This is a genomic window from Bacteroides sp. FSHCM14E1, from assembly GCF_019633785.1.
In the GTDB taxonomy this organism is placed as follows: domain Bacteria; phylum Bacteroidota; class Bacteroidia; order Bacteroidales; family Bacteroidaceae; genus Bacteroides; species Bacteroides hominis.
Window position 1 is genome coordinate 288,358 of sequence record NZ_JADKYL010000004.1, and the last position, 115,343, is coordinate 403,700.

The window sequence follows — 115,343 nt, forward strand, 5'->3', positions numbered from 1 at the left end:
GAAGCCTTTCTTTTTGATGTGGACTACTCCGCTTCCGCACGTGTCATTACAGGCACCGGAGAAGTGGGTGAAACACTATGTCGAAAAGTTTGGAGACGAGGCGCCTTACACCGGGAAAACCGGATATATGCCTTGCCGATATCCACATGCGACTTATGCTGCCATGATCAGCTACTTCGACGAACAGATAGGTAGACTGATAGAGAAACTCAAGGCAGATCATCTGTATGATAATACCATTATCATGTTCACTTCCGATAACGGTCCAACCTTTAACGGCGGAAGCGATTCACCGTGGTTCGATAGCGGAGGCCCTTTCAAGTCGGAGTATGGCTGGGGAAAATGTTTTGTTCATGAAGGGGGAATACGGATACCTGCCATTGTTACCTGGCCCGGAAAGATCAAACCTTCCACTCAAAGCGATCACATTTGCGGATTTCAGGATGTAATGCCTACTTTGGCGGATATTGCGAAGGTTGATTGTCCGCCGACTGACGGAATCAGTTTCCTGCCCACTTTGCTCGGCAAGACCGGACAGCAGAAAGAACATGCATATCTGTATTGGGAATATCCCGATCCGGTGATCGGTCTGAAAGCCATTCGTATGGGTAAGTGGAAGGGAATTATCGACAATATCCGGAAGGGAAACTCTACAATGAAGTTATATGATCTGGAGAAGGATCTCAGGGAAGAGCACGATGTGGCAGGCGAATATCCGGAAATTGTCCGGAAACTGACGAAGTTGATGGAAGAGTCGCATACCGAACCGGAAAACCCTAAATTCAGGTTCTGACCGGCTACGATTGCCCAATACTACGATTTTTTTTACTCTTATTCTGTCTCTTTGTGCGGATTTTGATATACTTTTGCTCCGCCTAATAATGAAATAGGATAATGGAACAATACACATTCAGTATAGCGGGTGGCGTAGCACGCAACCCGCTTGTACGTTTGGCACAACCTGTCACAGCACAAATCGCTGCCGGCGAACACATTGCTATCGTAGGTCCCAACGGCGGAGGGAAGAGTTTGTTTGTAGATACGCTTCTGGGTAAATATCCCTTGCGTGAAGGTACGGTGAAATACGATTTTTCTCCTTCTTCTACTCAGACAGTATATGATAACGTGAAATACATTGCTTTTCGTGATACATACGGTGCAGCAGATGCTAACTATTATTATCAGCAACGCTGGAATGCCCACGATCAGGAAGATGCCCCCTCCGTGCGGGAGATGCTGGGGGAAATCAAAGATAAACGGCTGAAAGAGGAATTGTTTGAACTCTTCCGCATCGAGCCGTTGTTGGACAAGAAGATCATTCTCCTTTCCAGTGGGGAGTTGCGCAAATTTCAGCTGACTAAAACTTTGCTGACTGCCCCCCGGGTACTGATAATGGACAATCCTTTTATTGGTTTGGATGCACCGACCCGTGAACTGCTTTTCTCCCTGCTCGAACGCCTCACCCGGCTGTCGTCTGTGCAAATCATCCTTGTGCTTTCGATGCTCGATGATATTCCTTCGTTCATTACCCATGTGATTCCGGTAGAAGACTTGACTGTGCTTCCGAAAATGGAACGAGGGGCTTACCTGACTGCATTCCGTGTGACCGATGTACCCGTGACTCTGGACGCATTGCAACAACGTATAGCCGGATTGCCTTATGACGGAACCAACTATGATTCCGGGGAGGTGGTAAAATTAAATAAGGTCAGCATCCGTTATGATGACCGTACCATCCTGAAAGAACTCGACTGGACTGTCCGTCGGGGCGAGAAGTGGGCATTGAGCGGAGAAAACGGTGCCGGTAAATCTACGTTGCTTAGTTTGGTTTGTGCGGATAATCCTCAGTCGTATGCTTGTGACATCAGCCTTTTCGGACGCAAGCGGGGTACAGGTGAAAGCATTTGGGAGATAAAAAAGCATATCGGTTACGTCAGTCCCGAAATGCACCGTGCCTATCTTAAGAATCTGCCGGCCATTGAGATTGTAGCTTCCGGGTTGCATGACAGCATCGGCTTGTATAAGCGTCCACAGGAAAGCCAGATGGCCACCTGCGAGTGGTGGATGGATGTGTTTGGCATTGCCGCTCTGAAAGACAGACCTTTTCTTCAACTCTCGAGTGGTGAACAGCGCTTGGCATTGCTGGCCCGTGCTTTCGTGAAAGATCCGGAATTACTTATTCTGGACGAACCGCTGCACGGACTCGATACGTACAATCGCCGGCGGGTGAAAAAGATCATCGAGGCCTTCTGCTGCCGTGAAGATAAAACGATGATTATGGTAACCCATTATGAGTCGGAACTGCCCTCTGTCATTACCGATCGCCTTTTTCTAAAGAGAAATCGTTGATATTCAAACACAGAGCACACAGAGTTATCTCTTACTTCGAAAGAATGGTCTTTTGCATTCTCTGTGTACTCTGTGGCAAATTTACAACTCACTTTCATCATTTTTAGGTATTGACTGTTCCTTTTACTTTCGTGAACTTTGTACTCAATACAAATGTTCTATAATAAACACCTAAAGAAAGGAGAGTTGAATGAAAAAGATTGTGTTGCTCCGTCATGGAGAAAGTGCATGGAACAAGGAGAACCGTTTTACCGGCTGGACCGATGTCGATCTGACAGAAAAGGGAATTGCCGAAGCCTGCAAAGCGGGTGAACTACTGAAAGAAAATGGATTTAATTTCGATAAAGCTTATACTTCGTACCTTAAACGAGCGGTGAAAACGCTGAATTGTGTGCTCGACCGGATGGATCAGGACTGGATTCCGGTGGAGAAGAGTTGGCGTCTGAATGAGAAGCATTATGGCGATCTGCAAGGATTGAATAAAAGCGAGACGGCTGCCAAATACGGTGACGAACAGGTACTTATCTGGCGCAGGAGTTATGATATAGCTCCCAATGCCCTGTCGGAAGACGATCCGAGAAATCCACGTTTTGAGAACCGCTATCGGGAAGTGCCCGATGCAGAACTTCCCCGGACGGAATCTTTGAAAGATACCATCGACCGCATCATGCCTTATTGGAAATGTATCATTTTCCCGAATCTGAAAACCGCTGATGAAATTCTGGTGGTTGCCCACGGCAACAGTTTGCGGGGCATTATCAAGCACTTGAAGCACATCTCCGATGAAGAGATCGTGAAACTGAATCTGCCGACTGCTGTTCCTTACGTATTTGAATTCAGTGACGAACTGAATCTGGAAAAAGACTATTTCCTGGGTGACCCCGAAGAAATCCGGAAACTGATGGAAGCGGTTGCCAATCAGGGAAAGAAAAAATAAGATAAGAGGAAACCCCTCATTACGGAATAAAAATGAATATTATTCACCACAGAGTACACGGAGGACACAGAGTTTTAATCTCTTGTTTATTAAGATGTTTAAGAGAAAGATATTCTCTGTGTTCTCTGTGTACTCCGTGGTGAATAAAACTCAAAACCATTACAATTATGAATAAAATTATAGAACTATTGGGTAATCAGGCTGAATACTACCTGAACCACACTTGTAAAACCATTGATAAATCACTGATTCACGTGCCGTCACCGGATACGATCGATAAGATATGGATCGACTCGGACCGTAACATACAGACCTTACGCAGCTTGCAGACTTTGCTGGGACATGGTCGTCTGGCAAATACGGGATATGTGTCCATTCTTCCTGTCGACCAGGATATTGAGCATACAGCCGGAGCTTCGTTCGCTCCGAATCCCATCTATTTCGACCCGGAAAATATTGTAAAACTGGCCATTGAAGGCGGATGTAATGCCGTTGCTTCTACTTTCGGTATTTTGGGGGCTGTTGCCCGTAAGTATGCTCACAAAATTCCGTTTGTAGTGAAACTGAACCATAATGAACTGCTGTCTTATCCCAATTCGTATGATCAGGTGTTGTTTGGCACCGTCAAGGAGGCATGGGAGATGGGAGCGGTGGCTGTGGGAGCTACTATCTATTTCGGTTCCGAGCAAAGCCGTCGTCAGTTGGTAGAGATTGCCGAGGCTTTTGACTATGCGCATGAATTGGGCATGGCCACTATCTTGTGGTGTTATCTGCGCAACAATGATTTTAAGAAAGACGGGGTAGACTATCATGCTGCCGCTGACCTAACCGGGCAGGCAGACCGTCTTGGAGTTACCATTAAAGCGGATATTGTGAAGCAGAAGTTGCCTACTAATAACGGTGGCTTCAAAGCAATTCATTTTGGAAAGACAGACGAAAGAATGTATACCGAACTGACTACCGATCACCCGATTGATCTTTGCCGTTATCAGGTAGCCAACGGATATATGGGACGTGTCGGTTTGATTAATTCCGGTGGCGAATCACATGGAGCTTCCGACCTGAAAGACGCTGTTGTTACGGCGGTAGTGAATAAACGTGCCGGTGGTATGGGGTTGATTAGCGGACGTAAAGCTTTCCAGAAACCGATGAAAGAGGGAGTGGAATTGCTCAATGCCATCCAGGATGTATATCTGGATGCATCTGTCACCATTGCTTGATTGAGTTTGATTGTTAGAATGGAGAATGGGGTATGGCTGTGTCGTACTCCATTTTTTATTCAGTGAAGTTATATTCGGATAAGAAATATGCTGGGTCCGAAAGGGTGTAGCTATCCGAGGCATAGGGTGTAGCCATGTACTCCGGATGGTTATACCCTATGCATCGGATGGCTACACCCTATTGCTTTTTCCTTATTTTCTCTTTATACTGAGTCGGTGTCTCTCCTGTATATTGCTTGAATGAAGTACTGAAATAACGGGATGTTGTAAATCCTATTTTTTCCGCTATCTCTGTAAAGGTGAGATCGGTGGTTGAGATCAGTTGGATGGCCTTTTCCATGCGGAATTTATTGATGTAATCGTTGGCGCCCATGTTGGTCATGGCCTTTAACTTGTTGTAGAGTGAAGCACGGCTCAATCCCATTTCCGTACAGAGGAAGGTGACGTCCAGTTCGGGACTGTCCAAGTGGTCGGTGATTAGCCGGTTCAGTTTTCGTAGGAAAGTCTCGTCTGGTTGGCTGAGTTCGCTCTTTTCCTCTTTGGGTATATTTTTAATGTCGGTGTCCGTTTTACTTTTCTCTCCGTTACGGAGCCGGTTTCGTATCAGCTCTACGATTTGCAGTTCTCTTTCACCCGTCTCGGTGAACGAGGGGAGGAGTTCGTTGCTGACATTGACCAGGAATCGGATTTTTTCTTCATATTCCTGTAACTCCCGCTCTTTTAGTTCCCATTTCAACCGGTTTTGCCTGCGGCGCAGAATGGTGAGAATGACGGCAGCAATGACACCCGATGCAATAAGCAATACACAGATGATGAACCATCCGCTCCGGTACCAGGGAGGTAGTATGGTGAGTGACAGGATAGGACGGAAGGGAGTCCAGTCGCCATTCTTGGTACTGCATGCGGCCAATATCCGATATTTGCCTGCCGGAAGTGAACGGATAATCAGTTCCGGATCGTACGATTCAATCGGTTCGTCGTTCAATCCTTCTATCTGATAACGGTATCTTTTTTTACGGAAAATATCTTGTTCGTGGGACATTATGCGTAAGGTTATGGTCCGGCTGTCCTGCGGGAGGGTCAGTTTCTCCGGCTGTCCTGTTATCTGCTTAATGGCCGGTTCGCCGTTTATGTATACGTCGGTCAGTTCCACTTCCGGAAAGTCGGATGGAGCTGTCGAAAAACGGTTGTCGATGCAGAGCAGTCCGTTTGCGCCTCCCATATAAACTTCTCCCTTGCCGGAGACAAGCCGGGGCTTTGCCAGATATTCATTCGGAATAACTCCGTCCGATTCGCCGAAAAGGATGAACTTCCGGGATTGCAGCATCCAGGCAAACAACATGTGGTCTGCCCCGATCCATACTTTTCCCCGATGATCGCAAATGACCGAACTCACTTCACCGAACAGGGAAGTTGGCAACGGATGATACCGGTTGGTCGACGGCGTATACTGTCCCAGTCCGGTGTTGCTGCCAATCCAGAAATCACCTTTCTCGTCCATCGAAACAGAATATAATAATGTATCGCCCGTACAGCTGAAAAGTCTTTTCAGACAGTTGTTTGTCCGGTCCAGTTCGTAGAGGGTACGGCTGTCGTTGAGGTAGGTGAAACGCTCGTTGTGGGCAATGGCATTCATGCTGCCGGCAATCTCCATACCTTCTTCTTCATTCACTACGCGTATTTTCTGCGAGCCGGTGTCGTATCGGTAAATATGTCCTGCCAGCAAGAGGACGCTGCCCGGTTCGTCCTGATAGACATTTACCGCCATTCCGCTGTAGTAGAGATATTGTTTGAGGCGGGGATGGTCGATGGTCAGTAACTGTTGCTCTCCATTCGCTTTGTTGTAAACAAACAATCCTTTTGAAAAGACAGAGAGTAAGAGCGTTTCCCGGGTGAAACCGGCGATAGAGACTACTTTGTCTCCCCAGGTAGACCGGTCGTGACGGAACTCTTCCGTGTCGGGGTCAAGACTGTTGATACCTCCGCCGTCTGTACCGATCCAGATCCGTCCGTCCGATTCGTCCTGATAAAGACTCAGTACGGCGGGATCACTCAGCCCTTTGCTACTTCCGGGAAAGACATCGGTATAGGTCTTCATGGATACTTCACGGATATTGATCAAACCCTTGCGAATGCTTCCGGCCCACATGTTGTTATAGGTATCGTTGTAGAGCGATAGGATAGAGTTGACGGGAAGTGAATAGTTATCTCCGGGAATATGTTCAAGAACGCTGATCTGATGGTTGTCCGGACGTATGATATTGATACCTCCTCCGTCTGTTCCTACCCAGATGTGCGAGTCCCGTTCGGCTATGCTAAGCACCACGTTGTTGCTGAGGCGGGAGTTTGCGGTAGTGTACGAGGCTAACAATCTGCCTTCGGGACTGAAGCAGCGCAAGCCTTCATTGTAGGGGGCCACCCAGATGCGGTTGTGCGAGTCGATCAGAAGTGCCATGATCTCTTTCCCACAGTCGAATGGAGGGAGACGGCGTTCTCCCGAACGGAGATTGATCAACCTGAGACCTTGCCATCGGCTGCAACATAGCAGCGTCTCTTCGTCCCATCGGCTGATGGCGGAGATGGCGAAGTAAGGGTCGGAACTGAAGTCCAGCAGAAGTTTTACGGAACGGTTTTCGTAATCGTAACGATAGATGCGGTTGCGGCCGCCGAAGATCACCCCCTGTTCCGTCAGGCAAGCGGAATAGGCGAGGATGGAATGTCCCTGTTCGTCTTGTGGAGTTGTAAAATCGTCGCTTTGCCTGCGATACTGCGCTATTCCGTCATCGGTCAGTACCCAGATGTTGTGTTGATTGTCTTCAATGATCTGATGGATGTAATTGTGTGGCAACGAGTGCGCATCTTCTTTCCGGTGGATATATTTCTTCAGCTTTTCTCCGTCGAACCTTCCCAATCCCGCATTGGTGCCTATCCATACGAAACCTTTGGGTTCGGTATAGATACATCGCACGGTAGAAGGGAGTCCCTCCTTCAGGGAAATCTGTTTATAGTAGTAATGGCCGGCTTTCAGCGGGAGGCAGCAGACTGCCAGAAGTATGGTCAACCAACAGAGAAGGCCGGTATATGGGTTGTTTTTCATGGATGCATATCTATCACGTTAACGGCAAAAGTAACAGTTTGCATAGACGTGACCAAAAAAATGGAAATAAAATCTTATCTTTGCCGAAATGAATAACATTAACCACAGAGTACACAGAGTCCCATAGAGCGTATCTTCTATGCTTCCTTCCTCTATGGAACTCGGTGTGACTCTGTGGTGAGCAAATCAAAACACTATGAACAAGAGATTATTATTCCGTTTAGCTCCCGGTTTGTTGGCCGTTGTGCTATTCTGTGCCTGTCGCCCCGCAGTTATCGAAAAGGGGAATCTGGACGTAATTCCTCAGCCGCAAGAGATTGTCCTTGCCCAAGACACTACACCTTTTGTTATCAACCACAGTACTACGATCATCTATCCGGCAGCTAATGAAAAAATGCATCGTACTGCCGATTTTCTGGCTACCTTTATAAAAGAGATGACCGGAACCGAAGTCCGTGTGTCCGATAAAGAGAAGGGCAGTAACGCCATTATCCTTGCTGTAGATACGACAATGACTCACCCGGAAGGTTATAAACTTGAGATCACCCCCGAGAAGGTTCTTCTCACCGGAGGCAGTGAGGCCGGAGTATTCTACGGTACCCAAACCATCCACAAAGCCCTTCCGATTCTGAAGGACGGAAAAGTGGCGGCAGCTCTTCCTGCCGGGACGGTTACCGACTTTCCCCGTTTCCGTTATCGTGGATTCATGATCGACGTAGGTCGCCATTTCTTCCCCGTCAGCTACCTCAAACAGATGATTGACCTGATGGCATTGCATAACATCAACTATTTCCATTGGCACCTGACCGAAGACCAGGGGTGGAGAATTGAAATCAAAAAGTATCCCAAACTAACGGAAATAGGTTCCAGACGAGATTCTACCATTATTGACTGGGAAACCAAGAAGTTCGATGGAAAGCCTCACAGTGGTTTCTATACACAGGATGAAGCCCGTGAGATTGTCCGTTATGCGGCCGATCGCTTCATTACGGTAGTTCCCGAAATAGACCTTCCGGGACATACTACAGCCGCCCTGGCTTCTTATCCGGAACTGGGTTGCACGGGTGGTCCCTATAAGGTGCTTTGTTCATTTGGTGTATTTTCCGATGTGCTTTGTGCCGGTAACGAACAGACACTTCAGTTTACTAAAGACGTGTTGGACGAGATTATGGATATTTTCCCTTCCGAATACATTCATATCGGTGGAGACGAGTGTCCGAAGAGCCGTTGGGAGAAATGCCCTAAATGTCAGGCTAAAATTAAGGAACTGGGTATCAAAGCGCTGCCTAAACATTCGAAAGAGAATCAGTTGCAGACCTATTTCATGTCTGAGTTGGAGAAAGAGATCAACGCCCACGGACGCCGTATGTTGGGATGGGACGAAGTATTGGAAGGCGGTCTGACCCCGAATTCTACCATCATGTCATGGAGGGGTATTCAAGGAGGCATCGAAGCTGCGCGCCAGCATCACGATGTCATCATGACTCCTATCCAACGGCTCTATTTCAGCAATCCGCGCATTAATAAGATGACCGGATTCGAATGGATGAATCGTGTATATAACTTCGAACCTGTTCCTGCCGAACTGACCGATGCCGAAAAGAAGTTTGTAATCGGTACTCAAGGTTGTATCTGGACGGAGTGGACTGCCGATTCAACCAAGATGGAGTGGCAGATTTTACCTCGAATGGCTGCTTTGTCCGAAATACAATGGACATTGCCGGAACATAAAAATTTTGACCGTTTCATGGAACGTCTGCCTGAGATGTTGAAGATTTATTCCGATCTGGGGTATGGCTACCGGAAAGATGTCTTTGCGGCAGATACGGTGGCAGTGAAGCAATAACTGCAAGTTATTAATAATATAGAGGGCACAGAGATAACTTCTTTCAATGGAAAATCTCTGTGCCCTCTGTGTATTCTGTAATGAAGTAAAATGTTTCTTCTTATTTTTCTCCCGGTAACAGTGGGAAATTAGGATTCGGCACATGTGCAGCCTGCATAATGCCTTTCAGTTCGGCCACTTTTTCCGGGAACTGGTTCAGTACATTGTGGCGTTCCGACGGATCGGAATTCAGGTTATAGAGTTCGAAATACGGATTTTTGCCGCGAACGTTCATGTGAACTAACTTCCACGGGCCTTTACGTACGGCTTGGCGTCCGTTCATCTCCTGGAACTCAAAATACAGATATTCGTGTTCTTTCTGTCCTTTGCGGTTTTCAAGTAGTGGTAACAGGCTCACACCGTCCATCTGTTGGTTCTTGGCTTTCGGGTTCAATATTTCACGGAAAGTGGGCATTACATCCCAGAACGAACACATGAAGTCGGTTTGGGTGCTGGGTTGTACACGTTCCGGCCAAGAGATGATCATCGGTACACGGATTCCTCCTTCGTAGAGGTCGCGTTTATATCCGCGCCAGATACCGTTGCTATTGAAGAAGTCCGGATCGGCTCCTCCTTCCATGTGCGGTCCGTTATCGCTGGCAAAGATGATGATGGTGTTGTCATAGATACCCATATCTTTCAGCTTCTGTACAATCTGGCCTACATATACGTCGAGGCGGTAAACCATGGCTGCAAACGTTGCGTGAGGGTAGAACTGAGAGCAGTATCCGCCTTTACGGAATGCCGGGTTACCCGGTTCGGTGCCATGGAAAGGTTTCTCGGGATACTTGCCGCGGAACTTTTTGATAATGCTGTCTTCGGGCACAATCAGTTCGGCATGAGGGATGATGGTAGGATACCACATGCAGAACGATTCTCCGCTTTTTCCCATCCGGTCAAGGAAGTCGAGTGCCTTTGAGTGGATCAGGTCTTGTGAGTAAGTACCTTTGCCATACTGCACATCCAGTGTGTTGTCTTTCAACTCTACTCGTTTGTCATTGTCCCACAAGTGATCGGGATAGTAGCTGTGTGCCAGCAATTGGCAGTTGTAACCGTAGAATTCGTCAATTCCCTGTTTTTTCGGATCGCCTGTAGAGCCGATGAATCCCAGTCCCCATTTACCGAAAGCGCCGGTTTTGTATCCTGCGTTCTGAAAATCGTGGAAGATGGTCTGTGCATCTGCCGGCAAAGGGAATTGTCCTTCCGGATCGAGTTCGACGTTACCACGGATAGCCGTATGTCCGCTATGAGTGCCTGTCAGCAGGCAAGAGCGTGAGGGGGCACTTACCGTTGTTCCCGAATAACATTGGGTGAAGCGCATTCCTTCCTGGGCCAGTTTGTCGATGTTGGGAGTTTCGAACTTCTCTTGTCCGTAGCAACTCAGGTCACCGAATCCGAGGTCATCGGCCAAAATGAAAACTACGTTCGGCTTTTTGGGGTCCTGAACTTTTTTCTTTTGTGCAAACGCTTGTTGTGTTCCGGCCATGCCGACAAGCAGCGCACTGCTGAGCAATAATTTTTGATTCATAAAAAGAGTTTGTTGATTAGGTTTGTATTTAGTTCATTCAGTATTTGTTTTTGAGTTTAATTCACCACGGAGGCCACAGAGAACACAGAGAATATCTTTCTCTCAAACATCTTAATCAACAAGAGATCAAAACTCTGTGTCCTCCGTGTACTCTGTGGTGAATCGTATTCATTTCTAAACAGTTTTGTCAGGCTTCTATGTCTGCAAATATACAAATTTCAGTTAAGACTCGTTCACGACAGGCTTCCGATTTTGTCTATCCGATGTTCAAAAACGTCTATAAATGCCCTTTTTATTCCATTATTAGACGTTTTCAGAAGAATCATAGTTGTTTTTGAACTCTATGGGGTGTTAAAACTCTTTATATTTGTACCACTAATTAATCCCTAATAGAAAAACTACTTTATGATGAACAACCTATCTTCCGGAATTCTCTGCTCGCTGACAGGTGCGGCGGCAGTAGCTTCTTTGGCTTCATGTGCCACAGGCAAACAGAAAGAAGAGCAAAAGCCCCTGAACATTGTTTATATTATGACGGACGACCATACGGCACAAATGATGAGCTGCTACGATACCCGTTATATGGAAACTCCGAACCTCGACCGTATTGCCCGTGACGGCGTGCGTTTTACAAATTCCTTCGTTGCAAACTCTCTGAGCGGTCCCAGCCGTGCTTGTATGATCACAGGCAAGCATAGTTGTGCCAACAAGTTTTATGACAATACTACCTGCGTGTTCGACAGTTCCCAGCAAACTTTCCCGAAACTGCTTCAGAAGGCCGGCTATCAAACTGCACTCGTAGGCAAGTGGCACCTTGAGAGTCTGCCCTCAGGATTCAATTATTGGGAGATCGTGCCCGGACAAGGTGACTATTATAACCCCGACTTTATCACTCAGGACAACGACACCGTTCACAGACATGGGTACATTACCAACTTGATTACTGATGACGCTATCGATTGGATGGAGAACAAACGTGACGAGAGCAAACCGTTCTGTCTGCTGATTCACCATAAGGCTATCCATCGCAACTGGATGGCGGATACCTGTAACCTGGCTTTGTACGAAGACAAAACCTTCCCGCTGCCCGACAATTTCTTTGACGATTACGAAGGCCGTCCGGCTGCCGCAGCGCAAGAGATGAGTATTGTGAAGGATATGGATATGATTTATGACCTGAAGATGCTTCGCCCCGATAAAGATTCACGTTTAAAATCGCTCTACCAGAGATTTCTGGGACGTATGGACGAAGGACAACGTGCGGCATGGGATAAATTCTACGGTCCGTTGATCGATGACTTCTACAAGCTGAATCTAAGTGGGAAGGAACTTGCCAACTGGAAGTTCCAGCGTTACATGCGTGACTATATGAAGACAGTGAAGTCGCTGGACGACAATGTGGGACGTGTGCTCGACTATCTTGAAAAGAAAGGATTACTGGATAACACCCTGGTAGTCTACACTTCTGACCAAGGCTTCTATATGGGCGAACACGGCTGGTTCGACAAACGCTTCATGTACGAAGAATCGATGCGCACACCGCTGATCATGCGTATGCCGAAGGGGTTTGACCGTCGTGGCGACATTACCGAAATGGTTCAGAACATCGACTATGCACCTACGTTCCTCGAATTGGCCGGTGCTCCCGTTCCTGCCGATATTCAGGGTGTATCTCTGTTACCGTTGCTGAAGGGTGAACAACCCAAAGACTGGCGGAAGGCACTGTACTATCATTTCTATGAGTATCCTGCCGAACATATGGTGAAACGCCACTACGGGGTACGTACCGAACGCTATAAACTGATTCATTTCTACAATGACATCAACTGGTGGGAACTTTATGATATGCAGGCTGATCCGACGGAGATGCATAATCTGTACGGGCAGAAAGAATACGAACCTGTAGTGAAAGAACTCAAAGAGCAGATGTTGCAACTTCAGGAACAGTATAATGATCCGGTACGTTTCTCGCCGGAGAGAGATAAAGAATAAGTGGAAATCCCGGATATATGAAACACATTATAATATGCATACTCCTGCTGACGCTCTGCCCCCTTGCGGCGTTGCAGGCCGATGACTTAACACAAACAGTTTCTATAGTCCCCTGCCCGGTACAAATGGTATCGGGCACCGGGCATTTCCGTTTTTCCGGAGGTACTACGCTGGCTGTGGAAAATGCCGAGCAGGCGAAAGTGGTACGGAATTTTATAAACCTCTTCACCAAAGCTGCCGGGTTTACTCCCGTACTGAAAACGGGAAAGATGAAAGGCGATGTACGTTTCGTCACCGACAAGTCATTGAAAAGCGAAGCCTATCGGTTGGATATCATTCCGGAACAGATTACGGTCAGAGCATCGGATGTGAAAGGGTTTTTCTATGCCTTGCAGACCATCCGCCAGTTGCTTCCTCCCGATATTGAAAATCATCATACAGTCAATGCACTGTGGACGGTTCCTTGTTTGAGCATTCAGGACGAGCCCCGTTTCGGTTACCGGGGGCTAATGCTTGATGTTTCCCGCTTTTTTCTTCCCAAAGAATATGTGTTGAGAATCATCGATTGCATGGCTATGCTGAAGGTGAATAAACTCCATTTCCATCTGGTGGACGATAATGGCTGGCGGCTTGAAATTAAGAAATATCCCCGGCTGACCGAGGTCGGTGCCTGGCGGGTGGATCATACCGATGTGCCATTCCATTCGCGCCGGAATCCGTTGCCCGGAGAACCGACTCCCATCGGTGGCTTTTATACCCAGGAGGATATGAGGGAGATGATAGCTTATGCTGCCGACCGTCAGGTAGAGATCATTCCCGAGATAGAGATGCCGGCACATACCAATTCGTCACTGGCTGCTTATCCGCATCTGGCTTGTCCCGTGGTAGACCGGTTTATCGGTGTATTGCCCGGTCTGGGTGGAGACCATGCAGGAATCATCTACTGTGCCGGAAACGATAGTGTATTCACTTTTCTGCAAGATGTCATTGATGAAGTGGCTGCGCTTTTTCCTTCACATTACATCCATCTGGGTGGCGACGAAGCGCAGAAGACTTATTGGAAAAAGTGTCCTCTTTGCCAGGATCGTATGAAGAAAGAACACATTGCCCATGAAGAGGACCTTCAAGGCTATTTCATGAAGCGGATAGGCGACTATGTGCGCAGTAAAGGTAAAGAGGTGATGGGATGGGACGAGTTGACAAACAGCTTCATCCCCGAGGGAGCCGTTGTCTTCGGTTGGCAAGGGATGGGCAACGCTGCCCTGAAAGCTGCTGCGCAGGGACATCGTTTTGTGATGACTCCGGCCCGTGTGATGTACCTGATCCGTTATCAAGGACCGCAATGGTTTGAACCACTCACTTATTTTGGTAACAATACGCTGAAAGACGTTTATCAATACGAACCTGTGCAGAAGAATTGGAAGCCCGAATATGCTTCGTTACTGATGGGCGTACAGGCATCGTTATGGACGGAGTTCTGTAACCGTCCCGAGGATGTGGACTATCTCGTCTTCCCCCGTCTGGCAGCACTTGCCGAAGTGGGATGGAGTCGCCCGGAGCAGAAAAACTGGGCTTCGTTTCTGAAAGCGCTGGATCGTTATAACGAACACCTTGCCGTCAAAGGGGTGGGATACGCCCGTTCTATGTACAACATACAACATACGTCTACTCCGGTTGATGGTACATTGCAAGTGAAACTGGAGTGCATGCGTCCCGATGTGGAAATCCGTTATACAACTGATGGCACTGAGCCGGGAGCAGCTTCTGCTCTCTATACTCAGTCGCTCACGTTCCGTACCGCACAGACCTTGAAGTGTGCCACTTTTGCCGATGGGCAGCAGATGGGAAAGACCCTCGTGTTGCCTTTGTCATACAATAAGGCTACTGCGAAACCGGTATTCACCCGGGGGGCTTCCGGTGTTCCGGTTTTAACCAACGGAGTGCGTGGCAGCTTGAAACAAACCGATTCCGAATGGTGCTCGTGGACAGACAATGATAGTATTTCTTTTACGATAGATTTGCAAAAAGAAGAAAATATCCATACTTTTACGCTGGGTTCTATTACAGTGTACGGAATGGCTGTGCACAAACCGGAGTCCGTTAGTGTTGCGTTGTCTTCGGATAACATTAATTTTACGGCAGTGGGAGAGAAGCGATTTACTCCCGAAGATATTTTCCGTGAAGGAACTTATGTGGATGATTTGAAATTCGATCTGGGAACGGTAAAGGCCAGATATGTGCGCGTTACAGTTCGTGGAGCCGGAAAATGTCCTCCTGATCATGTGCGTCCCGGACAGGAAGCGCGCGTCTTTTTTGACGAAGTTATGATCGAATAGGATCCGTATTTACCTTTAAAAATCAAAGGGAGATGTGTCAAAAGTCTTCTGTCGCGAGTTTTGACACATCCCCCGAGAAAGATAATTGAATATTAAATACCTGATAAACAATGAACAAACCTATCAAACTAACCTTTCTACTGCTACTGGCCTGTCTGGTTATGGTGCCCGCAAAGGCGCAGAAGACTCCCGAATGGCAGAGCCAATATGCGGTAGGCCTGAACAAGTTGGCCCCTCACACCTATGTGTGGCCTTACGCAGATGCTGCCGATGTGAAAAAAGGGGACTATGAACAGTCTCCCTATTATTTGAGCCTGAACGGCAAATGGAAGTTCCATTGGGTGAAGAATCCCGACCTCCGTCCGAAAGACTTTTATAAACCTTCGTTCTATACCGGAGGGTGGGCAGACATTAACGTACCCGGAAACTGGGAGCGTCAGGGATATGGAACTGCTATTTATGTGAACGAGACTTATGAATTCGATGATAAGATGTTCAACTTCAAGAAGAATCCTCCTCTCGTACCGTCTGAAGAAAACGAAGTTGGCTCTTACCGACGAACTTTCACTGTGCCTTCCGGATGGAAAGACCGTCGGGTGGTTCTCTGTTGTGAAGGTGTCACCTCTTTCTATTATGTATGGGTGAACGGCCATTTCCTCGGTTACAACCAAGGCTCAAAGACGGCAGCCGAGTGGGACATTACTGACAAGCTGGAAGAAGGCGAGAATACCGTCGCACTTGAAGTCTACCGCTGGAGTTCGGGCTCTTACCTGGAATGTCAGGATATGTGGCGTTTGAGTGGCATTGAACGTGATGTATATTTGTACAGTACTCCGAAGCAGTACATTGCCGACTATAAAGTAAATGCCACCCTCGAGAAGGAGCGTTACAAAGATGGTATCTTCGGACTCGATGTTACCGTTGAGGGACCTGCCAATGGAGCGGTATCTATAACTTATACCCTGAATGATGCAGCCGGACGTCCCGTACTTTCGGGCGAAATGCCTGTCAAATCACGTGGGTTGAGTAACTTCATCACTTTCGGTGAACAGCGCCTGAAAGACGTGAAGCCTTGGAGTGCCGAGCACCCCAATCTCTATACGCTCGTGTTGGAACTGAAAAATGCGGGAGGACGGGTGACGGAAGTTACTGGTTGCGAAGTGGGTTTCCGTACTTCGGAGATCAAGGACGGACGTTTCTGCATCAATGGTGTACCTGTGCTGGTGAAGGGAACCAACCGGCATGAACATTCGCAATTGGGACGTACTGTCAGCAAAGAGCTGATGGAGCAGGATATCCGATTGATGAAGCTGCACAATATCAATACCGTGCGTAATTCACATTATCCCACTCATCCGTACTGGTATCAGCTTTGCGATCGCTACGGACTTTATATGATCGACGAGGCCAACATCGAGTCGCACGGTATGGGCTACGGTCCTGCTTCGCTTGCCAAGGACAGCACTTGGCTGACAGCACACATGGATCGTACACACCGTATGTACGAGCGTTCGAAGAACCATCCTGCCATCGTCATTTGGTCGTTGGGTAACGAAGCCGGAAACGGAATTAACTTCGAACGTACCTATGACTGGTTGAAATCGGTAGAAAAGAATCGTCCCGTTCAATACGAACGTGCCGAGCAGAATTATAACACCGATATTTATTGCCGGATGTACCGCAGTGTCGATGAAATCAAAACCTATCTGGCACAGAAAGATATTTACCGTCCGTTCATTCTTTGCGAATACGTGCACGCCATGGGCAACAGCGTAGGTGGCCTGAAGGAGTATTGGGATGTGTTCGAAAATAATCCGATGGCACAAGGTGGTTGCGTGTGGGACTGGGTAGACCAGTCGTTCCGTGAGATAGACGCGAATGGGCGTTGGTATTGGTCGTATGGTGGGGACTACGGTCCCAAAGGAGTTCCGAGTTTCGGTAATTTCTGCTGCAACGGGTTGGTAAGCGCTGACCGTGTCCCGCATCCGCACTTGCTTGAAGTGAAAAAGATTTATCAGAACATCAAGTGTACCTTGCTCAATAAGAGCAATCTGACCATAAGAGTGAAAAACTGGTTCGACTTCTCCAATCTGAACGAATATATCCTGCATTGGCAGGTGGTGGGCGATAACGGACAAACGGTCACAGAAGGAACAAAAGAAGTGAATTGTGCGCCACATGCTACGGTTGATATGACATTAGGAAAAGTTGTCTTGCCTGCCAATGTGCGTGAAGGATATCTCAACCTGAGCTGGACTCGTAAAGAAGCTTCACCGATGGTGGGTACTGATTGGGAGGTGGCTTACGACCAGTTTGTATTGCCCGGAACAAAGAACAGTACGGCTTATCTGCCTGCCAAGGCCGGACAGACTGCTTTTACGTTGGATAAGGCGACTGGTGCTTTGAACTCTTTTACACTGGACGGGCAGGAATTGCTGGCAACTCCTGTTACACTGAGTCTTTTCCGTCCCGCTACGGACAATGATAACCGCGATCGTAACGGTGCTTATCTTTGGCGTAAATCCGGACTCGATCAGCTGAGCCAGAAAGTGGTGTCACTGAAGGAGAGCAAGAGTACCGCTACTGCACGAGTAGAAGTCCTGAATGCGAAGGGAACTAAAGTGGGGGATGCCGATTTCATTTACTCACTGAATGCTGCCGGGGCTTTGAAGGTGAAAGTGACTTTCCGTCCCGATACGGCTGTGGTGAAATCAATGGCACGCCTGGGGCTGGCCTTCGAGATGAACGATACGTTTGGCAATGTGGCTTATCTGGGACGCGGTGATAACGAGACTTACGCTGACCGTATGCAGTCGGGCAAGATAGGGCTGTATCGGACTACTGCCGAAAGGATGTTCCACTATTACGTGACTCCGCAGTCTACCGGAAATCGTACGGATGTCCGCTGGATGAAATTGGAGGATGAAGCCGGACAAGGAATCTTTGTCGATTCGAACCGTCCGTTCCAGTTCAGTGTCGTTCCGTTTACTGACGATGTGCTGGAGAAAGCCCGCCACATTAACGATCTGGAACGTAACGGCCGTATCACTGTTCATCTGGATGCCGAACAGGCAGGTGTAGGGACAGCAACCTGTGGTCCCGGTGTACAACCGCAATACCGTGTGCCGCTGACGGAGCAGAGTTTTGAGTTCACGCTGAGAGGAGTGAAATAGACAGAATATTTAACGTGGAATAGAAAAGGATACGGTTTACCACAGAGTTTCAGAGAGTTTTTAAGTTCTTGTTAATAGGATATTGAAGAGAGGAAAATCCTTTGTGAGAGACTCTGTGTTACTCTGTGGTGAATCAAACTTAAAACAATAGATTTATGAAGAAACTTATTTTATCGACGGTTCTGCTTGCAGCTATCTGTACAGCCGGACAGGCCCAAAAAAAAGACGACTACTATATGAAGCACGTGGAATTTCCGCAAGGTGCTACCCTTGAGCAGAAAGTCGATATGGCAGCGCGTCTTGTACCTACTCCGCAACAGCTGGCGTGGCAACAGATGGAACTGACTGCTTTCCTTCATTTTGGTATCAATACTTTTACCGGGCGTGAGTGGGGAGACGGAAAAGAGGATCCCGCACTCTTCAATCCCTCCGAACTTGATGCGGAACAATGGGTGCGTTCACTCAAAGAGGCGGGTTTCAAGATGGCTATCCTGACTGCCAAGCATCATGATGGATTTTGCCTGTGGCCTACCAGGACTACTAACCACTCCGTGGCCTCTTCTCCTTGGAAAGGCGGAAAGGGTGATGTGGTGCGTGAACTCCGTGATGCCTGTGATAAATACGGTATCAAGTTCGGTGTTTACCTCTCTCCCTGGGATCGGAATGCATCTTGTTATGGGGATTCTCCGAAATACAACGAATTCTTTATCGAACAGCTGACTGAACTGCTTACCAATTATGGTGAAGTACACGAAGTCTGGTTCGACGGAGCCAATGGTGAAGGTCCCAACGGAAAGAAACAGGAATATGACTGGACCGCCATCCTCTCTACCATCCGTCGTCTTCAACCCCATGCAGTGACTGCCATTATGGGTGACGATGTACGATGGGTAGGCAACGAACGCGGACTGGGACGTGAAACGGAGTGGAGTGCCACCGTATTGACTCCGGGCACTTATGCCCGTTGTGAAGAGCAAAACAAAGCGTTAGGTGTGAAAGCGACTTCCAAAGATTTGGGCGGACGCGACATGTTGGTTAATGCCAGGGAACTCTTCTGGTATCCTTCCGAGGTGGATGTATCGATCCGTCCGGGATGGTTTTATCATCAGCAGGAGGACGGTAAGGTGAAGAGCCTCAAGCATCTGACCGATATTTATTTCAAATCTGTGGGTTACAACTCAGTGTTGCTGCTCAATATCCCTCCCGATCGGCGCGGACGCATCAGCGATGCCGACGTTAACCGTCTGAAAGAGTTTGCCGACTATCGCAAAGAAATTTTTGCCGATAACCGTGTGAAAGGCGGATTGAAACCATGGGCTGCCAAACCGGGTGATACCCATACCTATCAGCTGAAACTGAAATCGGAAATCAACGTGGTGATGCTACGTGAGGATATCTCGAAAGGACAGCGTACAGAAACTTTTACTGTCGAGGCACTGACTGCCGGAGGATGGAAGGAGATAGCCAAAGGTACTACCGTGGGTTATAAACGTCTGATACGTATTCCGGCTATCGAAGCCACTCAACTGAGAGTGAAGATTGATGCTTGCCGTCTGACGGCTAATATCAGCGAAGTGGCTGCCTACTATGCCCATCCGTTGGAAGAGGCGTCTGCGAAAGAAAATTGGAACGATCTGCCTCGTGCTGCATGGAAACAAGTGACTGCCTCTCCGTTGGTGATTGATCTTGGAAAAGCCGTAGAGATGGCAGGTTTCGTATATGCTCCTGCCAATGCGGAAGCGAAGCCGACAATGGCTTTCCGTTATAAATTCTATGTAAGTACCAATGGTGAAGACTGGAAAGAAGTGCCGACTACCGGGGAGTTCAGCAACATTATGCATAACCCTGTTCCGCAGACCGTTTCGTTCGGCAACAAGGTCAGTGCCCGCTACATCAAACTCGATGCCACTACACCGGACGCTACTCCGGCAAAGGTCGCTTTGAACGAAATCGGTATCCGTTTGCAGAAGTAAGTCGTTCTATTGAACAACTGCTCCGGGTTATCTGTTTGAATATAAGATATTAAACACTATTAGGTATGAAATTCTTTATTGATACGGCTAACTTGGAGCAAATCCGGGAAGCACACGATTTGGGAGTCTTGGACGGAGTAACGACTAATCCTTCTCTGATGGCTAAAGAGGGGATAAAAGGAGTCGGGAACCAGCGGAAGCATTACGTGGAGATATGTAACATCGTGCAAGGCGATGTCAGTGCCGAAGTGATCGCTACTGATTACGAAGGAATGATTCGGGAAGGAAAAGAGCTGGCAGCCCTCAATCCCCACATTGTGGTGAAGGTGCCCTGCATTGCCGACGGCATCAAAGCCATCAAGCACTTTTCCGAACAGGGCATTCGCACCAACTGTACGCTGGTCTTTTCTGCCGGTCAGGCTTTGCTGGCTGCCAAAGCGGGAGCTACGTATGTTTCTCCTTTCGTAGGACGCCTGGATGACATTTGTGAAGATGGTGTCGGACTGGTTGCCGATATTGTGCGGATGTACCGTTTCTACAATTATCCTACTCAGGTGTTGGCGGCCTCCATCCGTAGCACCAAGCATATAATGGAATGTGTGGAAGCCGGTGCCGATGTGGCGACTTGCCCGTTGAGTGCCATTAAGGGGCTGCTGAATCATCCGCTGACAGATGCCGGGCTGAAGAAATTTCTGGAAGATTATAAAAAGGTAAATGGATAAGGATTTCTGGTAACAGATGAAGCTGGCTGTATTGAAAATACCGTTTTTCAATACAGCCTTTTTTATTTGGGCTAAACCTAAAGCCCATTCAGGTGTTATTTTGATAAAATGAACATGTTAAAATAAAGACGATAGTTATGATAGATTTAGGAAGTTGGATGAATAAGATCCTTATAGGTTGGGGAGTGGACCCGAAAATAGCGAATACCTTTGATGAAACGATTATTGCCATCCTGATGATTTTTATTGCGGTCGGACTGGATTATCTTTGCCAGGCCATTTTTGTGGGTGGAATAAAGCGTCTGGCACGGCGGACTCCTTATAAATGGGATACATTGATGGTCAAACATAAAGTGATTCACCACCTGATCCATATTCTGCCGGGTATTCTGATGTATATGCTTTTGCCTATGGCATTTGTACACGGAAAGACTTTGTTGCTGGTTTCGCAGAAAATTTGTGTTATCTATATGATCTTTGCCTTGTTACTGGCTCTCAACAGCAGTCTGTTGATGTTGCTGGATATACTCAATGGAAAAGAAAAGTTGAAGAATCGTCCGATGAAAGGCTTTATTCAGGTATTACAAGTTCTTGTTTTCTTTATTGGCGGCATTGTGATTGTCTCCATAATTGTCGATAAATCTCCTGCTACGCTGTTCGCCGGGTTGGGGGCTTCTGCCGCTATTCTGATGTTGGTCTTTAAAGATAGCATTCTGGGGTTTGTGGCAGGTATTCAGTTGTCTGCCAACGATATGATACGTCCCGGTGACTGGGTGACCATCCCTTCAACCAATGCAAACGGCATTGTGGAAGAGATTACATTGAATACCGTTAAGATTCAGAATTTCGATAATACTATTTCTACCGTTCCTCCCTATTCTTTGGTAAACGGTTCGTTCCAGAACTGGCGGGGAATGACGGAATCCGGGGGACGGCGGGTGATGAAGAGCATTTTTCTTGATCTGACAACTTTGAAGTTCTGCACCCCCGAAATGCTTGATACCTTTCGCAAAGAGATACCTCTGTTGGCAGACTATCAGCCGGAGGAAGGAGTGGTGCCTACAAATTCGCAAGTATTCAGGGTATACGTAGAACGTTATCTTTGCAGTTTGCCTGTGGTAAATCAGGATCTCGACCTGATTATCAGCCAGAAGGAAGCTACTGAATACGGGGTACCTATTCAGATTTATTTCTTTTCCCGTAACAAGGTTTGGAAAGAATATGAACGTATCCAATCCGATATTTTCGATCATTTTTTTGCTATGGTACCCAAGTTTGAACTGAAGGTATATCAATATTCGGATTGATTGGTTTCGAAATCGGTATATACAGGTAAGTGATCACTGTATCCTCCCTGGTATTTCATTCCGATGTAGGTGCGGAAAGGCTGCATGCCTCCGTATTTTTCATCTTTTATCAGAAGGAAAGGCAAACGCAGCACGCTTGCCTTTTTTTCTTCGGTAAAAAGTGTACCGGAAGTATCAAGCAGTGTACCGGATACAATCAGGTGATCCAGCAATCCCCATTCACCCTGATATTTATAGGAACCGAAGTTACGGTTCTTGGCTTTTCGCGCCAGTAAGTGGTACAGTTGTTTATGGTCAGGATTCTCTTCGGGAGAAAGGGCTTTCAGGACTTGTTTTACAGATTTGTCAGTGGGATAATCATTAAAATCTCCCATAATAATCAATTTGGCAGAACGGCGGACACACATTAGGCTGTCTGCCGCATTTTTCAGTTTTTGTGCCGCAAAAAGGCGATAAGGTTCTGATTGACGTGCTCCGCCCGAGCGGGAGGGTAGATGTGCCACTAATACATCCAGTGTATCACCTGTCAGCAATAATCCGCTGACGTGCAGGATATCCCTTGTCGGACGATGATTCTCAAAATTGCCGACAGGGATGGAAGAACAGGTAAGGAGTTTGAACCGGTCGCGTTGGTAAAGCAGTGCTACGTCGATACCGCGCTGGTCAGGAGAGTGTGTCATCACATAACGATAATCTGCCTCCTTAAGTGGAGAATAAAGCGTGAGATCGCGCATAACCGTATCATTTTCCACTTCACACAATCCTATCAATACCGGAAAGTTCCATTCTCCGACTGCTGCAAGAGTGCGGGCCACATTATCTATCTTCTTTTTATATCGGCTATAGCCCCAATGCCGGAGCGAATGGGGCAGAAACTCCCTGTCATTTTTGAGTGAATCGTGCCGGGTATCGAAGAAGTTTTCGGTATTCCAAAAGACGACACGAAAAGGAGGCTGATTTTGTGCAGAAAGAAAAAGTGAAGTGGAGGAAATCAGCAATAAAAAGAAAAGACGGAGCATAGATTTTAGTTCTCGTTTTGATTCACCACAGAGCACACAGATTTTTAATTTTAGAATTATCAAGTGAATTCTTCTTTGTGTCCTCTGTGGTGAAATTGATTTAGTTCTTTGCCGGAATATGTGCCAATACATCCAACAGATGCTTCCAGAATTTATCTACTGAAGGAATATGCATCCGTTCGTCCGGAGAGTGGACTCCTGTCAATGTAGGACCGAAGGAAATCATGTCCAATGCAGGATATTTATCAAGGAATAAACCACATTCCAGTCCGGCGTGAATTGCTTTCACTTTGGCATCTACACCGAACAGACGTTTATATGACTCTTCAGCTACTTTCAGGATTTCCGAGTCCGGATTGGGTTTCCATCCGGGATATCCGTCACCCCAAGTCACTTGCGCGCCTGCCAAAGTAAATACTGCACGTACAGTGTTGGCTACATCGTCGCGTGAAGAAAGAATGGAACTGCGCTGGCTGGTTTCGATACGGATAGTATTTTCCGGTTTCATCTTGACAGATGCCAGATTGGTCGATGTTTCCACCAGACCCGGGATGTCATGGCTCATGGCATAAACTCCGTGCGGGCAGGCATACAACGAAGTGATCAGGCGATAGGCTGTACTTGGGTCGATAGCCCAGTCACGACGAGGTTCCGTTTCAAGAAGAATACTCAGATCCGGTTCTATCTTATGAAGTTCGTCTTCTATTTCTGCAATAAAGACATTCAAGGCTGTGCGCACATCGTGCTTATAATGTTCCGGTACGGAGAATACAGCTGAAGCTTCACGCGGAATGGCATTTCGCAGGTTACCTCCGTTGAATTCGAAGAGGAAGAAGTCTTCCTGATAAGTATTCTGCATCAAGTACAGGAAGCGATTCAGAATCTTGTTGGCATTGCCGCGTCCCAGATGGATATCTCCACCGGAATGCCCGCCTTTCAGACCTTTCACGGTGATATGGAAGCAAAGGTGGCTGATGGGTGTCATCACCGTTTCGTATTTGAATTGGGCAACCGAGTCGATACCACCTGCACAACCGATGAAAAGTTCACCTTCATCTTCCGAGTCGAGGTTTAATAGGATTTCCCCGTTCATGAACCCCTCTTTCAGGGCAAAAGCACCGGTCAGACCTGTCTCTTCATCTACAGTGAACAGACATTCGAGAGGACCGTGCTCAATGCTGTCGTCGGCCAGAATGGCTAACTCAGTAGCTACACCGATACCGTTGTCAGCCCCCAGAGTTGTTCCTTTTGCCTTCATCCATTCCCCGTCAATCTCCGTTTCGATAGGGTCGGTCAGGAAGTCATGCTCCGTATCGTTATTCTTTTCGCACACCATGTCTACGTGTGATTGCAAGATCACTGTCTTCAGGTTTTCTTTACCCGGAGTAGCCGGCTTCTTGATAAGTACATTACCGGCTTCGTCCACTTTTGTCTCTAAATTATATTTTTCTCCGAACGCTTTTAAATAAGCGATTATCTTTTCTTCCTTCTTTGAAGGACGGGGCACCTGGCAGATTTCGTTGAAGAAGTGAAATACGCCGGCCGGTTTCAGTTCTGATTTTTCCATTCTCTTTTCTTTTTATGGAATTAAAAATTCAATTTTAACCCCTTATTGCTAAATATGGTTAATTTGCTTGCGAATTTTGAACCCGTTTCTCTTTTTTTATGGTAAAAAAGGAGGCTTAGTCAGTACAAAAGTCTATATTTGCACCCACAAAATTAATAGAAATGCTCTATACAATACTGATAACTCTGTTAATAGTTGCTATTTGCCTTGGTTTATTAGGCATAAAAGTCTTCTTTACAAAAGGCGGAAAATTTCCCAACGGGCACGTCAGCGGCAATAAAGCGTTAAGGGAGAGAGGCATAAGTTGTGCACAGTCTCAAGATCGGGAAGCACAAAAGAAACGGCGCTTTTCTATTGATGAAATTGAGAAAACCTTAAACGATAGTATGAACTAATTAATTAAAAAACTATATTTTACAAGTATGAAGAGAATGAATTACCTCATTAACGGATTTGCTGCTCTTGCATTCCTCTTTCTTTTTTCACAATGCGCTGGTAAAGCCGACAATGCTGCTCCCGCTGCTTCCGGAAATGCAAATGGCACTTCTGGTCTGAAAATCGCTTATGTAGAAGTAGATACATTGTTGTCTCAATATAATTTCTGCAAAGATCTGAATGCTGATATGATCAGTAAGGAAGAGAACAGCCGTATGGTATTAAATCAAAAAGCTAACGAACTGCGTAAATCACAGCAGGAATTCCAGAAAAAATATGAAAGCAATGCTTTTATTTCTCAGGAAAGAGCACAACAGGAATATGCACGCTTAGGTAAATTGGAGCAGGATTTGCAGGCATTGCAAAACAAACTGGCTACCGAAATGGCATCTGAAAATGCTAAAAACAGCCAGATTCTGCGTGACTCTATCAATGCTTTCCTGAAAGAATACAATAAGACTAAAGGTTATAACCTGATTATCAGCAATACCAGTTTTGATAATCTGTTGTATGCCGACAGCACACTGAACATCACAAAAGAAATTGTAGACGGACTTAACGCAAGATATGCTCCTGTGGGTAAGAAGTAAAATCCGGTTTATCATATTATGAAATAGGAGAGGCAATTCTGAAGAGGATTGCCTCTTTTTGTCTTTAAGATTATCTCTCGATTTATAGCTGTCCGTTCGATATTTTATATTATTTTGCAACAAGAGTGAAAAACAGAATACAAATGAGAAATCATTGGAGTGAAAAAATACGAAGATACCTGCAAAGTCCTTATCCGGTTGTGTATCAAAGATGGAAGGTGGTATTGATTTCTTCGTTGGTCGTATTCCTTATATTACTGGTTTTACAGCCTTTCGGAATATCGGGCATTGAGGGGCATAAGTTTTGGATACTTTTGGGCTTTATGGGTGTGACAGCAGTATTTCTGAGCATCCCCGTGTATCTTTTTGCCTGTCTGTTTCCGGAGTTTTACAAAGAAGAGGGGTGGACTGTATGGAAACAGATAGTCAATCTGTTGATGGTAATCTTATTTATTGCTGTCGGTAACTGGCTTTATTCAACATTTGTTTTTGGCTGGGGGCTGCGTTGGGATGTCTTTTGTGTTTTTGCATTGTTCACTTTGGTTATCGGACTTTTCCCTACAGTACTTTTCATTTTATTGAATCAAAACAGGTTGTTGGCTATCCATTTAGAGGAAGCGACGGAGATGAACCTCCATTTACAGCGGCCAGTATCTGCGACGGAATCTATAGAAACAACTGAAATAGTTTCTTTGCTTTCGTTCCAGGGCGGTACCAGGGAATCTTTGGAATTGGACTCTAAGGACTTGTTGTATATAGAGTCCGATGGAAACTATATCCGGGTGAACTATCAGAAAGGAGGCAGAAATATGCAGTGTCTGTTGCGGACGACCATGAAGCAGGCGGAGGAAGTAACCGGTGGGTCTCCGTTGGTGGTGAAGTGCCACCGTGCTTTTTTGGTCAATCTCCGTAAGGTGGTAAAGGTTAGTGGAAACTCACAGGGCTACCGTTTGCTTTTGGAAGGTTGTCCGGAAGAGATACCTGTATCACGGGCCTATTCCAAACAGGTTAAAGAGCTGATGGAAACTATAGTCGGCAAATAACCGTTGGTCACAAAAAGATGCAGTTCGTCACATAGGACGAGCTGCTTGTCACATATCCGGGCTGTCTGTCCCGGATATTTTTTTGCTTGGAACCGATCCTTTATGTTTGCCGGTGAAAATGTTAGCAAACAGACCACAATGAAGAGATTCTATGTAACAGTGATTGGAAGCTTGATGCTTCTCCCGGTTTCACTCGTAGCCCAAAACGTAACTACGGATACCATTTTTTTCACGACTTTAGGTGATAGTATATTGTTGGACGAGGTAGTCGTCAAAGCACATAAAACTCCCAGGGCTAACAGCCGCTGGAGCGATTTGCGACCGGTCGATCTGGTAACGGTAGGAGGAGCTAACGGAGATTTATATCGGGCTTTGCAAACCCTTCCGGGGGCTCAAATTCAGGGTGAAAGCGGTCGTCTGCTGGTGCGTGGCGGGAGCAGTAACGAAACACAGACCTATATAGACGGCATGCATGTGTTGAATCCTTATACTACAACCGGAGCGGATACTCCTGCACGAGGACGCTATTCCACTTTTATGTTCAGTGGTGTCAATCTGGCTTCCGGCGGACAGTCACAGGAGTATGGAGAGGCCTTGTCTGCTGTACTTCCTCTGGAAACCAAGGACCATAGTACGGTCAATAAACTGGGAATGAATGTTTCTACCGTCGGGTTGGGAGGAGGTGGTACGCGGGTTTTCGGGCACTCTTCACTTTCGCTGAATCTCGATTATCAGAATCTGTCACCTTATTATCGGGTTTATCCTTCCCGGACTGATTTCAAGCAGCCATACGGTATGTTTTCCGGTGCTGCCCAATATCGGTACACGCCGGATGAAAGGACTGTATTCAAATTATATGCAGGGTATGACCGTACTTCCTTTTCGAATTATGCAGATGCAGACCGTCATCTCTTCGGTTTGGGTGAAAACAATGTTTATCTGAACACTACCTTCCGCAAACGTGCCGCTTCCGGTTGGAATTGGTTTTTCGGGGCTGCGTATTCTTTTTATGACCGGCGAGTGGGAGGTGCAGTGACAGGCGGGGATGCATGGAGTGAGCGGCAGCAGGAACTTCATTTGAAAGTCAGGTCCTTCCGGCAATTTACTCCTTGGCTACGTCTGGACGCGGGAGTTGAAACTTTTATCCGGTCATATCGGGATTATTATCGGTTTGAGTTGCTCTATGATGAAAACCGTATGTACCCCACGATCTGTGCAGGATTTCTTTCGTCCATTTTTTATCTGTCGGAACACTTCAAAACAGAACTGTCTTTCCGTCCGGAGTATGTTTCATTGAACCGGCGGATGAACTGGTCTCCCAGAGCTGCTGTCAATTATGCGTGGAATCGTTTGTCAATCTCGGTTGTGGCAGGACAATACACTCAATTACCGGAAAATAAATACCTGATAAAAAACACTGCTTTGCCCTCTAATATCTGTAGGCAGACTCTCTTCAGTCTCCAATACGAACAGAGCGGGCGATTTTACAAAGCGGAGTTTTATTACAAAAATTATAAAAGGCTGGAATTGTCTGTTCCCCAAGGTATGGTTCCCGATGGATACGGACATAGTAAAGGCATTGACCTATATTTTTGTGACAATGCCCTATGGAAGAATTTTGAATACCGTTTGTCCTATTCTTATAATCTTTCAAAACGGAAATACCGGGAATATACTGAACTGACCGTTCCGCAATACGCTACCCGTCATAATGTGTCATTGGTACTGAAATACAGTGTTCCCCGTCTGCGAACCATCTTCAGCGTGACCGACCGGTTGGCAAGTGGGCGTCCTTATCATAATCCGGAGCTGCCGGGGTTGATGAATGATGAAGTAAAACCCTGCCATTCTCTCGATTTGGGTATCACTGTGCTGGCGAGTAAGAAGGTTATCGTACATGCCTCTGCCACTAATCTGACGGGGCGTAAAAACGAATATGGACGGATTAACGGACAGGCCGTCCGTGCTTCCAGTGACCGTTTCTTCTATCTGGGAGTTTATATCACTTTAGGTAAGAAAGTAGCTTATGATGTTTCTAATTTTTAAATATTTACCATTATGAAGACAATGATTATTTTGCTGTTTGCAGTACTAACGAGTGTGTCCGTAGCGGGTCAGAATCTGACATTGATTGTCAAAGACGTGGAGCATGTGGACGGATCTGTTTACGTGGCTATCTACTCTTCCAAACAGACCTTTATGAAGAAGCCTGTTTTCGGTTTTCGAGTAGGAGTGAAGGACCGGACGATAGAGATACCCTGTAAGGGAATTCCTGCCGGTACTTATGCCATTTCCCTCTTTCAGGATGAAAATGAAAACGGGAAGTTGGATACCGGTGCATTCGGGCGTCCTTTGGAAAAGTTCGGGTTCAGCAATGATGCGGAAGGAGTCTTGGGAGCTCCTTCGTTTGAAAAATGCTGTTTTGAACTCAAACGGGACACTACGATGGTTATTCATTTAAAGTAGTGTATCATTCGGTTTCAATTGCTGATGCACGTGAAAGGTAGAGAGGAAACTTTGAAAAAGGGGAGCTCTTTTTTATTTAGAGAGCTCTTTCTCCTCTTCCTGCGGAATGCGAAAAGCTGTATAAAGTTCCAATATAGCTGCTATGGTGAGGCAGGCAATCCATTCGTTGCCGCGTGTGGTGAACATGAATGCACCTGTCAGTATCAATGCCAGTGCGCCGAATATCTGCTGAATGCGCAGGCGGCGGAGCGTTTTGTTTTTTGCCCGGAGCGGAGTGTTGACCTGGGCCAATGCCACAAAGCCTGCCCCGATGGTATATATATAAGGTGCATACACCCATCCGGTGATAAAGACGGCGGCTCCTACGAGAGCCATCACGGCGCCTACGGCGAAAAGTGCGGGTATCAGTTGTTTCATTCGTTCTCGTCAAATACGTAAATGTCTTCGTTGGGCTTTTTCATCAGATATTTTTCGCGCGCTATCTGTTCGATGGCTTCAGGATTGGTGCTCAACTCGTTGAGGCGCTCCGTGTTTTCTTCATACTCTGCGCGGTATTTATCAATCTCTCCCTGCAAGCGGCTGATTTCGCGTGCATAGCCGATGCGGCGGATCATACTGTTTTCGTCCAAAAAGCCGATGATGACTCCGAATGCCAGGACGGTGATCCAGTATTTATGTCTGCCTATAAACTCCCAGATTGTGATTAATTTGCCCATGATTTTCTCATTAATTCCAAATGCAAAGATAAAACTAATAACTTAAAACGTAGCATTTCCGCTCTAAAACTTATTCCGCTTCCTTTTTTCTCCTTGCACTTTTTTGCGTACATTTGCACAAACTCAAAAAACAGAGATCATCCGGAATATGGAAAACTATATCGTATCCGCCCGTAAGTATCGTCCTTCCACCTTTGAGTCGGTCGTGGGGCAACGGGCACTGACCACTACACTGAAAAATGCTATCGCCACCCAGAAACTGGCGCATGCTTATCTGTTCTGCGGACCGCGCGGAGTGGGTAAAACTACTTGTGCACGTATCTTTGCCAAGACCATCAACTGTATGAATCTTACGGCAGATGGCGAAGCCTGCAACGAATGTGAGTCGTGTGTCGCTTTCAACGAGCAACGCTCGTACAACATTCATGAACTGGATGCGGCGTCCAACAACTCGGTAGACGATATTCGCCAACTGGTGGAACAGGTGCGTATTCCGCCACAGATAGGTAAGTATAAAGTGTATATCATTGACGAGGTACACATGCTGTCGGCCTCGGCTTTCAACGCCTTCCTGAAGACATTGGAAGAACCTCCCCGCCATGCCATTTTCATTTTGGCTACAACGGAGAAGCATAAAATCCTTCCTACCATTTTGTCGCGTTGTCAGATTTACGATTTTAACCGTATCAGTGTGGATGATACCGTGAATCATCTGTCTTATGTGGCATCGAAAGAAGGAATCACGGCCGAACCTGAAGCCTTGAACGTGATTGCGCTCAAAGCCGATGGAGGTATGCGTGATGCACTTTCCATTTTCGATCAGGTAGTAAGTTTCACCGGAGGTAATATCACCTACAAGAGTGTGATTGAGAATCTTAATGTGCTGGATTATGAATACTATTTCCGCCTGACAGACTGCTTCCTTGAAAATAAGGTAAGTGATGCTTTACTATTGTTCAACGATGTACTGAACAAAGGATTCGACGGTAGCCATTTCATCACCGGACTTTCATCACACTTCCGTGATTTGTTGGTGAGTAAAGATGCTGCTACACTCCAGTTGCTTGAGGTAGGTGCCAGTATCCGCCAACGTTATCAGGAGCAGGCACAGAAGTGCACATTGCCGTTCCTGTACCGGGCCATGAAACTTTGCAATGATTGTGATATGAACTATCGTGCCAGCAAAAATAAACGTCTGTTGGTGGAACTGACCTTGATACAGGTTGCTCAGCTTACCGTTGAGGGGGATGACGGCAGTGGTGGGCGTGGCCCTAAACAAGCCATAAAACCCGTCTTCACGCAACCCGCCGCTGCACAGCAGCCTCAGGTAGCACCTGCCGCTTCGCAATCTCAGAGTACGAATGTCGCTGCACCTGCTGCTCCGCAGGTTGCGCCCCAGCAAGCTACTGCCTCTCCGGCTGTCAACATACGTCCGGGCGGAGCGGTTTCTCCACCGGGAGCTATGCCCGATGCGGTACGGATGGCACAGTTTAAAGAAGAAAAGAAGATTCCTGTGATGAAGAAATCCAGTCTCGGACTTTCCATCAAGCATCCTCAGAAGGAGGAAGAGCAGCAGGGATCGGGAGCGGTCCATACTGTCCAGGCGCAGACACAGCAGATTGAAGAAGATTTCATCTTCAATGAGCGCGATTTGAATTATTACTGGCAGGAATACGCCGGACGTATGCCGATAGAACAGAAAGCGATTGCCATGCGTATGCAAAACATGCGTCTGTCATTGCTCAATGATACGACTTTTGAGGTGGTGGTAGACAATGAAATCATTGCGAAAGATTTCACGGCACTGATTCCCAACATACAAGCATATTTGCGTGGTTCATTAAAGAACCGCAAAGTGACAATGACCGTTCGTGTCAGCGAAGCGACGGAGAATGTACGTGCCGTCAGCCGTGTGGAAAAGTTCCAGATGATGGCACAAAAGAACAGCGCATTGTTGCAACTGAAGGAAGAGTTCGGTTTGGAACTGTATTAAGGAAAGCAACCATCCGTTTTTTTGCAAGAAATACAGGTTTCTGTGCAACGTTCCGGATACTTGTTACGTCTAATAGCTATAATCAAAAAATAGAATGAATATGAAAACAATTCGTAAGAGAGGGATCAGTGCATTTCTTTTTCTGTCTTTGTTGATGTCGGCAACGTTGGTAAGTGCCCAAGGAGCGATTGTGGCAAGTGGTAAATACATAACGAAGAACGTTAAAGTGTCGGGATTCGATCGGATTCAGCTGAAAGGAAGTCCGACCATTGAATACACACAGTCGTCGGGAGGAACCAAGGTTCAGGTTACAGGATCGGACAATCTGGTCGATTTGATAGAATGCCGGGTAGAAGGAAGTACGCTGATAGTGAATATGAAGCCACATACTAATATTTCTTATGGTAAAGCGGGACGGCTGAAAGTCCTGGTTTCCAGTCCGTCTTTAAGAAGTGCTTTCCTTCAGGGGTCGGGCGATATCTATTTAGGTAATCTGAAGGCAGAAGAACTTGAGGTATCATTGGCCGGTTCGGGAGACATCGTTGCGGGAGATGTAACATGCAATGGTGATTTTTCTGCTTTGTTGAAAGGTTCCGGAGATATTGATGTGAAAGGACAGATTCGTGCTAAAAGTGTGAGTCTGACTTTGCAGGGTTCGGGTGACTTGAATGTTGTCGGTGTTACCGGGAGCGAAATCAGTGCAATGCTTCAGGGATCAGGTGATCTGAAAGTAAGAAGTGCTTATACCACATCGACCGTAACGGCAAAATTGAGCGGATCGGGTGATATGGATGTATTGGGTATCCGTGCCAATAATGTAGCTGCACAATTGGCCGGTTCGGGTGATATGACTCTGTCCGGTTCTACCCGCGATGCCACACTGGTGCTGAGCAGGTCGGGAGAACTTAATGCGCGTAAGTTGGATGCAGAGAATGTAACAGCCCGTGTCAACGGTTCCGGAGATATTACCTGTGTAGCTACAAAGACACTTGTGACTAATATTCAAGGAAGCGGTGAAGTTTCATACAAAGGAAATCCGAGTGTGCGGTCGACAGGTAAGAATCACCTGAACAGACTTTAAACACTTTGTATCCTACCTGTCGGGTAGAATACACGAAACGCCCCTTAACAATATATGTTATTCCGATTACATATATTGTTAAGGGGCGTTTCATATATTGTTATTTCATAGGGGTATATATTGGATCAAGCTTCCTGTGATGTAAGCCGAAATAGGAACGTCCCGCATTTGATCGGATGTTATCTATATATAAACGTGCTTGGAGGAAGATAAGGACAGTAAATAAAAAAGAGTCATAGTTAATGTCAGAATGGTAATCCTATAATAGAAAGATTTCATCAAAGGTGATTTTACATTGATAAAGATTAGGTAAAACAACTAAATGTAGGTATTGTGTTTGCATATAGATACAATATTATACCTAAATTTTGGTATTGTCCCCGCTGTGGGTATATTGTACTTTTGCGAGCTAATAGAAGGTGAGATGATTCGTAAAATTGCATATATACTTTTTTTATTTATAATTTGCTGTAATGTGTCTCGTGCGTGGGGGCAGACGTTTGTATTCCGGGGTACTGTATTGGATGAACAAACTCATAAAGCATTGGATTATGCCACCATTCAGTTGTTTGTGGAGAAACAGTTTGCTTATGGCGGAATAACAGATGCAAACGGACATTTTGAACTTCTTCATATCAAGCCCGGGACCTATCGGATCGTCGTATCTTATTTAGGGTATGATTCTACCGAAAAAGAGATTAAAGTGCTTGGAAATACTTCAGAAATCTTTCATTTAAAGCCCTCAAACATGGCGTTGAACGAAGTGGTAGTGACTGCTTCCGAATCAAAGCGTGCTACCAGTGCTTCCATAGTCGACCGTACTGCCATGAAACATCTTCAACCCAGTAGTTTCAGTGATTTGATGGAACTGATACCCGGAGGAAAATCGGCTGATCCTCAGATGGGACAGGCCAATCTGATTCGTATACGTGAAACGGGTAATACGGAAGATATCTCTTCATTGGGAGTTGGATTTTACATTGATGGTATTTTTCAGAATACGGATGCCAATCTGCAGTATATGCCGAGTAGCACTTCTGCTGTAAATGCGACGAGTACGATGTCAAAGGGACTGGATATGCGTACCATTCCGACTGATAATATTGAAAAGGTGGAGATCATTCGTGGTATTCCCTCTGTAGCTTATGGTAACGTGGCAAACGGCGCTGTGATTATCCAGCGTAAAACCAGCGAAAGTCCGTTATCTGCACGCTTCAAGGCTGATAAGACCAGCAAACTGTTTTCAGTGGGCAAAGGATTCCGGTTGGACGGGAACGGACGTTATGTTTTGAATGCCGATTTGAGTTATCTGGATTCAAAAATAGATCCGCGCAACAGCGTGAAAAACTATACCCGTCTCACAGCCTCCACCCGTCTGGATGGAAAATGGTTATGGAATGAACGTAATATTCATTGGAATATCAGTACCGACTATACCGGATCGTTTGATGATGCGAAACGGGATAAAGATGCAACCGTAAAGGAGGACTCTTATAAATCAGACTTCAGTAGTTTGAAGATGGCAGGAAAATGGAACCTGAAATTCCCTAACCATTCGTGGATTCGTGAGATTAGCGCGGCAACTTCTGTCAGTTGGCAGTGGGAGAAGATGCGTGAAACGAAATCTGTGTCTCTGAATCGTCCGGCCGCTATTGCTACTCAGACAGAGACCGGAGAATCTGATGGCATCTATCTGCCTTATAATTATGTGGCGCAGATGGAAATTGACGGTAAACCTTTATATGTTACGGCTTCTGCCCGTACGCAATTGGCTTTTCCACTGGGGATGCTGCAAAATGCAATGAATATAGGGGTGGAATGGAATTATCAGAAGAATTTGGGAGAAGGCCAGGTATTCGATGTGACACGGCCCATCAGTGAAAGTTTGAGTACACGTCCGCGCCGTTTTAAGGACATACCGGGGCTGCAACCTTTCGCCTTCTATGCCGAGGAGGTGTTGAATCTTCCTGTAAATAGACATAAATTGGCTTTTACGGCCGGTATCCGCTTGCAGTCCTTATTGGGGCTGGACACTAAATATAAGATGCAGGGTAAGATATATCCCGATCTCCGTCTGGACTTGCAATGGAGTTTGCCGGTATCAAACGGATGGAATGTTGCCTTTTCGGGAGGTTTGGGCTGGATCAGCCGTATGCCGACCACCGCACAGCTATATCCGGATTTTAAGTATGTAGACTTGATCCAGCTGAATTATTACCATACCAACCCGGATTATCGCCGTATCAATATGATGACGTATAAATGGGATAATACAAACTATCAGTTGGAACCGGCACGTAACATGAAATGGGAAGTGCGGGCCGACGTCAGCTATAAAGGAAACCGTCTGTCGATGACTTATTTCCGCGAACGGATGAACAATGCTTTTGATGATATCACTTATTATAAATCATTGGCGTATAAGCTATATGATCCTGCAAGTATCGACGGCTCAGCTTTGACGGCTCCTCCCCAACTTTCTCAGTTGACTTATGCAAATGAATATAATCTGGATGTGTATTCCACACAAGGCAATGTAATGAAGGTGCGTAAAGAAGGAGTGGAGTTTCAGTTCGCTTCCAAACGAATCGAATCGCTCAAGACCCGCGTCACTATGTATGGAGCCTGGATAAAGACAGTTTATAATTCGGACTCTCCCAAATATAAGGCCTCTTCTATATTGTTGGACAACAAACAGTTGAAATATGTGGGGTTGTACAATGGGGACAACGGAACAGAAAGCCAGGCATTCAATACGAACTTTATGTTTGATACCTATATACAGCGTTTGGGACTTACTTTCTCCACGTCGGCACAATGCACTTGGTATACCAACAGACGGAACTTGTGGAATAACGGCGTGCCGGTAAGCTATATCGATCAATCCGGTGAAACGCATCCGTTTCGCGAAGAAGATAAAAACAATATTCAGTTACAGCATCTGGTGGAGAAATATTCAGCCACTTATTTTGAGCGTACTACTGTGCCTTTTTATATGGATATCAATCTGAAGGCGAGTAAACGGATCGGTAAGTATCTGAATCTGGCTTTTTATGTAAACCGGCTTTTGGGTATTTATCCTGATTATACGTTACGGGGCGTACTGCAACGGAGAACGTCCGAATCGCCTTATTTCGGTATGGAAATGAACTTGACTTTTTAGTAAATGAATAATAAAACAAAATAGAAATGAAGATGAAAAAGAATCAATTGACAATCGCAATCCTTTTTGCGACAATGCTGGGATTTACCGCATGTAGTGATGATGACAAAGTGAGCATATCCACTGTAGGTATTACCACTACTGTAGATACAACCATCGAGGGTCTGCAACTGACCGGTGGAACCTATACTTTTGAAAATGTAAATACATCTGTCAAGACAGACATTGCCTATCCGGCTCAAAGTATTGAATTGGCGGACGGGTTGTATAATGTAACTTTCATTGGTAAGGGAACTTACTCACAGAATGGAACTCCGGTGGAAGTCGATGTACAGGGAGTGCAACAGAGTGTGGCCGTATCCGGAGGGTCATACAAGTTGGAACTGAAAGTTCATGTACTCAATACAGGTGACCCCGATTTTGTGATTGCCGAGATATTTATTCCCGGAACCTATAATGAAGCAGGCAAGCAATATAATGGCGACCAGTATGTACGTATCTATAATAACTCGGATAAAGTTTTGTATGCGGATGGATTGATATTTATGGAATCACAATTCCAAACTACCCAGAAATATCAGTCGGTAGATCCGGATATTATGAATGAAGCTATTGCGGTAGGCTCTGTTGTAGCGGTGCCGGGCAGCGGAACAGATTATCCGGTACAACCGGGAGAGTCCTTTATCCTTTGTGACAATGCGATCAATCATAAAGAGGCTAATCCGAATTCTATAGATTTAAGTAAAGCCAATTTTGAGTGGTATATTGAATCGAAGCAAGATGTGGATAATCCGGCTGTTCCCAATCTGGATGTTTATTATTGTTATTCCAAAACTATCTGGGTGTTGAATAAACAGGGAAATCGCGCCTATGCTATCGGCAGATTACCCAAAGGCATGACTAAAGAAAAGTATATTTCAGACTATGCATACAACTATACGTATATCATGCAAAATGGAACAGCCAGTAAACCGCAAAGCAAATATAAGTTCCCCAATGAGTGGGTGATTGATGCTGTAAATGTAGGTGCTTCCAATGAATGGCAGTGGAATGTTACCTCTACCGGGTTGGATATGGGGCATACTTATATCGGTGTGAACAATACCGTTGCAGAAAACATCGGAAAGTGCGTAATGCGTAAAGCTGCCTATAAGGATGGTGATCGGGAAGTATTGCAGGATACAAATAACTCTACCGTTGATTTCACACCTGCGGCTACTCCGAGCCTGTTTAACAAATAATTGAATCCATCCTATTGATATATAAATCTTTATTATTCATGATGCGAATCCGAATTATCATTACGTTGCTGATTGCTTTATTTGTGGAGAGTCGGCAGGAAGCCTTCGGGCAGACTGCCGACACATTCTCCCTGTCCGATAAGGTAATCCGTACCGCTTCATTCGCGACCGGATTTCGTGGTGAGGTATGGCGGAATTCGGCACTTTATTATTACTATACTCCGTATACATGGACAAGGCTGGACGTAAATGGAGCTTATCATGATAAAGGAAAAGCATCTTTGAAACAGGAAGGTGATAAGGATACCCGTATCGGGGTAGATGTCAACTCTTTCGTCATTCTTTCGGAACGTGATCGTGTATTCGGTTCAGCAGGATACAGAAGTGAGAAGCAGGAGAATGTGTTATGGAATGAAAATATAGACTGGAAACTGATCGCTCCTTACGTGACCGGTGATTCCATTGGCGGTTTCCTGAAAGGAGAAACTTATTATTTCAATGGAGGTTACGCCAGTGAGTCGGGTTCCTGGACGTGGGGAATCACCGGTGGTTACAGGGCGTCTCATAATTATCGGGATAAAGATCCGCGTCCGCGTAATACAGCTTCCGATCTCTCTTTTGCTTTGGGAGCAGGATATCGTCTGGGGACATATCGTTTGGGAGTTTCTGCAGATTTCCGGCTTTATCAGCAGAAAAGTGAGATTTCATTCCTTGCAGATAAAGGTTCCACTTCGGTATACCATATGTTGGGATTGGGCATGGATTATGTGCGTTTTGCCGGAAACCAGACCGGAACGAAGCATCAAGGCACCCGGTGGAGAGGAAGCATAGGCATTCTGCCGGCTGATACGGAGAAGGGGATATCGGCCACAGTCTCAATTGACCGTATGTCGATGGACAAGAAATTGAGCAATGCCAATAATCTCACTTTGCTGGAATTGAATACGACTGATTTGAAAGGGAACGTGACTTGGATGCGGGAACTTCAGCAGGCAGAACATCTTGCAGTGAAACTGGATGCAGGCTATACAGTCCGTAAAGGAACGGAGAATATTTACGGAGAGGCGGGCGGAAGCTCTTATGGAGCATTAATCAGCACATCTCCGGGAATGAAGGTCACGAATAGTAGGATTGCCGTAAGTGGTTTGTGGGAGAAGCTTTTGACCGATAAAGGTGTATGGGGAGGAGCAATTGTTCCAAACATAATCTACCATCGGTTGGAGACGGATTACAACGCCGTATCCCGGTTTGTTCACCTGTCTGCTCTGGAGGGTTCTTTGCGTGCCCGTTTGCAGTATCAGAAGAGGCAGCTGCGATTGACCGCAGAAGCTAACGGTGGATATTATGCCAATTTATCGGCTGAATATTCTTTACCGGGATTGGAGGCCACGAAGTCGTCCGCCCAGACTTTGTTGGCGAATATTGACTATTTATCTGATAGCTACAGTATGGTAGGGATTCGTCTGCAAGGGGATTATCCTATCATGAAACAGTATAACCTGTCTTTGTCTGTTCAATGGCAGACTGCATATTATAAAAAATGCGGAACGGCCCAGTATGCCGCTTGTTCACTGGGCATCTTTTTCTGAAAAATAAAAACAGTTAGCATATGAAAATTAAGTTTATGGTCGCTGCAACCTTAATGGCAGCTTTAGTAATTACTACTTCTTGTGGAAACAGTAACAAACAGAGTCAGTCCGAAAAAACGGAGCAGGCGGCTCCGGCGGCATTGAGCGTCGATAACCTGCTGGCGCATGCCGATTCACTGGCTAACCGGGAGGTGACTATAGAAGGAATCTGCACACATACCTGCAAGCACGGAGCTACAAAAATATTCCTGATGGGCAGTGATGATACCAAAACGATTCGTGTGGAAGCCGGACCTTTGGGTTCGTTTGACACCAAATGTATCAATGCCATTGTCACAGTGACCGGAACGTTAAAGGAACAGCGGGTAGATGAAGCTTACTTGCAAAACTGGGAGGCTAAACTGAAAGCCCAGACCGAAAAATCTCATGGAGAAACTGCTGCCGGATGTGATTCGGAAAAAAAAGCACGCGGCGAAACAGCCAACACTCCTGAAGCCCGTATTGCAGACTTTCGCGCAAAGATAGCAGAAAGAAAAGCTGCTACCGGAAAAGATTATCTGTCATTCTACTATATGGAAGCCAGTTCTTATGAGATCGCAGAATAAAGGTGCTGCATTCCGCAAATGGAGCCGGATTATCCACCGTGATCTGTCTTTCTTCTTTGCAGGAATGATTTTGATTTATGCTATTTCGGGTATCGTAATGAACCATAGGGATAGCATAAATCCCCATTATACAGTGACACGAACGGAATATAAAATAACAGAGGACCTGTCGGACAAGAATAAAGTCAATGAGAAGATGATTTTGGCTTTGTTGGAACCACTGGACGAAGCCGGAAATTTTACTAAATATTATTATCCGAAACCGGATCGGATTAAGGTTTTTCTGAAAGGAGGTTCAAGTCTGGTGATTAATACCCGGACAAAAGATGCTGTCTACGAGGGGGTGAAGCGCCGTCCGCTGATCTCTTCCATGGTACAACTCCATTTCAATCCGGGCAAGTGGTGGACTTGGTTTGCCGATGCCTTTGCTGTCTGTCTGATTATTATCACTGTCAGCGGTATGGTGATGATAAAAGGTCCTAAAGGATTGTGGGGTAGAGGGGGAGTCGAGTTGGTGGCCGGTATTCTGATTCCTATTCTTTTCCTGACGTGTTTCTAATAACAAACGAAAAATGATTTATAAAGCATGAGTGCAATTATAGAATGTAAGAACCTGACTCATTATTACGGTCAACGTAAAATTTATGAGAACTTGAGTTTTGAAGTACCTCAAGGGCGTATCTTGGGATTGTTGGGTAAAAATGGCACAGGGAAAACGACAACCATTAATATATTGAGCGGTTATCTTCAGCCACGTTCGGGCGAATGTCGCATCTTTGGTGAGAACATTCAGACCATGGACCCTGCTTTACGCAGGAATATCGGCTTATTGCTGGAAGGTCATGTTCAATATCAGTTTATGAATATCACACAGATAGAAAAGTTTTATGCTTCTTTTTATCCGGGACAATGGAAAAAGGAGGCTTATTATGACTTGATGAATAAACTGAAGGTAGCTCCGGGGCAACGTATCTCAAGAATGTCGAACGGACAGCGTTCGCAAGTGGCATTGGGACTGATCCTGGCACAAAATCCGGAGTTGTTGATTCTGGATGATTTCTCTTTAGGACTTGATCCGGGTTATCGCCGCCTTTTTGTGGATTATTTGCGTGACTATGCCCGTTCCGAGAACAAGACTGTTTTCCTGACTTCCCATATTATTCAGGATATGGAGCGGTTGATTGATGATTGTATTATTATGGATTATGGTTCTATCCTTATTCAACAACCTATTGAAACGTTGATGAAAGAACTGAGAAGATATACTTGTACTGTGCCCGAGGGTTATCAGCCTCAGTTGCCGGCAACTTGCTATCATCCGGCTGTCATCCGTCAGACCTTGGAAACGTATTCTTTTTTGCCTCCCATGGATGTGGAGAAACTATTGAAGGAAAGTCAAGTTCCCTTTACTGGTTTACAGCACGAAAATGTAAGTCTGGAAGATGCCTTTATCGGTCTTACCGGAAAGTATTAATATGTAAATAAATAGAAGAAATATGATACAAGCCATATTTTATAAAGAGTGGATAAAAACGCGTTGGTATTTGTTGCTGGCAACTCTTTTTATGATAGGAATCACAGGATATTTCATGCTTCGTATTGGCCGCACCATTGCCATACAGGGAATCGATCATTTATGGGTGGTAATGGTTCAGAAGGATGCTATATTTATTGATTTGTTGCAATTTGTCCCTTTACTTATCGGTATTTTGCTTGCTGCCGTACAGTTTTTTCCCGAGATGCAACGTAAGTGTTTGAAACTTACTTTGCATTTGCCTTATTCACAGAAGAAGATGGTCATGTCGATGTTGGCCTATGGTGTACTTGCACTGGTTACCTGTTTTGCTATGAGTTTTATTATTATGGGAGTTTATCTGCCACAACATTTTACAAGTGAGTTGGTGCAGCGTATCTTATTATCTGCAGCTCCATGGTTCCTTGCCGGATTTGCCGGTTATCTGCTTGTTTCATGGATTTGCCTGGAGCCCACATGGAAACGCAGGGTTTTGAATCTGATTATTGCGGCATTGATTTTCCGTGTCTACTTTCTGGCTCCGGGAGCGGAGGCTTATAACAGTTTCTTGCCCTGGCTGACACTTTATACGCTGCTTATCGCTTCTCTTTCGTGGATTTCTGTGGTACGGTTCAAGGCCGGTAAGCAAGACTAACTGAATGTTTATTACTAAAAAATCAAACAAACATGATTCGATTCAGCAAAATATTTTTTTATGTTACTGTGGCTGTCCTGCTTGTATGGCAGTTGCCTTGGTGCTATGCTTTTCTCACACTGAAGCCTGTCAAAGCTCCTTTTACTATGTATAGTTCCGTACTTGGTGATTTTGTTATTACACAACTGGATGAGAATAAGCAACTTCACCGCTATGATACAAAAGGCAATACATATACACAGCAGCAGGTGGACAGTTTATTGCCTTCTCTCTATGTACGCCAGCTTACGGCGGACGAACGTTTCCCTGATACCATTTGTGGCAAGGCGGTTAGTCCGAAAGATATTCAATTGACAAACTTTACTTTCAAGAGTGTGCCGTCAGCCATCAATGCTCCTCAGACAGGACTTTATTTCCTGATGGAGTCCATGTCCAAACGGGTGGATTTAAAAATGCCCGAAGATGCATTCCGTTTTACCGATAAAGGTATGGAATTTATTCGTATGGAGACGAATCGTATAGATGAGGCGAAGAGCAAATTGTTTACGGATATGCTGGTTCAGAAAGGGTTTGCTTTTCCCGCAAGCTATGCTTCGGGCAATCCGACTACCCGTAAAGACTATGATGAGGGATATCTGGTTTTAGATGCCAACCATAAACTGTTCCATCTGAAGTGCACCAAGGGACGTCCGTATGTGAAAGCTATTCAGTTGCCTGAAGGAGTCTTGCCGGAATATGTGTTTATTACTGAGTTCCGTAGTCGCCGGACTTTGGGGTATATGGTTGATAGCAAGCATCATTTTTATGTTATCAATAGTGATGGAAGTTTGGTGAAATCAGCTCTCCCCGGTTTCGATCCGGCAAAAGATGAGTTGACCATCTTTGGAAATATGTTTGATTGGACTGTAAAGTTATCGACAGATAAAGATGATTATTACTATGCCCTGGATGCTACAGATTATTCACTGATTAAAGAACATGCCTATAAAGATATGCGTCGTTCTGTTCCGGGATTGTCCTTTACATCTCCTGATGATAAGTTTGTCATGCCGCGTTTTTAAATGCGGCCTGATAAAATATATTTCATTTTAATGACTATATATTACTTTAGAGGCAGGGCTTTGACCCTGCCTCTAAAGTAATATAATTTTCTGGAAAGCCTGATATATAACGAAGAAGAGGAAATTCAATAATGAATTTCCTCTTCTTCGTTGGGTGGAAGACCGGACTCGAACCGGCGACATTCAGAACCACAATCTGACGCTCTAACCAACTGAACTACATCCACCATGTTAGCATCTCTCTCAAATGCGATGCAAAGGTAGCGATTCTTTTTAAATCTGCAAACATTTCGCGAACTTTTTTCTTCAAAAAATGTATTCATTAATTCCGCGGTTATGCTTGCGGAAGAGTTCACGCGTGTCATTAATAAAGATTTTCAGGCGGTTACGTTCTTCTGCCGATAAAGAGTCTGTCGGAATACTTGCGGGATATAAAACGTAATTTTTCTTTTTGGAGAGTATGGGGCGTGCCGTCCATACCAGACCATATCCGCAATTACTGACAGATATGCCCGTGCTGTCTTTCATTAATTCGAGTTTAAAGAGCAGTCCGCCGTCTGTTTTACGGGCAGACATGTTCGAAATAAAATTGCCTAAAGAGTAGAGGACTACATTCTGCCGACCGGTGAGGGTATCGGTCCGCAGCTCCATGGGTTGCACTACATGGGGGTGGGAACCGATCACATGGGTGACTCCTTGACTAAGTAGCCAGTCGGCCAGGGAGGTCTGCTCCTTATTGGGCAGTGACTGATATTCGATCCCCCAGTGCATGCAGGCAATCAATACATCCGGATGCAGAGCCTTAGCAGCTTCAATGTCCCGTGTCATGACAGCCTTGTCGATGTAGTTGACTATGTTTGGGGGAGAAACTTTAATGCCGTTGGTGCCGTATGTATAGTTGAGCAGGGCAATCCGAAAGCCGTTCTGTTCCAACAATAGTGGATAGCGTGAAGCGCGGGCCGTACTGTCAGTGTAAGTTCCGGCATAAGGAATTTGTAGCGAATCCAGCATCAGGATGGTTCGTTCCAGCCCTTTTTTGCCCCGGTCGAGACAATGATTATTGGCGGTTATCAATACATCGAAGCCGGCGTCTTTTATGGCGGACAGATATTCGTCGGGAGCACTGAAAGCGGGATAACCCCGGTAAGGTTTTCCTCCGAGGGTTACCTCCAGGTTGCCGATGGCAATGTCTGCTTTACTGATTTCTTCTTTTACCAGTTTAAAGTAGTCCGTGTAGTCGTATCCCTTGCTGGTCCGGGCTGCATCTATCTGTGCCTGATGCTGCATTAAGTCGCCTGCAAAGAGGAGTGTAATCTTCTGCGCAGATATCGTATCGGGCGCCGGGACAGGGACGGGCTGTTCTTGTGCATTGCTGCTGCAAGATACAGAGCAGAAAAACAGGGAAAGAAGAATCAGATGTTTCATAAGCAACAGGTATTAAAGTTCTTTCTGAAGAATGTGTTCCACCTCCTCGGCTGTAGGGTTCACGGCAAGAATGATTCCTTGGGCGTTCACCAGGAAAGTTCCTCCGGCAGCATTCGGTATCCGGTATTTTGACCAGATCTGTTGAACATCATTCAGTTCGATAAGGTTCAGCCAGGGGTAACCGTCTTTCCGTATGGCTTCTCTCATACGGATATCGCTGTTCTGCTCGCGCGCTACGCCGATGACGGTGAATCCACGGTCTTTGTATTTTTCGTAGATGGGAATCAATTGCTTGGAGGCCGTACGGCACGGACCACACCAGGAGGCCCATAGGTCGATCAGAGCCACTTTGCCCCGGATCTGTTCGGACAACTGAACCATGTTGCCGTTCAGGTCGGGAGCGGAGAAGTCGATGAAATGGTTTCCCGCTTTGGGCTGGTTATTGTCGACAAACATTTGCATTTCCCGGGTATAAGGATGTTCGGGATAGCGGGAGGCGTACACTTTTTGAAATGCTTCCAGATAGGGGGTGACGTCTTCGCCTTTCCGTGCGTTCTCCACCTTTATTTTCAAGATGAATAGTCCTAACAGCGAAGGGTGTTGCGAGGCTTGTTCCGTTTCCCAAAGGGTCTTTTTCCGGAAGAGTTGTTCCCTTTCCTTCATCAGTGCTTTTGCTTCTTCTGTGAATGCTTCGCCACTTTCTTCCAGGCGGTCCCTTTCTCTGAAGAACTTGTTCTTTTCTTCGGGATTGTCTTTCACCTGATCGAACTTTTTCCAGAGTGCTTGCATGGCTTCGCTTTCAAAACGTCCGTATTTCTCGAGCGTATCTCTTCGTGCGTTGAGTTCATCGAAACTGAACTTATCCTTCCCTTCCGCTTCAAATTGCCGGAGGGCCGTGGTCAGTGGGTTGAGGGTCTCTATGCGATAGGGTGGGTGTGCGTCTATGGGAGATATGGTGAAAGATACCGTTCCATTCTCTGCGAAGAAAGTGACCGGATACCAACAGCCGTTCAGCAGGTCGTCCCAGCAGATAAGTTCGTAAGCCTTTTCGTGGTCGGTATAGAAGTCGTACTCAAAGATGCCGTTGCGTACCGGTATCGAAATCCACGGGGTACCGTTCGTATTCTTGTTGCTTTCTATGAGTATCAGGCGGCTGGTTTGTGGGCGGTCTGCCATTTTTCCGGTCAGGTGGCAGTGTACTTTCTTTTGGGGGGCAGATGCGTCAAGGCAAATCCCCTCGATCCGGAAGTCCTCTTCATTGTTGCTTTCTGCAAAGTCTATCGTCCGGTCCTGCGGGTCGATAGGGGCAAATTGCAGGATAAACGTCACATTGCCCGAAGCCGGCATGTATACTTGCTTGTCCAGCTCGAAACCTTGCGATCGGACGACAGGGTAATTCTTTCCGCTTTGCACTCCGTGTAGAGAGAGCCCCGAAGCCAGCCGTATCCAATAGTTAGGGCGCGAGTAAGCATCCATATACAGAATGGTAGCTGTGTCATTACGGACGATCCGGCTGATTTCAAGTGCGTCGGTATTTCTTTTTTGATATGAAGGATAGTCGATAGAGAAATTTTGTGCGGTAGCCCATGGGGTACATGCGAAGAGAAGGACGCACAAGCTTGTAGTTTTAAATATCGTATTCATGATGCTAAGGTATTGAAAAATTTTCCGTTTCCCCCTCTATGAAGAGGGAAACGGAGGAATGGGTTATTGATAGATCGCCTTTTTACCTGCCAGCAGAGTATTCTTCATCAGAGAGACGATGGTCATCGGGCCTACACCTCCCGGAACAGGGGTGATGTAGGAGCATTTCGGAGCTACCTCATCGAACTTCACGTCACCTGTCAGTTTAAAGCCCGATTTCTTGCTGGCATCCGGTACGCGGGTAGTACCTACGTCGATTACCACAGCACCCTCTTTCACCATTTCCGCTTTCACGAAGTTGGGTTGTCCCAGTGCGGCGATGATGATATCCGCTTCCCGGCACTCTTTCACCAGATCTTTCGAACGGCTGTGGCATACGGTTACCGTTGCGTCTCCCGGATAGGCCTTCTGCATCATCAGTGCTGCCATCGGTTTACCGACAATGTTACTGCGTCCCAGTACGACGCATTTCTTACCCGAGGTCTCTATCTGATAACGTTTCAGCAGTTCGAGGATGCCGTTCGGGGTAGCTGATACATAACAAGGCAGTCCGATAGACATACGTCCTACGTTGATCGGATGGAATCCGTCTACATCTTTGCGGTAGTCAATGGTTTCAATTACCTTTTGTTCCGAGATATGTTTCGGTAACGGAAGTTGTACGATGAATCCGTCTATATCTTCGTCATCATTCAGTTCACGTACTTTGGCGAGCAGTTCGTCTTCCGTCACGTCGCTTTCGTAACGAATCAGTGACGACTTGAATCCGCACACTTCGCAGGCTTTCACTTTAGCGGCTACATATGTTTCGCTGCCTCCGTCGTGTCCTACGAGGATGGCTGCCAGATGCGGGCGTTTGCCACCCCGGGCTACTATTTCTGCCACTTCGGCTGCAATCTCCTGTTTTACTTGTTCGGAGATGGCTTTTCCATCAATTAGAGTCATTTCTTATCTGTTTATTGGGTTATTTAATATTGAGTACTTCAGTCACTTTCTTTATCATGGCTTCACCCCTGAGGTCACGTGCGATGATTGTTCCGTCCGGTCGGCCATCCCGGCTACGGAAGCAAGCGCCAGAGTGAAGAGAATGTGTTTCATTGATTCAATGTTTTTATGGTATCAGACAAAAGTAATATCATTTACCATCTCCTGTTTTTTGTCAAGAGTAGCTTTATAGATTATTAACAGGAGGAGGGGAGTGGGCGAAAGCAGGGAGGTACTTTTCGGGATAGAGCCTCGGTCCGATACAAGTAGAGCCGGGGTTTTGCCGAAATGCAGTAAGCATTTGGAGGAAATGCAACCGGCATTCGGGAGTATAGCAACCGTCTTCGGAGGCTTAAGCTGCGGGCTGTAGGTTCTCCTTTCGGTTAGGTGCATAAAAAAAGGAGGAACCACGGTTTCCTCCTTTTATTGCATTCTGATTGAATCTATTGAATGATTACATTGACAAAGATACATCATCCCAAAGCCAAAGTCAAGCTTTCGGGACGAAAAGTGCAGTTTTATTTCATCTTCGGCATCATCTTGCCCATTTTGCTGCTGGTTACCATTTTCATCATTTTGCGGGTCTGGTCGAATTGCTTCAGCAAGCGGTTCACTTCCTGGATAGTCGTACCGCTACCTTTGGCGATACGTGTACGGCGCGAGCCATTCAGGATAGCCGGATTGCTGCGCTCTTCCGGAGTCATGGAGTAGATGATGGCTTCAATGCTCTTGAAAGCATTGTCGTCAATGTCGATGTCTTTGATAGCCTTGCCTACACCCGGAATCATCGATGCAAGCTCTTTCAGGTTACCCATCTTTTTGATCTGGCCAATCTGGCTGAGGAAATCGTTGAAGTCGAACTGGTTCTTGGCAATCTTTTTCTGAAGGCGTTTGGCTTCTTCTTCATCATATTGTTCCTGCGCACGTTCCACCAGCGAAACAATATCACCCATACCTAAGATGCGGTCGGCCATACGGGCGGGGTGGAATTGGTCGATGGCATCGAGTTTCTCGCCTGTACCTACAAATTTGATAGGCTTGTTCACAACCGAACGGATAGAGAGGGCGGCACCACCACGGGTGTCACCGTCGAGCTTCGTCAGCACTACGCCGTCGAAATCGAGACGCTCATTAAACTCCTTGGCGGTGTTTACGGCATCCTGACCGGTCATGGAGTCTACCACGAACAAAATTTCGTTCGGTTGGATGGCTTCCTTGATAGCTGCGATTTCATTCATCATCTGCTCGTCGACTGCCAGACGTCCGGCCGTATCGACAATTACCAGGTCGTAACCTTTGGCACGTGCCTCCTTGATGGCGTTTTGAGCTATGGCAACGGGATCTTTGCTGTCGATTTCCGAGTACATCGGTACATCGATTTGTTCGGCCAATACACGAAGCTGTTCGATGGCGGCAGGACGGTAAACGTCACAGGCAACGAGCAACGGGCGCTTGTTCTTCTTGGTTTTCAGCATACGTGCCAGCTTGCCTGAGAAAGTAGTCTTACCCGAACCTTGCAGACCGGACATCAGGATGACTGCCGGTTGGCCTTTGGTATCTATCTCGACAGTCTCTCCACCCATCAGTTGAGTCAGCTCGTCGTGAACGATCTTCACCATCAATTGGCTTGGTTTTACGGCTGTGAGCACGTTTTGTCCCAATGCTTTTTCCTTCACTGTATCCGTGAAGCCTTTGGCTACTTTATAGTTAACGTCGGCATCGAGCAGTGCCTTGCGCACGTCTTTCAGGGTTTCTGCTACGTTGATTTCGGTGATTTTGCCTTCACCTTTCAGAATCTTAAACGACCTTTCGAGTCTTTCGCTTAAATTGTCGAACATATCTTTGAATTATGAATTACTAATGATGTGTAAAATCCACCACGGATTACACGGATTAACACGGATTTTGTATTTGAAATAGAGAGTATCTGTGCTAATCTGTGTAATCTGTGGTGAAATCAGCCGCAAATGTACAAAAATCTCTTGTACTTTATATCTTTTTGTTCTGCCATTTTGCTTTTTTGAAGTAAATATAGCTTGTGGCGAGCAACAGTGTATAGTACAGTATCTCAATTGTAAAGCACCATTCGATGGGAGCTTTTACCCACATTCCGATGAAAATGATATACGATCCGTAGATTGCGATGGTGATGGCTTCGAGCATCAGTGCCGCCTGAGTGTTGCCTGTGCCCGATATGCCGTTGAATACCACATTGGCTACCGAAGCAATCAGCATGGCCGCGCAGATAACGTATACCGATGGTACGGATTCATTGATCAGCGCTGCCTCGTTGGTGTATACCGAAAGCAATGCCTGTGGGAAAAGGGCGGTTACGATGACCAGTCCCAGCATGATCAGGAAAGAGAAACGCCCGATTTTGTTTATCAGGGGCATCACGTGTTCGATGCCTCCCGCGCCGATGGCGTTGCTCACCAGGCTGTTGGTGGTGGTTGCCAGTGCATTTACCGGAATCAACATGACGATGTAGATACTTCGTACGATGTTGGCAATGGCGAGTTCACGCTGTCCCAACCTTTCCACAGCCACAAAGAAAATGAACCAGGTGGCCATTGACAGAAAATACTGCAACATGGTGAAGCACGATATGCTGAGGATGCGCATCAGCAAAGCCGGGTCGAACGAGCGTAAACGATTGAGACCGTATCTTTTCAGGTCGACGGTGATATACGTATAAATCAGGAAGAACAGCAGAGAAGCCGCTTCGGCTATTACCGAGGCGATGGCGGCTCCTTTGATGCCCATCTCCGGCAATCCGAAGTGTCCGAATATCAGGGCATAGTCCAGTACCACATTGGTCAGAGCCATTACTACCGCATTGATGGTAAGTACCTTGGTGCGGGTGATTCCGATATAGAGTGCCCGGAACATGACGTTGACAAACGAGAAGAAAAAGCCGAAAATGCGCCAGTCGAGAAATTCCATCGTGGCGTCATAAATGCTTTCGGAAGATACCAGCAGGCGCATGATGTTGCCACCGAATGCTTTGGTAAAGCCGAAAAGCAGAAGAGCCATGGCAAGCAGGAACAAGACTCCCTGGATCATGACAGGCCCCACGTCGGTATAACGCGCTTCACCGTTGCGGCGGGCAATGACGATCTGTGAACCGGTGCTGAATCCGAAGGCAATGGTGAAAATACATATATAGAAAAGCCCGCCCATGGCAGAGGCACCAAGAGCTATCTCACTGACGCGTCCCAGAAAGGCGGTGTCGGTGACATTTATGACATTTTGCGCAAGCAAGCTCAGGAGAATCGGGTAACTGACACTCCAGATCTGTTTGTTGGTATACATAAATAAGGATTTTAGTTTGCAGGCCGCAAAGATACAACTTTCTGCAGAAGTTGACGAGTCACCGGGAAAAGAAGTCAATTTTTCCCCAACGGATAGGTGAAGAGGATGGTCGGTTTTTCGCCTGCGTTTGCCTGTACTTTATAGTTTCCTCCGAAATACTCCAGCAACAACCGGTTAATTTCGTGGCGGATGTATACCTCCTGTGAGGTAAATCTTTCGTCGGCCAACGGGGAGTTAATGATGCGGAAACGGATCATGTTCTTTTCTGTGTCATGGGTCACTTTGAAGTCGATTTCCCGTTTTTCTTCACACTTCTGCGGATAAGTCAAAGTACTCAGCAGCGCTTGGCTGAAACGGGCCGTATCGATACGGATGTCCAGGTCGGGGGCTGTTTCGTTTCCGAGCCGGATACAGATGTTCTCTTCGTTGCGCATACGCGCCATGTAGAGAGCTTCGTTACAGAGTTCGGTTAGTCCGTATTCCTGAATATTGAACTTCATCATGCCTGCTTCAAGCCGCGATAAATCGAGTACATCATTGACCAGGCGCATCAACTCTTCCGAATTTTTCTGGATGATGGAGGAGTATTCTTTCCGGACTTCGTCGGTCATGTTGGATTCGGAAGCTATCAGTTGCGAGAAGCCCACTACGCCGTTCAGCGGGATACGGATGTGGTAACTCATGTTCGACAAAAAGCGGTTCTTCATCTCGTTGGCTTCTTCCGCCATACGGGTTGCTTTCCGTGTCTCTTTTTCCGATAGCTCCAATGCTTTACGAACGTGCGAGATACGAAGCATGAAGACAATCAGGATTGCCAGGACAATGCCGACAATGACCAAAGCCGTCAGTTGGATATCGCTTTTCAACTGTTCTTCTTCCAAAGCTACTTTGTCGATATTGTATTTGGCCTTTATCTGCTGCATCTGTTTATCGAAAATAGTCGTTTCGATGGAGTCTTTCAGGTGGAGTGTCCCGATATACAACGGAAGAGCTTCCGCACTCCGCCCGGCTTCTACCAGAAGATCGGCTTTGGACAGCTGCTGGTGGATATAATTGCTGTTCCGGTCTTCTTGTAATAAAATGACGGTAGAGTCCATCTTCGTAAGTGCTTTGTCATACTCTTTTCGAGTTCGGTAATAAGCTGCATAGGCATCGTAATAGAGCACCCGGTACATGAAGAAAGTATTGGGAGTAAGATATTTTCCGGCTTTTTCCAGGCTTTCGTGTGCCTGTTCCGATTGGCCGGTATTCAGATAATAATAGGTGTAGTACACCTCACCGAACAGATAAACATCATAAAATGCCTCTTTGAGCATCGGGTTTGTGGCAGTGTGCTGTTGCAAAGTCTCTTTTAACTTTCCGAGGTATTCGGACAGCTGTTTGTTGTTCTGTTTATCCTTGGCTACCGCAATCAGTTGGCAAAGGATCGAGATCCGTACCACGGCATTGTCTGTTCGCGAAGATAGTTGATAGGCTTCTTCCAATGCTTTCATTCCCTCGTCCCATCGCTCCGTGCCGATATAGGCATTGCCCAGACATTGTTTGGCTCCGATCAGTCCGCGGACACAGTCCACTTTCTTTGCCCTTTCGAACATCTGGTTTGCCTCGTTGATGGCAAGTTCATATTGTTCTTCATAAGTGTAGAGGTCTGTCTGGAAGCGGAGAGCGTCGAAATACAGATCCCAGGTTTTCGACTTCCGGGCATAAGGCTCCATAATGTCCAGCCATTTCTTTACACTGTCCCGGTTGCTTTGGTTATAGTAGTACACTGTGTGCAGATAGGCGGCTATGGTGTTGTATTTATCGTTATTCTGTAGAGTTGCTTCTTCTCTCAGCAGGTTTGAATATGTGATACATTTGGGTGTCAACTGTTCTATTTGTGCCAGTTTCTTGAGCATTTCCAGACGTGTGGAATCATGCGGAAGTGTCTGTGCCACCCGATACAGGCTGTCGGCTTCTGTTTGTCCGTCCGCATACGCTCCTGAGGCCAGACAGCATGCAATAAGGATCAGTATGAATCGTTTCATCCTTCTGCCTCCTCTTCTTTTGTGGGTCCGATGGGGTGTGTAAACCGGAAGCGTGCACCTCCGGTGTACTCCGGGTCAATCCATATCTTTCCTCCGATTTGTTCGATGATAAGCTGGCAAATGGAGAGTCCCAGTCCTGTTCCCTGTGCCCCTTCATTCAGCTTTTCGAAACGGTTGAATATCTGATTCTGTTTTTCCGGGGGGATGCCGCATCCGGTATCCGTTACTGTGAACAGGGCCATGGTCTCTGACTCTTTCTCCAGTGTCAGGGTGATGTTGCCTTCGGTGGTGAATTTGGTGGCATTGATCAGCAGATTGATCAATACCTGTTGCAGACGTGATTCGTCGGTACGCAGAGTCAGTTTGTCCAGTGAAGTGATGAAACTGACTCCGGCCTGGGTTTGCTTCACTTTTTCTACAGTATCGATTACGTTGCGGCATATATTGACTGCGTCACATTCCTTAAAGTTGAAAGTCAACTTACCCGGGTCGAGACTCGACAGATCTATCACGTCATTGATCAGCTTTAACAGCAACTCGGAATTCTGCTGGATGATGTCGTTGCATTGACGTCGTGTATCATTGTCGATAGACTCTTCGGTCAGGATGGATGAAAATCCGGAAAGGGCATTCAGCGGTGTCCGTATTTCGTGGCTCATATTGGATAGGAACAGGCTTTTGGTATGTATGGCGTTTTCGGCATACTTGCGTGCAATCTCCAACTCTTCTTTGGAATGGAGAAGGCGGTTGGCTTCCTGCCGGATGCGGACGATCAGCAGCAAAATAAGCACTAATATGAAAATGGAAGCTATGATAACCCACAGGGTGATCTGGTTGCGTTGTATCTGGTTCCGGATTTCCATCTGGTCTATCTGGTACATGCCTCTCAGGTCATTGATTTGCCGGGCATAACTCAAAGCGTTCAGCGAGTCTTTTTGTTCGTTGGCCTTTTGGTAGATCAGGCAGGCTTCTTCTGTCCTTCCCATCTTAGTCAGTAGCTGCGCACACTCCAACTGCAATCCGATGTGTTTGTTGGGAGCGGGTGCTTTAGGGGTATTTATCAGGCGTTCATATTGTTGCAAGGCGAGTCCATACTCACCGATAGCCTGGTAGTATTGTCCCAATATGTAGTTAAAGATACTGCGGAGATAGAGGAATTTCAATTGGTCACTGATTTTCCTTGCTTCGTCCAAACTGGCTTTTCCTTTCTCCGGATTGCCTGCTTCAATGTCATAGTAAGCTTTACACGCACATAAAAAAAAGTGGAATGTAGGAATTGGAGTGGCGGTATGCAGGTTCTCGAATCTTTTCAGATAGGTACGTGCTTCGTCCATGTGTGATGTCTGGATCAGGGTCAGAATGAATTTCGGAAGTATTTCCTGTTCGAGGATTTCGCTGCCCGGTATCTTGTCCAGCAATTCCAGGGCTTCCTTATAGGATTCGATGGCAGGTTCCTGCATGTTGGCGTTGAGGTAAGCATCCCCGATGGCGCGGCTGGAAAGGGCAATGCCGATGGGGTAATTCAGCTCTTTGGCTTCCTTGTACATCTGGCGGGCATGGTCGATGGCCATGTTCATGTCTCCGCGTGTGGCATAGGCAGTCGCAATAAGCTGTTTCAACTGGAAGAGGGTTTTGTACTCTTTCTGTTTTTTCAGGATAGGAGCCAGTTCATGACCCCATTGGATGATACTGTCGTTGGGAGCTTCTTTGCTATAATTGAGGCTGTTGTCAATCAGGTTTTGGAGTGCTGACACGTGCATTGTTGCTTTATTGGCAGCATGTGTAGTGACAGAGTATAGGGTTACTACTGCTATAAACGTTATATTAATAAACTTTCCCACAGTAATTGTTGTACTTCCGGTGTTTGTTTTATGCTTGTTTATGATGCATGTAGTGCAAAGCTAAATAAAAAGAGTGAGAATCAAACAGAATCTCACTCTTTTTTTTATGTTTTGTTCACAAAAGGACTTTTTTAACTGTTCATGCTCATCAGGAACTCGTCGTTGTCTTTGGTTTTTTCCAGTCGGTCTTTTACAAAGTCCATTGCTTCGATCGGGTTCATATCCGACAGGTACTTGCGCAGAATCCACATGCGGTCCAGTGTCTGTTTGTCGAGCAGCAGATCGTCGCGGCGTGTGCTCGATGCCACAATGTTGACAGCCGGGAAGATACGCTTGTTGCTCAGGTTGCGGTCGAGCTGCAACTCCATGTTACCTGTACCCTTGAACTCTTCGAAGATCACTTCGTCCATCTTAGAACCGGTGTCGATCAGGGCGGTAGCGATGATTGTGAGCGAACCTCCGTTTTCGATGTTACGGGCTGCTCCGAAGAAACGTTTCGGTTTGTGAAGTGCGTTTGCATCCACACCACCCGAAAGTACCTTGCCCGATGCCGGAGATACAGTGTTGTATGCACGTGCCAGACGTGTAATCGAGTCGAGGAAGATAACTACGTCGTGTCCGCACTCTACCAGTCTTTTGGCCTTCTCAAGAACGATGCCGGCTATTTTTACGTGGCGTTCGGCGGGTTCGTCGAATGTAGAAGCAATCACTTCGGCATTAACGCTGCGGGCCATGTCGGTAACTTCTTCCGGGCGCTCGTCAATCAGCAGCATAATCATATATACTTCCGGATGATTGGCAGCAATGGCATTGGCAATTTCTTTCATCAGGATGGTCTTACCCGTCTTAGGCTGGGCTACGATCAGTGCACGCTGTCCTTTACCAATGGGCGAGAAGAGGTCTACCACACGTGCCGACATGGAGTCGGAATAGCCACCTTTGCAAAGCTTGAACTTTTCGTCCGGGAAAAGCGGAGTAAGGTGGTCGAACGGCACACGGTCACGCACGAAAGCAGCGTCACGTCCGTTGATTTTAGAAACCTTCACCAATGGGAAGTATTTCTCACCCTCTTTGGGCGGACGGATTACACCTTCTACTACATCACCGGTTTTCAGTCCGAATAGTTTGATTTGTGATTGAGATACATAGATATCGTCCGGTGAAGAGAGGTAGTTGTAATCTGATGAACGGAGGAATCCGTAGCCATCCTGCATGATTTCCAATACACCGGTTCCGGTGAGGATATCATCGAATTCGTATGGTTTTTCGCGTTCAATCACACGGCGTTCCTGAACAGGAGCGGGCTCAGTTGCATTTTGTTGCGGCATGGGACGTTGTTGTACAGGAGGACGCTGGTTGTTGTTGCGCTGATTGTTATTATTGTTGTTATTATTGTTATTGCTGTAATTGTTGTTGTCGCGTGGGCGAATGACACGGGGACGTTGAGGTTGTGCAGCCGGTTCGGGAGTGGTGGTTACCGGTTCTGTTTTTGTTGATTCGAATTTGCCGAATAATTCGGTAGGCAGTTCTACTTTTTCTGAAGGCAGATCTTCGATGGGGATAAAATCATCATCTGCATCCATATCCGAGAGGATTGAGCTTTCTTCGTCTACAACGGTTGGTTTCGGTTTGAGGATCGGTTTGCTGATAGGGCGTTTTTCCGTTTCCGGTTGAGCAGCCGGCTTTTCTTCCTGTACCGCTGGGGCTGTTACAGGTTTGTCTGCTGTAACCTCTGCAGGTTTGGTTTCTGCTTCCACTGCGTTTTTGCGGGGACGTCCCGGTTTCTTTTTCGGAGTGGCATAAGGGGTCACCTTTATCGATTCTGCCGGAGTGGCGCTCGTTTCAGTACTCATCTCTTTAGTTGCTTCCTTAGTCGGTTCTGTTGTCTTAGCTTGTGCTTTGGTTGCAGGTGCGTTGGCATCTGTCTTGGTCAGTTCGCCATTTTTGGTAGAAGAGAAAACCTTGTCGGCGTTTTCCTTCTTTACTGTCACTCGAGAGCGTTTTTTCTTGTCTTCTTTACGTTCCTCTTTAAGTTTGTCAGCTGCTACTTTTTTAGTAGCTCCGGCTATAGCTTGTTCATCAAGGATTTTGTAGACAAGTTCTTCTTTCTTAAGTGAGTCTGTTTTTTTGATACCCAGTTCCTGGGCAATAGTTTGTAGTTCCGACAAATTTTTGTCGTTCAATTGGATAATGTTATACATACAGTATATGTGAGTTATTTAATATTTTAATTTTATTTGTTGAAATACGTACGGCCGAAGCTACGACGCAATGGCCGGAAGCTTAACAAACGCAACAGTTTTTATATGATGAATTTGGGATGTTTTGTTGAATCGGAAATCCGAGTTTCGTCTCCCGTTGGAGGATTATCGGAATGTTTCAACGCCGCAAAGATAATAAATAAATTTGGTTTTTATGATCGTTTACTCTTTTTTTCTTCATAAAAGTGTACCTTTGTTGCACAAAACATAACTATTATGACAGCAAACGAAGTCCATCTGATTTATTTCTCGCCTACCCACACCTCAAAACAAGTTGGAGAGGCAATTGTTCGTGGAACTGGAATAACAAATGTGATAAACACGAATTTAACACAACAGGCAGCTCAGGATTTAGTAATTACCGAATCTGCGTTAGCCATTATTGTCGTACCTGTATATGGAGGGCGTGTGGCTCCTCTGGCCATGGATCGTCTGGCAAGTGTACGCGGGAATAATACTCCGGCAGTTATCGTGGTGGTATATGGTAATCGCGCTTATGAAAAATCGTTGATGGAACTTGATTATTGGGCTATTCAACAGGGATTTAAGGTGATTGCCGGTGCAACCTTCATCGGAGAACATTCATATAGTACAGAGAAATATCCCGTAGCTGCCGGACGTCCTGATGAACGTGATCTTACTTTGGCAGCTGATTTTGGAAAGCAGATCTCGGATAAAATAGCATCTGCTGCCGAGCCGGAGAAGCTGTATGCAGTGGATGTCCGTAAAATCCGGCGTCCGCGCCAGCCTTTCTTTCCGCTGTTCCGTTTTTTGCGAAAGGTGATTGCTTTGCGTAAGAGCGGTGTCCCACTTCCGCGTACTCCTTGGGTAGAAGACGAATCCTTGTGTACTCATTGTGGTGCATGTGCGAAGATGTGTCCCGTGAGTGCTATTATAAAAGGTGACGAGTTGAATACGGATGCCGAACGCTGCATTAAATGCTGTGCCTGTGTAAAGGGGTGTCCTCAGAAAGCAAGAGTATACGATACTCCGTTTGCCGTACTGCTGTCACAATGCTTTGTTAAGCAGAAAGATCCTTGTACATTGCTTTAAAAAGGTCGGAGCACTGACTTTTAATCTTAATTTCCTCATTTTCTGGTTGGGTGTATCAGTGCTCTTCATTAACATTGTTAACGCCCTCTTCCGGCCATTTTATTCTTAGATGCAAATAACAAGTCTTTTGCATTTAAAACACTTGTTATTTGCATCCAAAGAACAAACTTTAACTCTGTGTTAAAGCAAAGCTTTTACCGACAGGAATCTTGTACATTAAAAGCGCTGTGTTTTAGTTTTTTAAGTACGCTCTTTGCTTCTTCGTTTCACTGAATCCCTTTCAGACCAAAAGTCTGTATACTTGCTTTTTTGTCAACTACAAATCGGAGACTAACACTTCCTGCTATCTTCTTTTCGCCTTGTTTAGCGCCGCTATCAGATACCTTCCTTTTGCCCCTATGTCACTCCAGCAAGTGTTGGCAATCAGCCGCCACACCGTCGTTCCCTTCCTTCCATAGTCCGACAGCCTGAGTATGGAGTTTACTTCCCCGGTGTCGGTAATGCTCAATCTCTTCAGCGTGTCCATCAGTCCCGGATAATTGTGTGTCATCGTATTGAAGGCGTATCCCGGTATCGGAAGAGAAGCGGAATCCTCCTTCCTTTCTTCCTCCTTCCCCTCGGGGGGAGCTGAGGGGGGTAATTCTTTATTTTCCTTTGCTTTACTTTGCTTTACTTTACTTTGTCCGGAATTGCATGCATTTTTTGCGTCAACGGCTACATGATGTACTACATTTTTCGGGTTAACAGGTGTTTTTTCCCCTTTGAACAGCTCCGGTTGCTGAATTTCCTGTGTTATAGAAGGAGTATCGGGTTTTCTGTTTTCCTTTTCCGGTTTTACTATCAGGTAGGGGAGTTCCGACAGTTCTCTCTTCCTTCGCTTCGTTGCCTCCAGCCATACCTTTTGTATGTTTTCTGAAGTCAGTATTCCGTTTTCCAGATAACTGTTTCTGTCCAGTATCCCTTTGATAAAGAGAATTTCGATAATTCCCTGCACCTCCTCGGCCTGCACTTCCCTTCCTGCCTTGTTGGCAAAGATCAGGCACTGCTCCTCATCCCACCGTATGAAGTATCCCTCCTTGTATATTTTGCAAAGGAGCTTCAGTACGATTGCGGGGCCTTTGATTCCGTATTTTGCCTCTATCACTTCCATTGCGTTCTCTTCCATGAAGTTTACGCCCATCGAGAAATAGTTGATCCCGTCGTATGCTATTGCCATTGTATTTTCAAATTAATCGTTTGTACTTTCAATAAAACATTCATCACAAATTACCCCGGATTCCCAAAGACGTTTTCACTTGATTCCTCAAAATAGAAATCATTCATCTGTGAAAATCCGTGTAATTCTGTGGTGCCCACCCTATGCCATCGGCCTCCATTCCATGAAGTTCTCCACCTGGAATGTCGTCCACCGCTGTTCATCCACATTCCAGTAGACTACGGTGCCTTCTATTTTTGTGGGATCATACTTTTTGTGGAATTCCGCTTCGTAATAGATCAGTGTCGCTTTCACCAGCCGGAAATCTCCGTTCTGCTTCCGGTAAGCAATGACTGCGTGCCCGTATTGCAAGTGGTCTGTTAACTCTTCCAGGCGTTCCGCCATCCATTCCGCACACTGCTCGGTATATCCTTTCTCAAAGACAATTCGTCTCTTCCATCTCAGTTTCATGGCTTCAGTTTGTGATGCCGGTCTTTTTTTTCGTTTCATACGTATATTTTTTAAGTTGATAAAATGTTATCGCCACGAAGATAGGGGGCGTTTCATGTAAGACGGATTATGATAATTCATTGTGCGTATTTTTGCGGATGATGGCTTTGTGCGGTTTGCCTTTTTCCATTTCTTCCCAAATGCTGCTGATATAGACTAATATTGAACTGATGGATAATGGTTTAAATACTCCGTTTTTAATATTTCCGATTAGTCTTTTTTCATTGATGTAGCGTGCGAGTGAAGCCTGACATGTATTGATATTTTGTATATTCGCATCCTCTATGTAGGCTTCTATCAACGCTTTGATAAGTTCTCCTTTATGCGAAATTATTCCACGTATCGGTATTCCTTTCTTTCTGCCTCTTGTTTCTTTAACTGGTTCTGTAATAGTTGATTGCGTTTTGCTAATAGCGTTTTTTTACACTTTTGTCTACGGCTTGAAATAATCCTTTTTCTTTGTCCATAATTTCTTTTATTTTGTTAATAACTAAATGTTGTTAATTTGTTGCAAAGGTAGAAAGGAATCTATCGGTAGGCAAGTAAAGATAGAATTAAGGAGAAAATGAACCTTATGATTAGATAACTATTTGATATATAGTATTATATTTGGTGAAAAAGTGAGTGTTTCAATAGACGTTCGTTTAATTGAACGCAAAGATAGAGGGTATTTTTAGAACTACAAAATGTTTAATAAAAAAAATAATATTCCTCTTTCACTTATTACATTAATGCACTAATATATAGTTGTTTATGAATTAATAAAAAACTATTTATTATCTGTCTGATTTTGTTTGTCTGATACTTTTGATTTATTTACAAAAAAGGTGTTTCAAAAGACGAACGTCTATTGAAACATTTCTGCTTCATAATACGCTTGTTTACAAAATCTAAGATCAAAAATTTCCTGCTTCTTTATGAAGATGGTCTTTTTTGCTCTGAATCCCTTTTCAAACCGTCTCTCCTGCGATAGGGGAGTACCTGATGAAATGATATACGCTGCAAGGCAAATAACAGAATTAGCAAACTTGACCGGAAGGTATTTCACTACCCCGGTGTCCCCCAATCATATCCTTTCGTGAACAAGAGTATTGATAAATCCTGGTACGCCTTTCGTATCACCTATAGTCGTGAGCTTGCCTTTAAGGAATACCTGGACTCCCGTGGAGTGAAGAATTTTCTTCCCATGCGCTACGAATACGTATTCCGTGGTGAGCGTAAGATCCGCAAACTGGTTCCTGTTGTTCACAACCTGGTTTTTGTTTATGCCACCCGCAGTGAGGTTGACGAAATGAAATCCACTGTCGGTGCTTCTCTCCCTATTCGTTATATCATGGACCGTGAGACCCGTCAACCCATTACCATTCCTGAAGTCCAGATGCGTAGTTTTATTGCTGTTGCCGGTAATTACGATGAACAGGTTGTTTATCTGGATCCTTCCGCCGTTTCCATGAAGAAGGGAGACCGTGTCCGTGTCACCGGTGGCATCTTTGAGGGTGTCGAGGGTGAGTTTGTCCGTATTAAAGGTGACCGCCGTGTGGTGGTTTCCATCCAGGGGGTTATGGCAGTTGCCACTGCTTTCATTCATCCCTCTTTAATCGAGCTAATAAAGAATTAAAAACTCAGTGAACTCTGTACCCTCTGTGGTGCATATTCCAATACGTAAATAAATCACCATGTTGTCTTTGCAATCAGAAATCGATTCTTTGTGCGCTGTTTCGCACGAACTTCTCCATTTAGGTCTGGATGGCGAACCCATCTACTCCGACCGTTTCCGTCAGTTAAATACGGATGTGTATCATCGTTGTGAGCATCTTTTCGGTTCGCACGGACGTACTCTTGAAGAGGAAGCTTCTCTTTGTATCGCTTTGTTGACCGGCTATAATGCTACCATTTATAATCACGGTGATAAGGAAGATAAAATCCAGTCGGTTCTCAATCGTAGTTGGGATATCTTGGATACACTTCCCGTCTCGCTGTTGAAATGCCGTTTGTTGGTAGCTTGTTACGCCGAGGTCTTTGATGAAGAGTTGGCGGCGGAGGCACACGCAATAATAGACGGTTGGAAGGATCGGGAATTGACGAGGGAAGAGTTTGAGATGGTGGAGCATTTAAAGAGTTTGGAGGAAAATCCGTATCCGAATACGGATATAGGATATTAGTGTATATAACTAAGAATTCTCATAAATAATTAAATAATCAATGAAAAATTTTGCATTAATCGGAGCAGCTGGCTATATTGCTCCTCGTCATTTACGTGCTATCAAAGATACGGGAAACCGTTTGGTTGCAGCTTATGATACTTTTGATAGCGTCGGAATCATGGATAGTTTCTTTCCGGAATCTTCCTTTTTTGTGGAACAAGAACTTTTCGACCGACATTGTACAAAATTAAAAGGTACTGACAAACAGATTGATTTTGTATCTATTTGTACTCCGAATTATTTACATGATGCACACATGCGTTATGGGCTTCGATTGGGTGCTGACGTAATTTGCGAAAAGCCTTTGGTCTTGAATCCATGGAATGTTGATGCACTTCAAGAAGTCGAAAGAGAAACAGGGCATCATATTTATACTATTCTCCAACTTCGTTTGCATCAATCTATCATAGATTTAAAGAAGAAGATAGAGAATGGCCCTCAAGATAAGATTTATGATGTAGATCTAACTTATATTACTTCTCGTGGCAATTGGTATTATACAAGTTGGAAAGGGGATGTGCATAAAAGTGGTGGTATTGCTACTAATATCGGTGTTCATTTTTATGATATGCTTTCGTGGGTCTTCGGTCCTGTGAAAAAGAATATAGTTCATGTATATACACATGATCGTGCTGCTGGTTATCTTGAATTGGAAAAAGCACGTGTTCGTTATTTTTTGAGTATCAATTCTGAAAATCTTCCTGAAAATGCAGTACAAGGTGAGAAACTTACCTACCGTACTATTAATATTGATGGAGAAGAGTTTGAGTTTAGTAAGGGATTTACTGAACTACACACAGAAAGTTATAAAGATATTTTGGCAGGTAATGGCTTTGGCATTGAAGATGCACGTAATGCTATTAATATTGTTTACGATATCCGTCATGCTGAGCCAATTGGTTTAAAAGGAGATTATCATCCTTTGGCAAAACTTCCTTTGTCAAAGCATCCGTTTGGCTGGTAATAAAGTACAGATATAATTATGAAACTTCAAATGGTTGATCTTCACGGTCAATATCTTAATATTAAATCGGAAGTGGATGCCGGTATTCGGCAGGTTATTGAAACTTCCGCTTTTATCAATGGTCCGCAGGTCAAGGAGTTTGCGAAGAACCTGAAGGCTTACATGGGTAGCAAGTATGTGATAACTTGTGGTAATGGTACAGATGCACTTCAAATAGCTTTAATGGCATTGGATTTGAAACCCGGTGATGAAGTGATTGTTCCTGCTTTTACCTATGTTGCTTCTGCCGAGGTGATCGGATTATTAGGGCTGATTCCTGTGATGGTGGATGTGGATTATGCTACCTTCAATGTAACGGTTTCCAATCTGGAAAAGGCTTTGAGTCCTAAAACTAAAGCGATTATTCCGGTGCATCTGTTTGGCCAGTCTTGTGATATGGAACCTATTATGCAGTTTGCCAAACAGCATGGTATTTATGTGATTGAAGACAATGCTCAGGCCATTGGAGCAGTATATACTTTCTCTGATGGTAGAAAGAAGCATACGGGAGCTATCGGTCACATAGGCTGTACTTCTTTTTTTCCTTCTAAAAATCTGGGATGTTATGGTGACGGTGGAGCTATTTTTACGGATGACGATGAATTGGCAGAACGTTTGCGCATGATTGCCAATCATGGACAACAAGTGAAGTATCATCATAAAGTCATCGGATGTAATTCCCGTTTGGATACTCTTCAGGCTGCGATACTCAATGTTAAATTGAAACACTTGGATGAATATAGCCATGCCCGTCATGAAGCGGCACAATATTACACTTTCCAGTTGCAGGGGGTGAAAGGGATTATTACTCCCGAGGAACTTCCTTTAAGTACTCATGTCTACCACCAATATACTTTAAAAGTACTGGATGGCAAACGTGACGTGCTAAAGCAGCATCTTGCTGATGCGGGTATTCCGAGTATGATTTATTATCCGTTGCCTTTGCAGCAACAGGAGGCTTTTCAGACTATCGCACGTGCAGCAGAACCATTAGATACTGCTGAAAAACTGGCATATTCAGTTCTTTCTCTCCCCATTCATACCGAACTATCTACTGAACAACAGGATTTAGTCATCAATAGTATAAAAGATTTTTTTAAATAAATATTCCATGCAAGATTATTTTGCTCATGAAACAGCAATTGTCGATGACGGTTGCCGGATCGGTGCGGGCACAAAGATATGGCATTACAGCCATATAATGACGGGATGTGTGCTTGGTGAACGATGCAATATCGGTCAGAATGTGGTAATTTCTCCAGATGTGGTTTTAGGAAATAATGTCAAAGTACAGAATAATGTATCGGTTTATACAGGTGTTACTTGTGAAGATGATGTTTTTCTCGGTCCTTCTTGTGTCTTTACCAATGTGATAAATCCCCGTAGTGCTGTCAATCGTAAATCAGAATATACAAAGACTCGTGTTGGTAAAGGAGCTACAATAGGTGCTAATGCTACTATTGTATGCGGACATGATATAGGTGAGTATGCTTTTATCGGTGCCGGTGCAGTGGTTACTAAAACAGTTCTTCCTTATGCTCTCTTGGTGGGCAATCCTGCCCGTCAGATAGGTTGGATAAGTGAGCATGGTCATCGATTGGAATTTAATGATATGGGTATTGCTGTGTGTGCTGGAAGTAAAGGGCGTTATCAGCTAAAAGACGGTAGGGTCATAAAGATATAGTTTGTAATTCATAATTAGTAATAAATCAATCATGTACAATAAATTAGTAAACAAAAATGCTAAATTGGCTTTGGTAGGTCTAGGTTATGTAGGGCTTCCTATAGCCTTGGAGTTTGCCAAGAAAATATCAGTTATAGGTTTTGATATAAACGAGGACCGCTTGGCGAAAATGCGTGAAGGAATTGATCCATGCGGTGAATTGGATAGTTCTGCTTTTAAGAATGTAGATATCGAATTTACTTCCTCTATTGAAAAGTTGAAAGAAGCTTCTTTCTTCATAGTGGCTGTTCCTACACCAATTGATAAATATAATAAACCGGATTTAACTCCATTGCTGGGTGCTTCCCGTTCTGTAGCCAAAGCTTTGAAGCCGGGAGATTACATAGTTTATGAATCTACAGTTTATCCGGGTTGTACGGAAGAGGATTGCCTTCCTGTTTTAGAAGAGGTTAGTGGCTTGAAAGCTGGTATTGATTTTAAATATGGTTATTCTCCTGAACGTATTAATCCTGGTGAGAAAGTACATACACTTCCTAATACTATTAAAATAGTTTCCGGTTGTGATCCAGAGGCTTTGGATATAGTTGCTAGAGTTTATGAATTAGTTGTAAAACCAGGAGTTCATCGTGCTCCAAATGTAAAAGTTGCTGAAGCTGCTAAAATCATTGAAAATACTCAGCGTGATGTCAATATTGCTTTGATGAACGAACTATCTATTATTTTCAGTCGTATCGGAATTAATACTTACGATGTATTAGAGGCAGCCGGTACTAAATGGAACTTCTTGAAATTTTATCCAGGATTAGTCGGAGGACATTGCATTGGTGTTGATCCTTATTATTTGGTTCAAAAAGCCAGTGAACTGAAATATCATTGTCAGATAATCAGTGCAGGGCGGTATATCAATGATAGTATGGGAGGATATATTGCCAAGAAGCTTGTGAAACGTTTGATTTCTTTAGGTAAAGGTGTATTAGGTGCTCGTGTTTTAGTGATGGGAGTTACTTTTAAAGAAAATGTAGCGGACATTCGTAATTCTAAGGTTGTAGATATTGTCAATGAATTGAAAGATTTTGGTTGCGATGTGGACGTTGTTGATCCATATGCAGACAGTGATGAAGTACGCAGAGAATATGGATTTCGTTTAGTAGAGAAACCAAGGGATAATTATGATGCGGTAATTGTTGCCGTAGCACATGATGAATATAAAAATTTAGAGGAGAAGTATTTTAAAAATATGACCTATGATCATGCTGTACTTGTAGATATTAAGGGGATGTATCGGGAAAAAATACATGAGTTAAAATATTGGAGCTTATAAGCTCTTCTATCAATTATTGGGATGAAAAAAATACTGATTTATATTGTTTGCTTATTTGTTTCCTGCTCAGATGATCCTATTTCTGAGAAAAATTGGAATATTAATGAACAAATAATTTCTCTTAATAACTATATAAGTTATGATGTGGTTTCTAATTCTTTTTGGATAAAATATTTTAATTAATATATTAAAAATATGTATCAGTATGCTTTTTCTCCCAATAAATCTCATTTGATTTATTCTACAATAGCTTTTGGAGATGAACTGGAAATTATTATTATGGGAAAAGGACAGATAACAAATGATGATGAAATACAAATGTATCCTTCTATTAATGATAATGGAGATGTGGAGATATTGTTTATCAAGCAGGAAATAAAAAAACTTTCCATACTATGGGTGGGATGCTTTCGCTAATGACAAATCAAAACAAGATGCTATTGTTCCTCTACCTATGATATTACCCGATTTTGACTCGCAGGAAAGATGCTGTTATTATTCTGTACAACCGGTTATATCAGATGTTTGTGAAATCAGTAGAGATTATTTCAATAAAGACTTTTCTAAAAATTATAAACTTGACTTTAAATTGAAGATAGTAAATTATTTTTTTAATTAATATAAGATGGAAGAATATAAAAGATGTACGCGTTGTGTAATGGATAATAAATCAGATGAAACTATAACATTTGATAAGCATGGACGATGTAATTATTGCACAGATGCATTAAATCTGATTGGAAAGGTCTACTTTCCTAATGCGGAAGGTGAACAGAAGTTGCGTCAAATGATTGAAATGCTTAAATATGAAGGAAAGGGAAAACAGTATGACTGCTTAATGGGAATATCCGGAGGGTTAGATTCTGCATATTTAGCCTATTTAGGTTCTGTGAAATGGGGATTAAGAATATTGGCTGTCCATGTGGACGATGGCTATGATACAGAGTTAGCAACATCTAATATAAAAAACTTATGTGAAGCCTGTGGTATTGAACTGATGGTAGAAGCTCCTGATTCGGAGCAATTTAATGCTATGACAAAGGCTTTTATAAAAGCTGAGGTTCCTAACATTGCAATACCTCAAGATAATATTTTGTTTGCCTGCTTATACAATTATGCACGTAAATATAAGGTTTACAATTTTTTATCAGGTGGAAATTTTGCCTTGGAGTGTGTATTGCAGAAAGGTAATACTTATGAGGTTTTTGATATGATCCATAATAGGGATATACAGAAAAAGTTTGGTTCAAAACCTGTTGATAAACTGACATTTTTATCATCTTATCAAAGGATTGTGGATGCCTATTTATATAAAATAAAAAGCTTACGTCCTTTAAATTATATTGATTATAATAAAGAACGTGCAATTCATGAATTGAATGATTTTTGTGGATTTACATATTATGAAGCAAAACATTTGGAAAATATATTAACGAAAGTGACCCAGCTATACTGGTTTTATCATAAGTTCCATGTAGATAAAAGAACATCTCACTTATCTAGTTTAATTGTTTCAGGACAAATGTCTAGAGAACAGGCGTTAGCAGAGTTGGAGAAGCCTGTTTACGATAAAAATAAGATGGAAAAAGATATTGAATTTGTTTTGAAGAAAATAGAGATGTCTCGAGAAGAGTTTGAAGAGCTTATAAATAGACCTGGGAAACAACATTCAGATTATAAAATAGATCGTTTTCTGCCTTTTTTGCATAAAGTAAAGACTTTTCTGATTAAATGAGTGGTGAAAATAAAAAAGTTATCAAAATAGTACCTACCTATTTTGAACATGAAACCAGAGACCTAAAAGAGATTTCAGTTTTAAATAGCTTAGGATGTAATGTTATTGTGGTTGCGAAAGGAGATAATGCTATAATAACTGAGAGTTCCTCTTATACCTTGCATCGACTTGTTTCTAGGCCTTTGATGCCGTTTATTGCAAATCCATTCCTGAATAGACTTTTTTCTCTTTGTATATGGGTTCGATATATCAGAAAATTGCAGGGGGAATTACTGAGTTGTCATGATTTGATTTGTTTATGTATTGGTTGGTTATCTACTCTTGGCTTGCGTAAAAAACCTTTGCTGGTTTATGATTCTCATGAATTTGAGTATGGGCGAAATTGTAAGCGAAATTTTATTGTAAAGTTATTTGTTAAAGCATTAGAATGTTTTTTATGTAAGAGGACTGTCCTTAATATTGTTGTAAATGATTCTATTGCAGATGCAATACAAAATCTTCATCGTTTGAAAAATAGACCTTTGGTGGTTCGGAATGTTCCTTCGTATTGGAATATAGATGTAAATAGATGTATATTGAAAAGAAGAAAAATATGTGAGGAATATAACATCCCAATTGAACGTTTTATTTTAATGTATCATGGAGCGATTACAGATGGGCGTGGCATTGAAAATGCAATTTATGCAGTTGCGAATGTTCAAAATGCTTGTTTGTTAATTTTGGGAAATGGAGAAAAAAAATATGTTTCACGCCTTGAGGCTATGATTTCTTCTTTGCAATTGAAAGAAAAAGTATTTTTTCACCCAGCCGTAGAGCATTCAATGTTGTGGGAATATATTGGTAGTGTCGATGTGGGACTCTCTGTTTTGTTAAATACTTGCGTAAACCATTATTATGCTTTACCTAATAAGCTATTTGAATCTATTCAAGCGATGATCCCACTCATAGTCAGTGATTTTCCTGAGATGGAAAGGATTGTAAAAATGTATGATATTGGAGTTTGCTGTAAATCAGATGATGTGAATAGTTTAGTAGAAGCTATACAACTAATGAATAAGGATAAAGTATTATATTCTCGTTTTAAAGCAAATATGCAAGATGCCAAGAAAGAATTGTGTTGGGAAAATGAAAAAGGTATTTTAGAGGAAGCTTATCGGTCGATATTAGTGGGTATATGAAAGTAGCGATACGGATTAAAAGAAAGATTGACAGCTCGCCGTTTTTGAAAAGCGTTGTAGTCTTGTTTTCAGGAAATGTCTTTGCTAATTTAATTTCATTTTTATCTATCCCGATCCTTAGTCGGATCTATTCAGATACAGCTTTTGGAGATTATGCAATTGTTATCTCTACTGCTACAATTGTTAACGGTATTTCAACATTAGGATTAACTTCAGCCATAATGATACCGGTGGAAGAAAATAAAGCCAAATCAGTTTTTACTACAGCATGGATTTCTCATATATTGGTTAGTACTTTTTGCTTTGTTCTTGCACTGACTTTATTACCTGTTTATTCTATTTATTCTATTACAGGGTCTTATTCTTTACTATTGATGTATCTTTATGTACTTCTTGTTGGTACCTTCTCTTTGTTGTCGGTTTATGCAAATCGGTTAAGAAAAAATCGGATCTTATTTTGGAATGCAATGATAAATTCATTGGCATTGCTCTGTTTAGCAATTCCTTTTGGTTTATGGGGGTGGGGAGGGACTGGCTTCTTGATGGCATCTACCGGTGGATACTTAGTGGCAAATATACAAATGCTATATCATATGAATCCATTTAAGAAAATAGCTTATAGGGATTGTGTATCTGTTTATAAAGATTTTAAGGACTTTATTATATATCAGTTTCCTTCTAATTTAATATCAACTTTTACGATTCAGCTACCTAATCAATTGTTTTCTGCCTATTTTGGTAATGCTTCATTAGGAGGTTATGCTATGTGTGAAAGAATATTGGGGGTTCCGATGCGTTTGATAGGTGCTCCTATTACAACTATCTATTTTCGTCATTCTTCTGAATGCATAAGAGAGTGTAAGGATATATCTGGGTTTACTTATATTTTGATTACACGTATTTTGATATTAGCTTTTTTACCTGTATTGATTTTATTTTCTTGTTCGGAAGTATTATTTACCTTTATTTTAGGAGATTCATGGTTGCTTGTTGGCAAAATTGTATCTATTTTAATATTTCCGTATGTGCTGTTGTTTTGTTCAAACTGTGTTAGCTATTGTTTGGTTGTAATTGGAAAGCAGAAAATAAACTTGTATCTTTCTTTACTTTATTTAATGTTGATCGTTGCATCTGTTGTGTCTGGATTTTATGTTTTTAGTGACTTTGTTTCGGTTGTGATATGCTTTGCGGTAGCATTGATTGTATTTAATCTATTGAATTTATTAGTTATATTTTATTATCTTAGGAAAGATTTTGGAAGGTTTGTAAGATTCATTGGAATTTATTTGCTGTCAATATACTTAGGTCTTATTTTAATAAAATATTTATGACGGCAATTTTTATAGTCGTTTTTTCAGTTATTTATTTATTGGTGCTATATAACTTTTATATAGCGATTTGTGGACGAATTAGGGTTTTTACTATTACATCTTTTTTTTGTTTATGTTACATATCTTTTGCTTATATCGGTAGTATTCTATTGAATATTATGCATTTTGAGGCTGAAGATTATTTGGGTATGTATGCCCGTCCTGATATTTTTTTCCTTGTTTGGGTATTTACTTTGTTAGGTTTACTGTTCTTGTTATTAGGCTTTGCGATAGCAAATATCGTATTTAAAAATATTTGTTATCCCAGAAAAAATAGAGATCTACAATTAATTAAAGTTTCAATTAGCTGTTTTGATAATTCAAATAAAAATTTCTTTGTTATTTTATTTCTTTTTATTTTAAGTTTCTTTGTTTTGCTTGTTTATAGAAATGCAATTGGAGGATTTCCATTGGAATCTGTTTTCTCTGCTGATAATGGAGCTGCACTTGCCTTTTTGAGAAGTGAGGCTACTAATAATTTTTCTGGGAAATTTTATAGATATGTAATGTTTATGGAGACATTACCTTTGTTTTTATTTATAGTTGTTTCTTTTATAAAAAGTTGTAAGAAGAAAAAATGGCAATATTTATATATAGCTTTGTTTCTTTATAATCTTTTTTATTCATTATCTACTATACAAAAGGCGCCTATCCTTAAATTTTTATTGTTATGTTGCATTATCTTCTTTTATAAAAATGGATTTATTAATAAGAAGATAATATTAAAATTGGTCGTTTTTTCGTGTGGTTTAGTTTTGATAATGTATATGTGTTTTATGGGGTTGGAGGATGCTCCTATTGAAGTTATTATTGAAGGGGCTCTACATCGGGTCTTTATTGGCGCAATTCATCCTTTTTATTGGTATATAAAGTATGCGGAAGAGTTCGGATTTTTGTATGGAATTTCTTTCCCAAATCCAGCGGGAATATTTCCTTTTGAATCATTTCGCTTAACTGTAGAAATTATGAATTATGCGAAAGGAGATCTTTTAGGGGATTTAGTAGGTTCAATGCCTACTGTCTACATTGGAGAAATGTATATAAACTTTGGGTTGTATGGATTAATATTAGCCAGTATAATGTTTGGTTTTGCATTACAAACATTGGATATTTTATTTGTTAGATCTCTTTTAGTGAGTAAGAGTGTTATATTTTCAAGTTTATATATATATATGATTTATTATTTCTCACAATTTGCGGAAACAGGAATAAGCGGAATAATAGTAGATACTAATTTTTATATGGTTTTGTTTATATCATTTATTTATTGCTTGATAAATAGGTGTAATTTGAGAGGACATGGGAAAAAGGAAGGTTTGTCACGTTACAAGTGTGCATCCAGCAGATGATATCAGAATATTCCACAAGGAATGCGGTTCTTTAAGTAATGCAGGTTACGAAGTTTATCTTGTGGCTCCTGAGATATTGAATCATATAAGAAATGGTATTCAAATTATAGGAGTACTCAATAAGCCTGTTAGTCGTTTACAGCGTATCTTGTTCTATACCAAACGTGTTTATAAGAATGCATTATGGGTTAATGCAGATATATATCATTTGCATGATCCGGAATTACTTCTTTATGCATTGTTATTGAAAAAAAAAGGAAAGATAGTCATTTTCGATTCTCATGAAGATATTCCTCGTCAAATATTGTCAAAAGAATGGATTCCTTTCTTTATCCGTAAATTTATATCTTTCTCATATACTAAATATGAAAAGTTTATATTGAAACAACTTGATGCTATTGTAACTGTAAATCAAGATATAGCTTCTAGATTGGTTCAATATAATAAGCGTACATATGTTGTTTCCAATTATCCTGTATTTAGGAATAATGTAGAAAGAAGTTCCGTGATGGAAAGGACTATTGGTTTTGCAGGTAATATAAAGCAAGAGTATATGCATGAGAATATCCTTATTGCATTAACTAATTTGGGAAATGTCCGTTATTTATTGGCTGGTAATGCTGAGGAGGGTTATTTAAAACAACTTCAAACTTTTAAAGGATGGGATTTTGTCGATTTCTACGGACGGATATCAAAAGAAAAAGTATTACTCCTTTATGATAAAATTGCTATTGGTATGGCTATTCATGATTATACTTTAAATGTTGGAGGGAAGAAGGGAGGTCTAGGTTTTATTAAGAATTTTGAATATATGGAAGCAGGAATACCTTTAGTCTGTACAGATTTTGATATTTGGAAAGAAATAGTTGAAGAGTATTATTGTGGAATATGTATAAATCCTCATGATGTAAATAGTATAACTGGTGCTATACAATATTTAATAGATAATCCTGTTATTGCTCGTAAAATGGGAGATAACGGTCGTAGGGCAGTGAAAGAAAAATTTAATTGGAAAACACAAGAGGAGATACTTTTGCAATTATATGATAGTTTATGAATATACTTCTTATTAATCATTATGCTGGATATCCAAATTTAGGAATGGAATATCGTCCTTATTATCTTTCTAAAGAATGGGTAAGGATGGGGCATCAGGTTAGAGTTTTGGCCGCTAATTATTCTCATTTAAGGATTAAGCAACCTTTAGATAGCTTTAGTGTAATAGATGGCATACATTATCGTTGGATATCAGCAGGAAGGTATAGCGGAAATGGTGCTAAGCGTGTATGTTCAATGTTTGGTTTTGTTCTTAAATTAAGGTTGTATTTCCGGAACTATCTCGATGGTTTTATTCCAGATCTTGTAATTGCATCATCTACTTATCCATTAGATATCTATCCAGCTCATAAAATAGCCCAATATTATCATGCAAAACTTATTTATGAGGTACATGACTTGTGGCCATTATCTCCAATTGAAATAGGAGGGTATTCTAAATATCATCCCTTCATTGCATTGTTGCAAAAGGCAGAAAATGATGCATATAAATTTAGTGATAAAGTTATATCGTTACTTCCAAATGCATGTTCACATATGGTCTCTCATGGAATGGATGCAAATAAATTTGTTTATATTCCCAATGGGTATGATCCGGAAGAGTGGACATCTCAATGTGATCTTTCGCCTTTACATATGCAATTTATTTCCGAATTGAAAAATAAGGGGAAAAAGGTTATTGGTTATGCAGGTGGCCATGCGAAATCGAATGCATTGGATTATTTGTTGGATGCAATGAAAATAGTCTTTGATAAAAACCAGAATATAGTATGTCTTTTGGTTGGTAATGGGCAAGAAAAGGCACGTTTAGTAGAACGTGTTCAAAAAGAATGTATTAAGAATGTTTATTTTCTGGATCCAGTACCTAAAAAAGAAATACCTGAATTATTAAATCAGATGGATATATTATATATTGGTTGGGAGAAAAACCCATTATATCGTTTTGGTATATCTCCTAATAAGTTAATTGATTATATGATGTCTAGGAAACCGATATTGCATTCGGTTTGTGCCGCAAATGATTGGGTGAAGGAAGCTGACTGTGGAATTACAGTGGATGCAGAGTCGCCACGAGAAATAGCAGCAGGTATTATAAAAATGTTTTCATTTACAAATGCAGAGTTAATTAGTAAAGGGTGTAGAGGGAGAAAATTTGCAGAAGAAAATTTAAGTTATCCTTTTCTTGCAAAAAAAATTGTAGAAGAATATATAAATAATAGAGTATGAAAATAGTGACAATTATAGGGGCTCGTCCTCAATTTATAAAAGCAGCTGTTGTTAGCCGGATGTTTTTGGTGTCTAAAAATGTGGAAGAAATTATTATACATACAGGTCAGCATTTTGATGCTAATATGAGCGATATCTTTTTTTGTGAAATGTGTATTCCTAAGCCACATTATAATCTAAATATAAATAGTTTGAGTCACGGGGCAATGACTGGCCAGATGTTGGAGAAAATAGAAAAAATTTTAGAAAAAGAGCAACCTGATTGGGTGTTGGTATATGGTGATACAAATTCTACTATTGCTGGTGCATTAGCTGCGAAGAAATTACATATAAAAGTTGCTCATGTAGAAGCAGGACTTCGTTCTTTTAATATGAATATGCCTGAAGAAATAAATCGTATTTTGACAGATCGCATCAGTGATATTCTTTTTTGTCCTACAGATAAAGCAATGGAAAATTTGTTGAGCGAAGGGTATGCTAATATAAAATGTAAAATGATAAATAATGGAGATGTAATGCAAGATGCAGCAATATTCTATGCGAGCAAATGCAAAAAACCTTCAATAGGTTTGCTGGATAGGTTTATATTATGTACCGTTCATCGTGCTGAAAATACAGATAGCCCTGAGCGTTTAAAAAGCATTTTTGCTGCTTTAGAAAATATATCTCAGAAGTGCGAGGTCGTTTTACCACTTCATCCGCGTACCAAGAGTAAATTGATTAAAATAGGGTATGATTTCTCTCATTCTAATATATGCTTTATTCAACCTGTCGGATATTTGGAGATGGTATGGCTATTGAAGAATTGTGAAATAGTAATGACTGATAGTGGAGGACTTCAGAAAGAAGCTTATTTCTTTGGGAAGTATTGCGTTACAATGCGTGATGAAACTGAATGGATAGAGTTGGTAGATAATGGTTTTAATTGTTTGGTAGGCAGTGATAAGAAACAAATAGAAGAAAGTTGCTTTTTATTGATGACTACACCTAAAAAAGGATTTGAAAATCGCTTATATGGAAATGGTGATGCTGGGAATAAGATATTAGAAGCCTTGTTGTTAGCGTAAATGATAAGAATCCTATAAATGATTATGTGTTTGTAGTATAATATCTTTATAATAACTTAGATGAATTTTCAAAATTTACATATACTCGGTGAACTAAAAGAAGAGTTGCTTTATCGCATTCTTTATTCAACTGATGCCTCTGCTTACAGAGAGATGCCTATTGCCGTTGCATATCCTAAGGATTCTTCTGATGTGCAGAAGATTAGTGATTTTGCCAGGAAAAATCAAATTAATTTGATTCCTCGTGCTGGAGGAACTTCTTTGGCGGGACAAGTCGTTGGCAAAGGACTTGTTGTTGATATTTCCAAATATATGAACCATATATTGGAAATCAATCAGGAGGAACGTTGGGTAAGAGTACAACCGGGAGTTGTATTGGATGAGCTAAATCTTTATTGTAAGCCTTATGGGTTGTTTTTCGGGCCGGAAACTTCTACTTCTAATCGTTGTTGCTTAGGAGGAATGGTTGGCAATAATTCGTGCGGTTCTCACTCTTTAGTATATGGTAGTACACGTGATCATTTGCTTGAAGCTAACGTCGTTTTAAGTGATGGTTCTGAAGTAGTATTGAAAGGAATGACTTCTAAGGAGATAAACGAGAAATGTAAATTAGACTCATTGGAAGGACGTATTTATAGCCAAATTATTACGTTATTATCGAATTTTGAAAACCAAAAAGAAATCGTCGATAATTATCCTGATGTATCTTTACGAAGACGTAACTCAGGATATGCTATTGACGAATTATTGCGTAGTAACTATTTTGATAAGAATTGTTCTGAGCCTTTTAATCTTTGCAAATTGTTAGCGGGTTCGGAAGGTACATTAGCTTTAATCACAGAGTTAAAACTAAAATTAGTTCCTCTTCCTCCTACGGAAAAAGCCGTGATATGTGTACATTGTTCTACATTGGAAGAATCTTTTGCTGCAAATCTTGTGGCTTTGCGACATGCTCCGGTTGCAATTGAGTTAATGGATAGTACAATACTGGAGTTGAGCAAACAGAATATTTCACAAAATAAGAATCGCTTTTTTATTCAGGGAGATCCTGCTGCTATCCTCATTATTGAGTTAGCTGAGCAAACAAGGGGTGAGGTTGATAAAAAGGCTAATGAAATAATTGATGATTTAAAAATACATCATTATGGAACTCATTATCCTCTTGTATATGGGAAAGATATTAGTCGTGTATGGGCTTTAAGAAAATCTGGATTGGGGTTGCTTTCTGGTATGCCCGGAAGTGCTAAGCCCGTTTCATTGATTGAGGATACTGCCATTGCTCCTGAGCGTTTAGCTGCTTTTATCGCTGATTTGAAAGTTATGTTAAGTAAATATGGTCTGGACTGTATTTATCATGGACATATTAGTACTGGGGAGTTGCATTTACGCCCGGTACTCAATTTGAAAAAGGAGAAAGATAAGAAACTATTCCGTTTAGTTGCTACGGAAACGGCTGAGTTGGTGAGGAAGCACAGAGGCTCATTAAGTGGTGAACATGGGGATGGTCGTTTGAGAGGCGAGTTTATCCCTTTGTTGTTGGGTGATAAAATTTATAGTTTTCTGCGAGACATAAAGGAGACATGGGATTTACCTCATATATTTAATATTGGTAAGATTGTAGATACACCTTTTATGGATATTAATTTACGTTATGAACAGCACAATCTTGGGGTTAAGACATATTTTGACTTTTCTAAACAAAAGGGTTGGTTGTGCGCCATAGAACAATGTAATGGTTCTGGAGATTGCCGGAAATCAAATCTCTTTGGTGGTACAATGTGCCCTACTTATCGGGCTACCAGAGAAGAAAAGAATACGACACGGGCACGTGCCAATACTTTGAGAGAGTTGTTGATACATCCTGCACATGATCGAATATTTAGTCAACCGGAAATTTTGGAAGTATTGGATACATGCGTTTCGTGTAAAGCTTGCAAATCGGAGTGTCCATCGAATGTGGATATGGCTCGTTATAAGGCTGAATATTTGCAGCATCACTATGATGAAACATTTGTTTCTTTACGTTCCAGATTAATAGCTAATTTGACTAAGGTGCAAAAATTGGGGATGGTTGCTCCTTGGCTGTATAATGCTTTTGTTACTGCCCAATTTACTTCCTCATTACTAAAACGTATATTAAAGTTTGCACCTCAACGTTCTATTCCCAGACTTTATAAAATAACATTGAAGAGTTGGTTATACAATAATCCAGATATGAACAAATGTAATAGAAAAGTGTATTTGTTTGCAGATGAATTTACCAATTATATGGATGTAGAGATTGGTGTAAAGTTCATCAAATTATTGCGTACATTGGGCTATGAGGTTATTATACCAAAGCACTTGGAAAGTGGGCGTACTGAAATATCGAAAGGACTTTTGAAGAAAGCTAAGAAAATAGCAGAAAAGAATATATTATTTTTAAAAGATATAGTGACAGAAGAAATTCCTTTAGTTGGAATTGAACCTTCATGCATACTTTCGTTTCGTGATGAGTATCCGGATTTGGTGGATGAGGAATTACAAGGATATGCTCGTAAATTATCGGTAAACTGTCTGTTGTATGATGAGTTTATTGTTCGTGAGATGCGTAAGGGTAATATTAAACAGGAACAATTTACTCAATCATATCTTTATATAAAATTACATGGGCATTGCCATCAGAAGTCGTTAGCGTCTATAGAGCCTTCTAAAGAGATGCTTTCACTCCCTAAAAACTATCAAGTGGATATTATACCGTCAGGGTGTTGTGGTATGGCAGGAGCTTTTGGATATGAAAAAGAGCATTATGACTTATCAATGCAAATAGGTGAGCAGGTCTTGTTTCCAGCAATTCGTCAAGCTAAAGAAGATATATGTATTTCTGCTCCAGGAACCAGTTGTAGGCAGCAGATAAAAGATGGTACGGGAAGGCGAGCTTACCATCCAATTGAAGTATTATATAATGCTTTAATTTAAAATAGATTAGTTGCTATTTTCTTTTTATTTAAATATTTGTGGAAGGAATATGAACAGGGAAATAAAAAAGACAAGTCATAAAAATGTTATCGACTGTTTATTCTGTATATCACAAATCAAAAATATAATTAATTTTTAAACAATAAATCTACTCAAAGTGGAATACAAGCCTCTAAAAGGTTGGGTAATTTCATTATGAGTCTTTTGATAGATTTTCATGTTTTTCAAAAATTTGTTTGACCGCAGTGTATCTTTTCTCGGTCTCCTTTTTCTTTCTCCAATTTTATTAGTAACAGCTATTCTTATTCGTGTTAAGATGCCTGGAGGTCCTGTTATATTCAGACAGAAAAGAGTTGGGCGGTATGGTAGATTATTTACCATGTATAAATTTCGTTCTATGACGGTTGGGCATTCCGGTAGTTCTGTTTCTGTAAAGGGAGAAAGCCGGATCACGCCATTGGGGGCCAAATTGAGAAAATATAAGATTGATGAACTTCCGGAACTGTGGAATGTGCTGATAGGAGATATGAGTTTGGTCGGTCCTCGTCCTGATGTCCCGGGATATGCTGACAATCTGCTGGGAGACGATAGGAGAATGTTGCTTTTAAAACCGGGTATTACCGGACCTGCCAGTTTGAAATATCGTAATGAAGAAGAATTGCTGGCGGGGCAGGATAATCCTCAAAAATATAATGATGAGGTTTTGTTTCCTGACAAAGTGCGAATAAATATAGAGTATTTGGATAACTGGTCATTTGGGAATGATATTAAAATCATCGTTTATACCGTTTTGGGAAAAGATATATAGAATTTTACTTTTCCTCTTGATTCCTTACTACGTAAGAAAATGAAATTATAATAAAGTTTATTATGAACAAACGAATCTGGCTTTCGCTTGCTCACATGGGTGGCCGTGAGCAAGACTTTATAAAAGAGGCCTTTGATACGAACTGGGTTGTGCCTTTGGGACCTAACGTGGATGCTTTTGAGCAATCTTTGACCGAATATTTGCATGAAGATCGCCATGTGGTGGCCTTGAGTGCGGGAACGGCTGCACTTCACTTGGGCTTGATTCTTCTGGATGTAAATCCCGGCGATGAAGTGATCTGCCAAAGCTTTACTTTTGCCGCCTCTGCCAATCCGATTTCTTATCTGGAGGCCAAACCTGTTTTTGTGGACAGTGAGAAGGATACGTGGAATATGGATCCGGTATTGCTTGAGGAGGCTATAAAGGACCGTTTGCGCAAGACGGGTAAGCTTCCGAAGGCTATTATCCCTGTTCACCTTTACGGTATGCCTGCCAAGATGGACGAGATCATGGATATTGCGGGTCGTTATGGTATTCCCGTATTGGAGGATGCCGCGGAGGCTTTGGGTTCGGAACTGAACGGACGGAAGTGTGGCACATTCGGTGAGTTGGCCGCTCTCTCTTTCAATGGCAACAAGATGATCACGACTTCCGGTGGAGGTGCTCTGATCTGTCGTACGTCTGAGGAGGCCCGACAGACAAAGTTCTATGCGACGCAGGCTCGTGATGCCGCTCCGCATTACCAGCATACCCATATCGGCTACAATTACCGTATGAGCAACATCTGTGCGGGTATCGGCCGTGGGCAGATGTACGTTCTGGAAGAGCATATTGCCCGTCGCCGTGCTATTCACTCTTTGTATGTTGATTTGCTGAAAGATGTGGCAGGTATTATGGTTATGGAGAACCCTGATTTGCGGTTTGCTTCCAACTTTTGGCTGACTTGTATCCTGGTTGATCCGAATCTTGCGGGCAAGAGTCGTGAAGATATCCGTTTGAAGCTGGATGTCGAAAATATAGAGACTCGTCCTTTGTGGAAGCCGATGCATCTTCAGCCTGTGTTTACAGATGCTCCGTTTTACGGGAACGGTACGAGTGAGAGGTTGTTCGATATTGGTCTTTGCCTGCCTTCGGGACCTACATTGACAGATGAAGATATCAGGAGGGTGGTAGATACTATTCAATCGGTATAGTTTACGTTAATCTACTTGCTGGTAAAAGGTTGTTTTTGTTAATTGAGATTCTGTTTTGGGGAACTATTCTTTTCTATCTTTGTTTTTAAAGAAAAACGTATAGAACACAATTTCCTCAATATCTATGTTGACATTTACCGATAACTTTGAGAATGATAAAGAGTTGATACTCCGTGATCATTTGGCACTTGAAAGAACAAAGTTGGCCAATGAAAGAACTTTGTTTGCATATATTCGCATGGCACTTTATCTCCTGACTGTAGGAATAGGGATCTTTCAAGTTGAAAGTATCTCACGTTTGCATGGGCTGGCGTGGGTGTGTATTATGGCCGGGATCATTTTATTCTTTTTAGGCTTTGTCCGCTTCGGGCAGATGAGAAAGCATCTGAAACAGTATACGAAAACATGTCGTGAGGCTGAGAGTAAGTCATTGCAGGAGAAGTAATCCCTGTTCTCAATCATCCAATCCGATTGGTTTGTTTTCGTGTATTTCTATGGTTTTGGTGGCTACCGCATATTCATCGGGAAAAATCTTACCACCCATTTCGTTTGCCCATGCTTTGGTGAACTCTGCGCCTGTATATATGATGATGGAAGAATAATAAATCCACGTAACGAAAACGACCATGAATGCTGCTGCTCCGTAAACGGTTCCTACGTTTGCAATCCCTATATAAAATGAGATTCCCCATTGACCTACCAGTAGCAGTAATGTGGTCACAATCGCTCCAATAAAAACATCTCTGCTTTTTATTTTGGCATCGGGCAATATTTTGAAAATCAATGTGAAAATGATGGCCGTTACACCTATATTTATAATGATTCCTACTACCTGAACCAATGACCCGGCTATTTCGGGATAATTAACCATAAACTTTTTACTCAATTCTCCGATGATGCTGGTGATGGTAAATGTAATCAGAAGGATGAAAGCAAATACAAGTATTATGGAAAAAGAGAGTATTCTGTTTTTGATAAACTTGAGCCAGCTTTTTTTAGGAACAGCTTTTATTCCCCAAATTGTGTTCAATGAACTTTGTATCTCTGCAAAAATAGTGGTAGCACCGAAAATAGAAATGCCTAAGCTGACAATGGCAGCAGATCTGGAAGAATCTGTATTTTCTGCATTTTCTATAATGGAGCGAAGTGCTTCGGTGATTTCCGGTCCTACAATGGGTTGTAACTGTACATAAAGCTGGTTGGCCAAATCCATATGGAAAAAGACTCCGACAGTGACCAGGAGAGAAAGAAAAGGGATAATTGAAAACAATGTCGCATAAGCCAATGAAGCGCTCAGCCTCATAACGCTGTCGTCTATAAATCCCCAAACTGTATCTTTTATTATTTTGAACAGTAGGGGTAAGCTAAGCTTTTTCTTTCTCTCCGAATGAATTTCCATTTTAACTTTTCTTTATCCAAACGGCAATATTACGGGCATTAACAGAGAATTTTCCGTTTCCTTTCTCATCTAAAGTGACCTCTTCGGGAATGCTTCCGGTGATTTCATGCCATACTTCACCTTCATGTTCCTCACCCGGATTCATCATTTTGCTACCGGCTTCATCATTTGACATTAAAAAGACCAGGCCGGAGCCGGTGTGTTCTTTATCTCCCGTACGGATGAAACCAATGGTAGAAGGATGGTCGAAATATTCGATCTGATCACCGTAGGCATATTTTCGCCTTGCATTCAGTAAAATATCAATGATCGGGGCATGGGGAGACTTTTCGCCTTTTACACCATAATAGTCTCCATAGAACAGGCAGGGATAACCGTTTTTCATCAATAATATCAAACCATAGGCCAGTGGCTTGAACCAGTTCTCTATTTGTGATTCTAACGAACTGCCCAATTGTGAATCGTGATTGTCGACAAAGGTGACTGCTAAATCGCAATGATGTTCGACCAATGTGCCCTTCAAGATATTCTGCAAATCATAATTTTTGCCTTCTTGTGAAGCCTGAAACATATTGTAATGTAACGGAACATCAAATAAGTTGACTTTATGGTCCACAGATTCTATGTATGCATCGAGTGTTTTCAGATCTCCGTTCCAGTATTCACCTACAGCGTAAAAGTTGTTTCCTCTTTCACTCCTTACCGCATCCAGAAATTGTGCGATGAACTTATCCTTCATGTGCTTGATGGCATCCAAACGCATTCCGTCAAGGTTCAGTTCTTTGGAAACCCATTTTCCCCAGCGATTCAGTTCGGCAATTACTTCCGGATGATCCAGGTCGATATCGTTACATAACAGGAAATCATAGTTTCCATTTTCGCTATCTACACCCTCGCTCCATGCTTTACCTTCTCCTTGTATCTGGAAGATGCCGCTCCGCTTTTTGGCATCGTCAAAACCGGTTCCGGAGAAGTGATACCAATGCCATTTGAAATCAGAATATTTATCCTTGCGTCCATGGAAACTATATCCGGTCCAGCTTTGTATCTCGAACGGCTTTCCCAATCCTTGGGTTCTGTCATGGGGATCGACTTCCACAACCATAAATTTTTCAGTGAAATCACCTCCGGCTTTATGGTTGAGTACTACATCCAGATATACTGAAATGTGGTTTTTATGTAACTCGTCGATCGCTTCTTTCAATTCATCTTTTGTGCCATACTTCGTTCTTACGGTTCCTTTTTGTTCGAACTCGCCAAGATCATACAAGTCATAGGTTGCATAACCTTCATCTTGCTGCTCGTCGGCTTTATAAGCAGGCGGAATCCAAACTGCTGTCACACCGATTTTATGTAGATGTGATGCGTCTTCTTTTAATTGTTTCCACAACTTTCCATCGTTTGGCAGATTCCATTCAAAATACTGCATCATTACGCCATTTTCCATCATCTTAATGCATTTAATTATCAGCAAATAACAAAAAAAACGGCATAAGGTTCCTTTGTATTTGCAAAAAAGCACTTTGGGCTATTTTGCTTTAAAAAGCTATCTGATGTTGACGGTGGCGTGATTATGACTTTCTGTGGCTAAGCTTGTGTGCTGGTGGCGTTATTTATCTTTCCGTCATATCCCCATTTCACGTAGACGGCTCCCCAGGCAAATCCGGCTCCGAAAGCGGTAAAGATCAAATTATCACCTTTTTTGAGCTTATCTTCGAAATCCCATATACATAATGGAAGTGTGCCGGCACTGGTGTTGCCATAGCGTTCGATATTGATCATGACTTTTTCTAATGGCATATCCAGGCGTTGGGCGACAGCATTGATAATGCGTTGATTGGCCTGGTGGGGAATAACCCAGTCGATTTGGTCTTTCGTTAGCTGATTTCTTTCAATAATCGATTCACAAGCATCTGACATATTGGCTACAGCATATTTGAATACTGTACGGCCTTCCTGATAAAGATAGTGCATGTGATTGTCTATCGTAAAATAAGAAGGAGAACATACGGAGCCGCCGGCTTTCATATGTAAAAAAGGGAGTCCTTTGCCGTCTGTTCTTAAAACAGAATCTATAATGCCTAAATGATCCGTAGTAGGTTCCAGTAAAAAAGCTGCTGCACCATCACCAAAAATAGGACAGGTGGCGCGATCGGTGTAATCTATCACCGATGACATCTTATCGGCACCAACTATGATGACCTTTTTGTATCTTCCCGAACGGATAAAGTTGGCTCCGGTCTCCAGAGCATATAAGAAACCACTGCATACTGCCTGCATATCAAAGGCGAATGCATTTTTTAATCCCACTCTTTCACACAGAATGGAAGCTGTTGAAGGAAGCCGATAATCGGGAGTGGTTGTAGCGACAATTACCAGATCGATGTCATCCGGATGGCTTTTTGTACGTTGCATCAATTGCTTCACAGCCTTACGTGCCATGTATGAAGTGCCAAGACCTTCTTCATTCAGAATACGTCTTTCCTTGATGCCGATACGCCCCATGATCCATTCATCGGTGGTATCTACAATTCTGGATATCTCATCATTAGTCAGGATGTAATCGGGTACATATCCTCCAACTCCTGTAATTACTGCATTGATTTGTTTCATTAACTTTGTCTAAATAAGTAAGTTCTTAAGTGGGGGAAGTATAAAATGACTCCGAAAACTTACGACTTTTCGGAATTGCATCTAAAATACCGGGCGCAAATATACAGAAAAGAAAGACTTATTCTATATTTTGTAATCTAAATGCATTGATTTTCGTAGTGAGATTAGGATAAGTTATAATACTGAAAATAGAATTAGGGAAATGATAGAGAAAAGGAGAGGTGGTTTTTGTTTAAAAAGGAAGAAATAATCTATTCTGATTTATACAATAAAAAACTCCTGCAATCATATGACTGCAGGAGTTTGTCAATATAGAATGGCTTAAATTACTTTGCCAAAGCCTGAGCTACGTCAACTGCACAAGCTACTGTACAACCTACCATCGGGTTGTTACCAATTCCTAAGAATCCCATCATTTCTACGTGAGCAGGAACTGAGGATGAACCGGCGAACTGAGCGTCTGAGTGCATACGACCCATTGTGTCTGTCATACCATAAGAAGCAGGACCAGCAGCCATGTTGTCCGGATGAAGAGTACGACCTGTACCACCACCTGAAGCTACTGAGAAGTATGGCTTACCGGCCAATACACGTTCTTTCTTGTAAGTACCTGCAACCGGGTGCTGGAAACGAGTCGGGTTAGTAGAGTTACCTGTGATAGATACGTCCACGCCTTCTTTCCACATGATGGCTACACCTTCACGTACATCATCTGCACCATAGCATTTTACTTTTGCACGAGGACCGTCAGAGTAAGCAATTTCACGTACTACTTTCAGTTCGCCTGTGAAATAGTCAAACTGTGTCTGAACATAAGTAAAGCCGTTGATACGAGAGATGATCTGAGCAGCGTCTTTTCCAAGACCGTTCAAGATACAACGCAGAGGTTCTTTACGTACTTTGTCTGCTTTTGCAGCGATTTTGATAGCACCTTCGGCAGCAGCGAAAGATTCGTGACCTGCCAGGAAAGCGAAACATTTAGTTTCTTCACGCAACAACATAGCAGCCAGGTTACCATGACCGATACCAACCTTACGGTCGTCGGCTACAGAACCCGGGATACAGAATGCCTGCAGACCGATGCCGATAGCTTCGGCAGCGTCAGCTGCATTTTTGCAACCTTTCTTGATAGCGATAGCAGCACCTACTACGTAAGCCCACTTAGCATTTTCAAAACAGATCGGTTGAGTTTCTTCACACGTTTTATAAGGATCAACTCCAGCAGCTTCGCAGATAGCGTTAGCTTCTTCGATGTCTTTGATACCGTTAGCGTTCAAGGCTTCGATGATGCCTTTGATACGGCGGTCCTGACTTTCAAATTTTACTTCTCTAATCATAATTTCTTTTCCTCCTTATATTATTCGTGACGTGGATCAATGTGTTTAACAGCTCCCTGTTCTGCAGTGAAGCGTCCGTAAGTACCGGTAACTTTCTTCAATGCTTCATTCGCATCAGTACCCTTCTTGATTTCGTCCATGAATTTACCCATGTGGACGAATTCGTATCCGCAGATTTCATCGTTTTTGTCAAGAGCAATTGTCTTGATGTAACCTTCAGCCATTTCAAGGTAACGAGGACCTTTAGCCAAAGTACCGTACAATGTACCTACCTGGCTACGCAGACCTTTACCCAAGTCTTCCAGACCTGCACCGATGATCAGACCACCTTCTGAGAAAGCTGACTGAGTACGTCCGTAAACGATCTGCAGGAAGAGTTCGCGCATAGCAGTGTTGATGGCATCACAAACTAAGTCTGTGTTCAATGCTTCGAGGATAGTTTTTCCCGGGAGGATTTCAGCAGCCATAGCAGCTGAGTGAGTCATACCTGAACAGCCGATAGTTTCAACCAGAGCTTCCTGGATGATACCTTCTTTTACGTTCAGAGTCAGCTTACATGCACCCTGCTGAGGAGCACACCAACCCACACCGTGTGTCAGACCTGAAATATCAACAATTTCTTTTGATTTTACCCATTTTCCTTCTTCGGGTATGGGAGCCGGTCCATGGTTAGGACCCTTCTTTACAACACACATGTGTTCCACTTCGTGTGAATAAGTCATAATTAGCTCTTTTTTTAAGTGATATAATTAAAAATACGTAGTCACGATTCTCAAATCGCTCACAAAGGTAGTCGTTTTATTTGTTTTTGCAAATCGGGTTTTATTACTTTTTTATGAAAAGGGAAAAATAGAAATTTCAGTTTCGTTAGATTGTAATGTGGAGATGACATTTTAGATAATCTTTATTTTGTTGAACTATTACTCTGATTCTTTGTTTCTTTTGAGAAAAATTGATCGGTTATGAATTTGAATGAAGTAGATATACATTATTTAATAGCAGCCATTTGTGTGATAACTTCTGCATTGGTGTTTTACACAATAGGAGTGTGGGGAGAGCGGTTGCAGAAGAAACTGAAATTTTGGCATCTGGTCTTTTTCTTATTGGGGCTATTGGCCGATTCTGTGGGAACAGCTTTAATGGAGAATATTGCGCGACTCACACACCTGCATGATGAAATACATACTGTGACCGGCATTATCGCTATCTTGTTGATGTTTGTTCACGCTATGTGGGCTATCTGGACGTATGTAAAAGGGAGTGAAAAGGCTAAAGAACATTTCAATCGTTTCAGTATTGTTGTGTGGTGCATTTGGTTGATACCCTACTGTATAGGCGTATATCTTGGTATGTCGTTGCATCATTGAAAATAACCTTATTTGAGAAAGTAATAAAGCTTCATCTCAGCCGCTAAGATGAAGAATTATCCCGTAAGAGAACCATTGAAGACCTCAAGGGATATATCCCAAAGCGATTGGGGAATTTTTAATTATGGGCTTTAAAAATAGGACAGTTTCTAAAAAACTCTTCAAAAAGCCTTTCTGAACCATATATTTCCGTATTTTTGTTTCCTGATATTTATAAATGTAGAATTTACCTTATTATATATAGTGGAAATGATAGAAGTTACGGATGCCTCCTTGCAAAAAGCTGCGGGCGAGGGAATGGATGAATTTATCCAGGTGTTTACAGATAAGTATAAAGAAGTGATTGGCGGGGAGCTTACTGCCGAAACAATGCCACTATTGACAGGAGAGCAGCACTCTTTGTTGGCCTATCAGATTTTTCGGGATGAAGTCATGTTTGGTGGTTTTTGTCAATTGATTCAGAATGGGTATGGAGGTTATATCTTTGATAATCCTTTTGCGAAAGTGATGCGTTTGTGGGGAGCCGAGGATTTCTCGAAGTTGGTTTATAAAGCTAAGAAGATATACGATGCCCATCGCCAGGATCTGGAGAAAGAGCGTACGGAGGATGAATTTATGGCGATGTACGAGCAATATGAGGCCTTTGATGATCTTGAAGAAGAATATCTGGATATTGAGGAGGAGGTTACAGCACTGGTAGCAAGCTATGTAGACGATCATTTGGAGTTGTTTGCAAAAATAGTTAAGTGATGGATGCAGTATTTTTTAAGTCTCTGCATTTACTTATTGTGAATTAGAATTTATATCTTTGCAAACTCTAAAAAATAGATTTATGAAACAATTGAAATTAATGGTGTTGGCCTTAACCCTGTTGATGGGTACTATGTTTACTTCATGTATGGATTCCGGAGAAAACGGTCCTCAGCAGTGGGCTGGTGTGGTGAAAGTTAATGATAGAATGGGTTATGTTACGTTTACAGATGCCGCCGGTACGGAACTTATCCCCACTAACACAGTTCCTGTTACTTTGAGTGCAAGAATGGCCTATATTTATTGTCAGGTTGATGAAGGTCAGGACCTCTCGACAAATCCTAAACAGATTAAGGTTACGCTTTTAGCAGATGCGACTGGAATCGATGCTCCTGCAGTTACTACTACGGCTGTCGGTGGTTCGGGAGATGTGACTACTAATGCACCAATTGGTTCATTGAGTTTTGCATCAGGATATTCAACGGTAGCCCCATTCCAGTTTAGTGAAAATACAATTGTATTGCCGGTACTTTACCGTGTGAAAAATGTAACTACTCCGGAAGATGTTAAGAATGAACTCGCTAAACATTCTTTTACTCTGGTTTGCTATACAGATGATATTACTTCAGGTGCTACAGAACTGAAACTCCATTTGCGTTATGCTGTTAATGATGAAACTACTGCTATAGTAGAACGTGCGACACGTACTTCCAGCTTTAAAGCTTATGATATCACTGAATTTTTGAGAGAATATAAGCAGAAGAGTGGACAAGATAAACCAGCCAAAATTATTGTGGTGGCACAGCAGAATGAATACAACAATAAAATAGAAGATTCTTCTACTACAGAGAAGGCGTATGAAATAGAATATAAAACCGCTAAATAATTTGAATTACAAAGCATTATTTCAAATAGCAATGTCATTGATTTCCTCTCCGGCCAAGGCCTGGGAGGAAATTCGTTTAGAGGATAGACGGGCAGTTCTTACTGTTTTTGTCTATCCTATGATTGGTTTATGCGGTTTATCCGTATTCATTGGTGCTTTGTGGACCAATGGATGGGGAGGACCGCAAAGTTTCCAATTGGCCATGACGCAGTGTTGTGCAGTGGCGGTAGCTTTGTTCGGAGGCTATTTTCTGGCAGCTTATGCCATCAATCAGATGGGGATAAAAATGTTTGGCATGTCCAATGATATCCCTTTGGCACAGCAGTTTGCAGGCTATGCATTAGTTGTCACCTTTTTGTTGCATATAGTGACCGGATTGCTTCCGGATTTCAGTATTATCGGTTGGTTGCTCCAGTTTTATATCGTTTATGTGGTATGGGAAGGAGCAAGAGTCGTGATGCTGGTGGAAGAAAAGAATCGGTTGCGTTACACCATTTTCTCGTCGATTTTGTTAATACTATGTCCGGCGGTAATACAAGTTGTGTTCAACAAGCTAACAGCTATATTAAATTAAGAAAATAAAATGAAACTGGCTCCTATAAATATAAAGAATAAACGTGCTACTTTCGACTATGAGTTGATCGATACTTATACAGCAGGTATTGTGCTGACAGGAACGGAGATTAAGTCCATCCGTTTGGGAAAAGCAAGTCTTGTAGATACGTTTTGTTATTTTGCGAAAGGTGAATTGTGGGTGAAGAACATGCACATTGCCGAATATTTTTATGGTTCGTATAATAACCATGCGGCTCGGCGTGACCGTAAATTGTTACTGAGCAAAAAGGAGCTGAATAAGTTGGAACGAGGGACGAAAGACGCCGGATTTACCATTGTCCCGGTTCGTTTGTTTATTAATGAAAGAGGTCTGGCCAAAGTAGTTGTGGCTTTGGCAAAAGGTAAAAAGCAATATGACAAGCGGGAGGCTTTGAAAGAAAAAGACGACCGCCGCGATATGGACAGAATGTTTAAACGATGATAGGTTTGTACCTTTAGCAATGAAAAGAACTATTCAACAGCTGGTACCTGAACGTATCCTTATATTGGATGGCGCTATGGGTACTATGATTCAGCAATATAATCTTAGAGAAGAGGATTTCCGCAGTGAGCGCTTTGCGCATATTCCCGGTCAACTGAAAGGGAATAATGATTTACTTTGTCTCACGCGCCCTGACGTGGTTCAGGATATACACCGTAAATATCTGGAAGCCGGTGCCGATATCATTGAGACGAATACATTTAGTTCCACCACAATTTCTATGGCCGATTATCATGTACAGGAGTATGTGCGTGAAATCAATCAGACGGCCGTGAAGCTGGCACGAGAAGTAGCCGATGAATATACGGCACTCAATCCCGATAAACCTCGTTTTGTGGCCGGTTCGGTTGGTCCTACCAATAAAACATGTTCCATGTCTCCGGATGTGAATAATCCGGCCTATCGTGCTGTGACTTATGATGAAATGGCCGATGCTTATCAACAGCAAATGGAAGCGATGCTTGAAAGTGGGGTAGATGCTTTGTTGATAGAAACTATTTTTGATACGCTGAATGCAAAAGCTGCTATTCTGGCAGCGGAGCGTGCTATGCAGGCAACCGGGCTTAAAGTACCGGTTATGTTGTCGGTGACGGTTTCTGATACAGGGGGGCGTACTCTTTCCGGCCAGACACTGGAAGCTTTTCTGGCTTCGGTACAACATGCCGATATTTTTTCTGTCGGTCTGAACTGTTCATTTGGTGCAAAGCAATTGAAGCCGTTTTTGGAGCAACTGGCCGCACGTGCTCCTTACTATATCAGTGCATATCCGAATGCAGGTTTGCCTAACAGTCTGGGAAAATATGACCAGACCCCGGCGGATATGGCACATGAAGTAAAAGAATATATCCATGAAGGTTTGATTAATATTATCGGCGGATGCTGTGGTACTACCGATGCTTATATTGCCGAATATCCCGCGTTGATTGCCGGTGCCAAACCGCATGTTCCGGCTCGTAGGCCGGATTGTATGTGGCTTTCGGGATTGGAACTGCTGGAAGTAAAGCCTGAAATTAACTTTGTCAACGTTGGTGAACGTTGCAATGTAGCGGGTTCCCGTAAGTTCCTCCGTCTTATAAATGAAAAGAAATACGATGAAGCATTGTCTATAGCCCGGCAGCAGGTGGAAGACGGGGCGCTGATTATCGATGTCAATATGGATGACGGACTGTTGGATGCGAAAGAAGAGATGACAACTTTCCTGAATCTGGTGGCTTCGGAACCTGAAATAGCTCGTGTCCCTGTGATGATCGATTCTTCAAAATGGGAGGTTATCGAGGCCGGCTTGAAGTGTCTCCAGGGAAAATCAATTGTGAATTCCATTTCGTTGAAAGAAGGAGAGGAAAAATTCCTTGAACATGCTCAAACAGTTCGTCAGTATGGCGCGGCTGTAGTAGTGATGGCCTTTGACGAAAAAGGACAGGCTGATACGGCTGCCCGTAAAATAGAAGTTTGTGAACGTGCTTATCGTTTACTTGTAGATAAGATTGGGTTTAACCCGCACGATATCATTTTCGATCCGAACGTACTGGCTGTAGCAACAGGTATTGAGGAACATAATAATTATGCGGTAGACTTTATAGAAGCAACTGCCTGGATTAAAAAGAATCTTCCCGGAGCACATATCAGCGGAGGAGTAAGTAACTTATCGTTCTCATTCCGTGGTAATAATTATATTCGTGAAGCTATGCATGCCGTATTCCTTTACCATGCCATTCAGAAAGGTATGGATATGGGGATTGTAAACCCTGGTACTTCTGTGCTGTATACGGATATTCCGGCGGATGTGCTTGAGAGAATAGAGGATGTGGTATTGAACCGGCGTCCTGATGCTGCCGAACGATTGATTGAACTGGCTGATAAATTGAAGGAGGCTTCGGCAGGTAATGCTGCGGCAGGACAACCGGTGAAGCATGATGCCTGGCGGGACGGGACGGTAGAAGAACGGTTGCAATATGCTTTGGTAAAGGGGATCGGAGATTTTCTGGAAGAAGATCTTGCAGAAGCCTTGCCACAATACGATAAGGCGGTAGATGTGATTGAGGGACCGTTGATGGATGGAATGAATCATGTAGGCGAGTTGTTCGGTGAAGGTAAAATGTTCCTTCCGCAAGTGGTGAAAACAGCCCGTACGATGAAGAAAGCCGTTGCAATCTTACAACCGGTCATAGAGTCGGAAAAGGTGGAAGGAACCTCTTCTGCCGGAAAGGTTCTGTTGGCTACAGTGAAGGGAGATGTGCATGATATCGGTAAAAATATTGTTTCGGTTGTGATGGCTTGTAACGGCTATGATATCATTGACCTGGGAGTGATGGTGCCGGCTGAATCGATTGTTCAAAAAGCCATAGAGGAAAAGGTAGATATGATAGGCCTTAGTGGATTGATTACTCCTTCGTTGGAGGAGATGGTGCATGTGGCTATGGAGTTGGAGAAAGCCGGACTGGATATTCCATTATTAATAGGTGGAGCAACCACATCCAAACTACATACTGCACTGAAAATTGCTCCGGTATATCATGCACCGGTGGTTCATCTGAAAGATGCTTCACAGAATGCCGGTGTCGCTGCCCGGTTGATGAGTCCGAAATTGAAAGAAGAACTGGCGCAGGAGCTGTCTGGTGAATATCAGGTACTCCGTGATAAGAGTGGTCTGATGAAGCGGGAAACTGTTTCATTGAAAGAAGCTCAAGAAAAAAGGTTGAAACTATTTTGATAAAAAAGAATCTATGGGAACAAAGAAAATGATTTATGCATGGACGATTGGATTGCTTTGGATGATTTCATTCACTGCTTGTTCATCTTCTTCCCCAAAAGAAGTCCCGTCAGCATCCAATGCTGCTTTGAATAATATTTTTGCGCGTAAGAGTGTACGTACTTATCTGGATAAGGAAGTAGAGAAAGAGAAAATAGACTTGATGTTACGTGCCGGTATGGCTGCTCCGTCAGGAAAAGACCTTCGTCCCTGGGAGTTTGTGCTGGTCACTGATCGGGTTGCTCTCGATTCTATGGCTTCTGCATTGCCTTATGCAAAGATGTTGACTCAGGCTCGTTATGCCATTGTTGTATGTGGTGATGTAGCCCGTTCTTCTTATTGGTATCTGGATTGTTCGGCTGCTGCGCAGAATATTCTGTTAGCTGCTGAGGCTCAGGGATTGGGTGCAGTATGGACAGCTGCTTATCCTTATGAAGACCGCATCCGGGTTGTCCGCAAGTATACGGAGCTTCCGGGAAACATAGTGCCCTTATGTGTGATTCCTTTCGGGTATCCGGCTGCTCTGCAGGAACCTAAGCAGAAATACGATGAGAAGAAGGTTCATTACGAGAAATATTAAACCGTAAATTGATTTTTCTGAAAGCTGCCCTGATAAAAAGAGGCGGCTTTTTTTATTTTTGTTTCTTTTCTTTTTTTATAAATTCTGCATTTTGTTTTTCCATTTCAATAAATTCCTTACATTTGCACCAATATTAATCGAAATCTAATACAAGAATGTTTGGAATAAGCGACTCTCTTATCATTTTGCCATATCTGCTTTCGGTAGTATGTGTGCTTTTTGCTGCCTGGTTTGGTCTTAAATATTGGAATAAAGACGACGAAAAAGATAAAACACGATGAATACATTTACACTTGGACTGATTGTGATAGCTTACCTGCTATCATTGGCTTATCTTGGTTTTTTAGGTTATAAAAAGACAACTTCCGCCAGTGATTATCTGGTAGGGGGGCGACAAATGAATCCATTTGTCATGGCACTTTCTTATGGTGCTACTTTCATATCTGCTTCTGCCATTGTCGGTTTTGGTGGGGTGGCTGCTGCCTTCGGTATGGGTATTCAGTGGCTTTGTTTTCTGAATATGTTTATCGGGGTGGTGATTGCGTTTATCTTTTTCGGCCTCCGGACACGCAGGATGGGAGCCAGACTGAATGTCAGCACATTTCCACAATTGTTGGGCAGGCATTATCGTTCACGGGGGATACAGGTGTTTGTGGCCGCAGTTATTTTTCTTGGAATGCCTTTGTATGCGGCAGTGGTAATGAAGGGAGGAGCAGTTTTTATCGAACAGATTTTTCAGATTGATTTTAATGTCTCGCTTTTGATATTCACCCTGGTAATAGCGGCCTATGTGATAGCTGGAGGAATGAAGGGGGTGATGTATACGGATGCTTTGCAGGCGGTTATTATGTTTGGCTGTATGCTGTTCTTGCTTTTTTCATTGTATCGGGTACTGGATATGGGCTTTACGGAAGCTAATCAGGCGCTGACAGATATTGCTCCTTTGGTTCCGGAGAAATTCAAAGCGTTAGGACATCAGGGATGGACTGCCATGCCTGTTACCGGTTCACCTCAATGGTATACATTGGTCACTTCTTTGATTCTGGGAGTTGGGATCGGTTGTCTTGCTCAACCTCAACTGGTGGTTCGTTTTATGACTGTAGAGAGTAGTAAACAACTGAACCGGGGAGTCCTTATCGGATGTTTTTTCCTGATTATCACCGTAGGTGCTATTTATCATGCAGGGGCACTAAGTAATCTTTTCTTTCTTAAAACCGAAGGTGTAGTGGCTACAGAAGCAGTCAAAGATATGGATAAAATTATTCCATACTTTATAAATAAAGCAATGCCGGACTGGTTTGCCGCACTTTTCATGCTTTGCATTCTTTCTGCCAGTATGTCTACACTGAGTTCACAGTTCCATACGATGGGTGCCTCGGTCGGTTCTGATATTTATGGTACTTACAAGCCTCGTTCACGTGGCAAACTGACTAATGTAATTCGTCTGGGAGTGCTGTTTTCAATATTAGTGAGTTATATCATTTGTTATATGTTGCCCAATGATATTATTGCCCGTGGAACTTCTATTTTTATGGGTATCTGTGCAGCAGCTTTCCTTCCCGCATATTTTTGTGCCTTATATTGGAAACGCGCTACCCGGCAGGGAGTGATGGCAAGCCTTTGGATAGGAACTATAGGAAGCTTATTTGCTTTAGCCTTTCTTCATCAGAAAGAAGCGGCAGCTATGGGGGTATGCAGATGGATTTTCGGTAAGGATGTGTTGATTGAAACCTATCCTTTTCCGATGATAGATCCTATATTGTTTGCATTACCATTGTCAGTGGTAGCTGTTATCATTATAAGTTTGCTGACAGGAAAAGGAAAAAAATAGAAATGCGTTGTCAAGAGTCTGCAATTTTTTTGATTGCAGACTTTAGAAGCATTTCAGCTTTTTATTTTTTTCTTGTACGATTCGTACCTCGAATTGATATCTCTCACAAAATTATATGTTTCTATTCCACGAAAATATCCGTTTTTACACACCGGATCGGTGAAGTACTCTTCATTGCTTTTCAGTAGGATGTAATTTTCTACATTATCGGTCCATACCGTTTTATTTTTGCCATATTTATCTGCCAGTGCAATAGCGTCAAAAATATGTCCCAATCCGGCATTATATGAAGCGAGGATAAATTTAATCCGCTCCTGTTTATCCGGAACTATACTCAGACTACGGTCTGTGGCTGCAATATATTTTACGGCAGCTTTGATACTTTCTTCCGGATTTTGTTCTTTTCCCGGTGGGACTCCCATTGCACGTGCGGTAGCAGGCATTAATTGCATCAATCCCTTTGCTCCCGCCCATGATACGGCAGTAGTATCGAAATTGGATTCTGTATAAGCTAAAGATGCCAGCAGGCGCCAGTCCCAGCCAATCTCTTTGGCGTATTTTTTGAATAAGTTATCGTAGTGAGAGATTTTGCCTTCTTTTAGGGACAAGATGGGAGAGTGGGGCATTGCTTTACTGATTTCGAAATATCTTTTCATACTGGCTGTATACGCAGGTGAGGTCATATTTTCTTTATGCCATTTGTTTGCTGCTTCTGCCAGTTGCGGGCAATCTTTACGCACTGCCCATGCAGCCCGTTGGTCAAAACTGATAGAAAGGCCGGTATTCAGATTGGGATAATAAGTAGCATTCAGTTTGGCTACATCATTATCCGCAACTGTATAGGGGATTTTACCTTGTGCAACCTGAGTTATCAGGTCTTCAGCGGTAATGCTGTCATTAGTTACTTTATGAATATGAATACCTCCGCCAAGCTCTTTATCCAGATTGATCAACCGCTCGTAATATTTGCCAGGTTTCACGTATATATCTTTGCCGATCAATTCGGTTACATCCTTCAGTGGTTTTATTTTTCCGGTGTTTCGTTGAACAATCACCTGGTGGGTGATCACTTCTTCACCGCAATAAATCAGACTGTCTTTTAATTCTTTGGTAATTGGAATATTATATGCGATAAGATCTCCTTCACCATTCAGCAATTTCCGGATTAATTCTGGTACATTCTTGGCAACCTCTATGCGTAATTTTACGCCTAAATTTTTAGCGAATTGTTCACTGAGCTCATACTGGAAACCCATGTCTTGCCCACGGTAAATGAAATAAGATGTTGAACTGTAAAGAGTGAGAACGACGAGTTCGCCACTATCTTTGATTTGCTCCAGATCGTGTGCCGAGGTATCTTCTGTAACGATTACCTGCTTATTACGGCAGGACAGTATACAGAAGAGCAGGAAAAAGAGAAAGTAAACTACGAGGTGCCGTTTCATGACTAACCGATGTGTTTTTTGATGTACATGGTCAATATATCGATAGCTACTTGATTGCTTCCCCCTTCAGGGACAATCAGGTCGGCATAACGCTTACAAGGTTCGATGAACTGCAAATGCATGGGTTTCAGGACGCGTGTGTATCGCTCCATTACAGCTTCTGCCGTACGGCCCCGTTCCACTACATCACGTTGGATGACGCGTATCAGCCGTTCATCCGGATCGGCATCGACGAATATTTTCAGGTCCATCATATTACGCAGTTTTTTGTCGCATAGGGCCAGGATACCTTCGATAATGACAACTTCACGTGGCTTAATATGTATTGTTTCGGGCTGACGGGTACAGGTCAGATAGGAATAGGTGGGCTGCTCAATGCACTTGCCTTCTTTCAGCATGGAAACATGTTTAGACAAAAGGCTCCACTCAAAAGCATCCGGATGATCAAAATTGATGTTCTGCCGTTCCTCCACCGGCACATGACTGCTGTCTTTATAGTATGAATCCTGTGGCAGTAATACTACTTCGCCAGCCGGCAGACTCTCAATGATTTTCCGTACGACGGTGGTCTTTCCTGAGCCTGTTCCGCCTGCTATTCCTATTATTAACATCCTTTTATAGTGTATATTTGAAACAAATAGAGTAATTTTGCAACTGTAAAAAACAACTTTGGCTGACAAATATAAAAACAAATAATTAAAATAACAACGTAATGGTAAAACACATTGTATTATTTAAGTTAAGAGACGATGTTTCTGTAGAAAAGAAACTCGTTGTGATGAATAGTTTTAAAGAGGCTATCGAAGCATTGCCTGCTAAAATCTCTGTGATCCGTAAGATTGAGGTCGGGCTGAATATGAACCCGGGGGAAACCTGGAATATTGCGTTGTATAGTGAATTTGATAATCTGGATGATGTAAAGTTCTACGCTACCCATCCCGAACATGTGGCTGCCGGTAAAATTCTGGCGGAAACGAAAGAGAGCCGGGCGTGTGTAGATTATGAATTTTAGTTATAAAAAATGATAGCTATTTAAGATTTGCCGAAAACTCAAACCCGGAAATTTGGATAGCTGTTATATTTTTAGAAACATCATAAACAATTTAAAGAATGAAAAAATTATCCTCTTTTCTGCTTTTACTGCTGGTTGTGTTTACGGCACAGGCGCAGATACAAGAGCCTGTAAAGTTTAAAACAGAGCTGAAAACCCTGTCGGGAGCTGAAGCGGAAATCGTTTTTACTGGTACGATTGATGCCGGTTGGCACGTATATTCTACCGATCTGGGTGATGGCGGCCCTATCTCTGCAACTTTTAATGTAGAGAAGATATCAGGTGCCGAAGTGGTTGGTAAATTGGCCCCGAGGGGAAAAGAAGTTTCGAGCTTTGACAAACTGTTCGAAATGAAAGTGCGTTATTTTGAAAAGACGGCCCAGTTCGTACAAAAGATAAAGTTTACCGGCAGTGATTATTCGATTGAAGGTTATCTGGAGTACGGAGCTTGTAACGATGAGAATTGCCTGCCTCCTACACAAGTCCCTTTCAAACTTTCGGGTAAGGCGGTTGCGACTTCTGCAGCTTCGGTAAAAGAGACTCCTGCAGCACCGGTTGAAGAGCCTGTCGCATCAGTTTCTGATAGTATTATAGAACCGGTAGCTACTGCTGTAACTTCTGCTGTAGGCAGCATTGATTTATGGAAGCCGGTTATTAATGATTTGAAGAAGTTCGGAGAAGCAAATTCTCAGGAAGATATGTCCTGGATCTATATCTTTATTACAGGATTCCTGGGAGGTTTGCTGGCCTTGTTTACTCCTTGTGTATGGCCTATTATACCGATGACGGTAAGCTTCTTTTTAAAAAGGAGCAAAGATAAAAAGAAAGGTATCCGTGATGCATGGACTTATGGTGCATCTATCGTTGTGATCTATGTGGCATTGGGACTTGCCATTACTTTGATATTCGGTGCCAGTGCGTTGAATGCTCTTTCTACCAATGCGGTCTTCAATATTCTGTTCTGTCTGATGTTGATCGTATTTGCCGCCTCTTTCTTTGGAGCTTTCGAACTGACACTTCCTGCAAAATGGAGTACGGCTGTAGATAGTAAAGCAGAAGCTACCAGCGGATTACTGAGTATTTTCTTGATGGCATTTACATTATCGCTTGTATCTTTCTCTTGTACAGGCCCTATTATCGGATTCCTGTTAGTACAGGTTTCTACTACCGGCAGCGTAGTTGCTCCTGCGATTGGTATGCTCGGTTTTGCCATTGCGCTGGCTCTGCCGTTCACTTTATTCGCCTTATTCCCGTCTTGGCTGAAATCAATGCCTAAGTCAGGAGGCTGGATGAATGTGATTAAAGTAACATTGGGCTTTTTGGAATTGGCTTTTGCTCTAAAATTCCTGTCTGTTGCCGATTTGGCATATGGATGGAGAATTCTGGATCGTGAAACTTTCCTTGCTTTGTGGATTGTGATTTTTGCTTTGCTTGGTTTTTATCTGTTAGGCAAGATCAAGTTTCCACACGATGACGATGATACGAAAGTGAGCGTTCCTCGTTTTTTCATGGCACTGATCTCTTTGGCTTTTGCCATTTATATGATTCCGGGCCTGTGGGGAGCACCTTTGAAGGCTGTCAGTGCGTTTGCACCACCTATGAAGACTCAGGACTTTAATCTTTATACCAATGAGGTACATGCTAAGTTCGACGATTATGACTTGGGTATGGAATATGCCCGCCAGCATAACAAACCGGTGATGCTCGATTTTACAGGATATGGTTGTGTGAACTGTCGTAAGATGGAGCTTGCCGTATGGACTGATCCGAAGGTAAGTAGCATTATCAATAATGATTATGTATTGATTACCCTTTATGTTGATAACAAGACTCCACTTTCCGAACCGGTGAAGATTACAGAGAATGGAACAGAACGTACTCTGCGTACGGTAGGTGATAAATGGAGTTATCTGCAGCGTGTGAAATTTGGTGCCAATGCCCAGCCTTTTTATGTTCTGATTGATAATGAAGGTAAGCCGCTGAACAAGTCATATGCTTATGATGAAGATATATCCAAGTATATAGACTTCTTGCAGACCGGACTTGAGAACTACCGGAAAGAAAAATAAATAGTGTGTTCAATAAATGAAAAGAAAGGCTGCCTTCGCATAAAGCGGGGCAGCCTTTCTTATGTTTTATTATTGCTTTATCGCATTGGTACTTCCATTAACAATAAAGTTGCTTCCTGGATTACCTCCACTTTAAAGTTCTTCGTATCCCAGAGTCCGATACCGTCACGCTTTGATAACAGATTATCTGCAACCTTCACATCCCCTTCGATGATGAAGATATAAACTCCGTTGCCTTCTTGGTGCAATTTGTATTCAAAGCTTTTTCCGGCATCAAATGTTCCCATGGAAAACCAGGCATCTTGTTTGATGGAAGCAGGTACCTTACCGTCAGGCGAGATAATCAAGACCGGTTCGTTTCTTTTCAGTAAGGGGCGGATATCGTAGTTGTTATATTCCGGTTCTGTATTCTCGATTCTCGGAAATATCCATATTTGTAGGAATTCTAACTGTTCTTTATCGCTGCCATTATATTCGCTGTGAAAGATACCTTTACCCGTACTCATTACTTGGATATCGCCGGGAGTGATGGTTTGGGTGTTTTTTACACTGTCACCATGTCTCAGATAACCTTTCAAGGGAATAGAAATCACTTCCATATTCTGGTGAGGATGTGTATCAAATCCCATTGATGGAGCTACACTGTCATCATTCAGCACCCTCAATGCGCCAAAATGCATTCTCGATGGGTTGTAATAGTTTGCAAAGCTAAATGTATGGTAGGTTTTAAGCCAGCCATGATTGAAATAACCTCTGGAGGAGGCTTTGTCTACTACTGTTTTCATATTTTTCCTTTCTTCAATAGAATATCCGTATAACAAATGAATGATAGATAAAGTTCTGGTAGCGAGAATTGTGCATTTTACAAAAAGATTTATATCTTTGAGCAATTTAAAATAGGAAAGTATGAAAAAGATTATTAATCCTTGGAAGGGAATGGAAGGATATAATTGCTTTGGTTGTGCTCCCAACAATGAAGCCGGTGTGAAAATGGAATTTTATGAAGAGGATGATGAAGTGATAAGTATCTGGCGTCCGCGTCCCGAATACCAAGGATGGATTGATACGTTGCATGGAGGCATTCAGGCGGTACTTCTCGATGAAATCTGTGCCTGGGTGGTTCTCCGGAAGTTACAGACGACAGGAGTGACATCGAAAATGGAAACTCGCTATCGTAAGTCGATCAATACTAATGATTCGCATGTAGTACTCAAGGCACATATTAAAGAGGTGAAACGCAATATTGTACTGATAGAGGCACGTCTTTATAACAAAAATGGAGAATTGTGTACGGAAGCGATCTGCACTTATTTCACTTTTCCGAAGGAAAAAGCTAAAGAAGAGATGCACTTTTTATCATGTGGAGTAGAAGATGAAGAGATGCTCCCTTTGATTTGAAAGAAAAACGGAAGTTTTTCTGATAATTGTTTGGTGATTCGGAACTAATAGTTTATTTTTGTCGCATAAAGAATGAAGATATGAACATTACTATTACACATCGCCATCATCATTACTCGATCGAATAACTCGGTGGGCAGGATGATATTGTGTATATATATGATAGAATACGAGGCTTACCGATAAGGTGGGCCTTTTTTATTTTCCGGATATTGAATTTAAATTGTAAATTAAGATATTGTAATTATGTTAAGAATCGCAGTACAAGCCAAGGGGCGCCTTTTTGAAGAAACTATGGCCCTTCTTGAAGAATCAGACATCAAACTGAGCACAACTAAACGTACTTTACTCGTGCAGTCATCCAATTTTCCAATTGAGGTGCTTTTCCTCCGTGATGACGATATTCCACAATCTGTAGCTACGGGAGTTGCTGATCTTGGTATAGTGGGAGAAAATGAATTCGTAGAAAAACAAGAAGACGCAGAAATTATTAAGCGTCTTGGATTCAGCAAATGTCGTTTATCTCTGGCTATGCCCAAAGATATTGAATATCCCGGTTTAAGTTGGTTTAATGGAAAGAAAATTGCTACTTCATATCCGGGAATTCTGGATAATTTCATGAAAAGTAATGGAGTTAAAGCCGAGGTTCATGTCATTACCGGATCTGTAGAGGTTGCTCCAGGCATCGGACTGGCGGATGCCATTTTTGATATTGTCAGTTCCGGTTCTACGTTGGTCAGCAATCGTCTGAAAGAAGTGGAGGTCGTGATGAAGTCGGAAGCTCTGCTGATAGGCAATAAGAATATGAGTAAAGAGAAGAAAGAGGTATTGGACGAATTGCTTTTCCGTATGGATGCCGTGAAAACAGCCGAAGATAAAAAATATGTATTGATGAATGCACCTAAAGATAAGCTGGACGATATTATTGCCGTATTGCCGGGGATGAAGAGTCCTACCGTAATGCCATTGGCACAGGAAGGCTGGTGCTCTGTGCATACAGTACTTGATGAAAAACGATTTTGGGAGATTATAGGTAAACTGAAAGCACTGGGAGCAGAGGGAATTTTAGTATTGCCTATTGAAAAGATGATTATTTAGGCGAGTCTGTTTGTTGAACTTTTAATTAAAAAAATAATGAAACTGATTAAATACCCCGATAGATCGCAGTGGGATGAAATTCTGAAGCGGCCCGTACTCAACACAGAAAGCCTTTTTGATACTGTACGTGATATTATTAATCGTGTAAGAGTTGGTGGAGACCGGACGGTGATGGAGTATGAAGCTATGTTTGATAAAGCCGAACTCACTTCACTTGCCGTTACACTCGAAGAGATTGAAGAAGCTGAAAAAGAGGTTCCTATAGAATTGAAAGCTGCCATTTATCTGGCTAAACGCAATATTGAAGCTTTCCATGCTGCACAGCGTTTTGAGGGAAAAAAGGTAGATACTATGGAAGGGGTTACTTGTTGGCAGAAGGCAGTAGCCATTGAAAAGGTCGGCTTATATATCCCCGGAGGAACGGCCCCTTTATTCTCTACCGTGCTTATGCTTGCAATTCCTGCCAAGATTGCCGGCTGCAAAGAGATTGTACTTTGCACACCACCTGACAAAAATGGGAAAGTGCATCCGGCAATCCTTTTTGCTGCCCATCTGGCCGGAGTCAGCAAAATATTTAAGGCGGGTGGAGTACAGGCCATTGCTTCCATGGCATACGGAACAGAGAGTATTCCTAAGGTTTATAAGATATTTGGTCCGGGAAACCAGTATGTTACAGCAGCCAAACAACTTGTCAGCTTGAGGGATGTAGCCATTGATATGCCGGCCGGACCTTCAGAAGTAGAAGTGCTGGCTGACGAATCTGCTAATCCAGTGTTTGTTGCCGCTGATCTTCTGTCTCAGGCGGAACATGGAGTGGATAGTCAGGCTGTGTTGATTACGACGTCTGAAAAATTGCAAACGGAAGTCGTATATGAAGTTGAGCGACAGTTGGGCTATCTGAACCGCCGCGACATTGCCGAGAAATCTTTGGCCAACAGTAAGTTGATATTAGTGAAGGATATGGATGAGGCGCTGGAATTGACTAATGCTTATGCACCAGAACATCTGATTATTGAGACTAAGAATTACATGGAAGTATCCGGACGGATCATTAATGCCGGTTCTGTATTTCTGGGAGCCTTCTCTCCCGAAAGTGCAGGTGATTATGCTTCGGGAACTAATCATACCCTGCCAACGAATGGTTATGCCAAAGCTTATAGTGGGGTAAGTCTCGACAGTTTCATCCGTAAAATTACCTTTCAGGAGATACTTCCTGATGGAATGGCTGCTATTGGTCCGGCTATCGAAGTAATGGCTGCAAATGAACATTTGGATGCACACAAAAATGCAGTAACCGTTAGATTAAAGGAGATAAGAAAATGAGAACATTGCAAGAATTAACCCGGTCGAATATCTGGAGGCTAAAACCTTATTCTTCGGCTCGTGACGAATATAACGGAGCGGCTGCATCCGTCTTTTTGGATGCTAACGAGAATCCCTATAACTTACCGCACAATCGTTATCCCGATCCGATGCAGCGGGATCTGAAATCGGAGTTATCCAAAATCAAAAAAGTACCTCCCGCCCATATATTTCTCGGGAATGGCAGTGATGAAGCTATCGACCTGGTATTCCGTGCTTTCTGTGAACCGGGTGAAGATAACGTAGTAGCCATTGATCCTACATACGGCATGTATCAGGTTTGTGCCGATGTCAATGATGTGGAATATCGCAAAGTGTTACTCCACGATGATTTCCAGTTTTCGGCTGAAGAGTTGTTGGCGGCGGCGGATGAACGGACAAAGATGATTTTTATTTGTTCTCCTAATAATCCCACGGGAAATGATCTGCTTCGTTCTGAGATAGTAAAGGTCATTGGCGGATTCGAAGGATTGGTTATTTTGGATGAAGCTTACAATGACTTCTCTGACCAACCGTCATTCCTATCCGAGTTGGATAAATATCCGAATCTGGTTGTCTTACAGACCTTTTCCAAGGCATTTGGGTGCGCAGCCATTCGTTTGGGAATGGCCTTTGCTTCCGAAGGGATTATCGCAATCCTGAACAAAATTAAATATCCGTATAATGTGAATCAGTTGACCCAGCAGCAAGCTATAGAGATGCTTCACAAATATTACGAGATAGAACGTTGGGTAAAAACGTTGAAAGAGGAGAGGGGATATCTGGAAGAAGCTTTTATTGAGCTGCCTTGCGTGTTACAGGTGTTTCCGTCGAATGCGAATTTTTTCCTGGCGCGTGTAACCGATGCGGTGAAGATTTATAACTACCTGGTGGGAGAGGGAATTATTGTACGTAACAGAAATTCCATTTCATTGTGTGGTAATTGTCTTCGTGTAACTGTAGGTACACGGGCTGAGAATGCCAGACTGATTGGAGCACTGAAAAAATATCAATAGGAAAAATGAAAAAAAAAGTACTGTTTATAGACCGTGATGGCACTCTTGTCATCGAACCTCCCATCGACTATCAACTCGATTCTTTGGAGAAGCTTGAGTTTTATCCTAAAGTCTTTCGTAATCTGGGATTTATCCATAGTAAACTCGACTTTGAATTTGTTATGGTGACCAACCAGGATGGACTGGGTACTTCTTCTTTTCCGGAGGAGACATTCTGGCCGGCCCACAATCTGATGCTGAAAACTTTAGAGGGAGAAGGTATTACGTTCGATGATATATTGATAGACCGTAGTATGCCGGCAGATCATGCACCTACGAGGAAGCCGCGTACCGGTATGCTGACTAAATACATTTCTAATCCGGAATATGATCTGGAAGGCAGTTTTGTCATAGGTGACCGTCCGACAGATGTCGAACTTGCCAAAAATTTAGGTTGCCGTGCTATCTATCTTCAGGAGAACACTGACTTATTGAAAGAAAAGGGATTAGAATCCTACTGTGTCCTTGCTACTACAGACTGGGACCGGATAACTGAATTTCTTTTTGCAGGAGAACGAAAAGCAGAAGTGCATCGTACGACAAAGGAAACGGATATTTGGGTAGCTCTCAACTTGGATGGTAATGGTGCCTGTGAAATTTCTACCGGATTGGGCTTTTTCGACCACATGCTTGAGCAGATCGGTAAGCACTCCGGCATGGATCTGAGCATTCGGGTGAAGGGTGATCTGGAGGTAGACGAGCATCATACCATAGAGGATACGGCCATAGCTTTGGGCGATTGTATTTATCAGGCGCTGGGCAGTAAACGTGGAATTGAACGTTATGGCTATGCTTTACCCATGGATGATTGCCTTTGCCAGGTATGCCTTGATTTCGGAGGTCGTCCTTGGTTAGTATGGGATGCCGAATTCAAACGTGAAAAAATAGGAGAGATGCCCACTGAGATGTTTCTACACTTTTTTAAGTCGTTGAGCGATGCTGCCAAGATGAATTTGAATGTCAAAGCCGAGGGACAGAATGAACATCATAAGATAGAAGGTATTTTCAAAGCTTTGGCCCGTGCACTGAAAATGGCATTGAAACGGGATATTTATCATTTTGAATTGCCATCCAGTAAAGGGGTACTGTAAAGAATTAAGGATTATCTTTGCTTTTTTAATTATAAATCCCCCTTTTGTAATAAATGCACGTTTATTATAAAAGGGGGATTTATGAATAACTCTGTAACTTTCCTTATAGAACGTTTTGTGTAAGCTGAAAAAGAAGGATCTCTATTTCTTTTTCACGAACGAGTCCGGATAGGTGCAGACATTTAGCTTTTCCGTATTTTCTTTCTCACGAAGCCAAGTGTCGAATTCCCGTTTACCTTCTTTAAGAACGATCATACGGCTGCCGGGTGTTTTGTCACCATAAGTGTTTTTACCGCCCGAAGCGCGTCCGTACCCCAAAGCGATATTGTAAAGTGTAGCGATGTAGTCGTTCACATGGTCATGACCGGCAAAAATTCCCATCACATCACCGCATTCCAGCATTTGGGTAAACATTCCGCTATTTATGTTTGGGCTGCATTCTTTCTCGTTGCGGTCGCCGTATCGTTTGGTATCAAATGACTCCCATGCCTGAGTATATTCCGGCAATGGAATATGGAGGAAAGCTAATGCGGGCAGAGGTTGTCCTCCGTTCTGCTCGGTATATTTTTGGCTTTCACGGGTATACCAGTTGATTTGTGATTGTCCGATCCAATCGTATCCTTTCACTGTTTTGAGTTTTGAGTAGGCATTCGTGTCCAGACAGTAGAGCAGTGCAGCTACTTTTTTGTTATCTGCCGAACCATAGATTGGGATAATGTGATTACCTTCTCCCTTAATACCTTCAGCGATGTTTTTTATCATACAATAAGGTTGTTGCTGGATGATACGTATAATCTCATCCCGTTTTACTGCATATTCATCATCGTGGTTACCCAAGACGGCAGTCCAGGGGAGCTGGCGAGTGGCGAGTTCGCCGGCTATGGCTTCCCATGCCTGGCTGACCTCGTCCATCGTGGTAATGTCTCCTGTGAAAACCACAAGATCCGGCTTTTCAGAGTCAAGTACTTCTTTTATCATGTCTGCTACAATCATGTTTTTTTCCTGGTCATGTCCCAGGTGCATATCGGTAAACTGTGCAATCTTGAATTCTCCGTTCTTATTGAAGTTTATTTTTTCTGGAGCCTGTTGTGCCTGTCCGCATAAGCTTGCCAGTAGCAGTGCACTGCTTAGAATTATTTTTTTCATCGTTATAACTTTTTTGAATTTGGGTTAGTCTTTTTTTTGCCACCAGGTGGTTTGATTGATTTTATCATTTCCTGTACCAAACTGCCGCATGATGGCCGCTTCTACGTTAGCTCCGTTGTTGTCGTACTCACCTTGCGGATACATCCAACGTTTAGGGATCTCTGTTCCGGCAGGCCGGCGGAAGTCCGGGTAACCGGTGCGCAATTGTTCGTAGAAAGAATCCCAGTTGCCTTGATAGAAGGTTACAAGGTACTTTTGCATAATGATGCGCTCTATCTGTTCGTCTACGTTGGCAGCTTTGCCGAAGGCGACCAAAGGTTCCTGTAAGTATCGGTTGACCGCATCGGCATTGAGATAAGAGGCGTAGGCTTTGGCATGTGTTTCATAAAAGGAGAAAGAGGCACGGATACCATTCTCATAATATGTTTGCGCATTGCCATTGATCCATCCTCGTACGACAGCTTCGGCGAGAATCTGTTGCAGTTCTGCATACCCCATTAACATGGTTGGTTCTACAATAGGGTCTGTGCGGAAACGGTCATTGATAGGTGATATGGTTCCTTCACTTACTTTAATGATAGCATCACTGTAAGGAGCTGCCGGGTCACCTCCTTCGTAAGAGCTGAAATCGTCGATGGCCTTTCCTTCAGTCTTTCCTTTATTGGTTTGTGCGCTGAAGATAAAAAGCCGTGGATCCCGACGTTCACGCATTCGTTGGATAAAAGTATCATCCATGTAATAGCCGGACCATTGTGCGTTAAATTGAGGGTATCGATTCCCTTGTTGATCCAGATAAACCAGCTGCCCGTTGTCGGTCAGGCTTTCCATTAGTGGGCTGCCTGTTGCAATGGCCTTGAATTCGGAGGCAATATTAAGATTCCCCACAGTCGTATGGTTCGAAAGAGTCATCAGTACTTTCAACCGGAAAGAATTGATCAGCTTTCTCCATTGATTGCCATTACCATTGTAAATAATATCACCATCAATTACAGAGGCGTCATTTGCCAGTATTTCATCTGCCTCTTTCAGTTCTTGAAGGATGCCCGTGAAAACATCTTCCTGAGTATCGTATTCAGGAGTATAGATCTCTTCTTTTTCTCCTTTTAAGGCTTGGCGGTAAGGAATGTCCCCAAAGCGTAAGGTCAGTTCGTAGAAGTAATAGGCACGGAAGAATTTGGTAAGCGCCGTATATACCGGAGCGTTCACACGTTCGGCTTCTTCACCCATTTTTTGTACATTTCTCAGGTTATCGTAGTAGCCAAAGCTTCCCCGTGTCCATTTGTAGTATTGGTCGGCACTTTCTCCGTCAGTCTGAATCACTTTTTTAGTAGCATACATTCCGTCGGTTCCTCTTTTGAATGCATTCATACTGATTTGTGTCAGCAAAAGTTTGGGATGGGTTTGAGTGGCGTTGTCCGGATCTATATTCATCTTTTCCAAGTTTCCGCAGGATACGCACATCCATATGGATGCCATAAATAATAATATCTTTTTCATTTTATAAATTCTTATTGGTTTCATAACATGTTTAGAATTTTATGTTGACTCCCATACCGATATAGCGTGCAGTAGGATCGTTGGCCCCTCCGTCATTGCTGTCTCCCGTATAGTCAGGATCGACGAAAGGAACTTTCTTCCATACAGCAAGATTGTTGCCGAAGATTGTGGCAGTCAGTCCTTTCACGGGACTTTGTTTTGAAAGTAATTTAGTGAAGTTGTAGGTCAGGGCTACTCGGCGCAATTTAATGTAACTACGGTCGAATACATTGGCAAACTTCGCATTCTCTTTGGATGACACATAAGCCTGATAAGGGTAATTCTGACACCATTGCTGCCAATCGACGGCTGTTGTATTACGTCTGTATGTACGGGTATCCGAGATGACATTTCCGTCAATGTCACGTTTCAGTTCACCTCCGGTTACCACTACACCGTTGGGCACATATACCGGATGTCCGGCTGCGTATTGTGCATCTCTGTATTCAACAGACTCCGGATGTTTACCACCCCACCATAACTTTTCGCTCAGTACGGAATAGATGACTCCTTTGTACGCACCATCCAGATCGACAGACAGGGTGAAGTCTTTATAACGGAACGTATTCTGCATACCCATACGGAAGTTGGGGTCCAGATGTCCCAGATATTGTTTGTAGGCGTCTTTGGTCGGCATGCCATTTTCATCGAGAATCAGTTCTCCATCAGCACTTTTTTGCCATTGTGAACCGTAGAATGCGTCGGCACGGTCGCCTACTTTCAAGTCACCGAATTTTTTTTGTCCACCATATATTTCTGTCAGCTTCTTTATGCTTTTGCTCCAGTTCAGGGCAAATTCCCATTGGAAATCTCTATTTTGGATTGCCTGTACGTTTGCCATGATTTCCCATCCGTTAGTGGTATATTGATTACCGTTCACTTTACGGCTGGTGAAACCCGAAGCATTCGATATGTTCAGGTCGATGATCTGGTTCTCGTCAATCGTGTGATAATATGTCAGGTCGAAGGAGAGACGGTTCCGGAAAAAAGAAGTTGATAAACCTGCTTCCCAAGAGGTCGTTTTCTGGGGTTTGATGTAATAGTTCACCAGAGACGAGGGATAGGAGATAGACGGGTTTGAACCATAGTTGGTATCTTTAGTGTAGGTAGATATAATCTGGTATGGAGACAAGTCGGTAGAAACGACTGCCCATGAGCCATACATTTTAAGATAATCCATGAATGTAGGTAGTTTGACATATTCAGACACCATTGTACTGATTGCTACGGAAGGATAAAAGTAAGAATTGCTGCCTTTTGCGAGAGTGGATGACCAGTCATTACGTCCCGTCAGGGTCAGGTAAGCATATTTATAAAGGTCGAGGTTGACAGAGCCATAAATACTGCGGATGGATTTCTCGTTCCGGTTGGCATCGGTAATGGATGGTCCTTGGGTGTTTTTGATACTGTATACGAAAGGAACGATCAAACCGTCGGTAGACTGGTACTCTTGACGGTAATTTCGGTAAAATACAGAGCTACCCGCATTCAGTGTAAAAAGAATATCGGGAGTAAGGTCTTGTGTATAGGTAGCCAGTATATCAGCATCCACATTGGTCTGGTGGTCATTCCAGACTTTGTAGTCGCCTTCACGTGAGTCACCATAGTTCATGTAAGTTTTGGGAACTTTCATTTCCTGTAGAATTGTCTTCTGACGTAAGGCTGCGCGTCCCTGAATGTTCAGGTTGGGCAGGAGTTGATAATTGAGACGTAGTTGACCGTTCACTACATCACGGTTTTCCGACTGCTGAAGCTCTTCGGCGGCAAAATAAGGGTTGTTGTACCATGCGTAGTTATAGCTGGCCTGGCGATATCCCTCCTGTCCCGGAACATATTTATGTTTACGGAGTTCTTTACCGTTCACATCGTCTCCCATCCATACAACAATGGTGTACATATGGTTTTTAGGTCCGTATCCATAGCGTGGATAGCTTGGAGAAACCACCTTGTTATACGCCAGATTGGCGTCAAGTTGCAGGTTTTGAGCAAGATCGAAAGTGGAGTTGAAGTTGACCCCTCCGCTGTGCATTTGTGTAGAGGGTACCTGTCCTTTTTGATAAGCATACTGTCCGGTTACAAAGTAGCGTGCTTTCTCTCCTTTATAGGCGATAGAGATGTTGTTGTTGGTTACTAATCCTGTTTGCAGGAAGTCTTTCAGGTTATCATGAGATACCCAGTCGATAGGAACTCGTTCGTAGCGTGATTTGTCATCATATTGAGTCCCTTTCACATCTCCCCACCAAGGAATTTCTTTCCCGGTCACTTTGTCTCGGATGGGGCTATTCCATTGGGCTACTTTGGTCCCGACGTTTAGTTTGGGACCCCATGTCATATCACCATCTGAGATACCACCGTCGGCACCGTCCCAAAATTCGTATTTGCCGTTCGAACCACTACCATATTGATGCTGTGTTTCGGGTAATACGGCAAAACCGGCAGTAATCATATTGTTGGTGGAAAAGTTGATTTCCAACCCTTCTTTCTTGGCTGTTTTGCTGGTAATTAAGATAGCTCCGTTTTTTCCGCGTGAACCATATAACGCCGAAGCTGCTGTACCTTTCAACACGTTGACACTTTCGATGTTCTCACTCGATATATCGAAAAAGTCCGTTTCTACCGGAACACCGTCTAATACAATCAAAGGAGTATTACCGCGTAATTTGAAACTTGGTGCCTGAAAAATACCGGTCGGATTGGCTACCAATAAGCCGGCTACTTGCCCGGAAAGTGCAGAACCGACATTCAGGCTGGGAGTTGCATTCAACACGTCACTGTTGATTTGCTGGGTGGTGTAACCGATCTTTTTCTTTTGTTGTTTGATACCGATAGCAGTTACTACTACTTCATCTATAGCCTGTACATCGTCTGTCAGTTCAACGTTGATCATAGGATTATTGCTTTTCACTTCTTTTTCTACCGTATTGTATCCGACGAAAGAGAAAGTCAGGATATCACCTATGGAGGCCTCGAGACGGTAACGTCCGTCTATGTCGGTGACCGTACCGTTCGTTGAGTTTTTTACCATGATTGTGGCACCGATTACCGGTCCCATTTTGTCTGTTACTGTTCCTGTTACTTTGATTGTCTGTGCAAAAGCAAGTGATGTGCACAAAAACATACAACAAAGAAACAGATAAAATTTACTGTTCATAAGTTATGTACTAATTTAGTGTTTGGGCATAGCAGATGCCGGGACAAGAGATTTACCATTGTCCGAGGCTTGCTACAAGTATAAGTTTACCTATTGAAAAAGTTTAAATATCGGTTAGTTTTACGTTTTGGAAAACGGAAAGAAGGGCGGCTGCATTTTTGCGATTTTGTTGTAAAGCGTCTTCGAATGATTCGGTTTCAGAGTCGAAAGCAGAGATGGCTATTTTGAGTACATTTGTAAATTCGGCAGTTACTTGTTCCTGCCCCATTTTGTTACTTTTGAGTTCTCTGTTCAGTTGTTTTTCGATAGAACGTACGGCATTGTAGATAGTAGGTTTCCGAATGACGGTACGACGGGTAGGATCACCCGGAACTACTTCTTCCCTTACCACATAGATATTCATGAACTGGTTATAGAGATAACCGGCTTCTTGTCCGAATTTGTAATTAGTTACATTGGCCAGTGCTTCTGCCGATGGCTGTTTAATGGCAGAATAGAACTCCCATGTTGTTTTTACGACTGAGCTTACTTCCGCTTTATTCTTGTTGTCGGATTTGTCATCATCCGGCACTGAATTTGCAGCGTTCAGGGCAATACTGGATACAAATAGTACAAATGCTAAAATAAATTGTCTTTTCATAACTTTACCTCTTTTTAATATGACGTTGCAAAGGTCGCGACATCATATTAAAAAGAGGTATCGTCATTGTTACAATTCGGATACTTCTTTCAACCATGCAGCCGAACTGGCATCGCTTGGCATACGCCAGTCACCTCTCGGACTGATGGAGACACTTCCTACCTTTGGACCATCGGGCAGACACGAACGTTTGAATTGTTGATTGAAGAACCGGCGGAAAAAGGTTTGCAGCCATTTTTTTATGGTTTCAGCATCGTATATTCCGTTGAATACGGTTTGTGCCAGAAAGTATATTTTCGACGGGCGGAAGCCGAATCGCAGGAAATAGTACAGGAAAAAGTCGTGGAGTTCATAAGGACCTACCAGATCTTCCGTTTTTTGTTTGATTTCTCCATTCTCATCTGCCGGTATCAGTTCAGGACTGATAGGAGTGTCTACAATGTCCAGCAGGGTTATTTTAGATTCCCCGTCGACTTCATTTTCAGCTACCCATTGTACAAGATGTTGTACCAGTGTCTTGGGTATGCTTGCATTGACGCCATACATCGACATGTGGTCACCGTTGTATGTGGCCCATCCCAATGCAAGTTCAGAGAGATCACCCGTCCCGATTACTAATCCACAGATTTGGTTGGCTACATCCATCAGGATTTGCGTGCGTTCGCGCGCTTGTGAGTTTTCGTATGTTACATCATGTACGTTGAGGTCATGTCCGATGTCTTTGAAGTGCTGGATACATGCTTCCCTAATACTGATTTCGCGAATCGAAATCCCTAACGAGTTCATCAAAGCGATGGCGTTATGATAAGTGCGGTCGGTCGTTCCGAACCCCGGCATGGTTATACCTAAAATGTCTTTACGGGATAATCCCAGCTTGTCGAATGTTTTGACGCATACTAATAATGCCAGTGTAGAGTCGAGCCCTCCGGAAATTCCCACTACAGCTGTTTTGGCTCCTGTGTGTACTAAGCGTTGTGCCAGTCCGGCGACCTGTATGGAGAAGATTTCTTCGCAACGGTTGTTGAGTTCAGCTCCTTGTGGAACAAAAGGGTGTGGGTTGAATGTACGGGTAAGATTCAGATCTTTACTGTTGGTATATTCCGTAGAGACTCTGATTGCTTCTTTACCCGGGCAATTGGCTTTGTTGGCAGCAAAAGTTGTATTAATACGGCGTTCGGCACGGATACATTCTACATCTATTTCGCTGATAACTAATTGCTCTTCCAGGCAGAACCGTTCACTTCGTGCAAGCAGGCCACCGTTTTCGTATATGAGTCCGTTTCCTGCAAAAACCACATCCGTCGTTGATTCGCCGAAACCACTGGATGAAAAAACATAACCGGAGAGGCACCGTGCGGATTGCTGGCTGATCAGAGAACAAAGATAGCTATGCTTGCCGATCCCTTCATCGTCGGCAGAAAGATTAAAAATGATTTCAGCCCCTTGCAGCGCCAGTGAAGAACTTGGAGGAACCGTAGACCAAAGGTCTTCGCATATTTCTATTCCAAAAGTTGTTTCTGCTGTTTCAAACAACAGGTTGTTGCCCATCGGAACAATTTGTCCACACAAACGTACACTGGTTTCCGAGACCTGCAAAGCAGATGTAAACCAACGCTGTTCATAAAACTCTTTATAATTAGGTAGATAGGTTTTAGGTACTACTCCCAGTATTTTGCCTTTCTGGATAGCGACTGCGGCATTGATAATCGTGGAATTGACTACTACCGGCATACCCAATATAGAAATGATGTCCAACTGGCGGGTATTGTTCAGAATCTGCATTAACGCCATTTCTGCTTGTTCAAGCAGAAGTTGCTGGGCGAACAAATCTCCGCAGGTATATCCGGTAATACACATTTCGGGAAAAGTAAGGATCTGCACCCCTTTGCCTTCGGCAATGGCAATAAGACCCTCCAGTCTTTCTGAATTAAATTTGCAATCTGCAACCTTTACGCGGGGAACAGCCGCCGCAACTTTTACGAATCCGTAGTTCATTTTCTATCAGGGTTTATCATTTCTACCGGCAAAAGTAGGCATTTAAATCGAATCTTTGTATTTTTGTCAAATTTGAATTGATACATTATAATATTAAATCGCACAAAAACATGAAGAAGATGCTTATGGCTGCCGGAATGGCTGCCGTGATGACTGCTTGCGGCACAAGTGCACAGAAAGCAGCCACCGATGCCGGAAACCCTTTTCTGGCTGAGTATTCAACTCCTTTTGGTGTTCCACCGTTCGACCGGATCAAAGTAGAGCATTACAAAGAGGCTTTCCTGAAAGGGATGGAAGAGCAGAAAAAAGAAATCGATGCTATTGTAAATCAACGTTCGGTTCCGGATTTTGATAATACTATTGCTGCATTCGATCAGAGTGGAGAGTTATTAAATAAGGTGAATACAGTATTTTATGGGTTGAACAGTTGTAATACGAACGATGAAATGCAGACCCTAAACAAAGAGCTTACCCCATTGCTTTCGGCACACCGTGATGATATTAGTCTGAACCCTGCTCTGTTTGCTCGTGTGAAAGAGGTTTATGAACGACGCGAGCAATTGGGTTTAGATAAAGAACAGAATAAATTACTGGAAGAGACTTACAAGAAATTTGTTCGTGGAGGTGCTAATCTCGATTCTGTTGACCAGGCAAAGTTGCGCCAGTTGAATAGCGAGATTTCAATGTTGCAGTTGACTTTTGGGCAGAATCTGCTGAAAGAAACCAATGCCTTCCGGTTGGTTATAGATAAGGAAGAGGACCTTGCCGGATTGCCGGAAAGTCTCGTGGCATCTGCAGCCGAAGCAGCTAAGTCAGAGGGGCTGGAAGGAGAGTGGCTTTTTACTTTACACAATCCGAGTGTGATGCCTTTTTTGCAATATGCAGATAATCGTGAGTTGCGTGAAAAGATATTTAAGGGATACATCAATCGTGGCAATAATGGTAACGAGACAGACAATAATGAAATTGTGAAGAAATTGGTTACTTTACGTCTGGAGAAAGCTAAACTGATGGGATATGCCGATTATGCTTCTTATGTTTTGGAAGACCGTATGGCGAAGAACGAGGAGAATGTGTATCGTTTACTGAATCAGATCTGGACTCCTGCAGTTGCGAAAGCTAAGGAAGAGTTAGTTGACATTCAGGCTGAAATTAAAAAAGAAGGAGCTAACTTCACCCCTGAAGGATGGGACTGGCGCTACTATTTTGAGAAAGCAAAGAAAGCAAAGTTCAGTCTGGACGAAAATGAAATACGTCCCTATCTTGAATTGAATAATGTTCGTGACGGCGCCTTCTATGTGGCTAATAAACTTTATGGTATCACTTTTTCCGAAATAAATGACATACCAAAACCGCATGAAGAAGCACAGGCTTTCGAGTGCAAAGATAAGGACGGTAGTCATCTGGGGGTGCTTTATATGGATTTCTTTCCCCGTTCAAGCAAGCGAGCAGGTGCATGGTGCGGGACTTACCGCTCTCAAACCTATCGTGACGGCAAACGTTTGGCACCGGTAGTAACAATTGTGTGCAACTTCACCAAACCCTCTTCGGGTCAGCCTGCTTTGCTCAGTGCAGATGAAGCCAGCACTTTATTCCACGAGTTTGGGCATGCATTGCACAATTTGTTTAAAGATGTACGTTTTTATGGAGTATCCGGAGTGCCGCGCGATTTTGTAGAGCTACCGTCCCAAGTTATGGAACATTGGGTATTTGAGCCGGAAGTACTGAAGGTATATGCAAAACATTACCAGACCGGTGAGGTGATTCCTTCTGCTTTGATTGAAAAACTTGATAAGAGTGGCAAGTATGGACAAGGATTTGCTACGACCGAATATCTTGCTGCTTCTTTGCTTGATATGGATTATCATGTGCTCAAAGAAATTCCCGGAGATATGGATATCGTTAAATTTGAAACAACTGTACTTAAAGAACGAGGGTTGCCGAATCAGATACCTCCCCGTTATCGTACTACTTATTTTAACCATATTATGAATAGTGGATATACGGCTGGTTATTATAGCTATATTTGGGCTGAAGTGCTTGATAGTGATGCTTTTG

The 115,343-nt window shown here is 43.1% G+C and carries 92 protein-coding genes and 1 tRNA gene (2 of these 93 only partly in view); 62 read left to right on the forward strand and 31 right to left on the reverse strand.

Translation table 11 applies throughout. The annotated features are described in order from the left end of the window. The 4 genes from ISX59_RS08845 to ISX59_RS08860 all read left to right on the forward strand — a co-directional run. Positions 1 to 793, forward strand: partial view of an arylsulfatase gene (locus tag ISX59_RS08845; RefSeq protein WP_220575828.1) — the 3' portion only. It extends 722 nt beyond the left edge of the window; the window shows 793 of its 1,515 coding nt (coding positions 723-1,515); its start codon lies beyond the left edge, outside the window; the stop codon is at positions 791 to 793. A gap of 101 nt (positions 794 to 894) precedes the next feature. Further along, positions 895 to 2,349 (forward strand): ATP-binding cassette domain-containing protein, encoded by a 1,455-nt coding sequence (locus ISX59_RS08850; protein WP_005807594.1) that lies wholly within the window; start codon positions 895 to 897, stop codon positions 2,347 to 2,349. Between the two features lie 190 nt (positions 2,350 to 2,539). Then, positions 2,540 to 3,286: a 2,3-diphosphoglycerate-dependent phosphoglycerate mutase gene (gene gpmA / locus ISX59_RS08855; protein ID WP_005807593.1), complete on the forward strand. Its 747-nt coding sequence runs from the start codon at positions 2,540 to 2,542 to the stop codon at positions 3,284 to 3,286. A gap of 167 nt (positions 3,287 to 3,453) precedes the next feature. Further along, complete coding sequence (locus tag ISX59_RS08860; protein ID WP_005780549.1) at positions 3,454 to 4,506, forward strand: class I fructose-bisphosphate aldolase; 1,053 nt, start codon at positions 3,454 to 3,456, stop codon at positions 4,504 to 4,506. A 178-nt stretch (positions 4,507 to 4,684) separates the two neighbouring features. Here the strand turns inward: ISX59_RS08860 and ISX59_RS08865 are convergent, their stop codons facing one another. Next, positions 4,685 to 7,603, reverse strand: a complete 2,919-nt coding sequence (locus ISX59_RS08865; protein WP_220575829.1) for a two-component regulator propeller domain-containing protein — start codon at positions 7,601 to 7,603, stop codon at positions 4,685 to 4,687. Positions 7,604 to 7,799: 196 nt separating this feature from the next. Between ISX59_RS08865 and ISX59_RS08870 the strand changes: the two genes are divergently transcribed. Further along, entirely contained in the window at positions 7,800 to 9,449 is a 1,650-nt protein-coding gene (locus ISX59_RS08870) for a beta-N-acetylhexosaminidase (RefSeq protein ID WP_005780545.1), read from the forward strand. Between the two features lie 100 nt (positions 9,450 to 9,549). Here ISX59_RS08870 and ISX59_RS08875 read toward each other — a convergent pair whose 3' ends face one another. Continuing rightward, a complete protein-coding gene (locus ISX59_RS08875) occupies positions 9,550 to 11,016 on the reverse strand; it encodes an arylsulfatase (RefSeq protein WP_005807589.1) in 1,467 nt (488 codons plus the stop codon). 405 nt (positions 11,017 to 11,421) lie between these two features. On the opposite strand from ISX59_RS08875, the gene ISX59_RS08880 reads away from it, so the two are divergent. The 6 genes from ISX59_RS08880 to ISX59_RS08905 all read left to right on the forward strand — a co-directional run bounded on the left by ISX59_RS08880 (position 11,422) and on the right by ISX59_RS08905 (position 22,519). Next, the gene (locus ISX59_RS08880) at positions 11,422 to 13,008 is read left to right on the forward strand and encodes a sulfatase (protein WP_080594296.1); all 1,587 of its coding nucleotides are present in this window, start codon (positions 11,422 to 11,424) and stop codon (positions 13,006 to 13,008) included. Between the two features lie 17 nt (positions 13,009 to 13,025). Next, positions 13,026 to 15,344, forward strand: a complete 2,319-nt coding sequence (locus ISX59_RS08885) for a glycoside hydrolase family 20 protein (RefSeq protein WP_005807585.1) — start codon at positions 13,026 to 13,028, stop codon at positions 15,342 to 15,344. A 110-nt stretch (positions 15,345 to 15,454) separates the two neighbouring features. After that, positions 15,455 to 18,517 (forward strand): glycoside hydrolase family 2 TIM barrel-domain containing protein, encoded by a 3,063-nt coding sequence (locus ISX59_RS08890; RefSeq protein WP_032540103.1) that lies wholly within the window; start codon positions 15,455 to 15,457, stop codon positions 18,515 to 18,517. Positions 18,518 to 18,672: 155 nt separating this feature from the next. Further along, positions 18,673 to 20,490 (forward strand): alpha-L-fucosidase, encoded by a 1,818-nt coding sequence (locus tag ISX59_RS08895; RefSeq protein ID WP_220575830.1) that lies wholly within the window; start codon positions 18,673 to 18,675, stop codon positions 20,488 to 20,490. Between the two features lie 65 nt (positions 20,491 to 20,555). After that, a complete protein-coding gene (gene fsa / locus ISX59_RS08900; RefSeq protein ID WP_005780531.1) occupies positions 20,556 to 21,212 on the forward strand; it encodes a fructose-6-phosphate aldolase in 657 nt (218 codons plus the stop codon). 137 nt (positions 21,213 to 21,349) lie between these two features. Continuing rightward, a complete protein-coding gene (locus ISX59_RS08905) occupies positions 21,350 to 22,519 on the forward strand; it encodes a mechanosensitive ion channel family protein (protein WP_005780530.1) in 1,170 nt (389 codons plus the stop codon). On the opposite strand, the gene ISX59_RS08910 is transcribed toward ISX59_RS08905, so the two are convergent. Together ISX59_RS08910 and ISX59_RS08915 are read right to left on the reverse strand one after the other, a co-directional pair. After that, a complete protein-coding gene (locus tag ISX59_RS08910) occupies positions 22,504 to 23,538 on the reverse strand; it encodes an endonuclease/exonuclease/phosphatase family protein (protein WP_032531690.1) in 1,035 nt (344 codons plus the stop codon). The two genes, ISX59_RS08905 and ISX59_RS08910, sit on opposite strands and share 16 nt — an antisense overlap. A 100-nt stretch (positions 23,539 to 23,638) precedes the next feature. Next, complete coding sequence (locus tag ISX59_RS08915; protein WP_005780526.1) at positions 23,639 to 25,105, reverse strand: aminoacyl-histidine dipeptidase; 1,467 nt, start codon at positions 25,103 to 25,105, stop codon at positions 23,639 to 23,641. Positions 25,106 to 25,266: 161 nt separating this feature from the next. On the opposite strand from ISX59_RS08915, the gene ISX59_RS08920 reads away from it, so the two are divergent. The 5 genes from ISX59_RS08920 (at position 25,267) to ISX59_RS08940 (ending at position 29,639) form a co-directional block, all read left to right on the forward strand. Continuing rightward, on the forward strand, positions 25,267 to 25,500 hold the full coding sequence (locus tag ISX59_RS08920) for a hypothetical protein (RefSeq protein ID WP_005807575.1): 234 nt from the start codon (positions 25,267 to 25,269) through the stop codon (positions 25,498 to 25,500). A 27-nt stretch (positions 25,501 to 25,527) separates the two neighbouring features. After that, entirely contained in the window at positions 25,528 to 26,130 is a 603-nt protein-coding gene (locus ISX59_RS08925) for an OmpH family outer membrane protein (RefSeq protein WP_022011999.1), read from the forward strand. Between the two features lie 143 nt (positions 26,131 to 26,273). After that, positions 26,274 to 27,173: a LytTR family DNA-binding domain-containing protein gene (locus ISX59_RS08930; RefSeq protein ID WP_032540100.1), complete on the forward strand. Its 900-nt coding sequence runs from the start codon at positions 26,274 to 26,276 to the stop codon at positions 27,171 to 27,173. Positions 27,174 to 27,275: 102 nt separating this feature from the next. Further along, the gene (locus tag ISX59_RS08935) at positions 27,276 to 29,219 is read left to right on the forward strand and encodes a TonB-dependent siderophore receptor (protein ID WP_032540099.1); all 1,944 of its coding nucleotides are present in this window, start codon (positions 27,276 to 27,278) and stop codon (positions 29,217 to 29,219) included. 12 nt (positions 29,220 to 29,231) lie between these two features. Further along, a complete protein-coding gene (locus tag ISX59_RS08940; protein ID WP_032540098.1) occupies positions 29,232 to 29,639 on the forward strand; it encodes a DUF2141 domain-containing protein in 408 nt (135 codons plus the stop codon). 72 nt (positions 29,640 to 29,711) lie between these two features. Here ISX59_RS08940 and ISX59_RS08945 read toward each other — a convergent pair whose 3' ends face one another. Both ISX59_RS08945 and ISX59_RS08950 read right to left on the reverse strand, forming a co-directional pair. Then, positions 29,712 to 30,056 (reverse strand): hypothetical protein, encoded by a 345-nt coding sequence (locus ISX59_RS08945; RefSeq protein WP_032540097.1) that lies wholly within the window; start codon positions 30,054 to 30,056, stop codon positions 29,712 to 29,714. Next, a complete protein-coding gene (locus tag ISX59_RS08950) occupies positions 30,053 to 30,355 on the reverse strand; it encodes a septum formation initiator family protein (protein ID WP_005807565.1) in 303 nt (100 codons plus the stop codon). Before ISX59_RS08950 ends, ISX59_RS08945 begins: the two co-directional genes overlap by 4 nt. A gap of 148 nt (positions 30,356 to 30,503) precedes the next feature. Here ISX59_RS08950 and ISX59_RS08955 point away from each other — a divergent pair, with 148 nt between their 5' ends. From ISX59_RS08955 to ISX59_RS09000, 10 genes are all read left to right on the forward strand, one after another. Further along, on the forward strand, positions 30,504 to 32,348 hold the full coding sequence (locus ISX59_RS08955; protein WP_032531692.1) for a DNA polymerase III subunit gamma/tau: 1,845 nt from the start codon (positions 30,504 to 30,506) through the stop codon (positions 32,346 to 32,348). A gap of 100 nt (positions 32,349 to 32,448) precedes the next feature. Next, complete coding sequence (locus ISX59_RS08960; protein ID WP_032531706.1) at positions 32,449 to 33,429, forward strand: head GIN domain-containing protein; 981 nt, start codon at positions 32,449 to 32,451, stop codon at positions 33,427 to 33,429. 424 nt (positions 33,430 to 33,853) lie between these two features. Further along, positions 33,854 to 36,592, forward strand: a complete 2,739-nt coding sequence (locus ISX59_RS08965) for a carboxypeptidase-like regulatory domain-containing protein (RefSeq protein ID WP_032538010.1) — start codon at positions 33,854 to 33,856, stop codon at positions 36,590 to 36,592. Between the two features lie 26 nt (positions 36,593 to 36,618). Further along, on the forward strand, positions 36,619 to 37,833 hold the full coding sequence (locus tag ISX59_RS08970) for a DUF4876 domain-containing protein (RefSeq protein WP_032540096.1): 1,215 nt from the start codon (positions 36,619 to 36,621) through the stop codon (positions 37,831 to 37,833). A 38-nt stretch (positions 37,834 to 37,871) separates the two neighbouring features. Further along, positions 37,872 to 39,422 (forward strand): DUF6850 family outer membrane beta-barrel protein, encoded by a 1,551-nt coding sequence (locus ISX59_RS08975; protein WP_220575831.1) that lies wholly within the window; start codon positions 37,872 to 37,874, stop codon positions 39,420 to 39,422. A gap of 20 nt (positions 39,423 to 39,442) precedes the next feature. Beyond that, positions 39,443 to 40,027, forward strand: a complete 585-nt coding sequence (locus tag ISX59_RS08980) for a hypothetical protein (protein ID WP_032531695.1) — start codon at positions 39,443 to 39,445, stop codon at positions 40,025 to 40,027. Then, positions 40,011 to 40,586 (forward strand): PepSY-associated TM helix domain-containing protein, encoded by a 576-nt coding sequence (locus ISX59_RS08985; protein ID WP_005807549.1) that lies wholly within the window; start codon positions 40,011 to 40,013, stop codon positions 40,584 to 40,586. The genes ISX59_RS08980 and ISX59_RS08985 overlap by 17 nt, the downstream gene beginning before the upstream one ends. 27 nt (positions 40,587 to 40,613) lie before the next feature. Beyond that, positions 40,614 to 41,501 (forward strand): ABC transporter ATP-binding protein, encoded by an 888-nt coding sequence (locus tag ISX59_RS08990; RefSeq protein ID WP_005807547.1) that lies wholly within the window; start codon positions 40,614 to 40,616, stop codon positions 41,499 to 41,501. 22 nt (positions 41,502 to 41,523) lie between these two features. Beyond that, positions 41,524 to 42,195 (forward strand): hypothetical protein, encoded by a 672-nt coding sequence (locus ISX59_RS08995; RefSeq protein ID WP_032540094.1) that lies wholly within the window; start codon positions 41,524 to 41,526, stop codon positions 42,193 to 42,195. 32 nt (positions 42,196 to 42,227) lie between these two features. Then, positions 42,228 to 43,256 (forward strand): DUF4857 domain-containing protein, encoded by a 1,029-nt coding sequence (locus tag ISX59_RS09000; protein WP_005821108.1) that lies wholly within the window; start codon positions 42,228 to 42,230, stop codon positions 43,254 to 43,256. Positions 43,257 to 43,408: 152 nt separating this feature from the next. Here the strand turns inward: ISX59_RS09000 and ISX59_RS09005 are convergent. The 9 genes from ISX59_RS09005 to rho all read right to left on the reverse strand — a co-directional run bounded on the left by ISX59_RS09005 (position 43,409) and on the right by rho (position 56,690). Beyond that, a tRNA-His gene (locus tag ISX59_RS09005) sits at positions 43,409 to 43,484 on the reverse strand. 78 nt (positions 43,485 to 43,562) lie between these two features. Beyond that, positions 43,563 to 44,681, reverse strand: a complete 1,119-nt coding sequence (locus tag ISX59_RS09010) for a CapA family protein (RefSeq protein WP_032540093.1) — start codon at positions 44,679 to 44,681, stop codon at positions 43,563 to 43,565. A gap of 12 nt (positions 44,682 to 44,693) precedes the next feature. Beyond that, positions 44,694 to 46,325 carry a TlpA disulfide reductase family protein gene (locus ISX59_RS09015; RefSeq protein WP_032540092.1) on the reverse strand — a complete coding sequence of 544 codons (1,632 nt, stop codon included), beginning with the start codon at positions 46,323 to 46,325 and terminating at the stop codon, positions 44,694 to 44,696. 63 nt (positions 46,326 to 46,388) lie between these two features. Continuing rightward, positions 46,389 to 47,270, reverse strand: coding sequence for a bifunctional methylenetetrahydrofolate dehydrogenase/methenyltetrahydrofolate cyclohydrolase FolD (gene folD, locus ISX59_RS09020; protein WP_005807539.1), 882 nt, complete (start codon positions 47,268 to 47,270; stop codon positions 46,389 to 46,391). A 557-nt stretch (positions 47,271 to 47,827) separates the two neighbouring features. Beyond that, the gene (gene ffh / locus ISX59_RS09025; protein WP_005780411.1) at positions 47,828 to 49,147 is read right to left on the reverse strand and encodes a signal recognition particle protein; all 1,320 of its coding nucleotides are present in this window, start codon (positions 49,145 to 49,147) and stop codon (positions 47,828 to 47,830) included. 151 nt (positions 49,148 to 49,298) lie between these two features. Continuing rightward, the gene (locus tag ISX59_RS09030) at positions 49,299 to 50,621 is read right to left on the reverse strand and encodes an MATE family efflux transporter (RefSeq protein ID WP_032540090.1); all 1,323 of its coding nucleotides are present in this window, start codon (positions 50,619 to 50,621) and stop codon (positions 49,299 to 49,301) included. A gap of 74 nt (positions 50,622 to 50,695) precedes the next feature. After that, positions 50,696 to 52,648, reverse strand: coding sequence for a sensor histidine kinase KdpD (locus ISX59_RS09035; RefSeq protein WP_032540089.1), 1,953 nt, complete (start codon positions 52,646 to 52,648; stop codon positions 50,696 to 50,698). Beyond that, positions 52,645 to 54,408, reverse strand: coding sequence for an ATP-binding protein (locus ISX59_RS09040; RefSeq protein ID WP_233481299.1), 1,764 nt, complete (start codon positions 54,406 to 54,408; stop codon positions 52,645 to 52,647). Before ISX59_RS09040 ends, ISX59_RS09035 begins: the two co-directional genes overlap by 4 nt. 212 nt (positions 54,409 to 54,620) lie before the next feature. Then, positions 54,621 to 56,690, reverse strand: a complete 2,070-nt coding sequence (gene rho, locus ISX59_RS09045) for a transcription termination factor Rho (RefSeq protein ID WP_032531699.1) — start codon at positions 56,688 to 56,690, stop codon at positions 54,621 to 54,623. Between the two features lie 276 nt (positions 56,691 to 56,966). On the opposite strand from rho, the gene ISX59_RS09050 reads away from it, so the two are divergent. Continuing rightward, complete coding sequence (locus ISX59_RS09050) at positions 56,967 to 57,803, forward strand: 4Fe-4S binding protein (protein WP_005807526.1); 837 nt, start codon at positions 56,967 to 56,969, stop codon at positions 57,801 to 57,803. A gap of 343 nt (positions 57,804 to 58,146) precedes the next feature. Here ISX59_RS09050 and ISX59_RS09055 read toward each other — a convergent pair whose 3' ends face one another. The 3 genes from ISX59_RS09055 to ISX59_RS09065 form a co-directional block, all read right to left on the reverse strand. After that, positions 58,147 to 59,019 carry a DUF4373 domain-containing protein gene (locus ISX59_RS09055; RefSeq protein WP_220575832.1) on the reverse strand — a complete coding sequence of 291 codons (873 nt, stop codon included), beginning with the start codon at positions 59,017 to 59,019 and terminating at the stop codon, positions 58,147 to 58,149. A 141-nt stretch (positions 59,020 to 59,160) separates the two neighbouring features. Continuing rightward, complete coding sequence (locus tag ISX59_RS09060) at positions 59,161 to 59,508, reverse strand: SH3 beta-barrel fold-containing protein (RefSeq protein WP_032540027.1); 348 nt, start codon at positions 59,506 to 59,508, stop codon at positions 59,161 to 59,163. 67 nt (positions 59,509 to 59,575) lie between these two features. Continuing rightward, the gene (locus ISX59_RS09065) at positions 59,576 to 59,809 is read right to left on the reverse strand and encodes a hypothetical protein (RefSeq protein WP_032540026.1); all 234 of its coding nucleotides are present in this window, start codon (positions 59,807 to 59,809) and stop codon (positions 59,576 to 59,578) included. Between the two features lie 777 nt (positions 59,810 to 60,586). Here ISX59_RS09065 and updY point away from each other — a divergent pair. The 18 genes from updY (at position 60,587) to ISX59_RS09155 (ending at position 80,106) form a co-directional block, all read left to right on the forward strand. After that, a complete protein-coding gene (gene updY / locus ISX59_RS09070; RefSeq protein ID WP_032540024.1) occupies positions 60,587 to 61,126 on the forward strand; it encodes a capsular polysaccharide transcription antiterminator UpdY in 540 nt (179 codons plus the stop codon). A 58-nt stretch (positions 61,127 to 61,184) separates the two neighbouring features. Beyond that, positions 61,185 to 61,670 (forward strand): UpxZ family transcription anti-terminator antagonist, encoded by a 486-nt coding sequence (locus ISX59_RS09075; protein ID WP_137570033.1) that lies wholly within the window; start codon positions 61,185 to 61,187, stop codon positions 61,668 to 61,670. A gap of 40 nt (positions 61,671 to 61,710) precedes the next feature. Continuing rightward, positions 61,711 to 62,676 carry a Gfo/Idh/MocA family protein gene (locus ISX59_RS09080; protein WP_022010956.1) on the forward strand — a complete coding sequence of 322 codons (966 nt, stop codon included), beginning with the start codon at positions 61,711 to 61,713 and terminating at the stop codon, positions 62,674 to 62,676. Positions 62,677 to 62,694: 18 nt separating this feature from the next. After that, a complete protein-coding gene (locus ISX59_RS09085) occupies positions 62,695 to 63,819 on the forward strand; it encodes a DegT/DnrJ/EryC1/StrS aminotransferase family protein (protein WP_032540048.1) in 1,125 nt (374 codons plus the stop codon). Between the two features lie 7 nt (positions 63,820 to 63,826). Beyond that, a complete protein-coding gene (locus ISX59_RS09090) occupies positions 63,827 to 64,399 on the forward strand; it encodes an acyltransferase (RefSeq protein WP_032540049.1) in 573 nt (190 codons plus the stop codon). 31 nt (positions 64,400 to 64,430) lie between these two features. Next, positions 64,431 to 65,720 carry a nucleotide sugar dehydrogenase gene (locus tag ISX59_RS09095; RefSeq protein WP_032540050.1) on the forward strand — a complete coding sequence of 430 codons (1,290 nt, stop codon included), beginning with the start codon at positions 64,431 to 64,433 and terminating at the stop codon, positions 65,718 to 65,720. Positions 65,721 to 65,915: 195 nt separating this feature from the next. Further along, complete coding sequence (locus tag ISX59_RS09100) at positions 65,916 to 66,137, forward strand: hypothetical protein (protein WP_137570032.1); 222 nt, start codon at positions 65,916 to 65,918, stop codon at positions 66,135 to 66,137. A 208-nt stretch (positions 66,138 to 66,345) separates the two neighbouring features. After that, complete coding sequence (locus ISX59_RS09105) at positions 66,346 to 67,455, forward strand: N-acetyl sugar amidotransferase (RefSeq protein ID WP_137570031.1); 1,110 nt, start codon at positions 66,346 to 66,348, stop codon at positions 67,453 to 67,455. Beyond that, entirely contained in the window at positions 67,452 to 68,633 is a 1,182-nt protein-coding gene (locus ISX59_RS09110; protein ID WP_032541154.1) for a glycosyltransferase, read from the forward strand. The genes ISX59_RS09105 and ISX59_RS09110 overlap by 4 nt, the downstream gene beginning before the upstream one ends. After that, positions 68,630 to 69,964 carry an oligosaccharide flippase family protein gene (locus ISX59_RS09115; protein ID WP_080715647.1) on the forward strand — a complete coding sequence of 445 codons (1,335 nt, stop codon included), beginning with the start codon at positions 68,630 to 68,632 and terminating at the stop codon, positions 69,962 to 69,964. Before ISX59_RS09110 ends, ISX59_RS09115 begins: the two co-directional genes overlap by 4 nt. Further along, entirely contained in the window at positions 69,961 to 71,352 is a 1,392-nt protein-coding gene (locus ISX59_RS09120; protein WP_137570030.1) for an O-antigen polymerase, read from the forward strand. Before ISX59_RS09115 ends, ISX59_RS09120 begins: the two co-directional genes overlap by 4 nt. Then, complete coding sequence (locus ISX59_RS09125) at positions 71,303 to 72,409, forward strand: glycosyltransferase (protein WP_137570029.1); 1,107 nt, start codon at positions 71,303 to 71,305, stop codon at positions 72,407 to 72,409. The genes ISX59_RS09120 and ISX59_RS09125 overlap by 50 nt, the downstream gene beginning before the upstream one ends. Continuing rightward, positions 72,406 to 73,635 (forward strand): glycosyltransferase family 4 protein, encoded by a 1,230-nt coding sequence (locus ISX59_RS09130; RefSeq protein WP_220575833.1) that lies wholly within the window; start codon positions 72,406 to 72,408, stop codon positions 73,633 to 73,635. Before ISX59_RS09125 ends, ISX59_RS09130 begins: the two co-directional genes overlap by 4 nt. Beyond that, positions 73,632 to 74,702, forward strand: a complete 1,071-nt coding sequence (gene wecB / locus ISX59_RS09135) for a non-hydrolyzing UDP-N-acetylglucosamine 2-epimerase (protein WP_122141824.1) — start codon at positions 73,632 to 73,634, stop codon at positions 74,700 to 74,702. Before ISX59_RS09130 ends, wecB begins: the two co-directional genes overlap by 4 nt. A 60-nt stretch (positions 74,703 to 74,762) precedes the next feature. Continuing rightward, positions 74,763 to 77,660 carry an FAD-binding and (Fe-S)-binding domain-containing protein gene (locus ISX59_RS09140; RefSeq protein ID WP_122141823.1) on the forward strand — a complete coding sequence of 966 codons (2,898 nt, stop codon included), beginning with the start codon at positions 74,763 to 74,765 and terminating at the stop codon, positions 77,658 to 77,660. A gap of 217 nt (positions 77,661 to 77,877) precedes the next feature. After that, positions 77,878 to 78,468, forward strand: coding sequence for a sugar transferase (locus ISX59_RS09145; protein ID WP_122141822.1), 591 nt, complete (start codon positions 77,878 to 77,880; stop codon positions 78,466 to 78,468). A 62-nt stretch (positions 78,469 to 78,530) separates the two neighbouring features. Continuing rightward, on the forward strand, positions 78,531 to 79,661 hold the full coding sequence (locus tag ISX59_RS09150) for a DegT/DnrJ/EryC1/StrS aminotransferase family protein (protein ID WP_122141821.1): 1,131 nt from the start codon (positions 78,531 to 78,533) through the stop codon (positions 79,659 to 79,661). A gap of 124 nt (positions 79,662 to 79,785) precedes the next feature. After that, on the forward strand, positions 79,786 to 80,106 hold the full coding sequence (locus tag ISX59_RS09155) for a DUF202 domain-containing protein (protein ID WP_005780368.1): 321 nt from the start codon (positions 79,786 to 79,788) through the stop codon (positions 80,104 to 80,106). Positions 80,107 to 80,115: 9 nt separating this feature from the next. On the opposite strand, the gene ISX59_RS09160 is transcribed toward ISX59_RS09155, so the two are convergent. The 5 genes from ISX59_RS09160 to ISX59_RS09180 all read right to left on the reverse strand — a co-directional run bounded on the left by ISX59_RS09160 (position 80,116) and on the right by ISX59_RS09180 (position 85,732). Further along, positions 80,116 to 81,060: a YihY/virulence factor BrkB family protein gene (locus ISX59_RS09160; RefSeq protein ID WP_032531334.1), complete on the reverse strand. Its 945-nt coding sequence runs from the start codon at positions 81,058 to 81,060 to the stop codon at positions 80,116 to 80,118. 1 nt (position 81,061) lies between these two features. Beyond that, positions 81,062 to 82,507 carry an alpha-amylase gene (locus ISX59_RS09165; RefSeq protein ID WP_220575840.1) on the reverse strand — a complete coding sequence of 482 codons (1,446 nt, stop codon included), beginning with the start codon at positions 82,505 to 82,507 and terminating at the stop codon, positions 81,062 to 81,064. A 140-nt stretch (positions 82,508 to 82,647) separates the two neighbouring features. Continuing rightward, positions 82,648 to 83,673, reverse strand: a complete 1,026-nt coding sequence (locus ISX59_RS09170) for a beta-ketoacyl-ACP synthase III (protein ID WP_032540756.1) — start codon at positions 83,671 to 83,673, stop codon at positions 82,648 to 82,650. A gap of 326 nt (positions 83,674 to 83,999) precedes the next feature. Then, positions 84,000 to 85,010, reverse strand: a complete 1,011-nt coding sequence (locus tag ISX59_RS09175; RefSeq protein ID WP_005780364.1) for a GGGtGRT protein — start codon at positions 85,008 to 85,010, stop codon at positions 84,000 to 84,002. Positions 85,011 to 85,030: 20 nt separating this feature from the next. Beyond that, on the reverse strand, positions 85,031 to 85,732 hold the full coding sequence (locus ISX59_RS09180; RefSeq protein ID WP_005780363.1) for an iron-sulfur cluster assembly scaffold protein: 702 nt from the start codon (positions 85,730 to 85,732) through the stop codon (positions 85,031 to 85,033). A 240-nt stretch (positions 85,733 to 85,972) separates the two neighbouring features. Between ISX59_RS09180 and ISX59_RS09185 the strand changes: the two genes are divergently transcribed. The 9 genes from ISX59_RS09185 (at position 85,973) to ISX59_RS09220 (ending at position 94,269) form a co-directional block, all read left to right on the forward strand. Beyond that, the gene (locus tag ISX59_RS09185; protein ID WP_005780362.1) at positions 85,973 to 86,377 is read left to right on the forward strand and encodes an HsmA family protein; all 405 of its coding nucleotides are present in this window, start codon (positions 85,973 to 85,975) and stop codon (positions 86,375 to 86,377) included. Positions 86,378 to 86,626: 249 nt separating this feature from the next. Then, positions 86,627 to 87,127, forward strand: a complete 501-nt coding sequence (locus tag ISX59_RS09190; protein ID WP_005780361.1) for a DMP19 family protein — start codon at positions 86,627 to 86,629, stop codon at positions 87,125 to 87,127. Positions 87,128 to 87,209: 82 nt separating this feature from the next. After that, positions 87,210 to 88,013 (forward strand): hypothetical protein, encoded by an 804-nt coding sequence (locus tag ISX59_RS09195; RefSeq protein ID WP_005807473.1) that lies wholly within the window; start codon positions 87,210 to 87,212, stop codon positions 88,011 to 88,013. 31 nt (positions 88,014 to 88,044) lie between these two features. Further along, positions 88,045 to 88,587, forward strand: coding sequence for a Yip1 family protein (locus ISX59_RS09200; RefSeq protein ID WP_005780359.1), 543 nt, complete (start codon positions 88,045 to 88,047; stop codon positions 88,585 to 88,587). A gap of 9 nt (positions 88,588 to 88,596) precedes the next feature. Further along, positions 88,597 to 89,049 (forward strand): SsrA-binding protein, encoded by a 453-nt coding sequence (smpB, locus tag ISX59_RS09205; protein WP_005780358.1) that lies wholly within the window; start codon positions 88,597 to 88,599, stop codon positions 89,047 to 89,049. A gap of 19 nt (positions 89,050 to 89,068) precedes the next feature. Then, entirely contained in the window at positions 89,069 to 91,819 is a 2,751-nt protein-coding gene (metH, locus tag ISX59_RS09210) for a methionine synthase (protein ID WP_032530732.1), read from the forward strand. 13 nt (positions 91,820 to 91,832) lie between these two features. Next, the gene (locus ISX59_RS09215) at positions 91,833 to 92,438 is read left to right on the forward strand and encodes a nitroreductase family protein (protein WP_032530718.1); all 606 of its coding nucleotides are present in this window, start codon (positions 91,833 to 91,835) and stop codon (positions 92,436 to 92,438) included. Between the two features lie 155 nt (positions 92,439 to 92,593). Beyond that, entirely contained in the window at positions 92,594 to 92,719 is a 126-nt protein-coding gene (locus tag ISX59_RS21420; protein WP_005780350.1) for a symporter small accessory protein, read from the forward strand. Further along, positions 92,716 to 94,269 carry a sodium:solute symporter gene (locus tag ISX59_RS09220; RefSeq protein ID WP_032540757.1) on the forward strand — a complete coding sequence of 518 codons (1,554 nt, stop codon included), beginning with the start codon at positions 92,716 to 92,718 and terminating at the stop codon, positions 94,267 to 94,269. Before ISX59_RS21420 ends, ISX59_RS09220 begins: the two co-directional genes overlap by 4 nt. Before the next feature lie 53 nt (positions 94,270 to 94,322). On the opposite strand, the gene ISX59_RS09225 is transcribed toward ISX59_RS09220, so the two are convergent. Both ISX59_RS09225 and udk read right to left on the reverse strand, forming a co-directional pair. Further along, positions 94,323 to 95,714, reverse strand: a complete 1,392-nt coding sequence (locus tag ISX59_RS09225) for a transporter substrate-binding domain-containing protein (protein WP_032540758.1) — start codon at positions 95,712 to 95,714, stop codon at positions 94,323 to 94,325. Between the two features lie 2 nt (positions 95,715 to 95,716). Next, on the reverse strand, positions 95,717 to 96,325 hold the full coding sequence (gene udk / locus ISX59_RS09230; protein ID WP_005807461.1) for a uridine kinase: 609 nt from the start codon (positions 96,323 to 96,325) through the stop codon (positions 95,717 to 95,719). Between the two features lie 101 nt (positions 96,326 to 96,426). Here udk and ISX59_RS09235 point away from each other — a divergent pair, with 101 nt between their 5' ends. Together ISX59_RS09235 and ISX59_RS09240 are read left to right on the forward strand one after the other, a co-directional pair. Then, positions 96,427 to 96,726 (forward strand): Dabb family protein, encoded by a 300-nt coding sequence (locus ISX59_RS09235; protein ID WP_005780342.1) that lies wholly within the window; start codon positions 96,427 to 96,429, stop codon positions 96,724 to 96,726. A gap of 98 nt (positions 96,727 to 96,824) precedes the next feature. Further along, the gene (locus tag ISX59_RS09240) at positions 96,825 to 98,834 is read left to right on the forward strand and encodes a cytochrome c biogenesis protein CcdA (RefSeq protein WP_032540760.1); all 2,010 of its coding nucleotides are present in this window, start codon (positions 96,825 to 96,827) and stop codon (positions 98,832 to 98,834) included. Between the two features lie 77 nt (positions 98,835 to 98,911). Here ISX59_RS09240 and ISX59_RS09245 read toward each other — a convergent pair whose 3' ends face one another. Beyond that, positions 98,912 to 99,619, reverse strand: a complete 708-nt coding sequence (locus ISX59_RS09245; protein ID WP_005780336.1) for a pirin family protein — start codon at positions 99,617 to 99,619, stop codon at positions 98,912 to 98,914. Between the two features lie 121 nt (positions 99,620 to 99,740). Here ISX59_RS09245 and ISX59_RS09250 point away from each other — a divergent pair, with 121 nt between their 5' ends. The 5 genes from ISX59_RS09250 to hisB all read left to right on the forward strand — a co-directional run bounded on the left by ISX59_RS09250 (position 99,741) and on the right by hisB (position 104,817). Further along, the gene (locus ISX59_RS09250) at positions 99,741 to 100,232 is read left to right on the forward strand and encodes a PaaI family thioesterase (protein WP_032540762.1); all 492 of its coding nucleotides are present in this window, start codon (positions 99,741 to 99,743) and stop codon (positions 100,230 to 100,232) included. A 246-nt stretch (positions 100,233 to 100,478) separates the two neighbouring features. Next, positions 100,479 to 101,330 (forward strand): ATP phosphoribosyltransferase, encoded by an 852-nt coding sequence (gene hisG / locus ISX59_RS09255; RefSeq protein WP_005807457.1) that lies wholly within the window; start codon positions 100,479 to 100,481, stop codon positions 101,328 to 101,330. A gap of 36 nt (positions 101,331 to 101,366) precedes the next feature. Then, positions 101,367 to 102,653, forward strand: a complete 1,287-nt coding sequence (gene hisD, locus ISX59_RS09260; protein WP_032540763.1) for a histidinol dehydrogenase — start codon at positions 101,367 to 101,369, stop codon at positions 102,651 to 102,653. Next, positions 102,650 to 103,687: a histidinol-phosphate transaminase gene (gene hisC, locus ISX59_RS09265; protein WP_005780328.1), complete on the forward strand. Its 1,038-nt coding sequence runs from the start codon at positions 102,650 to 102,652 to the stop codon at positions 103,685 to 103,687. The genes hisD and hisC overlap by 4 nt, the downstream gene beginning before the upstream one ends. Before the next feature lie 5 nt (positions 103,688 to 103,692). Further along, positions 103,693 to 104,817, forward strand: coding sequence for a bifunctional histidinol-phosphatase/imidazoleglycerol-phosphate dehydratase HisB (gene hisB / locus ISX59_RS09270; RefSeq protein WP_005807455.1), 1,125 nt, complete (start codon positions 103,693 to 103,695; stop codon positions 104,815 to 104,817). A 141-nt stretch (positions 104,818 to 104,958) separates the two neighbouring features. On the opposite strand, the gene ISX59_RS09275 is transcribed toward hisB, so the two are convergent. From ISX59_RS09275 to ISX59_RS09295, 5 genes are all read right to left on the reverse strand, one after another. Then, entirely contained in the window at positions 104,959 to 105,963 is a 1,005-nt protein-coding gene (locus ISX59_RS09275; protein ID WP_005780325.1) for a metallophosphoesterase family protein, read from the reverse strand. Positions 105,964 to 105,987: 24 nt separating this feature from the next. Continuing rightward, positions 105,988 to 107,460 carry a SusD/RagB family nutrient-binding outer membrane lipoprotein gene (locus ISX59_RS09280; RefSeq protein ID WP_005807453.1) on the reverse strand — a complete coding sequence of 491 codons (1,473 nt, stop codon included), beginning with the start codon at positions 107,458 to 107,460 and terminating at the stop codon, positions 105,988 to 105,990. Between the two features lie 31 nt (positions 107,461 to 107,491). Continuing rightward, positions 107,492 to 110,650: a SusC/RagA family TonB-linked outer membrane protein gene (locus ISX59_RS09285; RefSeq protein WP_005780320.1), complete on the reverse strand. Its 3,159-nt coding sequence runs from the start codon at positions 110,648 to 110,650 to the stop codon at positions 107,492 to 107,494. 103 nt (positions 110,651 to 110,753) lie between these two features. Next, the gene (locus ISX59_RS09290) at positions 110,754 to 111,290 is read right to left on the reverse strand and encodes a hypothetical protein (RefSeq protein WP_005780318.1); all 537 of its coding nucleotides are present in this window, start codon (positions 111,288 to 111,290) and stop codon (positions 110,754 to 110,756) included. A gap of 69 nt (positions 111,291 to 111,359) precedes the next feature. Further along, positions 111,360 to 113,285: an NAD(+) synthase gene (locus ISX59_RS09295; RefSeq protein WP_005780316.1), complete on the reverse strand. Its 1,926-nt coding sequence runs from the start codon at positions 113,283 to 113,285 to the stop codon at positions 111,360 to 111,362. A gap of 110 nt (positions 113,286 to 113,395) precedes the next feature. On the opposite strand from ISX59_RS09295, the gene ISX59_RS09300 reads away from it, so the two are divergent. Continuing rightward, positions 113,396 to 115,343 carry the 5' portion of a M3 family metallopeptidase gene (locus tag ISX59_RS09300; protein ID WP_032540764.1) on the forward strand. 164 nt of this gene lie beyond the right edge of the window, so 1,948 of the gene's 2,112 nt are visible here — the first part of the coding sequence; the start codon lies at positions 113,396 to 113,398; the stop codon falls past the right edge of the window.

What these genes read in the sequence shown, in the direction of transcription:
- ISX59_RS09275 (WP_005780325.1), bottom strand. Translation starts at nt 105,963, where the DNA reads ATGAAAAAAATAATTCTAAGCAGTGCACTGCTACTGGCAAGCTTATGC.
- fsa (WP_005780531.1), top strand. Translation starts at nt 20,556, where the DNA reads ATGAAATTCTTTATTGATACGGCTAACTTGGAGCAAATCCGGGAAGCA.
- ISX59_RS09125 (WP_137570029.1), top strand. Translation starts at nt 71,303, where the DNA reads ATGGGAAAAAGGAAGGTTTGTCACGTTACAAGTGTGCATCCAGCAGAT.
- hisB (WP_005807455.1), top strand. Translation starts at nt 103,693, where the DNA reads ATGAAAAAAAAAGTACTGTTTATAGACCGTGATGGCACTCTTGTCATC.
- ISX59_RS08870 (WP_005780545.1), top strand. Translation starts at nt 7,800, where the DNA reads ATGAACAAGAGATTATTATTCCGTTTAGCTCCCGGTTTGTTGGCCGTT.
- ISX59_RS09080 (WP_022010956.1), top strand. Translation starts at nt 61,711, where the DNA reads ATGAAAAATTTTGCATTAATCGGAGCAGCTGGCTATATTGCTCCTCGT.
- metH (WP_032530732.1), top strand. Translation starts at nt 89,069, where the DNA reads ATGAAAAGAACTATTCAACAGCTGGTACCTGAACGTATCCTTATATTG.
- ISX59_RS08895 (WP_220575830.1), top strand. Translation starts at nt 18,673, where the DNA reads ATGAAGAAACTTATTTTATCGACGGTTCTGCTTGCAGCTATCTGTACA.
- ISX59_RS09035 (WP_032540089.1), bottom strand. Translation starts at nt 52,648, where the DNA reads ATGAAACGATTCATACTGATCCTTATTGCATGCTGTCTGGCCTCAGGA.
- ISX59_RS09095 (WP_032540050.1), top strand. Translation starts at nt 64,431, where the DNA reads ATGTACAATAAATTAGTAAACAAAAATGCTAAATTGGCTTTGGTAGGT.
- folD (WP_005807539.1), bottom strand. Translation starts at nt 47,270, where the DNA reads ATGACTCTAATTGATGGAAAAGCCATCTCCGAACAAGTAAAACAGGAG.
- ISX59_RS09000 (WP_005821108.1), top strand. Translation starts at nt 42,228, where the DNA reads ATGATTCGATTCAGCAAAATATTTTTTTATGTTACTGTGGCTGTCCTG.
- ISX59_RS08940 (WP_032540098.1), top strand. Translation starts at nt 29,232, where the DNA reads ATGAAGACAATGATTATTTTGCTGTTTGCAGTACTAACGAGTGTGTCC.
- ISX59_RS09100 (WP_137570032.1), top strand. Translation starts at nt 65,916, where the DNA reads ATGTATCAGTATGCTTTTTCTCCCAATAAATCTCATTTGATTTATTCT.
- ISX59_RS09235 (WP_005780342.1), top strand. Translation starts at nt 96,427, where the DNA reads ATGGTAAAACACATTGTATTATTTAAGTTAAGAGACGATGTTTCTGTA.
- ISX59_RS09040 (WP_233481299.1), bottom strand. Translation starts at nt 54,408, where the DNA reads ATGCACGTGTCAGCACTCCAAAACCTGATTGACAACAGCCTCAATTAT.
- hisC (WP_005780328.1), top strand. Translation starts at nt 102,650, where the DNA reads ATGAGAACATTGCAAGAATTAACCCGGTCGAATATCTGGAGGCTAAAA.
- ISX59_RS09280 (WP_005807453.1), bottom strand. Translation starts at nt 107,460, where the DNA reads ATGAAAAAGATATTATTATTTATGGCATCCATATGGATGTGCGTATCC.
- ISX59_RS08925 (WP_022011999.1), top strand. Translation starts at nt 25,528, where the DNA reads ATGAAGAGAATGAATTACCTCATTAACGGATTTGCTGCTCTTGCATTC.
- ISX59_RS08885 (WP_005807585.1), top strand. Translation starts at nt 13,026, where the DNA reads ATGAAACACATTATAATATGCATACTCCTGCTGACGCTCTGCCCCCTT.
- ISX59_RS09060 (WP_032540027.1), bottom strand. Translation starts at nt 59,508, where the DNA reads ATGAAACGAAAAAAAAGACCGGCATCACAAACTGAAGCCATGAAACTG.
- ISX59_RS08930 (WP_032540100.1), top strand. Translation starts at nt 26,274, where the DNA reads ATGAGAAATCATTGGAGTGAAAAAATACGAAGATACCTGCAAAGTCCT.
- ISX59_RS09010 (WP_032540093.1), bottom strand. Translation starts at nt 44,681, where the DNA reads ATGAAACATCTGATTCTTCTTTCCCTGTTTTTCTGCTCTGTATCTTGC.
- ISX59_RS08850 (WP_005807594.1), top strand. Translation starts at nt 895, where the DNA reads ATGGAACAATACACATTCAGTATAGCGGGTGGCGTAGCACGCAACCCG.
- ISX59_RS08955 (WP_032531692.1), top strand. Translation starts at nt 30,504, where the DNA reads ATGGAAAACTATATCGTATCCGCCCGTAAGTATCGTCCTTCCACCTTT.
- ISX59_RS09225 (WP_032540758.1), bottom strand. Translation starts at nt 95,714, where the DNA reads ATGAAACGGCACCTCGTAGTTTACTTTCTCTTTTTCCTGCTCTTCTGT.
- ISX59_RS08960 (WP_032531706.1), top strand. Translation starts at nt 32,449, where the DNA reads ATGAAAACAATTCGTAAGAGAGGGATCAGTGCATTTCTTTTTCTGTCT.
- ISX59_RS09215 (WP_032530718.1), top strand. Translation starts at nt 91,833, where the DNA reads ATGGGAACAAAGAAAATGATTTATGCATGGACGATTGGATTGCTTTGG.
- ISX59_RS09190 (WP_005780361.1), top strand. Translation starts at nt 86,627, where the DNA reads ATGATAGAAGTTACGGATGCCTCCTTGCAAAAAGCTGCGGGCGAGGGA.
- ISX59_RS09015 (WP_032540092.1), bottom strand. Translation starts at nt 46,325, where the DNA reads ATGAATACGATATTTAAAACTACAAGCTTGTGCGTCCTTCTCTTCGCA.
- hisD (WP_032540763.1), top strand. Translation starts at nt 101,367, where the DNA reads ATGAAACTGATTAAATACCCCGATAGATCGCAGTGGGATGAAATTCTG.
- ISX59_RS08985 (WP_005807549.1), top strand. Translation starts at nt 40,011, where the DNA reads ATGAGATCGCAGAATAAAGGTGCTGCATTCCGCAAATGGAGCCGGATT.
- ISX59_RS08995 (WP_032540094.1), top strand. Translation starts at nt 41,524, where the DNA reads ATGATACAAGCCATATTTTATAAAGAGTGGATAAAAACGCGTTGGTAT.
- ISX59_RS08965 (WP_032538010.1), top strand. Translation starts at nt 33,854, where the DNA reads ATGATTCGTAAAATTGCATATATACTTTTTTTATTTATAATTTGCTGT.
- ISX59_RS09295 (WP_005780316.1), bottom strand. Translation starts at nt 113,285, where the DNA reads ATGAACTACGGATTCGTAAAAGTTGCGGCGGCTGTTCCCCGCGTAAAG.
- ISX59_RS09170 (WP_032540756.1), bottom strand. Translation starts at nt 83,673, where the DNA reads ATGAAACAAATCAATGCAGTAATTACAGGAGTTGGAGGATATGTACCC.
- hisG (WP_005807457.1), top strand. Translation starts at nt 100,479, where the DNA reads ATGTTAAGAATCGCAGTACAAGCCAAGGGGCGCCTTTTTGAAGAAACT.
- ISX59_RS09050 (WP_005807526.1), top strand. Translation starts at nt 56,967, where the DNA reads ATGACAGCAAACGAAGTCCATCTGATTTATTTCTCGCCTACCCACACC.
- ISX59_RS08880 (WP_080594296.1), top strand. Translation starts at nt 11,422, where the DNA reads ATGATGAACAACCTATCTTCCGGAATTCTCTGCTCGCTGACAGGTGCG.
- udk (WP_005807461.1), bottom strand. Translation starts at nt 96,325, where the DNA reads ATGTTAATAATAGGAATAGCAGGCGGAACAGGCTCAGGAAAGACCACC.
- gpmA (WP_005807593.1), top strand. Translation starts at nt 2,540, where the DNA reads ATGAAAAAGATTGTGTTGCTCCGTCATGGAGAAAGTGCATGGAACAAG.
- ISX59_RS08950 (WP_005807565.1), bottom strand. Translation starts at nt 30,355, where the DNA reads ATGGGCAAATTAATCACAATCTGGGAGTTTATAGGCAGACATAAATAC.
- ISX59_RS09110 (WP_032541154.1), top strand. Translation starts at nt 67,452, where the DNA reads ATGAGTGGTGAAAATAAAAAAGTTATCAAAATAGTACCTACCTATTTT.
- ISX59_RS08970 (WP_032540096.1), top strand. Translation starts at nt 36,619, where the DNA reads ATGAAGATGAAAAAGAATCAATTGACAATCGCAATCCTTTTTGCGACA.
- ISX59_RS09030 (WP_032540090.1), bottom strand. Translation starts at nt 50,621, where the DNA reads ATGTATACCAACAAACAGATCTGGAGTGTCAGTTACCCGATTCTCCTG.
- ISX59_RS08865 (WP_220575829.1), bottom strand. Translation starts at nt 7,603, where the DNA reads ATGAAAAACAACCCATATACCGGCCTTCTCTGTTGGTTGACCATACTT.
- rho (WP_032531699.1), bottom strand. Translation starts at nt 56,690, where the DNA reads ATGTATAACATTATCCAATTGAACGACAAAAATTTGTCGGAACTACAA.
- ISX59_RS08945 (WP_032540097.1), bottom strand. Translation starts at nt 30,056, where the DNA reads ATGAAACAACTGATACCCGCACTTTTCGCCGTAGGCGCCGTGATGGCT.
- ISX59_RS09115 (WP_080715647.1), top strand. Translation starts at nt 68,630, where the DNA reads ATGAAAGTAGCGATACGGATTAAAAGAAAGATTGACAGCTCGCCGTTT.
- ISX59_RS09140 (WP_122141823.1), top strand. Translation starts at nt 74,763, where the DNA reads ATGAATTTTCAAAATTTACATATACTCGGTGAACTAAAAGAAGAGTTG.
- ISX59_RS08915 (WP_005780526.1), bottom strand. Translation starts at nt 25,105, where the DNA reads ATGGAAAAATCAGAACTGAAACCGGCCGGCGTATTTCACTTCTTCAAC.
- ISX59_RS08910 (WP_032531690.1), bottom strand. Translation starts at nt 23,538, where the DNA reads ATGCTCCGTCTTTTCTTTTTATTGCTGATTTCCTCCACTTCACTTTTT.
- ISX59_RS09175 (WP_005780364.1), bottom strand. Translation starts at nt 85,010, where the DNA reads ATGATTAGAGAAGTAAAATTTGAAAGTCAGGACCGCCGTATCAAAGGC.
- ISX59_RS09250 (WP_032540762.1), top strand. Translation starts at nt 99,741, where the DNA reads ATGAAAAAGATTATTAATCCTTGGAAGGGAATGGAAGGATATAATTGC.
- ISX59_RS09240 (WP_032540760.1), top strand. Translation starts at nt 96,825, where the DNA reads ATGAAAAAATTATCCTCTTTTCTGCTTTTACTGCTGGTTGTGTTTACG.
- ISX59_RS09180 (WP_005780363.1), bottom strand. Translation starts at nt 85,732, where the DNA reads ATGACTTATTCACACGAAGTGGAACACATGTGTGTTGTAAAGAAGGGT.
- ISX59_RS08920 (WP_005807575.1), top strand. Translation starts at nt 25,267, where the DNA reads ATGCTCTATACAATACTGATAACTCTGTTAATAGTTGCTATTTGCCTT.
- ISX59_RS09290 (WP_005780318.1), bottom strand. Translation starts at nt 111,290, where the DNA reads ATGAAAAGACAATTTATTTTAGCATTTGTACTATTTGTATCCAGTATT.
- ISX59_RS09105 (WP_137570031.1), top strand. Translation starts at nt 66,346, where the DNA reads ATGGAAGAATATAAAAGATGTACGCGTTGTGTAATGGATAATAAATCA.
- ISX59_RS09185 (WP_005780362.1), top strand. Translation starts at nt 85,973, where the DNA reads ATGAATTTGAATGAAGTAGATATACATTATTTAATAGCAGCCATTTGT.
- ISX59_RS09220 (WP_032540757.1), top strand. Translation starts at nt 92,716, where the DNA reads ATGAATACATTTACACTTGGACTGATTGTGATAGCTTACCTGCTATCA.
- ISX59_RS09200 (WP_005780359.1), top strand. Translation starts at nt 88,045, where the DNA reads ATGTCATTGATTTCCTCTCCGGCCAAGGCCTGGGAGGAAATTCGTTTA.
- ISX59_RS08890 (WP_032540103.1), top strand. Translation starts at nt 15,455, where the DNA reads ATGAACAAACCTATCAAACTAACCTTTCTACTGCTACTGGCCTGTCTG.
- wecB (WP_122141824.1), top strand. Translation starts at nt 73,632, where the DNA reads ATGAAAATAGTGACAATTATAGGGGCTCGTCCTCAATTTATAAAAGCA.
- ISX59_RS09195 (WP_005807473.1), top strand. Translation starts at nt 87,210, where the DNA reads ATGAAACAATTGAAATTAATGGTGTTGGCCTTAACCCTGTTGATGGGT.
- ISX59_RS09150 (WP_122141821.1), top strand. Translation starts at nt 78,531, where the DNA reads ATGAACAAACGAATCTGGCTTTCGCTTGCTCACATGGGTGGCCGTGAG.
- ISX59_RS09245 (WP_005780336.1), bottom strand. Translation starts at nt 99,619, where the DNA reads ATGAAAACAGTAGTAGACAAAGCCTCCTCCAGAGGTTATTTCAATCAT.
- ISX59_RS09165 (WP_220575840.1), bottom strand. Translation starts at nt 82,507, where the DNA reads ATGGAAAATGGCGTAATGATGCAGTATTTTGAATGGAATCTGCCAAAC.
- ISX59_RS08905 (WP_005780530.1), top strand. Translation starts at nt 21,350, where the DNA reads ATGATAGATTTAGGAAGTTGGATGAATAAGATCCTTATAGGTTGGGGA.
- ffh (WP_005780411.1), bottom strand. Translation starts at nt 49,147, where the DNA reads ATGTTCGACAATTTAAGCGAAAGACTCGAAAGGTCGTTTAAGATTCTG.
- ISX59_RS09055 (WP_220575832.1), bottom strand. Translation starts at nt 59,019, where the DNA reads ATGGCAATAGCATACGACGGGATCAACTATTTCTCGATGGGCGTAAAC.
- ISX59_RS21420 (WP_005780350.1), top strand. Translation starts at nt 92,594, where the DNA reads ATGTTTGGAATAAGCGACTCTCTTATCATTTTGCCATATCTGCTTTCG.
- ISX59_RS08875 (WP_005807589.1), bottom strand. Translation starts at nt 11,016, where the DNA reads ATGAATCAAAAATTATTGCTCAGCAGTGCGCTGCTTGTCGGCATGGCC.
- ISX59_RS09285 (WP_005780320.1), bottom strand. Translation starts at nt 110,650, where the DNA reads ATGAACAGTAAATTTTATCTGTTTCTTTGTTGTATGTTTTTGTGCACA.
- ISX59_RS09090 (WP_032540049.1), top strand. Translation starts at nt 63,827, where the DNA reads ATGCAAGATTATTTTGCTCATGAAACAGCAATTGTCGATGACGGTTGC.
- ISX59_RS09155 (WP_005780368.1), top strand. Translation starts at nt 79,786, where the DNA reads ATGTTGACATTTACCGATAACTTTGAGAATGATAAAGAGTTGATACTC.
- ISX59_RS08975 (WP_220575831.1), top strand. Translation starts at nt 37,872, where the DNA reads ATGATGCGAATCCGAATTATCATTACGTTGCTGATTGCTTTATTTGTG.
- ISX59_RS08935 (WP_032540099.1), top strand. Translation starts at nt 27,276, where the DNA reads ATGTTTGCCGGTGAAAATGTTAGCAAACAGACCACAATGAAGAGATTC.
- ISX59_RS08860 (WP_005780549.1), top strand. Translation starts at nt 3,454, where the DNA reads ATGAATAAAATTATAGAACTATTGGGTAATCAGGCTGAATACTACCTG.
- smpB (WP_005780358.1), top strand. Translation starts at nt 88,597, where the DNA reads ATGAAACTGGCTCCTATAAATATAAAGAATAAACGTGCTACTTTCGAC.
- ISX59_RS08980 (WP_032531695.1), top strand. Translation starts at nt 39,443, where the DNA reads ATGAAAATTAAGTTTATGGTCGCTGCAACCTTAATGGCAGCTTTAGTA.
- ISX59_RS09085 (WP_032540048.1), top strand. Translation starts at nt 62,695, where the DNA reads ATGAAACTTCAAATGGTTGATCTTCACGGTCAATATCTTAATATTAAA.
- ISX59_RS09160 (WP_032531334.1), bottom strand. Translation starts at nt 81,060, where the DNA reads ATGGAAATTCATTCGGAGAGAAAGAAAAAGCTTAGCTTACCCCTACTG.
- ISX59_RS09145 (WP_122141822.1), top strand. Translation starts at nt 77,878, where the DNA reads ATGTTTTTCAAAAATTTGTTTGACCGCAGTGTATCTTTTCTCGGTCTC.
- ISX59_RS08990 (WP_005807547.1), top strand. Translation starts at nt 40,614, where the DNA reads ATGAGTGCAATTATAGAATGTAAGAACCTGACTCATTATTACGGTCAA.
- ISX59_RS09130 (WP_220575833.1), top strand. Translation starts at nt 72,406, where the DNA reads ATGAATATACTTCTTATTAATCATTATGCTGGATATCCAAATTTAGGA.
- ISX59_RS09120 (WP_137570030.1), top strand. Translation starts at nt 69,961, where the DNA reads ATGACGGCAATTTTTATAGTCGTTTTTTCAGTTATTTATTTATTGGTG.
- ISX59_RS09075 (WP_137570033.1), top strand. Translation starts at nt 61,185, where the DNA reads ATGTTGTCTTTGCAATCAGAAATCGATTCTTTGTGCGCTGTTTCGCAC.